This window comes from Streptomyces sp. NPDC051020 (genome assembly GCF_040683105.1).
Lineage (GTDB): Bacteria > Actinomycetota > Actinomycetes > Streptomycetales > Streptomycetaceae > Streptomyces.
Genome location: NZ_JBFBCG010000009.1, coordinates 56,562 through 142,208 on the forward strand (window position 1 = coordinate 56,562; position 85,647 = coordinate 142,208).

The window sequence follows — 85,647 nt, forward strand, 5'->3', positions numbered from 1 at the left end:
GGAGCACACGCCGATCTCGTGCGGTGCGAGGCCTTCGTCGAGCAACACCCGGACCCGGTCCACCAGGGCCTCGGTTTCCTCCTGCTGGGTCGCGTACTCCTGCACCTGGGGGCGGCGCCCGTGCAGCAGGGAGCGGTACCCGGCTAGCGAGTCCGCCCCCTCGCCCTCGAGCGCGTCGACGGTGACGGGCACGAGGAGCCGCGCCGCCCAGGAGAGAATCTCCTCCGTGGAGCGGTAGTTGACGCGCAACCGGAAGCTACGACCGACCGTGGCTATGCCCAGGGAGCCGAGCGATACCCGGGAGTCGTAGATCCGCTGGTGCGGGTCGCCAGTGACGAACAGGTCGTCGGGGCCGGGGGAGACGGCAGCACGCAGCACACGCCACTGCGCGGGGTGCAGGTCCTGAGCCTCGTCGACGACGACATGGGCATACGGAGCCGACGCGCCGGAGAGGAGTTCCGCCGCGCGGGCGCAGACCCGCGGGTGTGTGGTCTCACCACGGTCGCGCAAGAACTGTTCGAACCGCTCCACACCGCTCCACACCTCTCGGCGGCGCGCGGGGCCGAGGCCGGTGCCGCGGCCGCGGCGGCTCGCGCCGAGATAGGAGTCGAGATCGCGGAGATTCTGGCCGAGTACGACGTGCCGGTACTCCTGGGCCAAGAACTGGGCGGTGAACGGCAGGTCAAGCTGCTTGACGGTCTTCTCCCACAACTGACGCTGATCCCGGTCCCCGATCGGCTTGGGCGGGGCCCCGGACTTCGCGCGCACGATGCCGTTCGCGTAGGCGTCGACCGTCGTCACATCTACCCGCGCCAGCAGCCGCTCGTCTTCGTCGAGGAGAAGGCCGAGCATCTGGCGCAGTCCGGCGGCGAGCGCGTTCGTGTATGTGGTGAGCAGAATACGGCCGTCCTCACAGCGGCCGAGCAGATGCTTGACCCGGTGCAGGGCGGCCACCGTCTTACCCGTCCCCGGCCCGCCGGTGACCTGGACGGGACCTCCGTACGAGGTACGGTAGGCCACGCGCCGCTGGGAGGGGTGGAGAAAGACCCGCCAGGCCTCGAACGGCTTTTCCAGCATCTCCTCCAGCTCCTGCGGCCCGGTGACCAGGCGGATGCGTGCGGGAGTGTTGGCGATCACCGTGGCCAGGTCCTCGACGGGCTCGGCGGGCGCGTTGGCGGGCCGACGGACGGCGACGACGTCCCGGTAGACCTCTTCCGGTCCGAACCCCTCGGCGAGGTACTGCAGCACCTCCAGCTGATCCTCCGGCAGGAGCGTGGCAAACGCGTCCAGCTGGGCCTTGTCCACCAGGGAACGCGCGGCGCGCAGTACCTGCCCGTCGATGCCGAGTTCGCGCAGAGTGCCGTCGGAGACGCCCGCAAACAGCAGCCTGGGAGCGTTGCGTGCGGCCGTCTCGTACAGGGGGGTCAGCTCGTCCAGAGCGACGGCGTCGCGCACCTCCAGGGCCCTGGTCGCGGAGTTCGCGCTGTACAGACGCTTCGCCGCCCAGGTATAGGCATCGTCATGCGGCAGGACTTTGACCAGTAGGAACACATCACTGCCGTCGTCGGGGGCGAGGACGACGCCTCGCCAGAAGTCGGTGATGCGAATGGTGCGCATCCGCGGGTCACGGGCGTTCGCGATGGACTCCAGGTGCAGACCTTTGTCCGCGTTGAGTGCGGCGGCACTCAGAGCCTGGAATTTCCCCATGGCCTTGCGTACACCGGCTCGCACCGGCTTCTCCAACGTGTCGTAGCCGTCCCAGAAACTCTGGGCGAAAGCGAGTCGGGGCATGAGGTCTTCCTTCCTGCCTGACGGTGTTTCATGATCGCGGATGTGGTGTGGCCCCGGCCAGCCTTCCTGCGATTTCCCGGAGGGTCGACAGGATCTGTCCTGGTTCCTGGGAGAGGTCGAGGGTGTGCTGGTACAGCCGCACTCCTCGTCCGTCCTGCCCGGCAGTCGTTCCGCGTATCTCGTGGAAGCGTTCCCGTTGCCGTCCCGCCGCGTACACGAGGTGAGCCTCGCGCAGGCTGAGTACCGTGGCGTACGCGAGGGCCTGGTACAGGTCGGCGTTGTGGAGTCCGTCGGCTTTCTCCACCTTGTACTTGGCGTCGATGACGGCGAGCGGGGTGTGGCCGTCGCCGGTGCGTACGACGAGGTCGGGGCGCATCCGCACAAGGCCCGCGGTGTCGAGGTGGTGGGGGTCCTGTAGGCGCGCGGTCAAGCCGTGCTCCCGAAAGGCCTCGCGCAGAGCGACCGTGACGAAGTCCTCGAACAGCTTGTTCATGTCGAGCAGGAAGCCGTCCACGATGAGCGGGTCGGCCCCAGCCGGCCGGTGTTCCGGGGAGGTGCCGCGCAGGACGGCCTCGGCAAGCCGCAGCGCTGGCTGGTAGCGGGAGTTCAGGCGCGACGGCTGCCAACGCGGCAGTTGCTGTCCCCGTATCAGTGGCCGGGCGTCGGCGAGACGTACGCGCTGATGGGCGAGGCGCCGTCGGACCGGGCCAGGGACTCCCGGCAGCCACAACAACCGCTCGGCGGCGGCGCGCAGAATGCGGTTCTCGGCGGTGTCGGCCGTGTACGCGTCGTAGGTGATCTCCACGGGCGGCGTACGGCCGAAGTGCCGTCGGACTTGCTCGGCTTCGCGCAGTCGCCCGCGCACGACCAACGCGGACTCATCCACTTCCCGGTAGCCCTGGAGGACGCCCTGTCGCAGCGCCGCGTCGATCTGTCGCTCCACGGCGTGCGCGAGCGCGGGGACGACGTCGTCGTACGCGCCCGTGTCGACGGTGCCCTCCCGGCTGTCGCGCCAGGCGCGTGCCGGGTCGAGGCTGAAGCCGAGGAGAAAGAACAGCCGGCTCATGGGGGTCTTGGGCATGATCCGTACGACCGGGCCGCCAGGGGTGCGCACAGCGCCGACCCGGCTGCCGGCCCGCAGCACCCAGTGTCCCTCCCGGCAGGGATCCGGGGTCGCGCTCTGCAGGATGCCGGCGGCGGCAAGGGCCCGCCCGGCCTCGGCGCCCAGCGGGACGGAGACCGCGGGCCCGTACTCGCGCAGCGTCACATCGAGCACGGTCATGAGCGCTGCTTGCGCAGCGAGGCGATGCCGTAGCGGGCGGCGACGTCGAGGCCCTCACCGTAGTGGTGCTCCTCGAGAAGCGGCAGGATCTTCGTGCGCCAGGTCCGTTCGAGGCCGCCGTTGCGGTACACGCCTGGCTTCATCAAGTACGAGGGGCCGATGGCGAAATCGGCGTCGTCGATGCGGGCGTTGAGAGCATCGAGAAGGTGAGCGGGCTCCATGTCCCTGCCCTCGCGCTTCAGCCAGCGTGCGAGCAGCCCGGCGGTCGGCTCGGCGCGGGGGGAGAGTTCCACGAACGCGAAACGGCGCCGCATCGCCGCGTCAACGAGGGCGATCGATCGATCGGCGGTGTTCATCGTGCCGATCACGAAGAGGTTGGGCGGCAGCGCGAAGTCGTCCCCGGAGTAGGTGAGACGGACCGACTTCGTCCGGTACTCCAGGAGGAAGTACAGCTCGCCGAAGACCTTCGCCAGATTGGCACGGTTGATCTCGTCGATGATCAGGAAGTGCGGGATGTGCCGGTTGCCCTCGCGGGAGGCGAGATCGGCAAGCTCCCGGAGCGGGCCCGCCGTCAGCCGGAAGGCCACCTCACGCGTCTCGGGGTCCTCCACGGGCCGGAACCCCTCGAAGAAGTCCTCGTAAGCGTATGAGGGATGGAACTGCACGATCTTGACCTGCTCCGGACCGCCACCGAAGTATTCGGCCAGCTTCATCGCCAGGAAGGTCTTGCCGGTTCCCGGTGGGCCGTAGAACACCAACTGCCTCTCATCCACGAGAAGTTCACGTATCTCGTCCAGCCAGGCGCGGTCGTGGACGAGAAGGTCGGCCGCGAGCGCCTCGGTGATGTGCGGCAGCGACAGCTCTCGCTGCATCGGCCGTTCCTCAGCGGGGTACTCGCCCGTGTCGCCGGTTGCCGCCGGGGCCGTGCGATCCGTCTGCCCTGTGAGCCCGTCGAGCGCGTCCAGTACGCCGGTCAGGTCGACGACGTCATGCTGAACGGACAGCTTCTGCTGCACCTCTTCCGGCAGCTCCTCGTACGCATGGCTCTGCGGCAGCCAGGTGACGGTCCTGCGCAGATTGGACAGTCCGCCCGGCGACGAGGTCTGCACGGTCTCCCCGATGATGCGCCCGATGTGCAGCCGGCCGTCACCGATGGTGGCGACGGTGTCGCCGACGCGCATCTGCGTCAGGAAGGCGTGCAGTTCGTCGACGAGGCCTCGCTTCTGGCTGTAGGAGGCCGCCCCCTCGTAGCCCTCCTCCACGAAGCGGCGAAGCGCGCTCTTGGTCGGATCCGTCTGTTCCATGGGCGGCAGATGCGCGGCCGCGAGAGAGATGAAGCCCTCCTTCAACCACAGTTGTCGTACCAGGTTGTGTCCGGAGACATTGGAGCCGCGCACCAGCCACGCCTTGCGTGGGGGGCGCCAGCCGGTGGACAGATAGTCGGCGAGGGGGTGGCCCTCCGCCGTGCGCCACGACTCGGGTCCGGAAGCGTCGTAACCCTGGACGAGAGCGGCGGCGGCCGAGGAGGAGTTGCACTCGATGTCCCGGGCCGCCACCCAATGCGGTGGCGCCTCGGGCCGGGTGGGGTCGGCGGGAGCGTCGGCGAACCCTCCGTTCGCGCGCAGTTCGGCGCGCAGCCGACGCGCGTGGTCGCCGAGACCCGGCCATGCCTCGGCGGCCACTGCCGACGCCTCCAGCAGGAGGAACTTGTGCGTGCCGTTGCCGCCGAACTCGGTGAGCAGGTGTCCGCGGGCCTCGCCGGCCTCCTTGGAGAGCTTGATGCGGAACTCGGGCGTGCCGGGGAGGCGGTCGAGCTGCGGCATGGGCGACCTTCCGGGATGAGCGAGCCTGCGCGAACGCGCTCACCCTACCTGTTGACGCCGTCAATTGACTCTTATCGAACGAGTAAACGGCTCGGGTGAATGTGTTGACGGTGTAAACGCATCAGTTCTAGAGTGCTGCTTGCGCCCGGCCGACTCTTCGCCGGAAGTCCGGGTGCTCGAACGCTCAAGTGGGGGGCACTATGGGTGGGGAGCTGGCGGCCGAAGCCAGACGGCGCACGATCGAGGCGGAGTTGCCGTCGGTCGTCGAGAGGCTGAGACGTTCCGCGTCTCGTTCGGGCCTCGTGAGTCACCGGGCCTTCGCCTTGGAGGCGGACCGGCTCGGGCTCACGAGCGACGAGCAGCAGCGAAGGCTGCGCAACGGGCTCGCCGCTGTCGGTCTTCACGTGAAGCCCTCGCGCCGGAAACGGTGCCGGACCACCGCCGCGGAACCTGTCGCCGTGTCAATCCCGCAACCCAGCGGCCCCGTGCTTCGGCCAGAGGCGCAGCGGAGTGCCGCCCCCGAACCCGGGCCCGTCCCCAGTGAAGCGGACGGACGCTTGGCCCAGGCCCGGCACATGCTGGCCCGCTACGCCGATGCCGATGGCAAAGTCGGCAGGCTGGCCCACGACGGCGTTGTGCGGCTCCACGGGCTCAGCCCCGGCGAAGCGCGGGAGCTGACTGTGGACTTCCCGATCACCCGCCCGGGTCTGCCCCGTTCGGTCGCCCAGGCGCTGACCGGTGGCCCGGCGACCCGCTCGGCGAGGCCGGCGTCCTCTGCCGCGTCGGGAACCGCGTCGCCGAAGCCGCCGACCGGCAAGAAGCGCGTGGCCCGCTCCGTCGCTTCCGCCACGGACGACCGACTGTCCGACGCCGTCCGCGCGGCCCGGGCCGTGTTGGAGGAGGACCGGTGGCGGCGGAACCTGGGCAAGGTGCTGCTCAAGGCGGAAGAGGAAGTGGGCCTCGCCGTTCTCCTCCGCGGTGGCCTTGACCACCTCGGCCGCGATGTTCCGGCGGAGGAGATCAAGGCGCTGCCTCGCGACAGCGAGCGGTGGCATGCCTATGAATGCCTTGTCCTGCACAACCAGCGGCTCGTGTGGAAGATCGCGCTCGGCCACCAGGGACGCGGACTGGACGTCGACGATCTCGTCCAGCACGGAACCATCGGACTGATGCGCGCGGTGCGGAGGTTTGACGCCACCAAGGGCTTCAAGTTCTCGACCTACGCGACCTGGTGGATCAAGCAGGCACTCACGAGAGCCATCGCCGATGAAGGCACCCTGATCCGGCTGCCCGCGTACGTCCACGAAAAGGTCAGCAAGGTCGCCGTGGCCGAGCGCAAGTTGCTGAGCGAGGGCCGCCCTCGGACCGTCGACAACGTGGCCTACGCGACCGGCCTCACCTTCGCCGAGGTGGAGGAGGTGCGCCGGATCAGTCGGCCCACCGACTCCCTGGACCGGATCATCGGCGACGATACGGCCCTCGGCGACCTAATCATCGGGCCGAGCCGACTGCCCGGGCCCCTGGTCGTACTGCTCCGCAAGGAGCTTCAGGAACGCCTGCGGCACGTCCTGGGGCACCTCTCCGAGCGCGAGCGGCATGTCCTCGTCCGCCGCACCGGACTCGACGGCGACGAGCCGGACACGCTCGAGGACATTGGAGTCGTCTTCGGCGTCACTCGCGAGCGCATCCGCCAGATCGAATCGAAGGCCAAGTCCAAGTTCCGCGGCCAGCTGATCCGCCACGGGCTGATCCCGTCGCACCTGTGAACCGGCCTCATCCCATCCGATCCGAAGGAACCCGCACATGGACCCGCGCCAGGAGCTGGTCGACTACCTCACCCGCCAGCTTGTCGGCCCCGTCGGCGAAGACGACGAGGTGCTCGACGCGCCGCCGGACCGGCAGTACCTGATGGGCACGCTCTACCCGCAACAGGCGGACCGTCAGCGCCGGCTCGACCTCGCCGCCGACGACCCCGAGGCACCCGGTGCCGAGCAGGACGCCCCCGACGTGGACCCGGCCCCCGACCCCGTGCCCGAGACCAACAGCTGGCTGCCCGCATCCCTCGGCATCAGCTTCTACACCGATGCCGTAGACGTCGAGGTGAGCTGTGCCGCCGCCCGCTACGAGACGCAGCGGAACGAACCCGGGCGCGGGCGGCGCTGGAAGCGCGTCCCCCTCACGCCCGAGACACACACGATCGGCCCCGACCGGGAGGAGGTGCCCGTCCTCGACGGCCGCGCGAAGATCCAGCTGACCCGCCGCTCCTACGGCGCGGGCACCCTCATCACCGTGGCCCTGGTCAACGAAAAGCACCACGACGGTGCCGACGACAAGGCGCCGGACTGGGACGACATGCTGTTCCAGTGCCGGCTCAGCGTCCGCCCCGCCGACGGCGCCGTGCTGCCGTATCCCAGCGTCCGGCTCGCCAGCCGCGATCCCGAGGAACGCGAACTGCGCCTTCAGTACCGGCACGTCGTCACCCATGCCGTCGGCCACGGCTGCGCCGTCCGCGAGGACCGCGGCGAGGACGGCGGTGTCGAACTCCTCGCCTGCGAAGCCCTGCCACGCGCCGAGGTGCCCGCCATCCGGGCCGGCGGCCCGCTCGACGCCCCCGCGCTCACGATCTCCCACCTGGCCGACCCGGCCGTCGACAGGGATCAACTCCGCGAGGAACTCGCCGAGTTCGCCGCCTCGTACCACGCCTGGTACGTGGGCCAGCGATCCGTCGAGGTGCCGCCCTGGGGCCGGGAAGCCGCGGAGCGGATCCTCGACCGCGTCCACCAGGCGGTCACCCGCATCGAGGCCGGCGTACGTACCCTGTGCGACCCCGGCCGCCCCGAACTCCTCGACGCCTTCCGCATCGCCCAGCGCGCCATGCTGCTGCAGATGCGGCACTCCGCCCCCGACCAGGCCGGTCAGCGGTGCCATCGCGCGGACCCCGTGGCCCTTGACCCGCCCCTCGACCCCAAGGCCACCTGGCGCCCCTTCCAGCTCGCCTTCTTCCTCCTCGCCCTCGACGGCGTCGCTGACCCCGGACACCGCGACCGCGAGACCACCGACCTGATCTGGTTCCCCACCGGTGGCGGCAAGACGGAGGCGTATCTCCTCCTCGCCGCTTTCACCATCGCCCTGCGCCGGATCCGTGGCGAAGGCGGCGGGACCACCGTGCTCAGCCGCTACACCCTCAGTCTGCTCACCACCCAGCAGTTCCAGCGCGCTGCCACCACGATCTGCGCCCTGGAACACCTCCGCCGTACCGAACCCGAGCTCGGCCTCGGCGGACCCATCACCATCGGCCTGTGGGTCGGCGACACCACCACCCCGAACAAGTTCGAGGCGGCCAAGATCGCCTTCGACGAGCAGCGTGACGCCAGCCATCCGGAGGACGTCTTCATCCTCGACCGCTGCCCGTGGTGCGGCACCCACATCCTGCCGCCGACCCGGTCCAGCGTCCGCTCCGACTACGGAGTCCGCGCCGAGATGGACGAGTTCGCCTTTTACTGCACCCGCGACGAGTGTGCCTTCCACGACGTCCTGCCCGTCGCTGTCGTCGACCAGCACCTCTACGAGGATCCGCCCACCTTCGTCCTCGGCACCGTCGACAAGTTCGCCCGGCTGGCCTGGGAGCCCGACTCCGGCCGTCTCTTCGGCGCCGGCACCGGCAACCCGCCCCCGTCCCTGATCATCCAGGACGAGCTGCACCTGCTCACCGGACCGCTCGGCACCACGGTCGGCCTCTACGAGGCGGCCATCCTGGAGCTGTGCACCGGCCCGGACGGCCGTCCGCCGAAGATCGTCGCCGCCACTGCCACCATCCGCCGCTCCGCCGAACAGGTTCGCGCCCTCCACCACCAGGACGTCCAGCTCTTCCCGCCGTCCGGACTCGACGCCCGTGACAGCTTCTTCGCCGTCCCCGACACCGGCCGCCCCGGCCGCCTCTACCTCGGCGTCATGGCGCAGGGCCACACCGCGGGCCGCGGCGCCGTGGCCACCACGGCGGCCATGCTCCAGGGCGTCCACCAGCTCCCCGAGGAGCACCGCGACGCCTACTGGACCCTCGTCGCCTACCACCACAGCCTGCGGGAGCTCGGCCGTACCGTCACCGCGGCCGGTGACGACATCCCTGCCCAACTCCGGGGCCTCGACGAGGGCACCGGCGTCCGCGTGCTGGGCGACGTACAGGAGCTGACGAGCAACCTGAAGCGTGCCGAGCAGCCCCTCCTGCTCGACCGCCTCGAGAAGCCCTGGGACGATCCCCGGTCGGTCGCCTTCCTGCCGTGTACCAACATGCTCTCCGTCGGCGTCGACGTGAAGCGGCTCGCCTACCTGCTCATGCAGGGCCAGCCCAAGACCACCGCCGAGTACATCCAGGCCACCAGCCGCGTCGGCCGCCACCGGGTGCCCGGTATCGTCGTCACCTACTTCAACGCCACCCGACCGCGCGACCGGTCCCACTACGAGACCTTCATCGACTACCACCGGGCCCTCTACCGCTACGTCGAACCCGCCAGCGTCACCCCCTGGTCCCCGCCCGCCCGTCGCCGCGCCCTGCACGCCGCACTCGTCGTCCTGGTCCGCCACCAACTCGGCCTGGCTGCCGAGAACCAGGCCGGACGGATCAGCCGCCACCGGGGCGACGCCGAGCGGATCGCCGACGCCCTTGCCGAGCGCGCCGCGACCGCCGAAAGCGGTGCCACGCGCGCGGACGCCGACGCGGTACGCGCCGACGTCCGCGCGGAGCTCGGCTACCTCCTGGACGACTGGTACCGGCAAGCCCGGACGGCCGCCGCCGAGGGCAAGGACCTCTACTACCGCAGCCAGGGCAAGGGCCAGTACAACCTGCTCAAGACCTTCGAGCAGCGCTACGGCCTGTGGGAGACCCTCAACTCCATGCGCAGCGTGGACCGCGAGTGCCAGATCACCGTGACGGGAGCAGGAAAGTGAAGCGCAAACTCCGGGTCCGTCAGGCGCAGACCGTGCTGCCGTTCGGCGTCGGCGCCGTGCTCGACGTCCAGGGCGAATCCTTCGTCGCCGCCGGCATCGAGAGGTGGCCGGACCTCAAGACGCCCGTCGCCTCCGAACGGCTCGCCGCCCGCCTCGGCGTCAAGGGCTTCTACGCCGCGCCCCACACCCTCAACGACCGCTACGACCAGCACGACCGCCCCGGTGTTCCCCACGTCCGCTTCCCCGGCTGGCTGTTCTGCGGCGCCTGCCGGAGCATGGTCCGCTTCCTGCGCGAGATGGAGAAGCCCGGCGAGCCGCCCGTGTGCGCGTCCTGCGCCGCAGCGCCCCGCCTGACCCCGATGCGGTTCGTCCGCATCTGCGCCGACGGGCACCTCGACGACGTCGACTGGTGGTACTGGGCCCACTCCCGCCTCGCACCCGAACTGCGGGACTCCTGCGCGGAGAAGAAGCACACGTGGAAGGCGCGCCGGCTAAGTTTCCGCGTCGCCGACCGCGCCTCCGGACTCGAAGCACTCTCGGTGCGCTGCGGAGCGACCCGGCAGGACGGCAAGCCGTGCGGCGCCGAGCGGGACCTGCTCGACATCCTCGGCCCGCAGGGCGGCCACTGCCCGGGCCGCAACGCCTGGCAGCGCCGGGACGAGAACGCCACCTGCGGCCAGCAGGTCCACATCGTGCAGCGCACCGCCGGCAACGTCTACTACCCGGTCGTGTACTCGGCCCTCGACATCCCGCAGTCCGCCGAACCCCCGCATGCGGAGCAGGACACGGCGGAGGCCGTCCGCGGCCATGGCTGCTGGCCGCTCCTGCTCGACGCACTCGGTACCTCCCGGGCCGACACGTTCCGAGCTCTGATCAAGGAGGACACCGAGGCCCCCGACAGCCTCATCGACCAGCTCGTCGCGGAGGCCACGGGCGCCCCGGCACCCACACCTCCCGCGGGCGGGCCGGAGGCGAAGAGGATCGACCTCAGCCGCGACGAGTGGTACGCCTTCGACGCCGCTCGACTCCCCGAGCCCACCAGCGAGTTCGCGATCCGCCGCGGCGGCCTCGGCCTCGACGGCGAGACGGAGGAGCCCTGGGCCGCCCTCGACGCGCACATCGGCGGCGTCGTCCTCGCCGACCGGCTCCGCGAGGTGCGGGCGCTGACCGGGTTCCGCCGACACTCCCCGGGCGGCACCCTCGTGCCCGCCGACACCAGCGGACGCCTGCGCTGGCTGCCGGCCACCGAGGTCTACGGCGAGGGCATCGTCCTCACCCTCGACGAGAAGCGCCTGACCGCCTGGGAGAGCGACCCCCGCGTCCGGGCCCACGTCCGGGGCGTCCGTGCCGACCTGGACGCGTCGTTCCGCGGCGACCAGCTCGCCGAGACCGTCGGCGGCGAACTCTCCCCCCGCTTCCTCCTCCTGCACACGGTCACCCACCTCCTCATCCGCCAGCTCTCCTTCGACTCCGGCTACACCACCGCCAGCCTGCGCGAGCGCGTCTACGGCCGCCCCGAGTACGGTCAGCACGGACTGCTGATCTACACGGCCGCCGGTGACGCGGAGGGCACGCTCGGCGGCCTGGTCCGGCAGGGCGAGGCACCGCAGTTCGCCGAGACACTCATCCGCATGCTGGAAGCCGCCGCCTGGTGCTCCGCCGACCCGCTGTGCGCCGAGCACACCGGCCAGGGCTTCGGAAACCTCAACCGGGCCGCCTGCCACGCCTGCACCCTGTTGCCCGAGACGAGCTGCCAGACCGGCAACACCCTCCTCGACCGTGCCCTGGTCGTCGGCTCCGCCCGCGTCCCCGGCTACTTCACCGACGTCCTCACCGCGAGCCGCGAGTACGCCGCCGCCACCGCTCAGGGATGACACCCATGACCACCACGAACACCCCCGTCCTCCACCCCGACCTCACGCTGGCCCAGCGCGACTGCCTGGACGCCCTGCCGCTGACCGGCAACCATGTCGTCAGCGGCCCGCCCGGCAGCGGCAAGAGCCTGCTGGCCGCGCACCGCGCCGTCCACCTCGCCCTCACCGGCCGCCCCACCCTTCTCCTGTCACGCTCGAACCTGCTGCGCCAGCTTCTGCGTGACACCCTCCAGGGCCTCACGGTCCCGGGCGCCCCCGTGGAGGCATCCACCGTTCATGCCTGGGTCCTGAAGCACTTCGGATACGGCGCACCGCGAACCCAGGACGGCTGGTTCGACTGGGCGGCCCTCACCCACCAGGCCGCCGCCACCCTCGGCGAGGGCGAGGCGGCCAACCCCCATCTCGTCGTCGACGAGGGCCAGGACCTGTCCCCGGGTTTCTACCGGCTCGTCCGCCTCGCCGCCGCATCCGTGACGGTCTTCGCCGACGAGTGCCAGCGCCTCACCGACACCAACTCCACCCTCACCGAGATCACCGACGCCCTCGGCCGTGCCACGGGGCGTGCCGAGATCTCCGGCAACCACCGCAACACCCGCGAGATCGCGTCCCTCGCCGACCACTTCCGCACCGGCGGCAGCGGTTCCCCCATGCCCTTCCGTAGCGGTGTCCTGCCAGTGATCCGCCACTACTCCGGTGCCAAGGAGCTCGCCGACGACATCGCCACCACGGCGGCGCGGCACCCGGCGGACCGCATCGGCGTCATCGTCAACTCCTCGCGCGCGGGCGCCGACCTCATGCGACGCCTGGAACGTGCCGGCCTCGCCCACGAACCCCAGCTCTACAGCTCGGCGGCCACTGCCGGCCGCTACCACGACCTCGACCTCGCCCGTCCCGGCGTCGTCGTCGTTCACCGCGCCAGCGCCAAGGGCCTCGACTTCGACACCGTGGTCGTCGCCGACGCGGAGTCCGACTCCGCCACCGACCCCACGGCGGCTACCCTGCGCATGGCCTATTACGTCATGATCACCCGTGCGCGTCAGCGGCTGGTGCTGGGCTGGCAGGGCAACAGGTTGCCGCGGCATCTGGAGAAGCTGGATGGATGGGTGCGGACGAGGTGACGGTGTGTCTGGGGCTACGAGGGTGCGATGAAGCCGGCCCGGCTGCGACCTGGCCCGAGGTGTGGCGAGTGACGTCCGAGCGCTGTGATCCGCGAGGACGGGAATCGACCGTTCTCGATCGGACGTCAGCCGTAGGCTGTTGTGGGAACACAAGGGGAGACGATGATTGACTACCGCAAGGCAACAGCCGTTCCGGTGTGGACGCTCGCGACTGGTGACGTCCGGGTGCCCGCAGTGGTCGGGGACGGGCCGATGACGACTGAGCGCCTGGGTGAACTGCGCGGCGTGCTGGCCGTCCTGGCCGACGAGCCGATCGCCACTCTCGAGGTACATCCGCTGCCCGACGGGCTCGACCGCAGCCGAGGCCTCCCGCTCGATGCCGTGAGTCCCCTGGCGCAGCACCTGTCGCAGCTCGTCACGCAGACAGCGCGGAACTCCTCCGCTGCGGCCACGGCGACCGCCGCGGGCGAGAACCTGTACACCATGGTGGTTCCGGCGAAAGTCGCCGCCCAGTTCGGTCAGGGCCTGGTCCGCCCGATGGCGTCGAAGGCGGTGGCCGGTGGCGTCCGTGGTCCGCTCGTGGACCCCATGGGCCGCATCGTCGCCCACGCGACGTACGTGCCGGTCGGTAAAGCGGCGGCAGCGGGCGCAGCCGGTGGAGCCGGTGCGACAGCCGGCGTCGCGGCCGCCGGCGGCGCGGCGCTCACCGTGGCCGCGCCGCTCGTGCTCATGGCCGTGGCGGTGGGGGTGAGTGCGCATGCCGACCAGCAGCGTCAGCAGGCCATCGAACACATCACAGAACTGCTGGAGCGACTGCACGAGGAGAAGCTCGACGACGAGCACAGCGCCCTCGACGGCTGCCGCGGTGCCATCGACAAAGCCACCGCCATTCTGCTCGACCAGGGCAAGCTCGGTGTCTCGCTGGGGCTGGACTCGGCGGTGTATGCCATCGACACGGCGCTGGGCAAGGCCGACCGCCGTCTCGCCCGGTGGCAGAGCAAGCTCGACGCGCTGCCCGACGGCGAGGCCGTCGAGATCGGCACACTGACCAAGTCGTTCCCCGGCATCGACGACCAGGGAGGCAGGTTCCGTGCCCACCTCGAACTCGCCGCCCTGGCCGTTGCGCTGAAGCGGCGGGTCGGCGTCCTGCAAGCCGTCGAGCATGCACAGAACAACCCTGACAACCTGTTCGAAAGCTTCACCCGCGAACTCAAGCGCGACCAGCAGCGCCTCGACGAACTGGAGTTGGGCATCGCCGGAGTCCTGCTACGCCTGTCGGCGCTGGAGCTGGCCCGCCCGAACGGATTGCGGCCCGTCTTCACGCCCGGTGAAGTCGATCGCCTGATGCGCGCGACACACCGGATTCACCGGCTGGGCGACGGTGTGACGGTCAACAGCCGCGCCACAGACGTGACGATCGAGATCGCCCGCAACAGGGACGGCTCGGTGGTCGTCTTCCCTGCGCTGCCCGCGTAGGCGCGCTCGCACTCACTTGGCGAGTGGTGCGAGGTTACCCGAAACCTCGAACGAGGTTGTGGCTCTCTTTGCATTGTTCAGCACCGTGAGCGACGGCAGGGCAGTTGCAAGCGAGGGCCGCGATCCCGTGTAGCTGATGCAGGATGCGGAGAGGGTGTGGCTGGCCCTTGCGTGCCGCAGCCGGTGTTCGGCAGGGGGAGCGATGCGCGGCGAGCGACTTCCGAGCGCTTCGGCTTCTGTCTGACCAGCTTTTTCACATTCAGGGCATGTGGTGCAGTCGATGCATGCGTGCCAGAATTCGCTCCACCCCTTGTCTCTCGAGGCGTTCGTCTCACGTGTTCACCGGAGGACCCAGAGTTGGGGCAGATCGACACCCGTCTCATCCAGACCGCGGTCATCGGAGGCCGCGAGTCGGACCAGCCGGTGATCCTTCCTGAACAGCCGCACAACCTCGACGAGTTCCTCCGCCAGTTCGGGAGGGACGACTTCTGGTGCGGGACGCTTCTCGGCGGCTGCGGAGAACCGCTGCGCCCCAAGCGGTATGTGACGAGGGTCTGTCACTTCGCCCACGAAGCCGACCCCGGCCGTGGGGAATGCCACCGGTCCACCAACAGCGTGGACGGAGCCGACCACTTGTTCATCAAGGCCCATGTCACTCGCTGGCTGGCCGGGCAGGGGTACGCGGCCCAGGGTGAACTGCGCAGCTTCGGGCATTGCCACGGTGATGCGGTGGACTTCTGGCTGCGTCGCACGAAAACGCACCTCCGGTTCGAGCTCCACCCGGAGGACGGTCAAAGCTGGCGCAAGGCGGCGGACAGTCTGGGCGCGAAGGAAGGCCGTATCGAGTGGGTCTTCGGCCAGGACGACGCGTTCGCACGCGACATGGTGGCGCGTCGCGGATACGCGCTCCTTGTGCGGTGCGAGACCGAGGGAAACGACCGCCGAGTGCTCATCGGCACTGTGACCGACGGGAAGAAGAAGGAGCCCTGGGCTCTCCTGGAGCACTGCAGGATGACCGAAAGCGGCCTCATCACCCCGGCGCTCGAGAAGCTGCGCGCCGAGGGAGCGGTCCGCGGCGACGGGAGCGGCTGCGAGCCGTTTCCCGGCAGCGTGGCCTTTCCCGGCGGACAGGTCGTGTTCGCGGTGGACGCGGAAGCGGCACCCCTGTCCTCGTCGCCGTTGGACGTGCCCGGCAGGCGTCTGGTCCCCGGCTTCGTGAAGCCGGCGGGAAGCCGCATCGTCCGGGCCTGTCTGTCCCTGCCCGACGCGGTACCGACTCCCACGGACCAGTACGTGTACCGCCTCGCGGGCTCGGTCCGGCTGCTGGTCACGGATGTCGTCGAGGGAAGTGGTTCCTGGGCGGTACGGGCCGACGCCCTGGTACAACTCAAAGGCCTGGACGCGGAGCGCACTGGTCTGTGGCGTCCCAGCGTCGCGCTCGACGAGAAGTACGTCCCGGCGCCTCGCGCCTCCAGCGTCTGTGAGCGGCCCCCGCTCACGGAACCCGCGCCCAGCGGACAGAAAGCGCTGGAGACCGCACCGAGGCAGCCAGCCGACGCGCTCAGGAAAGTACTGGAGGAGGTCGCGGCGAAGGGCGCCACTATCACGTGGAGCGAGTTGACCGAGCGACTCGGCAGGTGGGTCCATGACTTGCCGAACCCCACGCGCCGGGATTTGCTGGTCGAGGTGGACAAGCCGCGGGTGCCTGAGGAGCCTCTGCTGAGCGTCCTGGTCGTCACCCACTTGGGTAGACCTCTTTCGTACCTGGGTCAGGTACTGAGCCGGCTGGGGGCGGCCGAACCGGCCTCGGAGTTCGCTCTGCAGCAGTGGGCGGCGGCCGAGACCAAGAAGACGCACGAGGCTTACGGACACCGGAGGACACCCGCGTCAGCTGGTCCGCCGCCTCGTGTGAGCCAGCCGGCCGCCAGGGTGCAGGCGCCCTCCGAGAGCGACCTGCGCTGGGCGCACCAGAGGTGTGCGCAGATTGGGGAAAAGGTCAAGGAAGCGGCGAGGACCCGAGTCCGGGCGAAGGGGGCGCGTGTCCAGCGCCTGTCGCAGGCGATTCAGCAAGGAAAAGCACATCTCGGGCGGTTCGAAGAAGTCAGCTCCCATGGGCAGGCCCTCCGTGCCTGGCTGAGAGAGGGCGACCGCGTCCTGGACCTCCTCGACCGTCTGATCGGTCGCCCGATCACCGTCACCCCGGCCAAGACGGAGCACCGGACCGCCGCTCCCGAACTGAAGCCGGCCAAGGTTCTCCAGCCGGTGGAGAAGAAGGATCCGAATCTCAGGAAGATCCGACGCCTGCTCGGTGAGATGGACCGGACCCATAGGCACCGGCCCGCCCAGGACCTGCTGCGGCTGCTCGACGAGATCGGGAAACATCGCGATCAGCTTGCCCAACCGCTGCCCGTCGCGGAAACCAAGCTGGTCGAGCGGTGGCGGAGCAAGCTGGAAGACCAGAGGTCCGCCGAGCGCTCCGCCCAGGCGGCGGCCGCCTCGCGGAACACGCCGGCGGGGGCGCGCCGTACTGTCGAGCCACCACAGGACGATCGCCTGTCGGCCGAGAGGATCGACAAGCTGGCCTCCACGGTCCGCAACATCCTCCAGGAACTCGCACGCGCCGACGGCACTCCCCTGAACTGGGGTGACCTCCGTCTGAGGGCAGGTGGGCAGCTGCCGCCCCTGCACCCCGATGACCAGGTCGCGTTGCTTGTCGCGGCTGACCGGGGCACACCGGCTGACGAGCCGCTCCTCTCCACGCTGGTCGACAATTCCGTAGCCGCCCCGCACCGGCTCTATCGCCAGGTGCGTCTCGGCCTCGGCCGGGAGTCCGTCCCTGATGCGGAGCTCGAGTCCTATCGGGCCATGGAGGCTCTGCGGCTGCGGCAGATCTGGCGTTACCGGCGGTGAGTAGAGCCGCTGGACCGGCGTCCGCGCAAACCGGTGCTGCGAGGACCGGTCGAGTCCAGGACTGGCTTGGCAGTCTGATCACTTCTTGAGTTTCTGGAGCTTGGTAGCAGGGAGGCGCTTTTTGCCCATCTCGATGATCAGGCCTGCTGCTTTGAACGTGAGGTTGAGGGCGACGCTCTCGGGAACCTGCTGGTCGAGACCGAGGTGTCCGGTGATGTAGTCGCCCATCTGGACATCTGGGTCCAGCCGCTTGAGGACCATGTAGGCGATGGACTCGGCCTCGACCTCGTTGCGGGCATGGGCCGTGATGCGATCATCATTCGAGAGGGGCCGCAACTGCCGGTCGGGCCAGGTGTCGCTGGGGCCCGCGCCGAGGTGCCCGCAGAACAGGTGGCCTAGTTCGTGGGCAAGCGTGGCGTACCGGTCCAGCAGAGGCAGGTTCTGGTTGACCTCGATTTCGAACAGCGTCGGGTACGTCTCCGGCCGGTCCCCGGGCCTGCTGCCAGAACGCTCGACGGAAGCGCCGGACCTGCTGGGGTACGTACGCCCGTAGGAGAAGGCCCCGTCATTGACCAGGGTGAGCCGGATTCCCAGGGGCGCGAGGTTCGTCTCGGTGTGGTGCCAGACCTCGACGAGTTCCTTCTCGCCGGCTCGAGAGGACACCGACGCAGGGGCGGTGATCGCCTTGGGCAGAGGCCGAGCCCCGGGCAGGGCTTCGGTGTCCCCGACGTCGTACACGAGCATGTAGGGCCCGCGGGGCTGGAAGATCAGCAGTGGCTGGGCACCGGGCTTGAGTACGCGCCGGTATTTCGACATCCATTCCGAGGAGGAAAGGACGTAGCGAGCCCCGGGCTTCTGGATGTGGACCACCATCGCGTTGAACGGGGCATACCGCTTGAACCGGCCTACGAACTCGAGCATGTGCAAGTAGTCCGGGGACGAGCGGTAGCGCTGGGCGCCGCGGATGAGGTCGTCGATCGAGGCCTTGGCCAGGTCTGCCTGCGAGACCTCGACCTCCTCGTCCCAGAACAGATCGAGTCCGTGCTGCGCGATCACCGGTTCTTCGTGCTTGAAGGGAATCTCGCGCAGCCGCTTCCAGTCCACGAGTTGCTTCTCGGCCCAGCCGGGCTCAACCATGTGCGCGAACGACAGCAGCCCGGTCACGTGGGCGTCCAGCTGGGCCAGACCCTTGAACTCCTGGTGACGGCCGTGCTGCTCGATACCGAACGACGCAGCCCCTCGCACATGCTTGGTTATGCGGCGCTTGTACTCGCGCGTCAGGCGAGGGGTGGGACCGTCGACGAGGATGCCCAGCACGCTGCGCCGTGCACCGGGACGGGCCACGTAGGTCTTCTTCGCGTTGAGTCTCATGCCCAGCGGGGTCAATGCCTTCTTCACACCGACCACGAGACGGTCGACCTTCTCGTGGCGAACGAGCCGACGACTGGAGAAGTACATGTCGTCGCTGTAGCGCGTGTAGCGCAGCCCCAAGGACTCGGCCAGGTGCGTGACAACAGCGTCGACGTCACGCATGACGATGTTCGACAGGTATCCGCTTGTAGGAGCGCCCTGCGGCAGGAACCCCTCGCGGGTGTCCTTATAGAGCAGTTCGGGCCGGCTGACGGAGAAGCTCTGCCCCGTGGCCTCCAGGTACACACTGCGACGCCCGGTGCCACGGTTCGTCCAGGTCTGGTTCGGCCCGGGCGGAGACACGGTGACCAGCCGGGCGGTGGTGTACGTGCTCAGCGTGCGGCCGATACGACGCAGGCCGATCTCCCGGAGGCCGTTGCCGTCCTCCACAAGATCGATCCGGTACTCGCGCTCCGTCGGGCGAGCCCAGGCGTCCTTCAATGCGGCGTGGACGTGCCGTTCCCTGATACTCCCGAAGAAGTCGGCGATGTCCAGGCGGATCACGGTGTGGGCTCGCAGATGAGTGGCAGCGCAGTCCACGACCGAGCGGCCACCCCGGTAGGCGAACGCTGCCGGGTGGGGCTGGTACCTGGCTGGAAGAGCCTCCAGACGGGCCAGGACGCCCTGCTGGATCTCGGACAACCGCGAAACCGGGGCATGTAAGGTCCGCAGCCCGCCGCGGTGTTTGGGGATCCGGTGCTCGGTGTACGGGAAGATCGAGCCGCTGACCACCGCCTCGAGGAACTGCGCAGGGGTGAGGTCCAGGAAGTTGTCTGCCGTAGTCACCGAACCGCCTCGTCCCTCACCTGTGAGACGCAGTCGGCGGGCCTCACCTTGAGTCGTTCCACCGCCCCGCCACGGGCGGTCCGCTGTATCCCTCCGCCACCCTGTGCAAGCACAGGGCCCGATCCCCAGCACCCGATGTGATCAGCACCGAGGTGCCCCGGACCGGAGGGCCCATCGCAAGGGATGGGTTCCTGTGACCCGCCGACTGCGTTGAGTCGGATCGTATCCCCCTGTAGGTCGAACTCACCATGCGGGGTCACCTGATGACACACCGAATCACGGCGCTCCCCACAGCGTCCGGCAGCACGATGGCAGCCGCAGCGTTGACCGGCTCGTGACTGTCCTGAACGTCGAGGGCGGCGGCGTGTACGGCGACGAACACCCGCTGGTCAAGGAGTCGACAGCTCGGCCCGGACGGTCTTGCCGCCGGGCGGGTGGGGGACGGCAGCCCAGTGGTCGGCGAGGGCGGCGACGAGCAGCAGGCCGCGCCCGCCGGGGCGTAGCGCCTCGGGTTCGGCGTCCGCCGGAGGGTCCTGCGGGTACAACTCCCCGCGGGCGTCGGTGACCTCGACGGTGATGCGGCCGGCCGCCGGGTCGAAGACGAGGGTGAGCCGGAAGCAGCGACCCGGTACGAGGCCGTGGAGGACGGCGTTGGCCGCGAGCTCCGCGACCACGAGTTCGGCACGCTCCGTGAGGTCCTGCGGGACACCCCAGGTCCGCAGTTCGATCACGGCGAGCAGCCTGGCCAGCCGGGCGCCGCGCCGTGTGGACGACAGGAGCTGGGTGAAGGTGCGGGAGAGGCGGTCGACTTGGGGCAGTGCGTGGGTCATGGCGCCAGAGTGACGGCCGGATGCGCCTGGGAGCTAGAACCGCACCCCGTACGCGGAGTCAGAGTACGGGCACGAAGAGTGGACAGTACGGTGTCTGTTCCGTCACGCTGAGTGGTGAGCCCGGGCGGTGTCAGGAGTCGTCGTGGTGCGGTGCGGAGAGGCGGGGGCGGATGGGCATCGGTGTGGGTGAGGCGGCCGGGGGCGGCGGCGCGCAGGGGGTTCCGGCGGGGGACTGGGAGCGGGAGCCTCATCCGTCCGACAGTCTGCGCACGTTCGGCGCGGTCGTCCAGGCGCTGCGCGAACACGCGGGTCTCAGCCGGACCGAGTTCGGCGCCCGGGTCCAGTACTCGAAACACACCGTGGAGTCGGTGGAGTTGGGGCGCCGGATGGCGGACGAGGCGTTCGTGGAGCACGCGGAGGAGGCGACCGGCAACACCGGTGCGCTGCGGAAGGCCGCCCGGCATCTCACCCGGGGCGAGGCGGGACTCGCGGCGTGGTTCCGGCGGTGGGCGCGGCTGGAACGGGAGGCGGTGAGCCTGTGCACGTACGAGTGCCGGCTGGTGCCGGGGCTGTTGCAGTCGGAGGCGTATGCGCGGGCACTCTTCGAGAACCGCATTCCGCTGCTGACGGATGAGCAGTTGGAGGCTCAGGTTGCGGCGAGGATGGAGCGGCAGCGGATGCTGTCTGAGCGTCCGACAGTTCCGTTCCACTTCATCGTTGAGGAAGCGGTCCTGCGGCGACGGCTGGGCGGTGCCGAGGTGTGGCGTGAGCAGCTGGGCTACGTTCTGGAGCACACATTGCCTCGCAATCTGACGTTGCAGATCATGCCGTTGGAAGCCGAGTATCACTCGTGCATGGATGGGCCCTTGCGCCTGCTGGAGACCCCGGAAGGGCGTCGACTCGCATACTCGGAGGGCCAGGAGAGCGGGCGGCTGATTGGTGACTCGAAAGAGGTGAGAGTCCTCCAGCAGCGCTATGACACACTGCGGTCGCAGGCCCTGCACCCCAAAGATTCCCGGGCCTTGCTGGAGCGACTGCGAGGAGAGACATGAGCATGACGGAACTCGCCTGGTTCAAGTCGAGCTACAGCGGTAGCTCGGGCGACGACTGCGTGGAGGTCGCCGTCACCGAGCAGGCCATCCACGTAAGGGACTCCAAGGACGTGGGGCGGCCCGCCTTCGTGGTGGGCCGTGAAGGGTGGGGGCGGTTCGTGGACTTCGCGTCCGGCTGCTGATCTGTGTGTGAGGCCGGATCATGCCGAAGGTGAGGCGGAGTTTGCCTTGCGTGCCTGACCCGGCCGTACAGGGGCAGAGATAGGGGGCTGGTCACGGCACCTCAACCGGAACATTTTGAGCCGTCAGATACTTTCGCAGATCCGGGATCTGATCCTGATCGACGGCGAAGGCAAGGAGCCGACGGGCGCGAGTGGCTGCCACGTAGTAGACGCGCAAGCCCTCTGCCGCTTCGTCCTCGATACTTGTGCGCTGCCCGGAGGCCCATGTCCCGATCAGGCCGTCCGGTGCGTGGACGAGGACGGCATCGAACTGCTCGCCCTTCACTCCGTGGATCGTGTTGCTGCACGACGTGCGCGCCTGGTTACGTTCCTGGGCAGCAGACCCGACGAGGCCGAATGCGGGCTTCGCTTTCTTGGCCTGGTCGCATGGGAACGACCTCTTCGCGACTGCCGTGCGGACATGCCCCATCGGGAGGACTGACAGGGCTCGGAAGGATTCCCGGCTCCATTCGCCCGCCGGCTCGTCCAGTGAAGGGAGCGTGTGGAGGAGAAGCCGGGACGCCGTCCGAAGTTCCAAGGTGGTAAGTCCGTGCCGTTCCAGGTGTTCAGCTTCCGGAACGTCCACGTCTCCCAGCCAGTGGCGCCGGATTGTCTCGCTGAAGATCTTCTCCGCCGACTCGCGCTGTTTCCGCTCGACCCCTGGGCTGCGCAATATCGCGGTGGCCCATACGAGCGCGCCCAGTTGTGCCGATGGCGGCTCCTCCTTCACCTTGGTGAACGCTGACGCGAGGGTCGCGCGTTGGTAGGCGAGGACCATGCGCTGGGCGGGGTCGCGTATCCCCAGACGGTCCGCTTCCTCCTCGAACGGAAGGAGTGCCTTTGCGAGCTTCGAGCCTGAAGTTCCCAGGAGGAGAACCGGGGTGTCCTCTCTGCGGTGGTCACCTACGGCGATGTCTGCGGGAGTTCCCGAAGGCCGCAGAGTCTGCGCAAGATCGCAAATGATCTGTGTACTCCGCCAGTTATGGCCGAGCCGGAGGTCGGGGGCCGACGCCTGGGTGCTCGCCATGGGAGAGGCAGTGGTGGCAGGGGCCTCACGGAACCCGTAGATGCGCTGATCGGGGTCTCCGACGGTGAGCAAGGGGACGCCCCGGCCGGACAGTAGGCGGAGAATGCTCCGGTCCTCGGACGAAAGGTCCTGGGACTCGTCAACGATGACCTCGGTGAAGCGCGAGGCCAGGAGGGCGGCTATGCCAGGGCCTCGCTCTTCGCTGGTGAGCATGTAGAGGGCGATGTCGCGGAGTTGCTCGCCTGCCATGAAGCCTTCGGCCCAGAGTTCGGAGATGCGTTGCCCTGCCTTGTAAAGGGCCCTCTGTGCTCTGTCCGGGTCGCGGTTCAGCCAATAGGGAGGCTTCTTCCACTGCGGATTTGCTATCCGAACCCCTTGTTTCAAATTTAGCGCGAAATGGAAATCTTCCAGGCTGACGCCTTCCTGACGTGCCTTGGGGTGATCGTTCCAGGACTCCAGCCTCCGCCATGCCGCCCGGGCCGGGGCTTGATGTGTGGGCGTACTACATGGGTCCACACGAAACTGTCGAACGTCCCGATGAAGTGCGGGTACGTGGCAAGTTCGGGGCGGCCTTCGCGAACGCAGCGCTGGGCCACCTCGGCGGCTGCGGCCTTGGTGAAGGAGACCACGGCCCTGCCCTGACGCGGGGCGAGTGGGCGGTTTAGGTGGCGATCAATGATCGTTTGCGTCTTCCCGGCCCCGGGGCAGGCCTCGACACGGACGATGCGTCCTGGCTCACAAGGAAGGGCGACGAGAGCACTTTGGGCCGCGCGGGCAGCCTCGCGGAGCGACTCCAGGTCAAGCTCGGCGGGGAGGTAGGGCGCCGGGGAAGGAGAGGTGAGGGCTTCAGGCATGGTCATCGGGAAGTTCTTCGGTCACCCAGTTCAGTGCGTCAGTCAGGTAGTCGGGCACGGCGAAGGAGTTCCTTGTGAAGGGCTGTTCGGCCCCGGAGAGGAAGTCCTGGGCGAGATCGCCCTTGCGGATCTTCTTGGAGTCAAGGAGGAGGGAAATAGCCCGGGCCTGTTCGCTGGGGATGCCATCGCCGATGGCTTCCCAGTCGGCCTTCCAGGCCTTCGGGCGCTGTTTCTGCCACGCCTGAAGCAGCAGGTTCCGGTTGACTCCACTGGCTTTCAGGAGCTCAGATTCGAGCGTGAACTCGTTACTGAAGAGGCGGGCCGCGCGGCTGGAGCCGGAGCTCACGATCTGCTGCTCGATCTCGGAAATGCGGGTTTCGGCGAGCTGCTGTCGGTGATCTTTCCCGGCGTCGCCGTCGGTGATGACTGCCACACGACGTGCGATGCGTCTGCCCGTGTCGGGATCGGTGGCAAGGAGGAGCCGCATATAAGGAAGGAAGTCGACGCCATCAATGGGTATTAGCGCCGTTCCATGGAAGCGCTGGAGTCGCGCCGGGGAGTCGGCGAAGATCGTACGGGCGAAAGCAGGGAGGACGACTGACTCGGCGATGCCCTCGATGAGGAGGACGCGTTGCCCGAAGAGCATGACGTTGCGGGTAGCGTTGAGGTAGTTGCGGATCTTGTTCCGGTCGTAGTCGGGCAGGTTGAGCCGACACACGGAGACGGCGGTCGTCGTGTAGGACTGCCGAGAAGGATTAGGTGCCGCGTCTGCTGGCGAAGCGCTGGCTTCCTCGGTCTCCTGGCCGGGGCTGTTGGCCTGCCCTATTGTTTCGTCCTGCGGCTTCGGAGGCGCGGGCGCTTGGACCGTGCGGCGTTGTAGTACGACAACGTTGCTCGGGTCGACGGCCGTTGCGACATGTGGGGAATGCGTGGTGACGACTACCTGGATGCGGCCGAGCCATCCATGGGGGTCGACCTCCCGGACCTGGCTCTTCCGTGCCTCTTCGGCCAGATGGTCGAGGAGGATCGCCTGTAGCTGGGGATGAAGGTGAGCCTCGGGCTCCTCGACGAGGAGCAGTGTCAGATCGGCTTCCGCGGCCTTTTCCAGCTGAGTCAGCACCGTGGCCATGAACATCAAGTTGGCGTACCCGAGGCCGGACTCGGCGAGGTCGCGAGGATCGAGTCCCACCTGGGCCATCAGGAAGCGCAGGTTGCGGGCGATGGAGCTGAGGGTCGCGTCGGCGAAGCCGAGATCGGCCGTTTGGGAGTGCGCGCCCTCTGTCAGGCGCGTGAGCCGGCCCTGGACGGCTTCTACGGCGGCCTGAAGGGGCTTTTGGGCCGAGCGCAGTTGCTTGAAGGCACCGCCGACCTCGGAGAGAAATTCCTCCCGGCCGGCGTCATCCTTGAGCAGCCGTTCAAGGATGTGCTGGATACGGGCGCCACCGGCGGAACCAAGCTCGCGGCGGGCATCGCGCAGCGGGGGAAGGTAGACGTGGCGAATGCGATCACGGGCAGCGGGCTCCGGGTCGCGGTCGGCGGTGGTGCCGGTGCCTGCGGTCCAGGTGCGCTTGGCCATCCCGAAAGGTGTGCTGGGCGGGGCGATATTGAGGTGGTACCTGATCGCCTTCGGCGTATCGCCCGGCGCGGACGGTAGCGGCGGTTGCTGCCCGTCTGGATACGGCTTCTCCGGGTCGTCGGCGAAGGCCGAGGCGTAGAGGTGGAGATCGGCGGGGTTGCGGGAGAAGTAGCGGGCAGTCAGGTCGATGGATGTACGGCACTTCTGGTTGTGCCCTTCTGCGGTGCAGCCGTCGCGGTGGAGGTCGTCGAGGGAGGGGTGCAGGCTGCGTTCGCGCGGGTCGAGGGGCTGTGTGAGGTGGCGAAGTGCGTCCATGACGTTGGACTTGCCTGCGTTGTTCTCACCGAGCAGGACACTGACGCCTGGCTGGAACGAGATCTTCGTGTCGGCGGCGGTTCTGAATCCTTGAAGGTGGAGCTGGGACAGGTACACGGGGTTCTCCGGGCGCGGTGAAGGGTGGAGACGTGCTTGTGCCAGGTGGGGCTTGGCCGGAGGGGCCGGCCGGTTGCCGCGCGGGGGATGGCAACCGACCGGGGTGGGGCGAGGCTACTCGGTTATGGGGCCGGGTGGCGGGGGCCGTGGCCGGGGGGCGGGGTGAGGGGGGAGCGGTAGGTACCGGACCCGCCCTCGGTGAGCGGGGTCTCCAGAGTCAGGCCGGCTACGGCCATGCGGTCGTACTCGGCGAGGATCAGGTTCTTGGTGCGGAATTCGCCGTACTTCTCCTCGTCCTTGCGCTTGACGATCGGAAAGGTGTCGAGAATGTACAACACGTCGTCACGTTCGATGCCGTAGAGGTGAAAGAAGAAGGCGTCGAGTTCGACACGGATCGCCGCGCGACGCTCGGGATCCCAGTGGTAAGGCGCCCCGGAATCGCCCAAATCGTTGGCAAATGGAGACATCTCGTGTGAGTTGTAGACGAGTTCGGCAAGCCGAGGGCTGATGAACCTTCTGTGCGGCTGGAGATCACTGGGGGTTGGTACTGGGAGCTGCTTGATTAGGAAGAAACTTAGATGCATCCCGCCGATGCTTTGGCGGGCCAGGTAATCGAATACGAGAGATCCCCATGCTGCTCCCAGTAGATCGGCGTCGTCTGTGTAGGCGAGCATGATCTGGTGTCCTACCGCAGCCTTCGGAAGGAAAGCAGGGATCATAGTTCTTTCGTTGGTGGAACTGGTCACGTCGCGCCACCCAAGCATCCAGGCACGATTCCATCCCCTGTTGGAGAGCCGCGAGGAGACGCCGAGAAGGGTATTTTCCTCCGCTCCCTCTGTTTTGTTCCGGACGTCACCATCGGATGCCCAATGCATGGGTTCGGCCTGGCGATGGGGGTCCGCAAGGTCCATGAATCCGAGCCGATTCGGTTGGTTTTGACGCTTGACGGCAGATTCGCTTTTGATTACATCTGCGGCCCTGTGATTATAGAAATCCACCATCTTCGCTTCGTATACTGGGAGCATTTTCTTGCCGCTGAGGTGGAAAATATTTCCCTCCAGTGACCACTCGGTTCGCTGTAGCTCCTCTTTGCTGTGAAGGAGGTGAGACTCGTGGCTCACGTTGTAGAGTCCCTGTGAGAATTTCACATTCCAGGAATGCTTGGAGTTCCCTGCGTTTGGAGAGAGGATGGGGTGAGCTCGATAGACGGCAAGTGTAATCTCGGCATCGCGTCGAGTTTGGAAGGTTGGGCATGTGCCAGAGTTCGGATTGAGAAGGATAATCTCCTCGGGTGTCAGGTTGAACGTCTTGTCTGCGCTAGCGAGTTCCGATGGATCGTGCAGGAAAAAACCAAAGCGGGCCGCTGGAACTGGGTTCGTGCGGCCGGTCAGGGACAGCACGGCGAACTTCATGCGCGAGTCCACTGAGGGGAAGAGGCCTGAGCGATTCTCGAAGTCAAATAGTGCTGCCAGCGACCTCTTCGCCACTAGATCCTTGAAGAAGAACTGGGTGCGCGCATCTGTCGCGATACCGGTCGGAACAATTACACCTGTGCGTCCCTGTGTACTAGTCAGAACGCGGTCGTTCTCAGCGAAGAGCGCGTACAGGTTAAGGTTTCCCTGACCGGTCAGCGGATAGTGGCCTGAGGTGCGCAGGAAGTGACTCTCCGCGTTTACCTGTCGACGGGCTGCCTCGTAGTCGATGAACAGACCGGCTCGGTCTGGGTCTTTCCGCAGTGCTTCAATCATCTTCTTGCGCTCAGATACGCGATCTGCGTTTGCGATCTCCGGGACTCGCTGAGCGAAGAACTCTTGCTCGCGGAAGTCGACGCTGTCCCACGGCGGATTCCCCACCACCGCGTCGAACCCGCCGGCCCACCCCGTCCCCGGCTGGACACCGGCGCCCGACTCCGGGACCGCGAACACCTCGGGGAACTCCAGGTGCCAGTGGAAGAAGCGGTACTGCTCCCGCAGCTCCCGGATCTCGGCATGGGTGATGTCCGGCACCGCGGACTGGTTGCGGCTGCGCAATGCGCGGAACACCTGGTCCGTCGGGGCCTCGGGGGCGCCGTCGCGCTTGGGCCAGACGAAGGCGGCGCACCAGGCGTCGGCGGCGTGCAGGTCGTCGACGTAGGCACCCGACTCCGTGTGGGCACGGTAGGCGGACTCCTGCGCCCGCACCTGCTCCAGGAGGTCGGAGGGGGCCGCGGTGATGCGGGCGAGTGCGGCGGCGTAACGGTCGTTGCCGGGCAGAGTCTCCGTGTCGAAGAGCAGTTCGTCCTGGCCGCCGCGCTGGATCTTGTTGCGCTTGACGAGGCCAGCCGCGTACTTCTTGTCGTCGCCCTCGATCGGCTTGAAAGCGTCGTCCGGGACGCCGTCGGCCAGCAGCTTTGGCGTCGCGCCGATCAGGCCGTTGCCGTGCTTCACATGCGCGTCCAGGAACCCGAGGGCCTTGCCCGGTTCCATCGCCTCCAGCCAGAGCGATACCTTGGCCAGCTCCACGGCCATCGGGTTGAGGTCCACGCCGTAGACACACCGCGCGACGACCTCGTGCAGGGCGTGCCGCACCGCGTCGACCGTCGGCTCCGGGTTGCGCTCGCGTACCGATGCCACGCGCTTGGCGATGCGGCGGGCCGAGGCGACGAGGAAGTGGCCGGACCCACAAGCCGGGTCGCAGACCGTCAGGGAGAGCAGCTCCTCGACGATGTCGTCCGTCGGGTCGGGGCGGCCGGCCTCCGTGGCGTGCTGTTCACCGCGCTTGACCGCGTCGTCTATCACCGGGTCGAGCGTCGTGTCGAGCAGGCACTCGATGAGCGAGGACGGAGTGTAGTAACTTCCGGTCGTCTTACGGCTGTTGCCCGCCACCTCGATCAGCTCGAAGGAGCGGTCCGTGGCGGAGTGCTTGGGTTCCAGCTCCAGCAGGGACTCGTAGACCGAGCCCAGTTCCTCGGCGTCCAGGTGGCGGTAGTCGACCGGGCGCCAGCGGCGGGCGCCCGGGTCACGCATCTGGGCGAGGTGGCGGACTGCGGCGAGCAGCGACTCGTTGGACAGCTTCAGGCCGTCCAGCGGGGCATCGGCCGGCTTGGAGGAGAAGAGGCCACCGAGGCCGGGTAGGCCCAGTTCGGGGCGGCCACCCTCCTTGCCGAGGGCGTCGAGGACGATGCGCAGCGCCTCGTACTGGTCGCCGTGGGCGGTGCCCTGGCGGCGGCGGGCGCGCTCACGCAGCCGGGCCGAGGAGAAGTAGCGGTCGTACGCCCCCTGCTGCCGCTCGTCGGCCTTCGGGTCGAGCAGGGCTCCGCGGTCCTCGGCGACGAAGACGAACAGCAGGCGGTAGACCAGGCGCAGCAGGGCGTCCCGCAGCGCCTTCGGGTCGGTGTCCTCGCGCAGCCGGGTGTTGTCCGGGTGGCGTAGAAAGCCGGTGCCGAGGGCGGTGAGGGCGTTCTGCACCCCCAGGCGCAGCTGGTCCAGGGCGCGGGCGCCGGAGCTGACGGCCTCGGCGCGCCACTTCTCCAGCCAGCACCCCGAGGCCGCCGTCCCCTCCGGCTCCGCGAACCGGGACGCGTGCAGCACGCAGTACAGCAGCACGAACTCGCTGAACAGCTCGCCGTCGAAGATGGCTTCCAGGTCGAACTCGACGTACGCGGCGGTGGCGAAGGACGACGAGTCGCGCAGCAGGCGCACACAGCGGCCGTTGGTGAGGACCGCCCACAGGTGGGCCTCGGTGCGGTTGAGGCAGTCCTGGAGCATGGACTGCGGCGGTACCTGGCCGAAGGTCAGGCGCTTGTCGAGCTCCTGGTTCCAGGGGACCTGGTGGACGAGGGCCGAGCCGTGGCGGTGGGAGACCGGGAAGTGCTTGTCCGGGTCGGAGTCGGCCGGGATGCCCGCCGCGCTGACCTCCGTCAGCGCGCCGAAGTCCAGCTTGCGGAACAGCTGGGCGAGCCAGTCGGTGCCGGCCCGGCCGGTCGGGTCCGCGGCCGGTGCGCCGGTCGTGGGGTCGGCGGGCAGGGCGGTGCGCAGGTCGCGCCAGAGCGGCTTGAGGTACTCCCAGGCGCGCTCGGCCTCGTCGCGCACGGGGACCGAGGCGGGCAGACCGTAGTCGGCGGACCTGGTGCCCGGCAGGTTCCGTGCCTCGGCGATGCGCAGCAGCATGTCGGCGGGGAGCAGGCCGCCGACGGTGGTGACGGCGGTGAAGGCCAGGGCGGTGCGGGTGGCGGCGGACATCAGGCTTCGGCTCCGGACACGGTAGAGGCAGAGGCAGAAACAGCGGCTGCGGCGGGGGCGACGGGCGGCAGGTAGACGTACACGCCGAGGACGTCGGCAGGCTCCTGCGGGACGACCTTCAGGCCGCGGACGATCTCCTCGTTGGCCTTGCGCACCCGACGGTGTGAGGCGTCGAGTTCGGTGGCCAGGCTCGTGCCGTACTCGGTGAGGTGTCCGGCGAGGTCCGGCAGGCCGTCCAGGGCACGGGAGATGGCGTTGCGGGCGGACTGTTCGTGGGTGTTCGCCACGGCGCGGGCCGCGAGGAGGGCGGCGGCCGCGTCGTCGTCCAGCCAGCGGGCGCGCGACGGCATCCCCTCGTAGGCGAGCAGGCGGGCGTCCTCGGCGACCACCTGCCGTTCGCCGGTGCGGGACGGCAGGGTGAGGTGGAAGCGGTAGCGGACCAGCAGAAGCGTGGTGCGGGTGGTGACCGCGTCCGTGGTGACCACACCGCAGCGGCGCGCCGGGCGGGGGCCGATCGCCTTCACGTCCAGCGCCGAGTCCAGGACGTACGAGGCGATCGCGCCGATCGCCGGGTCGGTGCGGACCAGGGCGGCCTCGCCGCGGGCGATCGCTGGGGTGGTGCGGAAGGGGATCTCGCGGTTCTCCTCGACGAGCCGGTTGCCCAGGGTGGCGGCGAGCGCGTCCCGCAGGCCCGCCGGGGTGCCGCCGGCCTGGGCGGTGAAGTCACCGGTGCCCTCGCGCGGGTCGCGGATCAGTGCATCCAGGTCGCGCAAGGCCTCCAGGGCGAAGCCGCGGACCTCCTCCGCACCGCCGAGCGCGGCCCGTACGGCGGCAACCTCGCGGGCCACCTCCTCCGGGTGGATCGCGCGCTGGGCGTACTTGGAGCGGGAGGTCTTCTCCCGCTCGGCGGCCGAGGTCCACTCACGCTTGATGCGCTCGAAGGACTCCTGGTAGCCGTCCTCCATGTCGAACAGGCTCTCCTGGCTGCCCTGCCGTCCGTGCAGCAGCAGCCACTCCACCACTGCGTCGGTGACGCCGGACGCGGTCTCGTCGGGGACGGAGACGGAGATGCCCAGGTCCTTCTTGATCTGCCGGTGCTTCTTGAACAGCACCTCCAGGACCTTGCCGTCGATGCCGTTGTCCTCGCCGTACATGGTGATGACACGGACTTGGTCGCGCTTCTGGCCGTAGCGGTCGACGCGGCCCTCCCGCTGGTCGTGCCGGGTCGGGTTCCACGCCAGGTCGTAGTGGACGACCGCGTCGAAGTGGTGCTGGAGGTTGACGCCCTCGGACAGGCAGTCGGTGGCGATCAGTACGCGGCGCACGGCCGGGTCGCCGGCCTCTCCGGCCTCTGCGGCGAGCTGCTCGATGCGCTCCAGGCGCTGCTGCGGGGAGAGGGTGCCCGTCACGGCGGCGATCTCCGTCTTCTTGCCGAGCTTGCCCTCGAGCTGCTCGGCGAGATACGTGGCCGTCGGGATGTAGCGGCAGAAGACGATCGGGTGGTAGCCCTCGGCGATCAGGCCCTTCAGGTGCCGGGTGAGCGCCTTCAGCTTCGCGTCCTCGGCGGGTCCGACCAACTCCGCCGCCCGCGCGGCGAGTTCGAGCAGCCGGGCGCCCGCGTCCTCGGACTCGGCGGCGCCCGGTGCGACGTCCATGCCCTCCAGCCGGTCGTTGTCCGCGGAGTCGGCGGCCACCGAGGCACCCAGCAGGTCCGCCTCGTGCGCGGTACGGGCAACGGCGGACTCGGAGCGGGTCTTCAGCGTCTGCGCGGCGGCGGCCGGCGAGGACACCATCGAGCGCAGCAGCGCGATCACCGACCACCAGGCGATCCGGGCCTCACGCTTGCCCTGCTCCCCGGCCTCCGCGACGCGGTCCCGCGCGTAGGCGATGGCGTCGTCGAGCAGCGCCCGGTAGGCAGGCGTCAGCTTGTACGGCTCGTCCTTCGTCCAGCGGTCCGAGGGGAAGGCGGTCCGCTCGGCCAGTGAGTCGTCGGCGAGACCGTCCTCCTTGGTGAGGTAGTCGCGGACGTCGGCGCGCTTGCGTGCCACGAAGTGCTCGGCGAGCCTCGCCCGCCCCGCCGGGGATTCCAGGTCCAGGGTCGCCAGTTCGGGCCGCACCAGACCCAGCAGGTTGCGGAAGGCGGACTCCTTGCCGGAGTGCGGGGTCGCCGTCAGCAGCAGCAGATGGCGGTCGGCGTCGGCGGAGACCTTCCGCAGCAACTCGTAGCGGAGCTGGTTCGAAGCGGAGGACCCACTGCCCTGCGCGGCGTCGTCGGCGGCCACGCAGGAGTGCGCCTCGTCGACGATCACCAGGTCGGGGCAGTGCCGTACGAAGTCCTCACGGTGCCGGGTCGACTTGATGAAGTCCGTCGAGATGATCGTGAACGCGTGCTTGTCGAACAGGGACTGGCCCAGCTCCAGTCCGCGTTCCAGCCGCGACACCGTGGAGGCCAGGACCAGTTCGGCGTCGATGCCGAACTTCTCCCGCAGCTCGCCCTGCCACTGCTCGGCCAGCGACGGGGAGCACAGCACCGCCAGCCGGGAAGCCTCGCCCTGCGCAAGCAGTTCCCTGGCGATCAGCCCCGCCTCGATCGTCTTGCCGATGCCGACGTCGTCCGAGATCAGCAGCCGTACGGTGCGCTGCCGCAGCGCCATCAGCAGCGGCACCAGCTGGTAGGCCCGGGGTTCCACGGCGATCGACGCCAGGGAGCGGAACGGGCCGGCCCCCGAACGGAAGCCGATGCGCAGCGCCGTGCGCAGCAGACCGGCGGCCCGCTGGTCGCCCAGGTCGGCCGGGCTCGGCGGCGCGAACTCGGCCGGACGCACCTCCTCGAAGGAAGGGAAGACGGCCGCGATGTCGTCCTCGCTCCCACCCAGGGGGCGCAGCACCAGCATGTCGGGGGCGCTCTCGGGCAGTACCACCCATTCCCGGCCACGGGCGGCGACCAGCGAGCCGGCTGTGTACGTGAGGCTCATCAGATGTCTCAGTTCCTAGCGATCGAGAGGGGCGGGGGCGGTCAGCGCAGGTGGAAGTAGGCGGCCTGGTGGTCGGTGATGGCGTCCCAGTCCGCGTCCGTGGGGAAGCGCACGACGTCCCAGCCGGCGTCCTCCAGCCGGTAGCCGGCCTCCAGGTCGCGGGTCGCGTCGGCCGGGTGGCCGGGGACGTCGACGAACACGGCGAGGCTGGCACCGTCCAGGCGGAAGACGAGGTCGGGGCAGGCTCCCGCCTCGGGGACGAGGGACTTGACCTCGTCGGGGAGCCGGTAGCCCTTCGCCCTGAGCCAGCCGAGCAGATCGCCCCTGGTGACGAGAGCCGCCAGATCGGCCTCTAGCACGGTCGGCGAGGGTGCCGGGGTGCTCGTGGGAGTGGAGTCCACGGTGTGCGCGGCCGGGCTGTTCTGCTGCGCGGTGGTCCCGCTGTTCGCCGCCGGGGCCAGCCTGCGGAAGAGCTCGCTGCGGGACTCGCCCCGGCCCTCCCGCTCGGTGCGGGCGCCGGCCAGCCGCGCCAGCAGCGGCCGCGCACTGTGCCGGCTCAGCCTGCGATGGTGCGTCTGGTTGGCGTAGGTCAGCAGGCAGGCGTAGCAGCCGCGGGCACACTGCTCGTCGTCCGACGGTCCGCCCTCGTCCTCGCCGGTCACCGGGTCGAAGTGGCAGATCTCCATGGCGGTCCGGGCCGCCATGGAGAGGGCGTCCTTGTCGTGCTGGATCCGGCGCAGCACACCGGCGCCGCCCTCGGCCGCCTCGGTGAACAGCATGCGGCGGCGCGGGCCTTCGTCCGGCGGCAGCAGCTCCGCGGTCAGCTCGGAGTCCTCCAGCTCGAACGCCGCCTCGATGCCCCGCTCCAGCGCGTACAGGAACGACAGGGCCACCGGCTCGGGCTGCGGCTCGTCCAGGGTGACCACGAGGATGTTGCGGCGGTCCTCCACGTAGGGCAGGACACGCCGCTTGCGGCGCTTCTCGTTGCCGTCCTCGTCGACCACCGGCATGCCGGTGCCCTCGATGGCGTCCGCCGCGGCCCGGTCGTTGAGCCAGCGGCCGTCGCCGAGGTCGAGCCAGTAGCCGTCCGGCTCGCCCTCCTTGTCGCGGACCCGGCCGAGGTTGGTGATGCGGACCGTCGCCGAGTCGCCGTAGTCCAGGTCGAGGACCGGGGCGCCTTCGGTGTCGGTGACGTGGGAGGTGAGGCGCCCCTTACGGACGCCGTGGTCCTGGAACGCGTACGAGGTCTCCAGGCGGAAACCGGCCCGGCGGCGCTCCTCCTCGTCGGAGGAGATCCGCTCACGCGGGGTCGTGTACACGGTGTGCAGGTGGAGCAGGCCGGTGCGCTTGCCCGTCAGCTGCTCGTGGCACATCGTGCAGACGTCCGCGCCGACCTTGACGGCGTAGTGGTAACCGCAGCCGTCGCAGCGCCGCGCCTCCGCCGTCGCCAGGTCACCCGAAGCGTCCGGCGGCAACTGCACCCGGGTGACCTGGTAGCGGGCCCCCTCGTGGTAGATGAGCGCGCCGGGGCCGAACTCGCGGATCGCGAGGAACCGGGGGCGCTGCAGATAGTCGCCGTCGGCGTTGCGGCGGTTACCGGACCGCGGGATGTACGCGGCCAGCGGGAGCCGCGGGAAGCTGTAGCCCGGCAGGAACCCCTCGGACGCCAGATAGCGGTACGGGTTGAAGTCGCTCATCACCGACTTGCTGTCGGACGAGCGGTTCAGCAGCAGGTTCGTCTGGGTCTCCGCCTCGCGCCGGCGGGTGCGGGCCCGACCCTGCTCGCCGGGCGTCAGGGTGTGGTCGACGACCCGCTTGTTCTGCTCGTACTGGTCCATGACGGCCGCCCGGAACAGCTCCCGCCACCGGTCGAAGGACGCGTGGAACTCCTGCGGGGCCCGCTCGATCCGGTCCTCGATCCACTCGTCGTACCACCACGTGGTGGCCTCGAAGTCCGCGACGAGCGGGGCGAGTACGGTCCGGGCGGTCGCGATCGCGCGCCGGCGGGCGTCCTCGTCCAGGGACAGGTCGTGGATGTGGGGGAGGAGCGCCAGCGGCATGTGAGGATCAGGGCGGTCGCCGCCGTCGGGGTCGTAGGCGACGTCGACGACGTCCGGGATCGCCCTGCCCAGCTTCATCCCGGTCTCCGCCAGCCAGATGCCCTGGAGGTGGGAGCGGACCAGGTCCTCGTTGGCGAGGTCCAGACGCGGCGGGGCCACCTGCCCGGACACCATGTCCTGGGAGCGGCGGAAGTAGTACTGGTCGTGGCTGTTGCCCGTGGCGCAGTACGTGGTCACGAGTGCGGGCTGGCCGGAACGGCCCGCCCGGCCCGAACGCTGTGCGTAGTTCGCCGGGGTCGGCGGGACGTTGCGCATCATCACGGCGTTGAGCGAGGAGATGTCCACGCCCAGCTCCATCGTCGGCGAGCAGTACAACAGGGGCAGTTCGGCGGAGCGGAACTGGCGCTCGCGCTCCAGCCGGTCCTCGGGGGTGACCTGCGCGGTGTGCTCCCGGGCGAACAGGCCGGCCAGCTCGGCCGCCGCCGTCCGGTACAGGTCCCGGAAGAACGGGTTGACCCGCGGTCCCTCGCCGCGGTTGTACGTGCGGGCCAGCGGGTCTACCGCACCCCGCTCACCGTTCCCGGCCCGCCAGATCAGGGCGGCGGCCGACACCCGGTACCCCATGCGCTTCTGGGCCGCCCGGCGACGGTAGGCCGGGCCGGCGTGCTCAGGGGCCGCCTCCACCTCGCGCACCAGGTCCGCCTCGCGCAGCACCGTCAGCAGATCCTCGATGATGCCCTGGACGTCCTCCGGGGGAAGGTCGCGCAGTTCGGGCAGATTCCGCCGCAGATACTTGCCGAACTTGCCGCGGGCCGACAGGAACAGCGCGGAACGCTCCATACCCGGCCGTGACCCGTACGGGTAGGCGGTACCGACCGTGGGGCGGTCGCTCTCGCTCAGCACCCACGGCCCGCCGAGGCGCTCCTCGCTCGCCCGTTGCAGGGTGTCGAAGTCGTCGCGGAAGTACTGCACGTCGATGGCGAGGGCACGCCGCATGAAGTCGAGCAGCGTCCGGGCGATCTCCTCGCGCAGCGCGGGGTCCGCGTCACGGAGCGCCGCGTGGACGGACTCCCAGCGGTCCGGCTCGGCCGCGATCCAGCCCAGGTCCTCGTAATCGATCCGCAGCAGCCCCGTCTGCTCCAGGTTCGGCATCGTGATGCGCCAGCCGCGCTCCAGGTCGCGGTAGAGCCGGTACCCCACGACGTCACGGAAGGCCTTCGCCGCACGGCTCTCCATCGAGGGAGCCAGCTTGCTGTGCTTCGTGTTCGCCGCGTACTCCCGCGGCGACAGCCCCATCACGTCGGTCACGGCCTCCGCGAGGTAGTCATGGCGCAGCCCCTCCTCGCCGGCCCGGACCGCGGCCTGGTGAAGGGCGCCGCGCAACTGGGTCACCTGCGCGAAGTCGTTGAAGTGCCCGGCCTGGAGCGAGGCGTCCTGCCGGTTGTCGACGAAGGTGAGGAGCTTGCGCGCCTCCTTGCCCAGGCTCTCCTCCGGCACCGCCCGCAGGGACTTCACGATCGACGCGGAGATCAGGGAGGTCGCCGAGGAACGCCCTTCCTGGTCCAGGGTGGCGAGCTTGGCGAAGTCCCGGCCGCGGGTCTGCTCGTAGGAGACCTGGCAGTGCACGCAGAACAGGAATGGCGCCGGGACGAACGCCGCCACCAGCCCCTCGTCCGACTCGTTCCCGAAGGCGTCCACGACGACGCGCTTGGGCACCCGGGGCCGGTAGGACTTCTTGACGACGGTCACGCCCTGCGCGTCCCGTTCGAGCCACGACTCCGGCAACCGCCTATCGTCCACGGCCTTCTGCGGATCGGCGGGCCACTCGTAGTCCTCCCCGGGCATGCCCAGGTACAGGTAACCCTCGCCGTCGCGGCCCCCGGAGGCGGAGGTGTCCCGGCGCGGCTCGTACTGGAACGCTCCGCTCTCCTCGGAGCGCCAGACGGTCAGGTACTCCTGGCCGCACTCGCGGCAGAACGCCAGCGGGAACAGCGGCTTGCCGGCGCTGCCGGGCTGCTCCAGCTGGTAGGTGCGTGTAAGGGGGCGGGTGAGCGGATCCTCCAGCGTCGTGAAGACCGTGTCGCCCTTGGAGAGGAACTGGTGCAGCCGGAAGGCGAACAGCGGCCGTTCCGTCACCGGGTGCTTCGCCTGCGCACCCGCCTCCAGGGTGGTGCGGATCGCCTCGCGCACGCTCTCCTCGGCCACACCCGAGTCGGCGGCCAGCTCGGTGGCCGCGTCCTCAAGGGTGCCCGGAGCGCAGCGGCGGTACCTCCCCGTCTCCTCCTCGCGCTCCAGCCCGAACCGGGACTCCACCCAGCGGGCCAGCGTGTCCTTCGTCAACGCCTCATACGAGAGGGGGGCCGCCGGCACCCGCAGCCGCTCGGCGGGCACGGTCACCGGGGCCTCCTCGGTCGCCCGCACGAGGGTCTCGCCGATGATCCGCTTCGGCAGGACCGTCGTACCGAACAGCCGGCCGGCGACCTTGGCCACCTCGCGCCGCTGGTCCTCCCAGGAACCCTCGGTGGACATGGTCGCCGAGGTGCCGATGCACTGCAGGGTCGCCGAGGCCCGGCAGGCCTCACGGACCCGGCGGATCAGAAACGCCACGTCCGCGCCCTGCCTGCCGCGGTAGGTGTGCAACTCGTCGAAGACGAGGAACTGTAGCCCCTCGGCCATGCGGATCAGGCTGGACCTGTCGTCCGGCCGGGTCAGCATCAGCTCCAGCATCACGTAGTTCGTCAGCAGGATGTCCGGAGGGTTCCTGCGCAACTCCCGACGCTGTTCGTCGGACTCCTGGCCCGTGTAACGGGCGAAGGTGACCGGCTCGCCCCCCGCCCCGAAACCATGGCGCAGATACTTCTCCAGCTCCCCGAGCTGCGAGTTGGCCAGAGCGTTCATCGGGTAGACCACGATCGCGCGGACCCGCCCGCCCCCGTCGGGACCGGCTGCCTGACGTTCCTTCAGAACGCGGTCCACGATCGGGACGATGTACGCCAGGGACTTGCCGGAACCGGTGCCGGTGGTCAGGACGTAGGAGTCGCCCGCCTGCGCGGCCTCGATCGCCTGCCGCTGATGGAGGTGGAAGGTCAGCGGACGGCCGTCCGGGCGCCGCGAGTTCTCCTTCTTGCCCGCCTGGAAGATCTCCGCACACCTGGGGTGCAGCACGCCGTCCCGCACGAGGTCGGTGACCTGGCCGCCGTCGGCGAAGAAGGGATTCAGTGACAGCCACGGGTCGGGCCACTGCGACTTCGCCGCCAGGTCGTCGGCGACGAAGCCGTCGATCCGGGCGTCCCGGATCACCGTCGCACTTCTGGTGAAGTCCTCGTACTCGCTGATCAGATCGGCATGGATACCGAAGACGTCCATCGTCTCGGGCAGACGCGGCTCCCTGCGCGGCACGGGGGCCGGCGCGGCAGGGGCGCGCTCGGGGAGCAGGGAACGCAGGCGCACCACTGGGTCCATCACCCGCCAGTGCGGTGCCAGCAGGGCGGCGGTGTCGTCCAGCGCGAGCGCGAGCGGGACCAAGGCGTCGTGGACCTGGGCGGCGTTCTCGGGCCGCAGGTCGGCGTCCTTCTCCAGGAGACGGTCGACGAGCCGGACCAGTTCGGCGGGCAGGTCCGGGCGCACCAGGGCCAGCTGCGGCGGCAGCTCGTGCTGGTGCTGCTCGGAGAGCTCGAAGGGCGTCCTGGCGGAGAACGGCGGCCGCCCGATCAGCAGTTCGTACAGGATGCAGCCGAGCGCGTAGAGGTCGGCGAGGGCGGAGACGGGTTCGGCCCGGAACTGCTCAGGGGCCATGTAGCGGGCCGTGCCGACGCTGACGCCCGTGCTGGTCAGTCGCGTCTGGTCGGGATCGTCGACGATCGATCCCATGCCGAAGTCGAGGACCTTGACGGTGCCGTCGCGGGACAGCATCACATTGGCCGGCTTCAGATCGCGGTGGACGACCCCGGCCGTGTGCGCGGCGGCGAGACCGGCGGCGATCTGCGCCCCGACGGCGGCGACCCAGGAGACCGGGAGCTGGGGCTCCTCGTCGATGAGGTCCGCGAGCGGATGGCCGTCCAGCAGTTCCATGGCCAGGTAGGGCAGACCGCTGCCGCCCGGCGTCCCATCCACGCCGCCGTCGATCAGCAGGGTGAGGTTCGGGTGGCCCTGGGAGAGCATGCGCATGATCCGCACTTCGCGGCGGAAACGGTCGATCTCCTTGCCGGACCCCGAGGCGTCGACGGCGACTCCGGTCCGGCCGCGCAGCACGGTCTTGACCGCGACCTCGCGGTGTGGGGAGTCCGCGGCGGCCCGGAGGTCCTCGGCCCGGTGCACCTCGCCCATGTTCCCGCGCCCTATGATCCCCGTGATCCGGAACCGTCCGTCAACCGTTTCCAGGCCCACTTGCCCTCCCCGTTTCACCCGTCACGTGCAAGATGGGTACATCTTGCAGGGAGCGTACACCTTCGTCTCTCAAGGAGAATGGCGAATGCGTGTTTACGTTGTCAACGTGTTGCAGCTCCTGTGAACCCTTGAGTGGTCAAGGGCATCGCATGTCTGGTTCGCGGCAGAGCCGTCCGCTCGGCGTTCAAAGATCGCTGACTTGGTTGATTGACCTGCTGCCGAGATGCTGTTGGCACCGTGTGAGGCCCTGGACCCGGCCCCTGCGGCGACGCCGGAGGATGATGCGATGGCGGTGGCTCGGCATGGGTTGCCGCGGGAGCTCTCGAACAGGTCCCCGCTGGTGCTGTTCAGCTGACCGAGCGCTCCCTGAACTGGTCGAACTCGCAGAAACGCCAGGTGATCGGAGGCTCTCCGAGATCGCGCGTACGGGTCGGGCCATGGTGTGTTCCCCTGGGTGATCGCCGTCGACGAAGATCACCGCAAGGTACGTCATCGATGAGTCGAGGGCGGCGTCCCGCCCGATTCGGTGGAGCGCACAGTTCCCGGGCCACTCCCTGGTGGGGACGGACGAAATCCTGGGTTTCCGCAGGTCATATGCTCCCTGGCAATCGAGCAGGGGAGGGAAACCGTGCGGGAGTCTGCCGGGTCGGAGCAGGGCGATATCGGTGTGTGGCTGCGTGAGAGGCTGCCGGGGCTGATCGCCGAGTGCCAGGTGCCGGGGGCCGCCGTGGCCGTGCAGGCCGGGGGCCGGTACGTGGAGGCGGCGGCCGGGGTGCTCAGTACGGGCACGGGGGTCCGGGCCACGGTGGACTCGCTGTTCCAGATCGGGTCGATCACGAAGGTGGTGACCGCGACGCTGGTCATGCAGCTGGTCGAGGAGGGGCTGCTGGACCTGGACCTCCCTGTGGTGGACGTGCTGCCGGAGTTCCGGATCGCCGACGCGGAGGCGGGCCGCCGGGTCACGCCGCGTCAGCTGCTCAGCCACACCGCCGGGTTCGAGGGCGACATCTTCACCGACACCGGGAAGGGCGACGACTGCCTGGAGCGGTACGTGAGAGTGCTGCGGGACGTGCCGCAGCTCTTCGCGCCGGGCGAGATTTTCTCGTACAACAACGCCGGGTACTGCCTGCTCGGCCGGATCGTGGAAGTCCTGCGGAAGCAGCCGTTCGACGTGTGTGCCCGCCGGTACGTGTTCGGGCCGCTGGGGATGAGCCACACCGCGAGCGATCCGTACGAGGCGATCGTGCACCGCACAGCCGTCGGGCACGTGGGGGAGCCGTTGGAGCCGACGCCGGTGTGGGCGCTGGCCCGTTCGAACGCGCCGGCCGGGTCGATGCTGGCGATGCGCGCCCGCGACCTGCTGGCCTTCGCAGGGATGCATCTTGCCGTGGGCGCGGGACCGGACGGCGGACGTCTGCTGCGTCCCGAAACCGTCCGGGTCATGCAGCAGCCGCACGTCACGCAGCCCGACATCGAGCAGGGCGCGGCCTGGGGGCTGGGCTGGGAGCTCTTCGACCTGTCGGGGCCCACCGTCGTCGGGCACGACGGGAACACCATCGGCCAGTCGGCGTTCCTGCGCCTGGTACCGGAGCGGGACATCGCGGTGGCGGTGCTCACCAACGGCGGCCTGTCGCGGCGGCTCCACGCGCGGATCACCGAGCGGGTCCTGGGGGACCTGGCCGGCATCACGCCGCCCGCGCCGTCGGTCCCGGACCGGGACGCGCCCGTTCCGCACGCGTCCCGGTACACCGGCACCTATACGTCGAGCACCGCGCGGACCACGGTGAGCCAGGACGCGGCGGGACGGTTGTGGCTGGAGCGTCAGCCGCTGGGCGTCGCCGCGGACCTGGACGAACCGTCCTACCGCACGGAACTCGTCGGCCTGCGCGGCGACACCGTGATCCCGGTGGAACCGGAGCGCGGCAGCCACGAGCCGCTCGCCTTCCTCGGCGACGACGGCCACGGGCGCGCGTTGTACCTGCACAACGGCCGCGCCGAGCGGAGGACGCCGTGACGGACGACCTGCACCGGCGCGCCGTCGTCGCCGACCTGCACAACGACCTGCTGTGCGCCGTGGCCGCCCGGCCCGTGGACCGCTGGGCGGCGTTCTTCCGGGAGCGCTGGCTGCCGCAGCTGCGCGCCGGGGGAGTGGACCTGCAGGCGCTGCCCGTGTTCGTCGAGGACGCGTACCGGCCCGAGGGGGCGCTGCGGCGCACGCTGCGGATGATCGAGGCGGGCCACCGGCTGGCGGAGGGCAACCCCGACGCCGTCGCGCTGTGCCTGGACGGTGCGCAGATCGACCAGGCCCTGGCGCAGGACCGGATCGCCCTCGTCCTTGCGCTGGAGAGCGCGCCCGGCGTCGGCGAGGACGTGGAACTCCTGGAGACGCTGTTCCGGCTCGGGGTGCGGATCGCCTCCCTGGCGCACTTCGGGCGCACCGCCCTGGCCGACGGCAGCGGCGAGGACGCGACGGGCGGACGGCTGACCCGGGCCGGCATCGAGGCGCTGTCCGAGATGGAACGTCTCGGCATGCTCTTCGACATCAGCCATCTCGGCGCGGCCGGCGTCGAACACGTCCTGGAGCTGGCGTCACGGCCGGTGGTCGCGACGCATTCCAGCGCGCGGGCCCTGTTCGACCACCACCGGAACCTGACGGACGAGCAGATCCGGGGCGTGGCCGCGGGCGGCGGAGTCGTGTGCGTGAACTTCTTCGCGCCGTATTTGCACGCGAGCGACTACCGCGTGGACCGGCTGGTCGACCACATCGAGCACATCGCCTCGGTGGCCGGAATCGCCCACGTCGGCCTCGGACCCGACTTCGTCAAGGAAGTACTCGCCGACACCACCCCGCCGTGCTGCGCCCTCGACTTCGTCCAGGGCGTGCCGGCCGACGCCTACCTGCCCGGACTCGAAGGGCCGGCCGGGCTCCCCCTGGTCACCGAGGCGCTGCAGCGGCGCGGCTGGGCCGAGCAGGACATCGTCGCGGTGCTCGGCGAGAACGTACGGCGTCTGCTGCGGGCGGAACTGGGCCGTCCGGCTTGACCGGTAGCCCTTCGTGCGATCGGACCGGCGCACGCCTCCAGGTTCAGTGAAGCCGACGAACGACGCCTGGAACAGGAGTCTCAAAATCGTCGGGTGGTCGAGGAAGAGGAAAGGGAGGTACCCCGTGCGCCCGAGCGACGGTGCGGAGAGCGCGCGTGAGTCCGCGGACAGCGGCCGCGTGCTGACGATCAGCGATTTGTCGGTGGAGATCCGGCGCGGCGACCGGGCCGTCCGGCCGGTGTCCGGCGTGACGCTCTCCCTCGACCGGGGCGAGACCCTCGGCATCGTCGGGGAGACCGGTTCGGGCAAGTCGATGACCGGCCTGGCGGTGATGGGGATGCTGCCGTCCGGCGGCCGGGTGACCGGCGGATCCGTCGACTTCGAAGGGACTGAACTGGTCGGGCTGCCGGCCGCCCGGTACCGGCAGTTGCGCGGCGACGACATCGCGATGGTGTTCCAGGACTCGTTGACGGCACTGAACCCCACCCGCAGCATCGGCGAGCAGATCGCCGAACCCCTGCGGTGGCACCGCGGCACGTCCCGGCGGGCCGCACGGGAACGGGCCGCGGAGATGCTGGGCCTGGTCGGGATACCGAGGCCGGTGGAGCGGCTCGACGACTATCCGCACCAGCTCTCCGGCGGCATGCGGCAGCGCGTGATGATCGCGATGGCCCTGGTGTGCGAGCCGAAGGTGGTCATCGCGGACGAGCCGACCACCGCGCTCGATGTCTCCGTCCAGGCGGAGATCCTCGACCTCCTGGACGAGCTGCGCTCGCGGCTCGGCATGGCGATGATCCTCATCACCCACGACATGGGCGTGATCGCCCGGCACGCCGACCGGGTGGGCGTGATGTACGGCGGGAGCCTGGCCGAGACCGGCCCCACCCCCGAGCTGTTCCGGCACACCCGGCACCGCTACACCCACGCGCTGCTGTCCTCGATCCCGTCACTCACCCAGGACCGGAACGAGCGCCTCTCCAGCATTCCCGGGGCCCCACCGGACCTGGCCGCACCCATCCCGGGCTGCGCCTTCGCTCCGCGCTGTGCGGCGGCCACCGAGCGCTGCCGCGAGGAGCGGCCGCCGCTCACCGCGGCGGAGAACGGGCACACTCACGCCTGCTGGCACCCGGTCGAGGAGGGGCAGGAGCGGCCTCGCGTCGCCGCTGCCGCCGTGTCAGTCCGGACACCCGCGGCCGTGCCCGCGCCGGAGCCCCGGCTCCGGGTCGTCGACCTCCGCCTGGAGTACCCGCTGGGACGCCAGGGCCTCCTGGGGCGCCGCCGCACCGTCAAGGCGGTCTCCGGCGTGAGCTTCGACGTGGCGCCAGGCGAGACGTTCGGCTTGGTCGGGGAGTCGGGCTGCGGGAAGTCCTCGCTCGGCCGGATGCTGGTGGCGCTCGCCCGGCCCACCGCGGGCGAGGTGGTCTTCGACGGTGCGCCGGTGACCCGGATGAGCACCCGCGAACTGGCGCCGCAGCGCGCCAAGTTGCAGATGATGTTCCAGGACTCGAACGCCTCCCTCGACCCCCGGATGCGCATCGGCACCATCCTGCGCGAGCCCCTGGCGATCCAGGGCGTCGGCAGCCGTGCCGCGCGCACCGCCCGGACCCGTGAACTCCTCGGTGACGTGGGCCTGCCCGCGAGTGTCCTGGAGCGCTACCCGCACGAACTGTCCGGCGGACAGCGCCAGCGGGTGGGCCTGGCCCGCGCGCTGGCCCTGGACCCCACGGTCCTGGTCGCGGACGAGCCGGTCAGCGCCCTCGACGTGTCCGTCCGCTCCCAGGTGCTCAACCTGATGCGCGGAGTCCAGCGCGAACGCGCCCTGAGCAGCGTGGTGATCTCCCACGACCTGGCCGTGGTGCGCTACCTGGCCGACCGGGTGGGCGTGATGTACCTCGGCAAGCTGGTCGAGACCGGCACCGCCGACGAGGTGTACGGAGCCCCGGCACACCCCTACACCGCCGGCTTGCTCGCGGCCGTCCTCGAGGCCGACCCCGCCGCCCCGAAGCCGTCGGCCGGCACCCGGGTCCGCGGTGAACTGCCCAGTCCCGTCGACCCGCCCAGCGGCTGCCGTTTCCGCACCCGGTGCGCACGGGCCACCGAGCTGTGCGCTGCGACGGAACCCGAACCGGCGTCCCTCGGCGGTACCCACCAGGTCGCCTGCCACCACCCCCTGTGGGAGCCGGAGGAGACCGCCGCAGCACTCCGAGGCACCCGGCCGGCGACCCATCGGCGAGGAGAGGAACACGCATGACCTGGTACATCGTCCGGCGGCTGGCGATATCCGCCGTCGTTCTGCTGGGGATCTCCGCGATCGTCTTCTTCCTGCTGCACGTGGTCTCCGAGGACCCGGGCCGCGTGGTCCTCGGGCAGCGGGCCTCGCCCGAGGCCGTCGCCGACTTCAACCGTGAGCACGGATTCGACCGTCCGGTCGTCGTCCAGTACCTCAGCTATCTGGACCAGCTCGCCCACGGCGACCTCGGCAGGTCGTACAAGCTGAACGAGAACGTGGCAACGGTCCTCGGGCAGCACGCGGCCCGCAGCGCGATGCTCTCGCTCGCCGGGCTGCTGCTCGCCCTGCTGATCGCCGTTCCGCTCGGGATCCTGCAGGCGGTCCGCAAGGGCAGGGTCGTCGACCGCGCCACCACGGCCGTCTCCTACGTGCTGTACGCGACGCCGTCGTTCCTACTGGGGCTCGTCCTGATCGCAGTGTTCAGCCAGACCCTGCCGCTGTTCCCCGCTGAGGCGTCGTCGTCGCACTCGGCGTGGGTGGTGTTCACCGACCCGAGGGCGATGGCCCTGCCGGTGATCACGCTCGCCGTCACCAGTGTTGCGATCTTCTCGCAGTACCAGCGCTCCTCGGCGCTCGAACAGCTCGGGCAGGACTACATCCGGGTCGCGCGGGCCAAGGGGCTCCCGGAGCGCCTCGTGCTCCGGCGGCACCTGCTGCGCAACGCCTGCCTGCCGCTGATCACCCTGGTCGGCACGCTCGTTCCGAGCCTGCTCGCCGGGAACCTGATCGTCGAATCGCTCTTCAACTACCCGGGTCTCGGGCTGCTGTTCCTCAACAGCCTCCAGCAGGAGGACTACCCGGTGCTCCTCGCCTACACCTTGATCGGCGGCGTCCTCACCGTGGCCGGCAGCTTCGGCGCCGACCTCGCGGTGGCCGCAGCCGACCGCCGAATCGAGCTGGAGAAATGACCTCAACCCACGCTCCTGCCCTGACCGGTTCGGGGAAACGGTTCGGCGTGCAGCGCGCCCTCCGCACCGTGCGCCACCACCCTCTCGGACTCGCGGGCGGACTGCTCCTCGTCCTCGTCGTCGCCTTCTGCCTCCTCGGCCCCCTGTTCTACCGCACCGACCAGACCGACGTGGACCTGGTCAACGCCGCTCTGCCGCCCAGCGCCGCGCATCCCCTCGGCACCGACCTCAAGGGCTTCGACGTGCTCGGCCGGCTGATGGCGGGCGGCCGGGTGTCCCTGCAGATCGGGCTGCTCTCGGCCGTGTTCGCCACCGTCATCGGGACGGTCTACGGTGCCGTCGCCGGACTCGCCGGCGGTGTCGTCGACGGGTTCCTGATGCGGGTGGTCGACACCCTCCTCTCGATTCCCTTCCTCTTCTTCGTGCTGATCCTCTCGGCGCGGTTCCACGCGAACGCCGTCTCGCTGAGCCTGGTCATCGGCGCCTTCTCCTGGCTGGTTTCGGCCCGCCTGGTACGCGGCGAGGTCCTGACCCTGCGGGTGCGGGAGTTCGTCCTGGCAGCGCGAGTGATGGGCTCCTCCCGCCGCCGGCTCCTGTTCACCCACCTCGTCCCCAACGCGCTCAGCGTGATCGTCGTCGTGATCACCTTCCAGGTCGCCGACGCGATCCTGGTCGTCGCCGCCCTCGGCTTCCTGGGCTTCGGCCTGACGTACCCGACCGCCGACTGGGGCAGCCAGCTCGCCGACGGCGCGACGTACCTCTCGGCCGGCTACTGGTGGCTGGTCTACCCCGTGGGCCTGTGCATCGTCCTCACCGTCCTCGGGCTCAACCTCCTGGCCGACGCGCTGCGCGACGCCCTCGGCCGCCGTGCCGACTGAACCACCCCGTCCACTCTTCGCAGGGAGCCCCTCATGACACATCTGCCCGGCACGGCGCGGGGACGTCGCCTCGCGGTGCTCGTCGCCGTCCTCGCCCTTGTCGCCACGGCCTGCGGCGGCGGCGACCTGGCGAAGGCCCTCCGGGGCGGCTACCAGACCCTGCCCAGGGAATCCGGCGGCCCCAAGGACGGCGGCACCGTCACCGTCGCGCTGACCCCGGGCCTCACCCCGAACTACATCTATCCGTATCCGCCGGCCTCCGCCAACGGCACCGTCATCGCGAAGGGGGTCCTCTGGCGCTCCCTCTACCGCCCCAGCGGCGAGGGCGACCAGGTGATGGACGCCTCGCTGAGCCTGGCCGAGCCGCCGCGGTACAGCGACGACCGCCGGACGGCGACCATCGAGATGAAGAACTACGAGTGGTCCAACGGCCGGCCGGTCACCGCCGACGACGTCGTCTTCTCGCTGGCCCTGCTCAAGGCGGCGATCAAGGAGAGCCCGGCCAACTGGAGCTTCTACACCCCCGGCCAGTTCCCCGACGGTGTGACGATGAAGGCGACCTCGTCCCACCGGCTCACGCTGACGACGGAGACGGCCTACAACCCGTCCTATCTGATGTCCATGCTGACCCTGCTGTACGTGATGCCCGCCAAGGAGTGGAGCATCGCCCGCACCGGAGGACCGCACCTGGACTACACGCGGCCGAAGAACGCCGCGGCCGTCTACCGCTACCTCACCAAGCAGTCGGAGACCCCGGCCACCTTCGCCGGGAACCCGCTGTGGCAGATCGTCAACGGCCCGTACCGGCTCAAGAGCTTCGACCCCACCACCGGCTCGTACTCCCTGGTCCCCAACCGGAACTACAGCGGCCCCGGTGACGCGCGCCTGGACCGGGTCGACTTCAAGTCGTTCACCTCCGCCTCGGCCGTCCTCAACCAGTTCAAGGCCGGCAACCTGACCGTGGGGACGCTGGACTCCAGCTTCATCATGCAGATCGGCGCGCTGAAGAAGCAGGGCTACCACGTGTACGGCGCCGCGGCCCCCGCCCGCTTCGACCCGCTGACCCTCAACTTCGAGGACACCACCGGCAACTTCGACAAGGTGATCGCGCAGCGGTACGTGCGACAGGCCCTGCAGCACCTCATCGACCAGGACGGCTACGTCCGCAGCCGCGGCGTGTACAGCGGGGCTGCCTCCGTCAACTACAGCCCCGCGGGCAGCGACTCCCCCTACCCGCCGGCCTTCGGGAACAAGGCGCCCTACCCGTACGACCCGGCCGCCGCGAAGAAGCTGCTCACCGGCCACGGCTGGAAGGTGGCACCGGGCGGCACCACCACCTGCGTCCGCCCGGGGACCGGTGCGGATGAGTGCGGGGCCGGAATCCCGCGCGGGCAGGCGATCGACTTCACGCTGGCCTCCGCGAGCACCCCGGCCTACGTGGGCGCCCGGGACACCGCGTTCGCCTCGGAGGCGAAGAAGCTCGGCATCAGGATCACGCTGGACACCAAGTCGCTCAACTACCTGTACAGCAACTACGGCAACTCCTTCGCGCCCGCCAACAAGGACAAGTGGGCCGCGCAGGACTACGGGCCGCTGTACCTGGCGGCCGGCTATCCGAGCAGCAACACCGTGTTCAACACCGGAGGCAGCTTCAACCTCGGCGGATACCGGGACGCCGAGGCGGACAAGTTGATCAACGCGTCGACCTTCGGAGCGGACTCCGGCGCCCTGGCGGACGAGGTGACCTACCTCGGCAAGGACCTCCCCGTGCTCTACTTCCCCACCCCGCACACGCTCGTGGTGTGGAAGGACTCCCTCTCCGGGCCGCCGGCGTCGTTCCAGTCGCTGCTGACCTTCCTGTACACGCCGGAACTCTGGTACTTCCACCGCTGACGAAGGGGACTGGTCGTCATGAACACGCACAGCGAAGCGCCGAGCAGGCCGCTCGGCAAGGCGGTGAGTCCGTCCGACGTGGCACGGCTGCGTGAAATCGTCGGTGACGCACGGGTGGTGGCGCTCGGCGAGGGCGGTCACAACATCACCGAGTTCTACGGGCTCAGGGACCGGTTGTTCCGGTACCTGGTGCGGGAGTGCGGGTTCACCGGGCTCGTCCTGGAGTCCGGATTCGCGGAGGGGCTCGGCGTCGACGCCTGGGTGCACGGCGGACCGGGGCGCGTGCAGGACGTCAGCAGGACGGGCATCACCTACCGCTTCGGGGAGTGCGAGCCGATGCGGCGCCAGCTGCGCTGGATGCGGCGGCACAACACCACCGGGGAGGGGACGGTCTCCTTCTACGGGATGGACCTGCCGGGATCGTCCACCTCACCGCTGTCCGCGGTCCGTGCCTGCCTCGACCGGCTGCCCGCACAGCCCGGGGACGCGGCGCTGCTGGCTCTGAGCGACCTGGGGGAGCGGTCGCGGGCGGCGGTCCGGTACGCGGCGATGGACTCCGCGGAACGAGGCCGGCTGCTCGACGGCCTGCAGCGGCTGGCGCACCGTGCCCGGCTGCACGGCTCCGGCGTCCTCGCGCAGTGCGGGGCCTCGCTGGAAGCCTTCGCGGCCGAGCTGGCCGGGTCGACCCCTCCCGAACTTCCTTATCCACGCGAGGAGTTCATGGCTCGGAGTGTGCGCTGGGTCCTGGAGCGCGAAGCGCGTGTCGTGGTGAGCGCCCACAACTCCCATGTGCGCCGCACACCGTTCCACGGCCGCCCCACCCTGGGCAGCCTCCTCTCACCCCCGCTGGGAGCGGACCTCGTCGTGGTCGGCATGACGTACGGATCCGGGCCGGAGGTCCGGTTCACCCAGCGTTCCCCGCGCCCCTTCGACTGCGACGTCACACTCGGCCGGCGGGTCCTCGTCCCTGCGAGTGTCGAGTCCCGCCTGGAACACCTGGCGCCCCGGGCGGCCCTCCTCGCCCCGTGCGACGCGCCCCCCGGGTTCTTCGACGGCGTGCAGGGCACCCTCGCCGGCGGCGGGCTCGATCCGGTGGACGACTTCCCGGCCACCTACGACGCGCTGCTCCACTTCCGGCGGGTGAGCCGGACCCCCGGCGCGTTCGAGAGAACCCGCGCCGAATTCGCGGACGCCCGTTCCGCGCAGCACGAGGAGACATCCCGGTGAACAGCAGCAGCCCGCTCCGGCCCGCACGGACCGTCGACGCCTTCGAGGAGGTCGCGGGGCTCCGGGTGCCCGACCCCTACCGATGGCTGGAGGGGGAGACGGACGAGGTGCGGCGATGGCAGCGGGCACAGGCCCGGCTCGCCACGTCGACCGCCTACCGGAACCAGGACCCGGCCGCCGTGCACAAGCTGATCGAGACCTACGACGCGGGCGCCCGGCCCCTGCTGCCACGCCACGCGTCGGGCCGCTGGTTCCGTGCGGAGGGGACCACCCTCGTCGTGGCCGGGGAACCGTACGGCCCGGGCCGTACGGTCGTCGACCTCGCCGCGTTCGGGCCCGCTGTGCTGTCGTGGTTCGCGCCCTCCCCGGACGGCCGGGTGCTCGCGCTCGGCGTCTGCACCGACGGCAGCGAGCACAACACCGTGCGGCTCGTCGAGTCGGACTCGGGGCGCCTGCTCGACGGCGCGCCGCCGCAGGTCCTGCACAGCGCGTGGGCCGGCGGGGTCTCCTGGCTGCCGGACAGCAGCGGCTTCTACTTCTTCGCCCTGACCGGCGCTCCGCAGGAGTTCCGGCAGGCCGTGTACCTGCACCGGCTCGCCACGACAGACCGCGCGGCCGCGACGGTGGTGGAGCCGGTACCGGTGGGCGCGGGCTCCCGTGAGTACACCCTCGTGCAGCTCTCCGCCGACGGCCGCTGGGCCGTCGCCAGCCACCGGGTGGGCAGCCCCGTCCCGGTCGCCGTGCGCGACCTGACCCGTCCCGGCGCCCCGTGGCGGCCCTTCCTCACCGACTGCGCCGGAACCGTCGCCGGCCACATCGTCGGCGACCGCTACATCGCGGTCACCGACGTGGACGCACCGCGCGGACGGGTCGTCGCCCTCAACCTCGACGCCATCGATCCCCACGACCCGTCCACCTGGACGGAGTTGGTGCCCGAGGGCGAGACGGTGCTGCGGTCGCTGACCCCGGTCGGCGAACACCTCTACCTCAGCGAGTTCGACCGGACCCACGCCCGGGTGCGCGTCATCGATCACGACGGTGTCGTCACCGGAGAGGTGCCGTTGCCGGGGAAGGGCGCGCTGTCCGCCCCGTTCTTCGCCCTGACCGGGCTGGCCGTGGGCCCGCCGACGGACGACTTCGTGTTCGCGTTCTCCACCCTGACCAGCTCCTGGGGCGTCTACCGGCACCGGCCGGGGGAGTCCGGCGTCGAGACGCTGTTCGCACCCGCGGTCACCCTCGTCGCCGAGGTCACGTACGAGCATGCCGTCGCCGCCGACGGCACGGAGATCCCGTACCACGTGGTGCGTCCGGCGGGCAGCCGTCCGGACGGGCCCGCGCCGACCCTGATCTCCGCGTACGGGGCGGCCAACGTGCCGCTGCTGCCGCAGTACCAGCCGGAGATGGCCGCGTTCGTCGCGGCGGGCGGCGTCCTCGTCCAGGCGCACCTGCGCGGCGGCGGCGAGTTCGGCCGGGACTGGCACCTGGCCGCGCACCGGGAACACAAGCAGGTGCGCGACCAGGACCTGGTCGCGGTGGCGGAGCACCTGATCGGCTCCGGGCTCACCGCGCCCGGCCGGCTCGCCCTGTCCGGCGGCTCGGACGGCGGCCTCATGTGCGGGATCGCCGTCACCAGGCGGCCCGACCTGTGGTGCGCCGTGCTGCCGCTGGCCCCCCTCCTCGACCTCCTCGGCGGCATCCGCGACCCCTATCTGAACTTCGTGATCCGCAAAGCGTGGGCCGATCCCGACGACCCCGGCGACATCCGGCGCCTGCTGGGCCTCTCGCCCTACCACCTGATCGAACCCGGCGACTTCCCCGCCGTCTACGTCCAGGCCGGGGCGGCCGATCCGCGGTGCGCGCCGTGGCACGCGCGCAAGTTCACGGCACGGCTGCAGGCGGCGCAGCGGGGGGACGCGCCGATCGTGCTGCACGTCTTCGACCGGGCGGGACACGGCGCGGCCACCTCGACCGAGGTCGCCGTCGCGCAGGACGCCGAATGGCTGGCCTTCCTGATCGGAGTCCTCGGCCTGGACGGAGTGCCGTCCGCCGGCCGGACGGCAGGGGTGCTGGGCGGTTCCTGATCCGGTTCTCCGGTGTGGACGGAGCGCCGTCCGCCGGGCCGTGGGCTGGGCCGCTCAGCGGTATCTGATCCGGTTCCCCGGCTTGGACGGAACGCCGCTCGCCGGGCCGTGGGCCGGGTCGCTCAGCGGGTCCTGATCCGGTTCCCCGGTCCGGACGGAGGCCCGGCGGGCGGGCCCGCTCAGCGGCCCGGATCGTCTCTGAGCGCCATCAGGTGCAGCTGGAGCATGGCCGACAGGCGCGCGGAGCGGTCGTTGAGGTCGATCCGGCCCACCTCAGCCGCCCGTCGCAGGCGGTAGCGGAACGTGTTGGGGTGGACGAACATCGCGGCGGCCGCCGTCGCGACGTCGCCGAACGCATCGAGCCACTGCCGCAGCGTCTCCAGGAGGTTCGTCTCGTGCGTCGCGTCGTAGGCGATGACGCGGGCGACGGCCCCGCTCGGCAGATCACCCCGCGGGACGAGGTCGGCGAGTTCGCAGAGCAGCGCCTCGACATGGACGTCGTCCAGGCGGGCGACCTGCCGCGCCGGGCTGCCCGAGCGGAGCACCCGCAGGGCCCGCTCGGCGCCGGTCCGCGAGCGGGCGAGCGCCGACGCGTCGTCCGCGTAGGGGCCCACGCCGATCAGCGGGCGCAGCTGTGAGCCCACCCGGGCCAGGAACTCGGTGGCGATCCTGGCTGCCCGCTCCTCGGCCTCGTGCCGGTCCTGCGACAGCTGCGGCAGGACGCCGTAGGCGATGTCGCCGATCAGCGCCGCGGTGGCGCGCGGATGGACCGCGGCCAGGTGCATGTCGAAGGCGTCGGCGAGGCGCTTGCGTTCGGTGGCCGTGCGGGCGGGCAGCCGGTGCTCGCTCGCGGAGTCCACGACGGTGAGCGCGAGCACCACGGACGGCTCGTCCTTCAGACCGAGCCGGCGGATCGCCTCCAGGGTGCCCGGGCCGCTCTCCAGCGCGGTGGCGAGCAGCTCCGCCCGTTTGCGCCGCTCCATGTCGGCGTCGGCGCGCTGCCACACCATGTGCATCGCCACCAGCTTCGACGCCTCGTAGAGCGCTTCGCTGCGGTCCTCGCTCAACGGCTCGGACACCACCACCCAGATCGTGCCGAGGATCTCGTCCCCGGCCCGCACCGCGATCGCCGCACGCGGCAGCTCACGCGGCTGGTCCGTGCCCTCCGGCTCGGGCAGTTCGGCGACGTGCACCGGACGGTCGCTGCGGTAGATCGTCTGGAACACGCCGCGCTCCTTGAGGATGCGGGTGTAGTGCTCGGGGACCTGACGGCCCAGGATCGTCTGGACCCGCGAGTGGTCCACGTCCTCCTGACGGCTGGAGAACGCGAGCAGCCGTGAGTTGCGGTCCTCGATGGTGACGGGGGCGTCGAGCAGCGCCGCGATGGCGTTGGCGACGGCGAACAGGTCACCGGACTCGATCCGGCCCGCCGCCGGGCCCTCGGGGCCGTCGCTGGTGAGGGTGCGCAGCATCCCCGCCAGGTGGGTCCAGGAAGCGCCGCGCGTGAAGGCGAGCAGCACCACGCCCGACGACGCGACGGCCTTCGCCAGCACGTCGTCGGCGACGACGGGCGCGCGCACCACGAGGGCCACGGCGCCGCGCTCGCCGAGCTGGGTGAGGACGCGGGCGATGTCGTCCGGCTCGCGCAGGGCGACGCCGAGGACCAGGGCCCGGTCCGGGAGTTCGGGTTCGTCGAGCGGGTCGTGGATGACGACCCCGCCGATGTCACCGGCGCGTTCGGCGTCGCCGCAGACGACGTCGAGCAGGGTGGAGCCGAGCTCCTCGAGCACCCGTCCGAGGCCGGCCCGGGGGAGTCTGGTCACAGGGATGAGCACAGCGCAGAACGTAGCGCGGGGCTGTGTGGCCCGAGTTCGTCGTACATGACGAAAGGATGCCACCCGGTCCGTCCGGCAGGACGGACCGGGTGGCACTTCGCCGGCTCAGGAGGCCGGCAGCGGCAGCCAGGTCGTCGAGGTGGTCACCTCGGCCAGGACCTCGGGGAGCGGGGAGACGCCGAGGCCCGGGCCGGTCGGCACCGTGAGACGGCCGTCCGAAAGGTGGAACGGTTCTGTGAGGTCGGTGCGGTAGTAGCGGTCGGAGGCCGAGGTATCGCCGGGCAGGGCGAAGCCGGGCAGCGAGGCGAGCGCCACGTTCGCGGCGCGGCCGAGGCCGGTCTCCAGCATGCCGCCGCACCAGACGGGCACGTCGTGCGCCGCGCACACGTCGTGGATCCGGCGGGCCTCCAGGTAGCCGCCCACCCGGCCCGGCTTGATGTTGACCACCTGGCAGGCGCCCAGGGTGAGGGCGGTCGCGGCGGCGCGGGCCGAGACGATCGATTCGTCGAGGCAGATTGGGGTGCTGATCCGCCGGGCCAGTTCCGCGTGGCCGAGCAGGTCGTCCTCGGCCAGCGGCTGCTCCAGCATCAGCAGGCCGAAGGCGTCGAGCCGGGCCAGATGACGGGCGTCGCCCAGCCGGTAGGCCGCGTTGGCGTCCACCTGCAGCGGGATGTCGCCGAACCGTTTGCGTACGGCGCGCACCGGCTCGACGTCCCAGCCCGGTTCGATCTTCAGCTTGATCCGCAGATAGCCGGCCTCCAGATACCCGCCGACGACGTCGAGCAGCGTCGGAACCGACTCCGTGATCCCCACCGACACCCCGCACGGCACCCGGTCGCGGACCCCGCCCAGCGCCTCGGCGAAGGACACCCCCCGGGCCCTCAGCTCCGCGTCCAGCACCGCCGTCTCCAGCGCGGCCTTCGCCATCCGGTGCCCCTTGAACGCCGCGAGCGCCGGGGCCACCCGGTGCGCGGCGAGATCCGGCACCGCGCCGAGTGCCGGGACCAGGAAGCGGCCGAGCACGTCCGCCGCACCGTGGGTGTACTGCGAGGAGTACAGCGGAGCCGTGCCCGCCCCGCACTCGCCCCAGCCCTCGGACTCGGCGCCGACCACCCGCACCAGCAGCGCCTCGCGCACGGTCTCGGTGCCGAAGGACGTGCGGAACGGGGAGACCAGGGGCACCTCGACGGTGCGCAGCTCCACTCCTTCGATCTTCATGCCGTCTCCTGTGAGGTGTCGCCGCGGTCCACCAGATACCAGCCCGCCGGGTCGAACCCGCGGACCCGCCCGCCGTCGGCAAGCAGCCCGCCCAGCACGTCACGTACCGCGCTGCGCCAGCTCGCCGCGCAGGCCGGATTGCTCTCCCGCAGCCCTTCGATGTCCTCCGGGGCGGCCACCAGGACGGTCCGTGCCCCGTGCGTGGTGCGCGCCTCCGACGGCCCGCCGCCGAGGGAGACCCCGAGCGCGACGGCCGCCCCCCGGGCCAGCGCCGCCCGCGCGTCGACCCGCCGTGGCCGGCCGACGCAGGCTGCCGCGGTGTCCGGCGCGGCCAGCGTCCACTGCACAAGGATCCGGTCGCTGTGGTCGCTCCGGTTGATCCCGTCGTCGATCGGCCCGTAGAAGTCCGGCAGGTACTCGGCCGGTTCGGCGGCCAGCTTGGCGAGGTTGAAGTACGCGTTGCGCCGCACCAGCGGGTCGTACGTCCAGCAGATCTCGCCCACCCCCTGGGCCAACGCCCAGGCCCGCTGGTGCAGTTTCAGGGCGAAGCCGATGTTGCGCCGCCGGGCACCGGGCAGCACCCCCGCGATGTGACTGTGCAGGGCGCCGCGCGCGGGCGGGGAGAAGAACCCGAAGCAGGAGCCGACCAGTTCGCCCTCGTGGTACGCGCCGCTGATGTAACTGCCGGCCTTCGCCAGGGCCCGCAGCAGGTCGGCCGTCACCACCGGACTGCTCTCGCCGGTCCGCCAGATCCGCTCGTACAGGCGCCGGACGGCTTCCAGGTCGGCGACGCTGTCCAAGGTGCGGATGCCGACACAGGCGGCGCGCGCGGCGGCGTCGGCCACGGCGTACGCGGCGGCGGGGGGCGGAGAAGGGGGCGCGGTGCGGTCGTGCAGAAGGTCACTCACGTTGGTCATGGTTTCAGCCCAGTTCGTCCGGCAGCTGGTGCGGACGCACAGGATCGCCCTGGCCGCCTGGTGCGCCCGGACAGCCGTCCGGCTCCCGCAGCAGCTCCGCCACCAGCGCCGTAAGCAGCCGCGTGCGCGGCATCAACTCCGCCACCAGCACGTGCTCGTCCTCCGCGTGCGCGCCACCGCCGACCGCGCCCAGACCGTCGAGGGTGGGGGTACCCACGCCCGCGGTGAAGTTCCCGTCCGAGGCGCCGCCGACGGCCACCTCGGTGAGCGGCGCCAGCCCGAGTTCCCGCGCGATCCGGCTCGCCCGGTCGAACAAGGTCTGCGAAGCCCCCAGCGGCGGACGGTTCGGGCCGCCGCGCACCTCCACCGCCGCGCCGGGCAGCCGGGCCCGCAGGCCGCGCATCGCACGGTCCACCCGGTCCTGCTCGGCGGTGTCCCAGACCCGGACGTCGACGTCGAAACGGGCCGACGCGGGCACGGTGTTGCTGGTGGTGCCCGCAGCCATACAGGTCGGCGTGACGGTGGTCCCACGCCCCGGGTCCCCCGTCCCGGCCACCGCCATGACCTGGTGGGCGGCCTCGACCGTCGCGTTCACACCACGTTCCGGTTCGAGCCCGGAGTGCGCGGCCTGCCCGCGCACCAGCACCTCGTAGCGTGAGACCCCCTTGCGCCGGGTCTTCAGCGCTCCCCCCGGCCCCGCGGCCTCGAGCACGAGCGCGGCCCTACAGCCGCGCGCCTCCCGCTCGATCAGCTCCCTGGACGTGAGCGAGCCCGGCTCCTCGTCGCCGGTGACGAGCAGGGTGACACCGTCCAGCGGGTGCGCGGAGCCGGATTGGCCCGGGTGCGCCCCAGCCAGCGCCGCCAGCGCGTGGAACGCCATGGCCAGGCCCGCCTTCATGTCGAAACAGCCGGGGCCCCGCAGCACGCCGTCCCGGACCTCGAAGGGACGGTCGTCCAGCGATCCGACGGGCCAGACCGTGTCGTGATGCCCCAGGAGCAGGACGCGCGGGGTGCCGCCGAGGCGCCAGCGCAGGTGCGTCCGGCCGTCGATGACGACGCGCTCGGCCTCGGCCCCGATCCGGGCGGCCCCGACCCGGGCCACGGTCTCCGCGCTCCGGGCCACGGCCGTCAGGTCGTCCGAGGGCGACTCGCACCGCACGAGCCGCTCGATGTCGGCGAGCAGCGCGGCCTCCTGCTCCTCGGCCCCAACGGCGTTGCTTCGTACGGTATTTCGGTTCACCACGGCTTGGCGATCGGGCACAGCGGACCCTCCGGTCGACGGATTTGCTCCAGCATCGTGAGCCGGGTCCTGCCGTGAGCTGTCCGTTCGGCCAAGAACGGGGTGCCGCGTTGGGCCGGGCAGATGAAACGCCGCGGAGCGTCACCCACGCCCCGGCTTCCGGACGGCGTTGCGCCGGTCGTGCCCGGCCGGTCCGTGCCCAAGTCGGCCCAGCCCGCGGCGAAGAAGGCCATCCAGGACATCTACAACGCCGAGGACAAGGAGCACGCGACCAGGGCGGTCAAGGCGTTCGAGAAGCAGTACATGAGGTGGATGCGGTCGCCCATCAGAACAAAGCCAAGGCCACCTCCGCAGCGCACCGGCTTGTTCGCCTGTGGTTAGTGCTCCATTACAGAACCACCACGAACGGCGCTCGGTGCGTGCGAAAATCCCACTGGTTGATCACCACTATGGAGAGGGTGTGCAGTCCGCCGCACCCGGGGGAGGAGAGCCTCGTATGGTCCTGTTGTCGGCGAGTCCAAAGTGGCCCACCCTCCCCGACTACTTCCACGACTGGGCGCTGGTGGACGTGGAGACCTCCGGGCTGAGACCCGGCCGGGACCGCGTCCTGTCCCTTGCGATCCTCACGCTGGACGCATACGGCAACCAAACAGGGGAGTTCTCAACCCTCCTCAACCCGGGCTGCGACCCCGGCCCCGTGCACATCCACGGCCTCACCCCCGCCCGGCTCGCCGACGCTCCCACCTTCGAGGAGATCGCTCCGCAGGTGGGGGCGCTGCTCAGCAGTCGCGTCCTGGTCGCCCACAACGCGCAGTTCGACTACGACTTCCTGGCCCACGAGTTCGCTCACGTCCGTTCCTGGGTGCCGGTGAGCAGGCGGCTGTGCACTCTGGCCCTGAACCGCCTGGTCGGGCCCGCGACGCCCGATCTCAAGCTGGGCACGCTCGCCGCGCACTACGGGGTGCGCCAGCAGAAGGCCCACGATGCGCAGGACGACGTACGGGTGCTCTCCGGCATTCTGCGCGGCTCGTTGAGCGCGGCCGAGCAACTGGGCCTGTCCCTGCCGCTCCTGGACTGCCCGCCCCGCCAGGACTACAAGCCGTACGTCCCCAAGACGCCCTGCGCGTACCGCAATCCGGGCCGACTGACGCATGGCGGGGCGCTGGTGCAGGGCATGAAGGTCGCCATTACCGGGGACACCCGGGTCTCCCGCGAGGAACTGGTCGCCCGTTCGGTGGCGGCCGGGCTGAACATGATGACCTCGGTCAGCGGCCAGACCAGCGCCGTCGTCACCAACGACCCCGGCGCCGGATCTGCCAAGCTGAATCGCGCCGCGGACGAGGGCGTTCCGTTCGTGGACGAGCCGACTTATCTGCGACTTCTGGAGAGCGTGCAGCCCGGCCAGACCAAGGGCACCGCCCGGCAGCGTCGTACGGTGGAGACGCCCGCGAGCGTGTGCACCGCGCCGCCTGCGCCGACGCCGAGTCTCCCGGCACAGCGGACTGCTGCATCGACCTCACCCACTGCTACTGCGGACCAGTCGCTCACTGGGCGCAGGGTCTTGGTCCTGGGCGGCACCCACGACGAGGCCGCCGAGGCACGTGCGCGTGCTGTCGCCCTTGGAGCCTCCGCGGCGGTCAACCTCTCCGCAAGCGTGTCCGACGTCGTCGTGCTGCCCGGCGGCGAAGCGGACCGGCGCATGAGTCGCATCGTCACGCTCGGCCTCCACGTCCACGATGCCGACTGGCTCCTCGCACCCACGACTACGCCTATGCCCGCGCCGGCACAGAGCGCGGCCGGAAACCAGCCGGACACGGCAGCGGTACTGGTCCGAGGGGCTGTCATCGACCTGTCCGACGCCGGCACGGCCTGGACGGTGGCCGCCACATGGCGTCAGCAGACCGTCTGCGACGTGGACGTCGTCGCCTTCGCGGTCGACGCGCTCGAACAGGTGCCAGGAGATGAGGACTTCGTCTTCTACGGTGCACCCGAGCATCCCGACGGCACCGTGCGCCTCGGCACGGACGGTCCGACGGAGCAGGCCGTCACCGCCGACCTGGAGCGCCTGCCCCTGGAGATCCACCGGGTCGTCATCGCTGCTGCGATCGACGGTGCCGCGACCTTCTCCGACGTCGGAGCCATCGAAATCACGGCCACCCGCGGGATCGGCGCGGCCCCGACCGCCCGGGCCACCCTCGACGCCGCCACCACCGAGCGCACCATGATCCTCGCCGAGCTCTACCGCCGAGGAGAGGGATGGAGGCTGCGCGCCGTCGGGCAGGGCTACGACCATGGCCTGGCCGACCTTGCTCGTGGCTACGGCGTCGACGTCGCCGAATAACTGACGGATCCCCTTCGGAGAGGCTGGAATCTCACGGAGCTATCACCCGTACGTGTCATTGCAGGGGGCGATGGAGCGGTGTGGGCTGCTCTCATGCAGCGGTGGTCCCCCTTGGACGAACGACACGCGCACTACTCGGCCGACTCGCCGAACGAGATGGCCGACGGAGTGGCTGCGGGCGGGAAACTCCAGCACATGACTGACGTACGTAGTGCGGAGTCTGCCCGGCGGCTGAGCGGGCCGCCGGGCCTGATCGTCCGAGCCCGGCCGCCTTGTCCGACGCTCAGCCGAACAGCGGTACCAGCGCGGTCTCGCCCGCGAGGATCCGCCAGGCGGGCACCCGCACCGTCCGGCTCACGGGGCAGGGTTTGGCCCCGTGACCCCCGGAGGGCAGTCCGGTGAGCAGGTCGCCTCGCGCGTGGGTCAGCCGAAGGTGTCGCGCAGGGTCCGCATCGGACCCCGGGCCGGGGTCGATCAGTACCGCCGTGTTCTCGCCGGCGTCGGTGAACAGCAGGTCCACCGGGTGGCCGCCCACCAGAACGGCCCGCTCCAGATCGGTGATGCCCCGTCCGGCCAGGTACTGTTGCAGTCGGTCGGCGAGGTCCTCGCGGGCCTCGGTCACCGGGCCGGGTGTGCCGGCCTCGGCCGTCGTGCCGTCGTCGCCCGCTCCCAGCGGCGCCGAACGCGCGGCGAGGAGGGCGGGCAGGCCGCTCTGGTCCTGCCAGAAGGCGCGGCCCCCCACCGTGATCAGCTGCGACTTGGCCCGGGTGACCGCCACATTCCACAGGTTGACCTGGCTCGCGACCCAGTGCGTCATTCGTAGGTGTAGAGGCTGACCGCCTCCTGCTCCAGCTTCGCCCACGTCGTCCGCCTGCAGACAATCGTCTCCCGGGAACTCGCCGCCACCATCCCCGCCGTCGTCACCGTAGGCGGCATCCACGCCGGCACCAGCCCCAACGTCATCCCCGACAGCGCCGTCATCGAGCTCAACGTCCGTACCTACGACGATGACACGCGCAGCCAGGTCCTGAAGGCGATCGAACGCATCGTCCGGACCGAGAGCGAGGCGTCCGGGTCGCCGAAGGCACCCGAGATCGAGCGAACGGCCGCCTTCCCACCCACCGTCAACGACGAGGAAGCGACCCGGCGCGTCGCCGAGGCGTTCGCCGCCCACTTCGGCGAGGACGCACACACCATCGACCTGCAGACCGCCAGCGAGGACATGAGCGAGATCCCCCAAGCGTTCGGCGCGCCGTTCACCTACTGGGGCATCGGAGGCATCGACGCGGAGCTGTATGCCGAGGCCGCAAAGAAGGGCACCATCGCCCAGGACGTCCCGGTCAACCACAGCCCTGCCTTCGCCCCCGTCGTCCAACCCACCCTGGACACCGGCGTCAGCGCCATGACGGTGGCTGCGCTCGCCTGGCTCGGCAGCTGACGCGGACTCGGCGTGCCGGCGCTGACGAGGTACTGGCATGAGCGGTCCGCCTGGGAGAGTCACCATGCAACACCCGTGACGCTCGTTTGACGCTCAGGGTGCGTTCTCGCCCCCACGTGACAGGGAATCCGGACATCACGCACAGCCGCGGCCGGTGATCCGGAACAATGGACTGACGATGACCTCCCAGACTTCCGAGCCCGTCCCGCCGCCCGAATCCGAAGCAGCCTCGCCCCTCACCGACTACACTCCCTTCGCCCACCTCACCGCCCCGAACGCCGCCCTCTACCGGCAGGTGATGCGGGCGTTCCTCGCCGCCAAGGAGCGGTTCGCGGTGCATCTGCGACCGGAGGACGTGCATGCGGCCCTGGACGCGGACACTCGGCCGGGTGACGTCGAGCCGGTGGTGAAGGCGCTCGACAGCCTCGTCGCCTGGGGGAACCTTCGGGCCGACCCCGACCACGCGCGGGTGACGGCGGTCGAGGACTTCTACCGCAGGCGGTTCATCTACCAGCTCACCCGGGCAGGCGAAGCCGCCGAGGCGGCGCTCGGGACGTACGACGAGGCACTCGGGCGGCGCGGAGAGCTCCAGGCGGTCGCGCTGCACGACATCGTCACGCAGCTGCGGGCGCTGCTGGTGATCGCCGGGGAGGACGAGCCCGATCCGGCCAAGGCTCACATCGCGCTGTCCGTGCTGACGGCACGCTTCACCGACCTTGCGGACAACGCCCGTGCCTTCATGGGGTCGTTGCAGCGCACCATCGATCTCCACGACATCGAGGTCGAGGCGTTTCTCGCGTACAAGGACCGGCTGATCCAGTATCTGGAGCGGTTCATCCAGGATCTCATCACGCTCGGCGGGCGAATCGCCCTGCTGATCGGGGAGTTGGAGGAGCAGGGGCGGGTGGAACCGTTGCTGTCGCTCGCCGCCGGCCGGGAGTCCGCCGATGCCGCTCCGGAGGACGTCGAGCACGCTCGGGCGGCGGCCCGCGAGAGGTGGGCCGCGCGGTGGTCCGGGCTCGCCCAGTGGTTCGTGTCGGGGGAAGGACGGGAATCACAGGCCCGCCTGCTGCGCGGGCGCGCGCTCGGATCGATTCCGCAACTTCTGTCCGTCGTACGGCAGTTGAATGAACGGCGGGCCGGGCGGTCCGACCGTTCCGCCGACTTCCGCACGCTGGCGCGCTGGTTCGCGCAGGCGCCGGACGATGCGGCGCGGCATCGTCTGTGGCGGGTGGCGTTCGGACTGCACTCCTCCCGGCATCTCACCGTCGACGCCGACACCCTCGCCGAACGGACCGCCACGCCGGAGCCGGCGTCGACACCGTGGGCCGAGGCGCGCCCCTTGCGGATCAGCCCTCAGCTGCGCCGTACCGGAAGCTACGAACGCCGTGGCAAACCGCGCCGGGTGGCCGACCGGGGCGAGGCGAAACGCAGACTCGCCGAAATCGCGGCACAGGAGGCGGGGGAGACCCGGCAGGCGCGGGAGCGGCTGGCGACGGGCGGACCGGTCCGGCTGTCCCGGCTGGGCGAACTCGACCCGCTCGTCTTCCAGCTGTTCCTGCGCCTGCTCGGCGACGCCCTCGCCACCTGGCGACCGGGGATGACGACCACAGCCGCGACCAGCGGGGACGGAACGATGGAGATACGGCTGACCGCGCTCGACGACGGGAGCACGGCGGAAGTGCGCACACCCGGCGGGGTGTTCCGCGGTCCCGACCATCTGGTCGACATCGTCGATCTCATGACGGACCCCGAAAGCCGCTCCGGCGGCCCCGTCTCACGACAGCGCGCCGCCGTCCACGTCTCCCCCCGGCTCACGGAGGACTCATGACCGGCTCCGCCACCGAGATCCTCGACGGCCAGCGCGAGGCCGACCTCCAGCGGGCCGCACGAGCCCTGCTGAAGGAGCCGCTGCTCACCTCCGACGGGCCGTACGCCGACGAGTTCCGGCTGGTGCGACGGCACGCCGCCGAACTGCGCGACTGGTTCGAACGCAACGTCGGCTGGACGCTGCGCACGGACGCCGACGCCGCACGGCTGCGCAAGACACCGGGCATCCTCACCGACGCCACCCACCCCGCCCGCGAGGCGTCCAGGACCGGGCTGCCCTTCACCCGCCGCCGCTACGTCCTGCTCTGCCTGACCCTCGCCGCGCTGGAGCGGGGCGAGGCGCAGGTGGCCCTCGGACGGCTCGCGGAACACGTCGTGCTGGCCGCCGCCGATCCCGAACTCGTCACCGCCGGGATCACGTTCACCCTGGAGCGGCGCGACGAGCGCCTCGATCTCGCGGCCGTCGTACGCCTGCTGCTGCGGCTGGGGGTGCTGCGGAGGGTGGCCGGAGACGAGGAGGCGTACGTCAGCGGCTCGGGGGACGTGCTGTACGACGTGCGCCGGCGCGTACTGGCCGGGATGCCCGCCGCCCTGCGCGGCCCCTCCCTGATCGATGCGCAGGACTTCGAGGAACGCCTGGCGGAGATGACGGCGCCCACCGCCCTCGACAGCGACGAGCTGAGGTTCCGTGCCATCCGCTGGAAGCTGACCCGCCGCCTCCTCGACGACCCTGTGCTCTACTACGACGACCTGGCCGACGACGAACTCGTCTACCTCACCCGGCAGCGTGGGTTCATCACCGCCCGCATCAGCGAACTGACCGGACTCGTCGCCGAGGTACGCGCCGAAGGCATCGCCATGGTCGATCCGCAGGACGACCTCACCGACGTACGCATGCCGGAACAGGGCACGCACGGCCACATCACCCTGCTGCTCGCCCAGTACCTGGCTCGGGCCCACGGGCCCGTCACCCCCGACCGACTGGCCCTGCGGGTACGCGAACTGGCGTCGGAGCACGGCACCTTCTGGTCGAAGACGGCCCGGGAGCCGGGCGCCGAACCCGCCCTCGTGGAACAGGCCCTGACCAAGCTCGAAGCCCTCGGGCTCGCCGAGCGCACCGCACGAGGCGTCGCGCCGCGCCCCGCCCTCGCGCGGTACGCGGTCGGCGACGCCGTGGTCCGGCACACCGGCGAAGAAAGGTGATCCGCGCAGTGACCGCGCCGACCCCGCCCCCCGTCCTCCCCAGCCCGGACCCCGGTCGGTGGCGGCCCCTGCGGATCGGGCTCGTCGATCTGTTCCATTACGACGTCGAGGAGTTCTGGTTCCGCGACGGGCGGCTGCTGCTGCGTGGCAACAACGGCACCGGCAAGTCGAAGGTGCTCGCCCTCACCCTGCCGTTCCTGCTGGACGGCGACCTCTCCGCCCGCCGCGTCGAGCCCGACGGCGACCCCGGCAAACGCATGGAGTGGAACCTGCTCCTCGGCGGAGAGCACCCGCATCCGGAACGTCTCGGCTACACCTGGATCGAGTTCGGACGGCTCGACGAGACCAGCGGCGAGGCGCACTTCCGCACCCTGCTGTGCGGGCTGAAGGCCGTCACCGGACGCGGCATCGCCCGCCACTGGTTCGCCGTCACCGGTCAGCGGATCGGCGCCGGACTCGACCTGCTGGACGCCACCGGCACCGCACTGTCCCGGGACCGGCTCGCCGAGGCCATCGGCGGCCACGGCATGGTCTACGACACCGCCAAGGCGTACCGCCGAGCGGTCGACGAGGCCCTCTTCGGGCTGGGGGAGCGGCGCTACGGCGCGCTCGTCGACCTGCTGATCCAGCTGCGCCAGCCCCAGCTGTCCAAACGTCCGAGCGAGGCCGCCCTGTCCCGGGCGCTGACCGAGGCACTGCCGCCGATGGACCAGGCGGTCATCGCCGACGCGGCGGAGGCGTTCCGCTCGCTGGACGAGGAGAAGGAGGAGCTGCGGGCCGCACGCGAGGCCGAACATGCCTCCTCGGCCTTCCTCGACCACTACAGGCGCTACGCCCGCATCGCCTCCCGCCGCCGGGCCCGCCTGCCACGCACCGAACACGCCCGCTACGAACACCTCCAGCGGGAACTCGGCAAGGCCCAGGCCGACCGGGGCCAGGCCGTGGCGGACCGGACGGAGGCCCAGGAACAGGCGCGGGCGCTCGTCGAGCGGGCGGCGCGGCTGAGCGCCCAGGACGCCGCGCTCAGGTCCGGGCCCGAGATGCGCGACGCACGCGCACTCGACCAGGCGGCGGCCGACGCCTCCCGCACCGCCGCTGAACGGACCCGGTCCGACACGGACCGGCAGACGGCGTCCCAGGCACACACCCGGGCCCTCGGCCGGCTCGCCACCGCGCGGAACCGGCTGACCGGGGCCCAGGAAACACTGGATGACATCCAGCACCAGGTGGCCGGCAGCGCTGCGGCGTCGCGGATCGACGTCCCGCGCACCGAGGGCGCCCCCGTCACCTCCCTGCGCCGCGCGGCGAACGAGGCCACGGCGGCCCGACGGCGCACCGTGGAGCACGTCGCAGCACTGGTGAACCGGGCCGAACACGCCGAAGAGGCACGCACGGCGGCCCGGCTGCGCGCCGACGAGGCCGACGAGGAGGCCGTGCACAGCACCGAGCGGCTGGCCGAGGCCGAGGAAGGCGTCGCGGAAGCGGGGCGCGCGCTGGTCGCGGCCGTGCGGGACCACCTGTCGGGCTGCGTGGAACTGCGAGTGGACGGGCTACCCGGGGTGCTTGACGCCGTGCAGGGCTGGGTGGGCAGCCTGAACGGCCCCCACCCGGCACGCGCGGCCGCGGACGGAGCCCACCGCCCCCTGGCCTCCCGGCTGGCCGACCGGGCCGCCGCCCTCGACCACCGCCGGGCGGCGACGGCACAGCACCTGCGGTCCGTCACCGAGGAACTCACCGCTCTGGAGACCGGCGGGCAGCGCGGCCCCGCCGCACCCCACACCCGCGCCGCTGACGCCCGCACCCAGGCCCTCGGGGCTCCGCTGTGGCGGCTGGTCGACTTCCGGCCGCACGTGACCCCGGCCGAACGCGCCGGCTTGGAAGCGGCACTGGAGGCGTCGGGCCTCCTCGACGCCTGGGTGGCGCCGGACGGCTCCGCGACGTCGGCGGACGGCCACGACGTGCTGCTCGCCCCCCTGGTCCCGCCCGATCCACGGCTCGCGGGCGGTCTCGGCCTCGCCCTGTGTCCGGCCATCGACCACGCGGACGTGCGGGCCGCCGCCGTGGGGGAGGAGACGGTCCGGCGGCTGCTGGCCGCCATCGGCCTCGTGGACGACCACGGTGACGGAGCACTGGAGAACGTCCCGGAGACCGGCGGCAACGGGACGTGGGTCTCGACGGACGGGCGCTTCCGCGTCGGGGCGCTGACCGGGAGCTGGGCCAAGAACGAGGCCCAGTACGTGGGGGACGGGGCCCGGGAGCAGACACGCCGCACCAGGATCGGCGAACTGCGGGACGAGCGACAGGCGTTGGAAACCGAGCTGGAGCAACTGGCCGCGGAACGGCGCGCGCTGGCCGAGCGCCGCCGCGTGCTCGACGCCGAACTGGCGGCCGTACCGGGCGACGACGACCTGCGCCACGCCCACGCCCGGGTCGGCGCGCTGGCCGACGCGGTCCACCGGGCCCGTACCCGGCAGCGGGAGCGGGCCGCCGACGTGGCCCGCGCGGCGGGAGAAGCCGACCGTGCCGCGGCCGAACTCGACGAGAACGCAGCCGACCTGAACCTTCCCGCAGACCGGGACGGGCTGGGCGCCGTGCGGCAGGCGCTCGCCGATCACACCGCCCACCTCGCCGCGCTGTGGCCGGCCCTGCGCGAGCGCGCGGACGCCGAGCAGGCGGTCACCGAGGAGCAGACCGAGACCGACCGGGCACAACAACTCGTCGTCGAACTGGCCGAGCGTGCCACGGAAGCGGCGCGGCTGGCCGTCGCGGCGGACGAACACGTGCGCACGCTGCGCTCCACCGTCGGAGCGGCCGTCGCGGAACTCCAGCGACGGCTGGAGGAGACCGCGGCCGCCGCACGCGCCTGCGAGACCGAGCGACAGCGTGCCCAGGACGGCATCCGCGACGCCGACCGGCGAGCGGGTCACGCCGAAGGCCGCATCGAGCGGCTCACCGAGGACATCACGGACGCCACCGCCGCGCGCGAGCGCGCCGTCGCGGCGCTTCAGCGCTTCGTGTCGACCGGACTGCTCGCCGTCGCCCTCCCTGACCTCCCCGTCCCGGACGACGGCGGAACGTGGGCGGCGACTCCCGCCGTGAGCCTCGCCCGTGCCGTCGAGTCCCGGCTGTCGGCGGTCGATGACTCGGACGCGGCCTGGGAACGCGTGCAGAAGCGACTGAGCGAGGAACTCGGCAGACTCCAGGACGCGTTGTCCCGGCACGGCCACACCGCGACGGCCCGCCCGAGCGAGGACGGCATGCGTGTCGACATCGTGTACCAGGGTCGGGAACGGGCGGTTCCCGAACTGGCCGAAGCCTTGTCCACCGAAGTCGCCGAACTGACCCGTCTCCTGTCCGCACACGAGCGCGAGATGCTGGAGACCCATCTGATCACCGAGGTCGCCGGGACGCTCCAGGAGCTGATCGGGGCGGCCGAGCGCCAGGTGCGCGCGATGAACCAGGAGCTGGAGGAGCGCCCGACCTCGACGGGAATGAAGCTGCGCCTCGTGTGGCGGGCCTCCCGCCGGGCCCCGCAGGGACTGGCCCAGGTCCGTGAGCGGCTGCGGCAGTCCGCCGACGCCTGGTCTCCGCAGGACAGAGCCGCGGTCGGCGCGTTCCTCCAGGAGCAGATCGCCCGTCGGCAGGCCGACGACAGCGCCGGCAGTTGGCAGGAGGACCTCGCCGCCGCCCTCGACTACCGCACGTGGCACGAGTTCGGCGTCGAGCGCCACCAGCACGGCAAGTGGGTCCCGGCCACCGGGCCCGCCTCGGGCGGCGAACGCGTACTGGCAGCGTCCGTGCCACTGTTCGCCGCCGCGTCGTCCCACTACGCCAGCGCCGGCGGCGCGTACGCCCCGCGCCTCGTCACCCTCGACGAGGCGTTCGCGGGAGTGGACGACGACTCCCGCGCCAAGTGCCTGGGACTGCTGCGCGCCTTCGATCTCGACGTCGTCATGACCAGCGAGCGGGAGTGGGCCTGTTACCCGCAGGTGCCCGGAATCGCCATCGCACAGCTGTCCCGGGTTGACGACATCGCCGCCGTTCTGGTGACCAGATGGGAGTGGGACGGCGGCGAGCGACAGCGTGGCACCGAGCCCGGTGCGACCGTCGACACGACGCGGATTCCCGCCCAAGCCGACGGCCTCGGACGGGACGGCGAGGACACGTCCGGACCGCTCGTCGGACCGACAGGAATCGCGGGACCCGACAGCATCGAAGAACAGGACTCCCTGTGAACGTGACCCCTTCGACTCCGGCCGCCACGAGCGGACCGGTTTCCGTACCTCAGGTGCGGGGGGAGGGCAGGGGGCCGACGGACACGGGTGCCGCGGAGCTGCTCGTGACATCGCGAGGCGACGGGCGGGTCGACACGGAACGCCTGGGACGGTTGCTCGGAGACCCCGGTCTCGCCTGGCTCCTGGAACGCCTTCGCCGGCGGATGGCCGGGGGCCGCCCGCTCACGGGCACGGTCACCCTGGCGGAACCCGACGACCTCCAGCGCCGGGCCGCCGAGCGCCTGCTGGGGCGCGCTCCGAGTGCCGGGCGCTCTCTCACAGTTCGCCTCGAAGCAGTGGACACGGTCCTGCGTCGCTCCGGCGTCAGCCCCGACGGCCTGGGGGCCGCCGTGGTGGCGCTCACCGGGCCTGTCGTACCGCGTGCGGTGACGCGTGAAAGAGAGGCACAGGCATGGGAGGAGGCGTTGGCCCCGCTGGCAGGCCTGAGTGCCGGACTGGCCGACTGGGCCGAGCGTGTCCGCAAGGACGGTCTCGTACGGCGGCTCGCGCGCACGCCGGAAGCCGCCGGGCCTCTGGTGACCGCCGCTGTGCAGGCGCTGCGCGCACTGCCCGCGGTCCCCTCGACGTCACGGGCGGCGTTCGCTGCACGCCACCTCTCCGGCGCCCACGCCCTGGACGAGGGAACGCCCCTCGCCACACTCGTCCTGTCGGGGATTCGCGCCCTGACAGACTTCCCCGACGGCGTCGGAGCCGAGTGGCGCCGCGCAGCCTGGGCTTCGGCCGGCCTGCTCAGGGACGACGTGTCGTCCACCGTCCTGACCCTCAACCTGCGCGGCACACCAGCCCTCGACTGGATGGCCGGCGAGGGTGAGCCCGCGGTCCTGACGCTGCGTTCTCTCACCCGCCACGGCACGACCGGCATCGCTACCGTCACCGGGACGGTCCACGTATGTGAGAACCCAGCCGTTCTGTCCGCTGCCGCTGATGCCTTCGGACCGGCCTGTCCGCCCATGGCATGCCTCCAGGGGCAGCCGTCAGCCGCTGCCCTCGCGCTGCTGCGCGGCCTGTCCGCGCGAGGAGCGGCGCTCTTTTACCACGGCGACTTCGACTGGGGCGGGGTGCACATAGCCACGGTGCTGGGCCGGGGCGTGCCATGGCAGCCCTGGCGTTACGGAGCCGCAGACTACCGTGAAGCCGTGGCCGGAGTGAGCGAGCCGCAGGCCCTGACGGGAACAGCCGCCGCGACACCGTGGGATCCATCCTTGGCCGCCGCACTGACCGAGCACGGCATACGTGTCGAAGAGGAGTTGATCCTCGACGCACTGCTCTCGGATCTGGAGAACGCGGCTCACTGAGCCACGTGGGACGGTGTCGGGGCCGGCGCACCGTACTCGCAATGACATGCAGTTGGGGACGCGCAGGCCGTCGGCAATCTGGTGGACCGGTTCACGGACAGCCGACCAAGAGCAGCAGTGGCTACTCACCAGCCCCAGCGCGAACCCAGCAACGCACTCACTCGCAGCTTGACATCCATAGAGGCATCAAGCGGGCCTACGTCTTCCACGGCACCGTCACCATCGCCGTGATCTGGCTCTGGCTACGTCCATGATCCGCCGGACCGAACCTGGCGGTGAGGTGTTCGAAAACCAGTGGAACAGCGCCGCCGTGCGCCGTTACCGTGCTGCCGAACCAAGTCGTCTGGTCAAGGACACGCCGTTGTACACCCTGTGAGACCTCCCGAGCGCTGATCTGTCGCGCGTCGCGCATGTGCGCCGCGCTGCTTTTTGCTGCGGACTTCTCACGGAAACCGGTGTACTTCTGTGCTCAATAACTGGGTGGTCGCGCCCACCTGCCTGCCGCTTGTTCGCCGCCGTTGCCACACGTGCGCGTCGGAGCAATTCCGGGCAAGCGGTAAATTTCGCGTCAACGCAAACCACAAGCTCATCGACGCCTGGCTCCTCGCGCTCTGTACCGTTTGCGGGGAAACTGCAAAGCTCACGGTCCTGGAGCGGATGAATGTGCGCTCCGTACGACCTGAGCTGCTGGACCGGCTGCATGACAATGACCTCGGCCTGACGGCTGAGCTGCTCCAGGATCCGGTCGTGCTGCGCCGTAATCGCATCGCCCTCGACTGGGACAACGCCTGGCGCCTCGACACCGGCGGATCGGATCACCTGGACCGCGAGGTGATCGATGTCTCGGTCCGCTTTGCGGCCCGGATCCCTGTCCGGCCGGTGCGACTGATCGCTGAAGGTTGCCATCTTTCAAGGGCCGAGGTCGAGAGACTGATCACGGAGGGGAGACTCGTTTCGGCAGTCCGGCTGAGCGGCAAGCTCTCCGGCGACTTCACCTTCACGCTCAAGCGCTGAGTCCTCCTCAAAACCAAGGGCCTGTTCGGCAAGATACGCCGGACAGGCCCTGTACGGCATTCGTCCAGCACCCGTACGCCGTGGCACGCCGCGGGACCGGAGGTCCTGGGCAGTATCGAGTACGCAGTGAGCGTGCTGGGCTGCCCGCTGGTCGTGGTCCTCGGCCACGACTCCTGTGCGGCCATCGCGGCGACCCGCGCCGCCGTGAAGGACGGTACGCCCGCCCTGCCATCCCCACGCAAGGGCCCAACGGCCCTAGCGGCGTCGGACGTCCGTTGGGTTCACTGCGGTGGACCGCATGCCATGGGCCGGCCCAACGGCGGCTCCGGGGGCCGGGCCGTGGCGTGTGGAGCGTGCGGTCGGAGCGGGCGGTGCGGATGTGCACAGGAAGGGAATGCGTTGATCGCGGTCGTCGGACACAGAGACCTCAACAACAGAACTCTGGCGCTGGTGGAGGCTGAACTGAGAGCGCGGCTGGACTCCGTGGCAGAGGGCATGGCCGCTCTCGTACGGGTCGGGGCCGGGCTGCCGCTCGTGTTCGGGCGCGCCGCCCGGGAGGCCGGACGGAAGCTGACGGTACTGCTGCCGGCCCAGGGTGCGGTGCCCGCGGTGCTGCCCGAGCGGGACCGGCCGGCCGCAGGGGAACTGCTGGTCCTGGCCGAGAGCGTACGGCTGCTGGCTTTTGATCCGGCCGACCGCAACGCCTGTGTCAGCGCCGATGAACGTCTGGTGGAGACGTGCCGGACCCTGCTTGCCGTGTGGGACGGTTCGCCGTCGGACGGCCGGGACGCCACCGCACATCTGGTTGCCTTCGCCCGGGCGCGTGGAATCCGGGTGGAGGTCGTCTGGCCGGACGGCTCCGCGCGGGGGTGGGCATGAGTGCGTCGGCGCGTGAGTCGGAGATGGTGGCGCAAGCCCCCGAAGCCGATGACCGGGAGGTTCGCTCCTGCGAGGACCGGGCGAACGACGGTGCTTCGGGGACGAGCGACGCGCGGGAGCGGATCGGGGCGCGCCGGGGATTCGCTTGGCTGCTGGTGATCACTGCCGCCCTCGGGCTGCTGGGCTCCTTCGTGATCACTACCGACAAGTTCGAACTGCTCGCCGACCCCGGCTTCGTCCCCGCCTGCTCGCTGAGCCCCGTGGTGTCCTGCACGAACGTGATGCGCAGCGAACAGGCGTCGGTGTTCGGCTTCCCCAATCCGCTCATCGGGCTGATCGCCTTCGGGGTGGTGATGGGGACCGGCGCGGGCCTGCTGGCAGGTGCGCGCTACCGCCGGTGGTATTGGCTGGGGCTGAACCTGGGCGCCCTGTTCGGCGTCGGCTTCTGCATGTGGCTGATGACGCAGGCGCTGTACGACATCGGCGCGCTCTGCCTGTGGTGCGTACTCGTGTGGGTGGCCACCATCTTCATGTTCTGGTACACCACCGTGCACAATCTGCGCCATGGCGTTCTGCCGGCCCCACGCGCCCTGGTCGCGGCGGTGCTGGAGTTCCCCCTTGTGGTGCCGGTGACGTGGTGCCTGGTCATCGTCATGCTGATAGCAACCCGATTCTGGTCGTACTGGCAGACGTTTCTGTGACCCATACGGTGTCGTGATGGATGTGCGTGGCCGGGACTCCGGCGGTGGCCAGCCGGCCGGCGACGGCCCGCACCAGGTCTGTTGTGGATGCCTCGGGTGCCAGGGCCAGATAGACGTGCTGCCGGGCGGCGGCTCCGGGACGCTGCGCCAGTATTCCGGCCAAGGCCCGCAGACCGGGATCTGCGGAGGTACCGGCCGGATCGGTCTGACCGGCCGTGAGGACGGTCAACCAGGGGCGTCCGCGCCGGAACGCCTCCAGGAACGCCGCGTCGTACCCGCCCTCACCCACCCCTTCGTCCAGCAGCAGACGCACCCGGTGCGCACGGAACCGTTCGGCGTCGATCTGCTGGAGCAGCGCCTTCATCGCGGCCCATCCGGTACCGGAGGCGATCAGCACAACGTCGGCGGACGGGGTGCGATCGGGCAGGGCAAGGGCGCCCCGCGGTGCGCTGAGGCGGACAGTGCCGCCCTCCCGCGTGCCGTGCACCAGCGCATCGCTCACCCCGTCGGCACCCCGGGCCCGTACATGGAACTCCAACTCGCCGTCCGGATGCGGCACGCGGGCCAGATAGTAAGGACGCCATGCCTGCTCCAGCAGCGGCGACTCCAAGGACGCGAACTGCCCGGCCTTGAAAGCGTAGGGCTGATGGGGGCGCACCCTCAGCACCGCGAGATCCCGCGTACGGAACTCGTGGGAGGTTACCGTCGCCTCCCAGCTCGGCGGTTCGGCGATCGCCTCGTCCGCGCCCCTGACCATCGCCGAAACGGCCAGCCGCAGCATCCGCAGCCAGGCGTTCTCCAGGGCACCGGTCCACCGGACGCCCGCACGGATGCGCAGCGCCTCGATCAGCGCTGCCTCGAACGCGTCGAAGTGCGCGGGGCGTACACCGAGCTTGCGATGGTCGCGACCCAACTGCGCGAAGGTGCCGATCATCTCGTCCGTACGGTGCAGATTGCCGATCAGATAGCGGAAGATTCCGGCGAGATGGGCCTGCTGGAAGGCCATCGACTCGGGGAACAACGACCGCAGGTACGGTTGCCGCTCGAACAGAATCCGGTACAGCTCGGCGATCAGCTCCTCCAACGGGCTTACCAGAGGCAGGAATGCGCTGATCAGCTGCTGGTCGGACGTTCCGTCGTACGGCTGCGGTGCCTCGGCGCTCCACGGTTCGGCGCCGACTCCGTCCGGGGACAGGATGCGTCGTCGCAGCCGCATGGCGTCATGCCGCGCGAGCAGTGCGTGGTAGTCCTCGCTCGGAGTGTTCATGGACCGGTGACTCCTTGGGGCAGGACTGTGGGGTGGGGTGGTTGGGGCGGAGAGATGTCCGTCATGCCCGGACGATCTCGGCGGCGTCAGTATGGCACCGCGTCCAGCCTGCCGACCGGCCCTGGTCACAGAGCCTTTCGGCCCTGTTCAGAGCCTGTTCGTAGAGGTTGCCGAACACCTCGTCGCGCACCCGCACCGGTACGCCGAGGAACTGCTCACCGGAACACCGCGGGGCTGGGACCGGTCTACGGGCGGTCAGCCCACGACAGCTCGGGTGCCCAGGGTCCGGCGGTGTGGTTCCGGAGGCCGGCGCGGGCAGGGCCGGTCGGCTGCCGAATGTGCACGGAAGTAGGGCCGGTTGGCCCTGGGGGAGGTGCCCGTCGGTCCCTGGAGGGCGTCGCGGGCGGCGACCAGCATGGTGCGGCCGGGAAGGTCCGGTCCGTCCCCTCGTGATCCGCCGGACCTTCCCGACCGCTCCCCGGACACGCCCCCGTGCGACCGGGGAGTGTTCGGAGAACTGCCACAGTTGGAGGACACGGTCCGGTGGACGCAATGGAATCGCAGGGCAAGCAGGCCACCCACGCATATGGCCCCAAGCCCCCCGGCCCCGGGGACGACCCCACCGACGCGCAGGCCGCCACCGCCGACGCGGAGGCCACCGCGGCCGGTCGTCGGCCCACTCGGTCGGGCAGCACGCAGCCCGGCACCGCTCTGCCGGGCCGCTCCTCGCGCGGCCGGATCGTCGTCAAGTGGCTCACGACGACGGACCACAAGCAGATCGGCACGCTCTATCTCGTCACCGCGTTCTTCTTCTTCCTGATCGGCGGCGTGATGGCACTGGTGATGCGCGCCGAACTCGCGCGTCCCGGTACGCAGATCATTTCCAACGAGCAGTTCAACCAGGCATTCACGATGCACGGCTCGGTGATGCTGCTGCTGTTCGCCATGCCGCTGTTCACGGGATTCGCCAACTGGCTCATGCCGCTCCAGATCGGCGCACCCGATGTGGCCTTCCCGCGACTGAACATGCTGGCCTTTTGGCTGTTCCTCTTCGGCTCACTGATCGCCGCCGCAGGGTTTCTCACCCCGCAAGGTGCTGCCGACTTCGGCTGGTTCGCCTATGCTCCGCTGTCCGACGCCACCCATTCCCCGGGCATCGGCGCCGATATGTGGATCATGGGCGTGGCGCTGTCCGGCTTCGGTTCCATTCTCGGAGCGGTGAACTTCATCACCACCATCATCTGTATGCGTGCCCCGGGAATGACCATGTTCCGGATGTCGATCTTCACCTGGAACGTACTGCTGACCGCCGTACTCATCCTCCTGGTCTTCCCGGTCCTCGCCGCAGCACTCCTCGCGCTGGAGATGGACCGGAAGTTCGGCTCGCACATCTTCGACGCCGCCAACGGAGGTGCGCTTCTGTGGCAGCACCTGTTCTGGTTCTTCGGGCACCCTGAGGTCTATGTGCTGGCTCTGCCGTTCTTCGGCATCGTCTCCGAGGTCATTCCGGTCTTCTCCCGGAAGCCGATGTTCGGTTATATCGGCCTCGTTTCCGCGACGATAGCCATTGCCGGTCTCTCCGTCACCGTCTGGGCCCACCACATGTATGTCACCGGTGGTGTGCTGCTGCCCTTCTTCGCCTTCATGACCTTCCTGATCGCCGTACCGACCGGAGTGAAGTTCTTCAACTGGATCGGCACGATGTGGAACGGATCGCTGTCCTTCGAGACGCCGATGCTGTGGGCCACCGGATTTCTGGTCACCTTCGTCTTCGGCGGGCTGACCGGTGTCATCCTGGCCGCACCGCCACTGGACTTCCACGTCTCCGACTCGTACTTCGTGGTCGCCCACTTCCACTACACGCTCTTCGGCACAGTCGTCTACGCGATGTTTGCCGGATTCCACTTCTGGTGGCCGAAGTTCACCGGAAAGATGCTCGACGAGCGCCTGGGGAAGATCACCTTCTGGGTGCTGACGGCCGGATTCCATCTCACGTTCCTCGTGCAGCACTGGCTCGGTGTGGAGGGAATGCCCCGCCGGTACGCGGACTATCTCGCCGCCGACGGTTTCACCGCCCTCAACACCCTGTCCACCATCGGCTCATTCCTGCTCGGGCTGTCGTTCCTCCCCTTCTTCTACAACATCTGGAAGACCGCTCAGTACGGCAAGAAGATAACCGTCGACGACCCCTGGGGTTATGGCCGCTCCCTGGAATGGGCCACCTCCTGTCCTCCTCCTCGCCACAACTTCACCGCCCTGCCCCGTATCCGCAGCGAGTCCCCGGCCTTCGATCTGCACCATCCGGAGATCGCCGCACTCGACCCCGCCGCATCGCACTGACCCCTGACCCCGCCCACCACCGATCCCCGCCCCCGAGGAGAGTGCTGCCCGATGTCCCATGGTGTTCTGGCGCTCGGCATCGCCGTGCTCTGCGTGTCAGGCAACGTCTGGTACCTGCCCGCCTGCATCGATCTGCGTGCGGGCCAGGACCGGCCGCGCTCCCGCCGGCTGGTCGCGGCCGCCGTACTGGCCGGGTGGGGATCGGCGGCCCTCACGATGCTTGTGCTGCTCATGCCGGTCACCCTGGTCGCGGCCGCGCTGGTGGCGGTCGCGGGTGCCACCGCCACGGTGTCCCTGGCCGTCCGCGCGCGGCTGTGCCGAGGCCAGGAGCAGTGTGAAGAGTCGGCCCGCTGGGCCGCGCTCCTTCGTTCCGGGTCGCTACTTCGGAACCCGCCTGGCAGTTGTTACCCGGAAGAGTGACAGTGGACGGCCGGCTTCCCCGGCGTGCAGGGAAGCGGGGGAAGGGGCGGCCGCAGAGGTCAGAGCCGCGAGGGTGAGCAGTGCGCACACGGGGTAGGCCCAGCCGAGCACGACGAGGGGCCATGAGTAGTCGAGCGAGATGATCTGGGGATGGAGTTGTGTCAGCCAGAAAGCGAAATGGCAGGGCAGCGTCGTCGCCCAGGCGGCCTGGGCGGCTGCGCGCCAACGGGTGCGATGCGGGGTGTGGAGGAGCCAGAACAGGGCGGGGAGGGCCCAGACCCAGTGGTGGCACCACGAGATGGGGCTGGCGAGGAGGCCGAAGAACTGCACTGCGAGGAGGCAGCCGAGCCGGTCGGACCGCCGTGCGCTGCGCATCGCGGCGAGGAGTGCCAGGACGCCCACCAGGGCGGTTGCCGTCCACCATGGGGCGGACATGTCCACATCGTGGCCGAGGGAGCGTGAAAGCGCCCCGCGCAACGACTGGTTGAGCCCGGACCCGACGGGGCCGACCCGTGCGGCATCGCCCACCGCGTGAAGCCAGAAGTCACGGGAGGGCCCTGGCGCCAGCCACCATCCGATCGCCGCCGCGGCGACGAACACCACGGCCGACCACGCGGCAGCTGTCCAACGCCTGCGGATGAGGAAGTAGAGACCGGTGACCGCCGGGGTCAGCTTGATCGCGGCCGCGACACCGACACCCAATCCCGCCGCGGCTGCCGAGCGCTGCCGGACAGCGAGGACGACCAGGGCCGCGAGCAGCAGATTGATCTGCCCGAAGGCGAGTGTGGTGGTGACCGGTTCGGTCCACATCAGGGCGGCGCTCCACAGCAGTACCCGCTGCCGGTGCTGCTCGGGCGCCGTGTCCGGGGCGGCCAGGCGCAGGCTGCCGTGAACGAAGGCGACCAGAGCCAGGAGTGAGGCCGTGGTCCAGGCGGCGGCCGCCAGCGGGAACGGGAGCGTGGAGAGGGGAAGGAAGAGGGCAGCGGCGAACGGGGGGTAGGTGAAGGGCAGGCGGAAGATGTCGGGGCCGGGCAGATCGAGCCGGAAGGCGTACAGGTCGCCGGCGAGCAGATGGGTGGAACCGGTGCGGTAGACCCGTAGATCCACCATGCCGGAACGGGTGCAGGCGGGGATCCACACCAGCAGCAGCATCACCAGGGAACTCACGGCCAGCACCCATGTCGCTCGGCGGGCCAGCGCGGACCGCACCGCCGGCAGGGATGGCCACCGAAGCTGTGGGTCCTGCGGTTCTTGGCCACGTGGCGGAACGACGCTGTCGTCCACGGCGGTTGTCATGGTTGTGCCCTCCAACAACTTCGCTCGATCGCGGGCGAATGCCCGGGAAGCCCCGGCCGGAGGACCTCTGCCGACCGGGGTGCCGCCCTCACGCCGCCATCAGGGTGAAGGCGCCGGGAGCCGGCCTGTTTCGGCGGCTCCGGTCATGGCGAGGGCCGTCTGTGCCCGACCCCGCTGAGCCGTCCATGCCAGCAACACCACGGTCACCGACCCCCCGATGACGGCGGCGACCACATAGGTCCAGGTCGGCCCCCGGCCCGCGGGCAGCACCAGCAGGAGCAGAGCGACCACCGCCCCCTTCGCCCGGGCATCCGCCAGAGTGCGCCACGCCACCACAGCCAGCGGCACCCCGCCCCACAGCAGGTACCACACCTGCACTGCGGGAGCACAGATCACCAAGGCCAGCAGCCCCATTGCCGCAGCGCGTTCCGCCCCCGTGCGGGGAGCACGCCCTATGAAGAACACCGCCGCGCCAAGCCCCGCCAACGTCCCGACCGTACGTGCCGCGCTCACCGCCCCCGGCGCCGCGTTCGATCCCAGGTCGGCCGCGATCCACTCCAGCACTCGCCCCACGTCCGTGCTCACCGACAGCAGCGTGTACACCTCGGACGGCGTATGCATGGTCCGCAGCCACCCCCAGCCCTGCCCGCACAGGGTCACACCCAGCCACAGCGTCCCGCCGGCCACCAGGGAGATCCCCAGAGCACGACCGCAGCGCCGCCGCCAGCCCGGCTGCGCGGCCACCGCCACCATCGCCGCACACCCCAAGGCCACCGCAGCGGGGGCCTTCACCAGCACGGCCCCTATCAGCACCGCCGCGCCCAGACCCCATCGCCCGGAGCGGAAGGCCACGAAACCGGCCATCATCAGGCCGACCATCAGTGCCTCGTTGTGCGCCCCGCCCACCACATGCGCCAACACCAGCGGATTGAGCGGCGCCGCCCACCAGGCCCCTCCACCGCCGGCACCCGTCCGCACCGCCAGCCGCTGCACCGACCACGCCAGGAGGGCCAGCCCCGCGAGTGCCACCAGCCGCATCCCCACGACCGCGGCGGCCACATGATGCTCCCCGGTCACGGATACCACGGCTTGGCTCACCAGCACGGACACCGGCCCGTACGGGGCCGGTGCGTCCCGCCACATCTCCGGGACATTGGCGGCGAGCGAGCCGCCCAGTGCCGCCGGGCCGACCTCGTAGACATTCCAGCCGCGCTGGGCCAGCGCACCCTGGGCCAGGTAGCTGTAGACGTCAGCGCTGAACAGCAGTGGCGCGGGCAGCAGGGGCAGCGCCCAGCATCCCAGCGTGCTCCACTGCTGCCTCCGGCTCATCACCGCACCGGCCCGCAACAGCGTGCCCAACTGCCACCAGGCCCACACCAGCAGCCCGAGTCCGGCATACGCCGCCGTCGCACCCATCGCTGTGAGGAGCGGGCCCGGTGCTCCCCACACCCCGTCCCGCACGCCTTGCGGCAACGCGCCGGCGCCCCACGCACCCGCTGAGAGCAGCACGGAACCCCACATGCCCCGAAGCGTCCATACCCGGACCGCGCTCCCCATCGCTCTCATTCGGCCCAACGTAGATCCTTCCCCGGATCGCCCAACCAGCACTCGTGAAATTGACGGCGAACTCAGGATGTCGGCCTGTTGTCCACGGTCGGGTCCGTGACGGGGGCCGTGCGACAGTGCCCGTTTGACAGACCCTCACGGACCGGGCGGAGCCGTGCGCGTCCGTCGCGGCCGCTCTTCGTGATCTCGGTTGCGGTGACCCTCCGTGGCTCTGGCGCCGACACTGAAAGTGATCCAGAACCTAGCCCACCGACAATCGTTTCAGTGGTTGTTTACGGGAGATTTCACTCCATTCATCTGCGCCGCCCAGGATTCGCCGCGGGCACGTCGTACATCGTCACGGCGTGCCCTTCACCTTGTGGCGAGCAGGAAGGACGGCTGCTGATGCGGCCCACAGTTCGGCGCGTACGGCCGGTTGGCGGATCAGGTGGACAACGGCTCGCGGGGGCAGCGCTTGCCGCGCTGCTCCTCGTGAGCGGCAACCTGACGGCGGCGTACGCCGAAACAGGTGCGGAGCGGCGCACACCAGGGCAGAGCGGGACGGCGGGCGCCACGAGTCTGCCGACCCTCAGTCCCGGCGACGGGGAGTATCTGGAGGGCACGCAGAAGGTTGCGGCCACGCCGACGCTGGCGGGTGACTCCGTGACGGCGCTCGCGGTCGACGGGAAGGCGATCGACGGCGAGCGGACGGTCGGTGTGTCCCGGCTCAGCTTCGACGTCGGGTCGAACTCGACGGAGGCCCGCTACCACAACTACGTGCTGGTCAACGGCGAGTACCGGGCCGACATCGGCGACCTCGTCAACGAGCGGGCCACGATCGAGATCCCGAACCAGCACCTCGTCAAGGGCGAGAACAAGATCGAGTTCTTCGCCGGCACGGTCGACAGCTCGTGCGGTGTCAACCACGACGACTTCGTGCTGTCCGACATCAGCCTGGACCTGCTCGGCGAGGTCGCGGACGGTGAGGAGAACGAGTACACGTACTCCTTCGGCGACGGCAGTTGCGGTTCCAACACCTCGCTGCTGACGAAGGCCGCACTCAGCTTCTTCGTCCTGGGTGAACCGCAGGGCACCACCGGCCTGCAGGGCGACCTGGACACCACGAAGCTCGCCAACGGCGAGCACGCCCTCACCGCGACGACCACCTCGGGCAAGACCGTCAAGAACACCGTGACGGTGAACAACGCCCCGGTGGGCGCCCCCCGGCTGCTGCCCAAGGACGGCACGCTGGTGGGTGGCCGGCAGCCCGTGTTCGCGAACGTCCCGGCGGGCGCCGAGGGCGGCGTCGAGTCGCTGACCGTGGACGGTGCCGCCCCCGTCACCGATCCGCACCTCGGCAATGGCGCGGCGACCTTCTCCTTCGACGTCGGGTCGAACTCGATCGACGACCGGAACGACAACTATCTGCTGGTCAACGGCAAGCGCATCGACCTGGGCGGCACCTGGGTGAGCCAGCGGGTCGACATCGCGATCCCGGCGCGTTTCCTGGTGCCCGGTGACAACACCGTCGAGGTCGTCACCGGCCCGTACAAGGAGAGCTGCGGCAACAACCGCGACGACTTCGACATCTCGCGTCTGGCGCTCGCCTTCGAAGGCGGCACCGTCACCGGTCGCGACATCGCGGACTCCTACGCCATGGGTGATGGCACCTGCGGCAGCAGCGACACCCGCCTGCGCGAGGTGGAGCTGCACTACACGATCGACGCCCCGGCCGTGCACGTCTCCGACACCCTCGGCTCCGGCAACGCGACCCTCGGCTTCACCGTGGGCAGCAACTCGATCGAGGCCCGCTACCAGAACTACATCCTGGTGAACGGTCAGAAGCACGTGCTGGACGGTGACCTGGTCAGCCGGCACGTCGACCTGGCTTTCCCGAACGAGTGGCTCGTCCCCGGCTGGAACACGGTCGACTTCGTCACGGGCACCTATCCGACGTCGTGCGGCGCCAACCGCGACGACTTCGCCCTCTCCGACATCACCCTCACCCCGGCGAACGGCACTGCCGCCGGCCGGATGCTCAAGGGCTCGTACAGCCTCGGCGACGGCAATTGCGGCGACAACGTCAACCCGCTGACCGAGATCGACCTGGAGTTCTTCGTCGAGGGTCCGGCCCAGGGACTCCGCGCCGACCTCGACACCACGAAGATCGACGACGGCAGGCACACCCTGGCCGCGACGTCGAAGACCGGCAAGGCCGCGACCCGGGTCCTCGTCACCGACAACTCCGCGCCGCGGGTGGCTGCCAGCGTCCCCGCCGCCGGGCAGAAGATCACCGCCTCGGTCGTCCTCGACGTCCGGCTCGAGGACCTCTCCGGCGTGGTGAACGGCCCCGACGTCAAGCTCGACGGCAAGCCGGTCCAGCTCGGCGCCCCGGTGGGGCCTGGCCTGTCCGCCGGCGAGCACACCTTGACGGTGTCCGGCACCGACGGCATCGGCAACAGCGGCGCCCACGAGGTGAAGTTCACCTCCGCCGGCATCCCGGACGTCCCCGCCGACCTCACCCCGAAGTCCGGCACGGCCGACGCGGGCAACAGCGTCAAGCTGTCGGCGAAGGTGGCCGAGCCCGACGGCGGCAAGGCGAGCGCCACCTTCTCCGAGGCCGAGATCCTCACCCCGAACCAGGTGTACCAGGGCACGGCCGGGTCCGTTCCCACCACGCTCCAGGTCAAGGGCGAGAAGAAGGTGACGGCCGCAGGCCTTGCCCCCGCTGACGGCAGGACGCTCGACGCGCCGGCCGCCGAGGACGTCACGTTCCAGCGATTCGACGTCCAGGTGAAGGGCCACGTCGACGCGCCGGTGCTGCGCTGGCAGGGGGTCATCGACCCCGAACGGCTCGCCGCGCTGCGCGTGTGGAACACCGCGACGAAGAAGTGGGACGTCCTGACCAGCGCCCGCGGCGCCGCCGAGGGCGACACCGTCCTGACCGCCGTCGTCGACCGGAAGTACGTCGACCGGCAGCAGGTCCACGCCATGGTGACCGGCGAGGATCCGTTCGCCGACGACATCGACGCCGGTGACCCGAACCGGTTCGCCGACCCCGACTCGTACGACTTCTCGATCGTCCACTACACCGACACCCAGTACCTTTCCGAGGGCGCGGTGGAGCAGGAGACGCCCGAGGAGCGAGCGGTCTGGGAGAAGGCGTACGGCGACGTGTCGCGCTGGATCGCCGACAACAAGGACAAGCGCAAGATCGCGTACGTCGCCCACACCGGCGACATCATCGAGAACAACATCCGCAAGCCCGCCGACGAGGCCATGCAGCGTCAGGTCACCGGCGAGCTGGAGCTGTCCTCGAAGCAGCAGAAGATCCTGGACGACGCGGGTGTGCCCAACGGTGTGATCGCGGGCAACCACGACAACCAGTCGGGCACCGAGAACGGTCCGGACGCGATCTACAACAAGTACTACGGGCCCGAGCGCTACCAGGCGCTCTCCAAGGGCTGGAAGCACGCCGAGTACGGCGGCCCGTGGCGCGAGGGCGACAACCAGAACCACTACGACCTGTTCTCCGCCGGCGGCCTCGACTTCGTCGTGGTCGGCCTCTCCTACGGCGTGACGCGCGAGGAGGCCGAATGGGCCGACTCGGTCTTCAAGCGCTACCCCGACCGCAACGGCATTCTGCTCTCGCACGACTACCTCGCCCCGAGCAGCAACTCCGACGGGCGCGGCGCCCCGTTCTCCGCACCGGATGGCTCGATGCTGTACAAGAAGGTGGTCCAGGACAACCCGAACGTGTTCCTGATCCTCGCCGGTCACGAGCACGGCGTCGGCACCAACGTGAAGCCCAAGGTCGGCAAGGTCGCACACGACGTCGTCGAGCTGCTCGCGGACTACCAGTTCTACACGGTGTCCGCGGACCGGCTCGGCCTCACCAAGATCGGCGGCTACAAGCCCGACGACCAGCTGCAGTTCGGCGCGAGTTTCTTCCGGATGCTCCAGTTCGACGTCGGCCGCTCGGAGCTGACCGTGGACACTTACTCGCCGCTGCTCGACGAGTTCGGCGCCACCGAGTACGACACGAACCACCGCTACAACGGCACCGAGGACAACATGGTGCTGCCGATCGACCTCAGCAGCCGCAAGACGACCTTCAAGACCGACTCGCTGGCGCTCTACGACCCCGTGAGCGTCATCGGGAAGACCGAGGTCGACTCCGGTGGGACCGCCTCGGTGACCTGGAATGGACTGAGGCCCGGCACGACCCACGCGTGGTTCGTCACGGCGCGCTCCACCGGCGGCGGCGTGACCGCCTCCGAGCCGAGTGCCTTCGTGACCAAGGACGCCCATGGCCGGCCCGGCGTCTGGGGAGCGGACGTGCCCGCGTACCCCTGGTTCACGTCGTCCACCGACCGGCGCTGACCGGTTGACCAGCCGGTAGCACCTGTCCGGCGCCCACGCCCGCCGTCCCGGACCCGACCGGTCCGGGACGGCGGGCTCGCCGTCGTTCGCCCGTCGACAACGAGAACCGAGATCTCCATGCGTCCCGCCTCCCTGCCCACGCCAACGCTCCTGCCCTCTTCCTGGCTGCCCCGGCTGCCCGCCGCGCTCCTCACCACCGTCGCGGCCCTGGTGGCCGTGCTCGCCGCCGGCCTCGCCCATCCGTCCCGCGCCGCCGCGCACGACGTGACCTCAACCGCGTACGTCGAGGTGAAGGGCACCGGAGCAAGTGTCGAGGCGACTTTGGACCTCGAATACGACCTGCTCATGAAGTCGGCCTGGCTCTACGCCGAGGCGTACGAGGCGAAGGACCGCGCAGAGCAGCTGCACCAGCTGAAGACCAACGCCGGCGCGGTGACCGAGTACGTCACCGGACGCTTCGCCGTCACCCACGACGGCAAGGCCTGCACACCCCGCCGTGCAGGCGACGCGGACATCCACACCCGCGGCACCCGGCCGTTCGCCGTCCTCACCCTGGCCTACGACTGCGCGGGCGGCGCCGACGGCACGTACACGATCTCCAGTGCCCTGTTCCCCGACACCGAGAGCTTCGTCCACAGCGCGGAGACGATCGTCCATTACGACATCGACGGGCAGAGGGGCTCCCAGGTCCTGTCCGCCGCCGAACCGACCCTGGAGACCGGCGGACACCACGAGTCGCACCAGATCGTGGAGTTCTTCCTGCTCGGCACCGAGCACCTCCTGTTCGGCCTGGACCACATCCTCTTCCTGCTGTCGCTGCTCATCGGCGCCCGAGGCCTGCGCGACATCGTTCTCGCGGCGACCACCTTCACGGCCGCGCACAGCGTCACGTTCCTCTTGGCCGCCACGGGCGTCGTGAACGTGCCGGAATCCGTCGTGGAGCCCGTCATCGCCGCCTCGATCGCCGTCGTGGCGCTGGCCAACGTCGTCCTGCGCGACCGCGAGGGGACCGGGCGCTGGCGGCTGCCGGCCGTCTTCCTGTTCGGCCTCGTCCACGGCCTGGGATTCGCCGGCGCGCTCGGCATCGACGAGAACCGGTCCTGGGAACTGCTGCTGTCGCTGCTCAGCTTCAACGTCGGCATCGAGGCGGTGCAATTGGGCATCATCGCGGTGGGGTTCCCGCTGCTGGTCCTGCTTCGCCGGACTCCCGCACACCGCTGGGCCCTGCCCGCGATGACCGCGCCCATCGTGATGGTCAGTCTGTACTGGTTCTGTGGCCGGGTGGCAGACGCGGTGTGACCGAGTGGCTCCCGGACGCCGAGGGGCACCGTCACCTCAACGGCGCGATCACCCCCGCCCTCCCGGCTCCACCCCGGTCGCCGGTCGGTCCTCCACCCGGGCGGCGTTGTCACCCGCGGAGGAAAGGCTTGACGTCATCGGCCCGCGGTACCGCCACCCCCGGCAACCGGGGTGGCATGGAGAGGCCTCGGCGCCGAGACCGAACGCTTCCTCGCCGCTGTCGTCGAGCCGATAGCCCAGCAGGTGGCTCGTGCAGGGCCTCCGACCAGGCATTCGTCCAGGGGGGACCTAGGTCCCCCCTGGAAATGGGGGACAGGCCCAATGTTCCCGGAGCGGTCGCAGGACAGACTCATGCCTGCAGGGACCAAGAGGTTCCGAACCGAGGAGGCCCGGATGACGACACCCGCACCGTCCAAGCTCTGGCAGCCGCCACTGCAGGGGCTGGCCCTGGCGGCACAGAAGGTGCCTCAGCTCGCTCTGTTCGTCCTGATGGTGATCTCCCTGGTCTATCTCGGCCTCGGCGTGGGCGTCCTGCTCCTGCCGCTGGTCGTGGCCGCCGTCAGGAAGCTGGCGAACCGGTCGCGGAGGCTGGCCCACGCCTGGTCGGGGGTCCGGATCGCCGAGCCGTACCGTGAACTGCCGCCGCGGGAGCCCGGCTTCTTCGGCCGATGGCGACGCTGCCGGCAACTCCTGTCCGACCCCGCCACCTGGCGGGACATGCTGTGGACGATCGCCGACCCCGTCGTCGGCACCGTCCTCGCCCTCATGCCGGCGGCGCTGCTCGTCTACGGACTGGAGGGCCTGGTCTTCCCGTTCGTCTGGGACGACCTGGTGTCCGCCGGATACGACGACCACTACGCAGGACTGATCCATGTGCACGGCGAGACCGGTCTGCGCACCTGGCTGATGCCCTTCGTCGGCATGGGGTTCATCGGGTTGGGGCTGTGGGCAGGACCCAAGCTGATCACGGCCCATGGCCGCTTCACCCGCACCCTTCTCGGCCCCCACCCGAGCGCCGAACTCGCCGCGCGGGTCGGTCATTTGACCCGCACCCGGGGCGCGGTCGTCGACAGCCAGGCGGCGGAGCTCCGCAGGATCGAGCGCGACCTCCACGACGGGGCGCAGGCCAGGCTCGTCGCGATGGGCATGAACCTCGATGCCGTCGAACAGCTCCTGGACTCCAACCCCGAGGCGGCGCGCGCCCTGTTGATGGAGACCAGGGACTCGTCCTCCAAGGCGCTGAGTGAACTCCGCGACCTCGTAAGGGGAATCCACCCGCCGGTCCTCTCCGACCGGGGTCTGGGAGACGGCGTGCGCGCCCTGGCACTGGACAGTCCGCTCCCTGTCGATGTGGAGGTCGACCTGCCCGGCCGGCTGGAGGCCCCCGTCGAGCAGGGCGATTGCAAAGTCCCGGTGAGCTCGTGAGTGTGCAGGTCACGGCGGTGTGACGATGCGGGGTGTATGCGCGACCGGACACAACGAAGCTCCGTTGTGGAGGTGACCTTGCCAAGTCGCCTGCGCCCAA

Annotated in this window: 48 protein-coding genes and 2 pseudogenes (1 of these 50 cut by a window edge); 31 read left to right on the forward strand and 19 right to left on the reverse strand. The window is 70.2% G+C overall.

Features of this window, described 5'->3' with window-relative positions; all coding sequences use genetic code 11:
* The 3 genes in view from AB0N06_RS07550 to AB0N06_RS07560 are tightly spaced (at most 28 nt apart) and all read right to left on the reverse strand, a layout consistent with a single transcriptional unit that may run on beyond the window.
* Positions 1–1,791, reverse strand: partial view of a UvrD-helicase domain-containing protein gene (locus AB0N06_RS07550; protein ID WP_366133759.1) — the 5' portion only. 345 nt of this gene lie to the left of the window's left edge; 1,791 of the gene's 2,136 nt are visible here — the first part of the coding sequence; its start codon is at positions 1,789–1,791; its stop codon lies beyond the left edge, outside the window.
* Between the two features lie 28 nt (positions 1,792–1,819).
* On the reverse strand, positions 1,820–3,073 hold the full coding sequence (locus tag AB0N06_RS07555; RefSeq protein ID WP_366133760.1) for a restriction endonuclease: 1,254 nt from the start codon (positions 3,071–3,073) through the stop codon (positions 1,820–1,822).
* Complete coding sequence (locus tag AB0N06_RS07560; protein ID WP_366133762.1) at positions 3,070–4,896, reverse strand: AAA family ATPase; 1,827 nt, start codon at positions 4,894–4,896, stop codon at positions 3,070–3,072. The genes AB0N06_RS07555 and AB0N06_RS07560 overlap by 4 nt, the downstream gene beginning before the upstream one ends.
* Positions 4,897–5,453: 557 nt before the next feature.
* Here AB0N06_RS07560 and AB0N06_RS07565 point away from each other — a divergent pair.
* From AB0N06_RS07565 to AB0N06_RS07590, 6 genes are all read left to right on the forward strand, one after another.
* Entirely contained in the window at positions 5,454–6,662 is a 1,209-nt protein-coding gene (locus tag AB0N06_RS07565; RefSeq protein ID WP_366133763.1) for a sigma-70 family RNA polymerase sigma factor, read from the forward strand.
* 37 nt (positions 6,663–6,699) lie between these two features.
* Positions 6,700–9,840 (forward strand): helicase-related protein, encoded by a 3,141-nt coding sequence (locus tag AB0N06_RS07570; protein ID WP_366133764.1) that lies wholly within the window; start codon positions 6,700–6,702, stop codon positions 9,838–9,840.
* On the forward strand, positions 9,837–11,714 hold the full coding sequence (locus tag AB0N06_RS07575; protein ID WP_366133765.1) for a DUF1998 domain-containing protein: 1,878 nt from the start codon (positions 9,837–9,839) through the stop codon (positions 11,712–11,714). The genes AB0N06_RS07570 and AB0N06_RS07575 overlap by 4 nt, the downstream gene beginning before the upstream one ends.
* 5 nt (positions 11,715–11,719) lie before the next feature.
* The gene (locus AB0N06_RS07580) at positions 11,720–12,832 is read left to right on the forward strand and encodes an AAA family ATPase (RefSeq protein ID WP_366133766.1); all 1,113 of its coding nucleotides are present in this window, start codon (positions 11,720–11,722) and stop codon (positions 12,830–12,832) included.
* A 162-nt stretch (positions 12,833–12,994) separates the two neighbouring features.
* Positions 12,995–14,308: a hypothetical protein gene (locus AB0N06_RS07585; protein ID WP_366133767.1), complete on the forward strand. Its 1,314-nt coding sequence runs from the start codon at positions 12,995–12,997 to the stop codon at positions 14,306–14,308.
* 357 nt (positions 14,309–14,665) lie between these two features.
* A complete protein-coding gene (locus tag AB0N06_RS07590) occupies positions 14,666–17,218 on the forward strand; it encodes a hypothetical protein (protein ID WP_366133768.1) in 2,553 nt (850 codons plus the stop codon).
* A gap of 78 nt (positions 17,219–17,296) precedes the next feature.
* Here AB0N06_RS07590 and AB0N06_RS07595 read toward each other — a convergent pair whose 3' ends face one another.
* Together AB0N06_RS07595 and AB0N06_RS07600 are read right to left on the reverse strand one after the other, a co-directional pair.
* Complete coding sequence (locus tag AB0N06_RS07595) at positions 17,297–19,414, reverse strand: RNA-directed DNA polymerase (protein ID WP_366133769.1); 2,118 nt, start codon at positions 19,412–19,414, stop codon at positions 17,297–17,299.
* A gap of 389 nt (positions 19,415–19,803) precedes the next feature.
* Positions 19,804–20,244, reverse strand: a complete 441-nt coding sequence (locus AB0N06_RS07600) for an ATP-binding protein (protein ID WP_366133770.1) — start codon at positions 20,242–20,244, stop codon at positions 19,804–19,806.
* Between the two features lie 170 nt (positions 20,245–20,414).
* Between AB0N06_RS07600 and AB0N06_RS07605 the strand changes: the two genes are divergently transcribed.
* Together AB0N06_RS07605 and AB0N06_RS07610 are read left to right on the forward strand one after the other, a co-directional pair.
* Positions 20,415–21,296: a helix-turn-helix transcriptional regulator gene (locus AB0N06_RS07605; protein ID WP_366133771.1), complete on the forward strand. Its 882-nt coding sequence runs from the start codon at positions 20,415–20,417 to the stop codon at positions 21,294–21,296.
* The gene (locus tag AB0N06_RS07610) at positions 21,293–21,478 is read left to right on the forward strand and encodes a DUF397 domain-containing protein (protein WP_366133772.1); all 186 of its coding nucleotides are present in this window, start codon (positions 21,293–21,295) and stop codon (positions 21,476–21,478) included. Before AB0N06_RS07605 ends, AB0N06_RS07610 begins: the two co-directional genes overlap by 4 nt.
* Positions 21,479–21,569: 91 nt before the next feature.
* On the opposite strand, the gene AB0N06_RS07615 is transcribed toward AB0N06_RS07610, so the two are convergent.
* From AB0N06_RS07615 to AB0N06_RS07640, 6 genes and pseudogenes are all read right to left on the reverse strand, one after another.
* Positions 21,570–23,060, reverse strand: a complete 1,491-nt coding sequence (locus AB0N06_RS07615; protein ID WP_366133773.1) for a UvrD-helicase domain-containing protein — start codon at positions 23,058–23,060, stop codon at positions 21,570–21,572.
* A 59-nt stretch (positions 23,061–23,119) separates the two neighbouring features.
* A pseudogene (locus tag AB0N06_RS07620) lies at positions 23,120–23,404 on the reverse strand (UvrD-helicase domain-containing protein); the annotation flags it as partial.
* Positions 23,391–25,406 carry an AAA family ATPase gene (locus AB0N06_RS07625; RefSeq protein ID WP_366133774.1) on the reverse strand — a complete coding sequence of 672 codons (2,016 nt, stop codon included), beginning with the start codon at positions 25,404–25,406 and terminating at the stop codon, positions 23,391–23,393. The gene AB0N06_RS07625 and the pseudogene AB0N06_RS07620, both read right to left, overlap by 14 nt.
* A 122-nt stretch (positions 25,407–25,528) precedes the next feature.
* Positions 25,529–29,626, reverse strand: coding sequence for a DNA methyltransferase (locus AB0N06_RS07630; protein ID WP_366133775.1), 4,098 nt, complete (start codon positions 29,624–29,626; stop codon positions 25,529–25,531).
* A complete protein-coding gene (locus tag AB0N06_RS07635; RefSeq protein WP_366133776.1) occupies positions 29,626–32,601 on the reverse strand; it encodes a DEAD/DEAH box helicase in 2,976 nt (991 codons plus the stop codon). The genes AB0N06_RS07630 and AB0N06_RS07635 overlap by 1 nt, the downstream gene beginning before the upstream one ends.
* 41 nt (positions 32,602–32,642) lie before the next feature.
* Complete coding sequence (locus AB0N06_RS07640; protein WP_366133777.1) at positions 32,643–39,047, reverse strand: protein kinase; 6,405 nt, start codon at positions 39,045–39,047, stop codon at positions 32,643–32,645.
* Between the two features lie 628 nt (positions 39,048–39,675).
* On the opposite strand from AB0N06_RS07640, the gene AB0N06_RS07645 reads away from it, so the two are divergent.
* The 8 genes from AB0N06_RS07645 (at position 39,676) to AB0N06_RS07680 (ending at position 51,366) form a co-directional block, all read left to right on the forward strand.
* A complete protein-coding gene (locus tag AB0N06_RS07645) occupies positions 39,676–41,061 on the forward strand; it encodes a serine hydrolase domain-containing protein (RefSeq protein ID WP_366133778.1) in 1,386 nt (461 codons plus the stop codon).
* Positions 41,058–42,089: a membrane dipeptidase gene (locus tag AB0N06_RS07650; protein WP_366133779.1), complete on the forward strand. Its 1,032-nt coding sequence runs from the start codon at positions 41,058–41,060 to the stop codon at positions 42,087–42,089. Before AB0N06_RS07645 ends, AB0N06_RS07650 begins: the two co-directional genes overlap by 4 nt.
* Before the next feature lie 124 nt (positions 42,090–42,213).
* On the forward strand, positions 42,214–44,340 hold the full coding sequence (locus AB0N06_RS07655) for an ABC transporter ATP-binding protein (RefSeq protein WP_366133780.1): 2,127 nt from the start codon (positions 42,214–42,216) through the stop codon (positions 44,338–44,340).
* Positions 44,337–45,287, forward strand: coding sequence for an ABC transporter permease (locus AB0N06_RS07660; protein WP_366133781.1), 951 nt, complete (start codon positions 44,337–44,339; stop codon positions 45,285–45,287). Before AB0N06_RS07655 ends, AB0N06_RS07660 begins: the two co-directional genes overlap by 4 nt.
* Positions 45,284–46,165, forward strand: a complete 882-nt coding sequence (locus AB0N06_RS07665; protein WP_366133782.1) for an ABC transporter permease — start codon at positions 45,284–45,286, stop codon at positions 46,163–46,165. The genes AB0N06_RS07660 and AB0N06_RS07665 overlap by 4 nt, the downstream gene beginning before the upstream one ends.
* A gap of 33 nt (positions 46,166–46,198) precedes the next feature.
* Complete coding sequence (locus AB0N06_RS07670; protein WP_366133783.1) at positions 46,199–48,058, forward strand: ABC transporter substrate-binding protein; 1,860 nt, start codon at positions 46,199–46,201, stop codon at positions 48,056–48,058.
* Between the two features lie 18 nt (positions 48,059–48,076).
* Complete coding sequence (locus AB0N06_RS07675; RefSeq protein ID WP_366133784.1) at positions 48,077–49,285, forward strand: erythromycin esterase family protein; 1,209 nt, start codon at positions 48,077–48,079, stop codon at positions 49,283–49,285.
* The gene (locus tag AB0N06_RS07680) at positions 49,282–51,366 is read left to right on the forward strand and encodes a prolyl oligopeptidase family serine peptidase (protein ID WP_366133785.1); all 2,085 of its coding nucleotides are present in this window, start codon (positions 49,282–49,284) and stop codon (positions 51,364–51,366) included. Before AB0N06_RS07675 ends, AB0N06_RS07680 begins: the two co-directional genes overlap by 4 nt.
* 179 nt (positions 51,367–51,545) lie before the next feature.
* On the opposite strand, the gene AB0N06_RS07685 is transcribed toward AB0N06_RS07680, so the two are convergent.
* The 4 genes from AB0N06_RS07685 to AB0N06_RS07700 form a co-directional block, all read right to left on the reverse strand.
* On the reverse strand, positions 51,546–53,189 hold the full coding sequence (locus AB0N06_RS07685; RefSeq protein WP_366133786.1) for a helix-turn-helix domain-containing protein: 1,644 nt from the start codon (positions 53,187–53,189) through the stop codon (positions 51,546–51,548).
* A gap of 117 nt (positions 53,190–53,306) precedes the next feature.
* A complete protein-coding gene (menC, locus tag AB0N06_RS07690) occupies positions 53,307–54,419 on the reverse strand; it encodes an o-succinylbenzoate synthase (protein WP_366133787.1) in 1,113 nt (370 codons plus the stop codon).
* On the reverse strand, positions 54,416–55,327 hold the full coding sequence (locus AB0N06_RS07695) for a GNAT family N-acetyltransferase (protein WP_366133788.1): 912 nt from the start codon (positions 55,325–55,327) through the stop codon (positions 54,416–54,418). Before AB0N06_RS07695 ends, menC begins: the two co-directional genes overlap by 4 nt.
* Before the next feature lie 13 nt (positions 55,328–55,340).
* Positions 55,341–56,579: a M20 family metallopeptidase gene (locus AB0N06_RS07700; protein ID WP_366133789.1), complete on the reverse strand. Its 1,239-nt coding sequence runs from the start codon at positions 56,577–56,579 to the stop codon at positions 55,341–55,343.
* A gap of 120 nt (positions 56,580–56,699) precedes the next feature.
* Between AB0N06_RS07700 and AB0N06_RS07705 the strand changes: the two genes are divergently transcribed.
* Positions 56,700–56,957 (forward strand): hypothetical protein, encoded by a 258-nt coding sequence (locus AB0N06_RS07705; RefSeq protein ID WP_366133807.1) that lies wholly within the window; start codon positions 56,700–56,702, stop codon positions 56,955–56,957.
* Between the two features lie 115 nt (positions 56,958–57,072).
* The gene (locus tag AB0N06_RS07710) at positions 57,073–58,917 is read left to right on the forward strand and encodes a TerD family protein (protein ID WP_366133790.1); all 1,845 of its coding nucleotides are present in this window, start codon (positions 57,073–57,075) and stop codon (positions 58,915–58,917) included.
* A gap of 283 nt (positions 58,918–59,200) precedes the next feature.
* On the opposite strand, the gene AB0N06_RS07715 is transcribed toward AB0N06_RS07710, so the two are convergent.
* Complete coding sequence (locus AB0N06_RS07715) at positions 59,201–59,734, reverse strand: hypothetical protein (RefSeq protein WP_366133791.1); 534 nt, start codon at positions 59,732–59,734, stop codon at positions 59,201–59,203.
* Between the two features lie 45 nt (positions 59,735–59,779).
* Between AB0N06_RS07715 and AB0N06_RS07720 the strand changes: the two are divergent.
* From AB0N06_RS07720 to AB0N06_RS07755, 8 genes and pseudogenes are all read left to right on the forward strand, one after another.
* Positions 59,780–60,355, forward strand: a pseudogene (locus AB0N06_RS07720) (peptidase dimerization domain-containing protein); the annotation flags it as partial.
* 178 nt (positions 60,356–60,533) lie between these two features.
* Positions 60,534–62,186: a TIGR02677 family protein gene (locus AB0N06_RS07725; protein ID WP_366133792.1), complete on the forward strand. Its 1,653-nt coding sequence runs from the start codon at positions 60,534–60,536 to the stop codon at positions 62,184–62,186.
* The gene (locus AB0N06_RS07730) at positions 62,183–63,388 is read left to right on the forward strand and encodes a TIGR02678 family protein (protein WP_366133793.1); all 1,206 of its coding nucleotides are present in this window, start codon (positions 62,183–62,185) and stop codon (positions 63,386–63,388) included. The genes AB0N06_RS07725 and AB0N06_RS07730 overlap by 4 nt, the downstream gene beginning before the upstream one ends.
* An 8-nt stretch (positions 63,389–63,396) precedes the next feature.
* Positions 63,397–67,623 carry a TIGR02680 family protein gene (locus AB0N06_RS07735; protein ID WP_366133794.1) on the forward strand — a complete coding sequence of 1,409 codons (4,227 nt, stop codon included), beginning with the start codon at positions 63,397–63,399 and terminating at the stop codon, positions 67,621–67,623.
* A 104-nt stretch (positions 67,624–67,727) separates the two neighbouring features.
* Entirely contained in the window at positions 67,728–68,978 is a 1,251-nt protein-coding gene (locus tag AB0N06_RS07740; RefSeq protein ID WP_366133795.1) for a TIGR02679 family protein, read from the forward strand.
* 465 nt (positions 68,979–69,443) lie between these two features.
* Positions 69,444–69,992, forward strand: coding sequence for a DUF1062 domain-containing protein (locus tag AB0N06_RS07745; protein ID WP_366133796.1), 549 nt, complete (start codon positions 69,444–69,446; stop codon positions 69,990–69,992).
* A 399-nt stretch (positions 69,993–70,391) separates the two neighbouring features.
* Positions 70,392–70,871 carry a hypothetical protein gene (locus tag AB0N06_RS07750; RefSeq protein ID WP_358859938.1) on the forward strand — a complete coding sequence of 160 codons (480 nt, stop codon included), beginning with the start codon at positions 70,392–70,394 and terminating at the stop codon, positions 70,869–70,871.
* A complete protein-coding gene (locus AB0N06_RS07755; RefSeq protein ID WP_366133797.1) occupies positions 70,868–71,572 on the forward strand; it encodes a vitamin K epoxide reductase family protein in 705 nt (234 codons plus the stop codon). The genes AB0N06_RS07750 and AB0N06_RS07755 overlap by 4 nt, the downstream gene beginning before the upstream one ends.
* On the opposite strand, the gene AB0N06_RS07760 is transcribed toward AB0N06_RS07755, so the two are convergent.
* Entirely contained in the window at positions 71,523–72,839 is a 1,317-nt protein-coding gene (locus AB0N06_RS07760; RefSeq protein ID WP_366133798.1) for a globin domain-containing protein, read from the reverse strand. The two genes, AB0N06_RS07755 and AB0N06_RS07760, sit on opposite strands and share 50 nt — an antisense overlap.
* A gap of 543 nt (positions 72,840–73,382) precedes the next feature.
* Between AB0N06_RS07760 and ctaD the strand changes: the two genes are divergently transcribed.
* Together ctaD and AB0N06_RS07770 are read left to right on the forward strand one after the other, a co-directional pair.
* Positions 73,383–75,179, forward strand: a complete 1,797-nt coding sequence (ctaD, locus tag AB0N06_RS07765; protein WP_366133799.1) for a cytochrome c oxidase subunit I — start codon at positions 73,383–73,385, stop codon at positions 75,177–75,179.
* Between the two features lie 51 nt (positions 75,180–75,230).
* Entirely contained in the window at positions 75,231–75,599 is a 369-nt protein-coding gene (locus AB0N06_RS07770) for a hypothetical protein (RefSeq protein WP_366133800.1), read from the forward strand.
* Here AB0N06_RS07770 and AB0N06_RS07775 read toward each other — a convergent pair.
* Complete coding sequence (locus AB0N06_RS07775; protein ID WP_366133801.1) at positions 75,558–76,766, reverse strand: glycosyltransferase 87 family protein; 1,209 nt, start codon at positions 76,764–76,766, stop codon at positions 75,558–75,560. The two genes, AB0N06_RS07770 and AB0N06_RS07775, sit on opposite strands and share 42 nt — an antisense overlap.
* Before the next feature lie 228 nt (positions 76,767–76,994).
* Entirely contained in the window at positions 76,995–78,461 is a 1,467-nt protein-coding gene (gene mptB / locus AB0N06_RS07780) for a polyprenol phosphomannose-dependent alpha 1,6 mannosyltransferase MptB (RefSeq protein WP_366133802.1), read from the reverse strand.
* 471 nt (positions 78,462–78,932) lie between these two features.
* Here mptB and AB0N06_RS07785 point away from each other — a divergent pair, with 471 nt between their 5' ends.
* The 3 genes from AB0N06_RS07785 to AB0N06_RS07795 all read left to right on the forward strand — a co-directional run bounded on the left by AB0N06_RS07785 (position 78,933) and on the right by AB0N06_RS07795 (position 85,547).
* Positions 78,933–82,823 carry a metallophosphoesterase gene (locus tag AB0N06_RS07785; protein ID WP_366133803.1) on the forward strand — a complete coding sequence of 1,297 codons (3,891 nt, stop codon included), beginning with the start codon at positions 78,933–78,935 and terminating at the stop codon, positions 82,821–82,823.
* A 117-nt stretch (positions 82,824–82,940) separates the two neighbouring features.
* Positions 82,941–84,122 carry a HupE/UreJ family protein gene (locus AB0N06_RS07790; RefSeq protein WP_366133804.1) on the forward strand — a complete coding sequence of 394 codons (1,182 nt, stop codon included), beginning with the start codon at positions 82,941–82,943 and terminating at the stop codon, positions 84,120–84,122.
* 393 nt (positions 84,123–84,515) lie between these two features.
* Positions 84,516–85,547 (forward strand): sensor domain-containing protein, encoded by a 1,032-nt coding sequence (locus AB0N06_RS07795; protein WP_366133805.1) that lies wholly within the window; start codon positions 84,516–84,518, stop codon positions 85,545–85,547.
* The last annotated feature ends 100 nt before the right edge of the window (positions 85,548–85,647 follow it).

What these genes read in the sequence shown, in the direction of transcription:
- AB0N06_RS07555 (WP_366133760.1), bottom strand. Translation starts at nt 3,073, where the DNA reads ATGACCGTGCTCGATGTGACGCTGCGCGAGTACGGGCCCGCGGTCTCC.
- AB0N06_RS07560 (WP_366133762.1), bottom strand. Translation starts at nt 4,896, where the DNA reads ATGCCGCAGCTCGACCGCCTCCCCGGCACGCCCGAGTTCCGCATCAAG.
- AB0N06_RS07570 (WP_366133764.1), top strand. Translation starts at nt 6,700, where the DNA reads ATGGACCCGCGCCAGGAGCTGGTCGACTACCTCACCCGCCAGCTTGTC.
- AB0N06_RS07580 (WP_366133766.1), top strand. Translation starts at nt 11,720, where the DNA reads ATGACCACCACGAACACCCCCGTCCTCCACCCCGACCTCACGCTGGCC.
- AB0N06_RS07585 (WP_366133767.1), top strand. Translation starts at nt 12,995, where the DNA reads ATGATTGACTACCGCAAGGCAACAGCCGTTCCGGTGTGGACGCTCGCG.
- AB0N06_RS07600 (WP_366133770.1), bottom strand. Translation starts at nt 20,244, where the DNA reads ATGACCCACGCACTGCCCCAAGTCGACCGCCTCTCCCGCACCTTCACC.
- AB0N06_RS07605 (WP_366133771.1), top strand. Translation starts at nt 20,415, where the DNA reads ATGGGCATCGGTGTGGGTGAGGCGGCCGGGGGCGGCGGCGCGCAGGGG.
- AB0N06_RS07610 (WP_366133772.1), top strand. Translation starts at nt 21,293, where the DNA reads ATGAGCATGACGGAACTCGCCTGGTTCAAGTCGAGCTACAGCGGTAGC.
- AB0N06_RS07630 (WP_366133775.1), bottom strand. Translation starts at nt 29,626, where the DNA reads ATGTCCGCCGCCACCCGCACCGCCCTGGCCTTCACCGCCGTCACCACC.
- AB0N06_RS07635 (WP_366133776.1), bottom strand. Translation starts at nt 32,601, where the DNA reads ATGAGCCTCACGTACACAGCCGGCTCGCTGGTCGCCGCCCGTGGCCGG.
- AB0N06_RS07660 (WP_366133781.1), top strand. Translation starts at nt 44,337, where the DNA reads ATGACCTGGTACATCGTCCGGCGGCTGGCGATATCCGCCGTCGTTCTG.
- AB0N06_RS07665 (WP_366133782.1), top strand. Translation starts at nt 45,284, where the DNA reads ATGACCTCAACCCACGCTCCTGCCCTGACCGGTTCGGGGAAACGGTTC.
- AB0N06_RS07670 (WP_366133783.1), top strand. Translation starts at nt 46,199, where the DNA reads ATGACACATCTGCCCGGCACGGCGCGGGGACGTCGCCTCGCGGTGCTC.
- AB0N06_RS07675 (WP_366133784.1), top strand. Translation starts at nt 48,077, where the DNA reads ATGAACACGCACAGCGAAGCGCCGAGCAGGCCGCTCGGCAAGGCGGTG.
- menC (WP_366133787.1), bottom strand. Translation starts at nt 54,419, where the DNA reads ATGAAGATCGAAGGAGTGGAGCTGCGCACCGTCGAGGTGCCCCTGGTC.
- AB0N06_RS07705 (WP_366133807.1), top strand. Translation starts at nt 56,700, where the DNA reads ATGAAACGCCGCGGAGCGTCACCCACGCCCCGGCTTCCGGACGGCGTT.
- AB0N06_RS07710 (WP_366133790.1), top strand. Translation starts at nt 57,073, where the DNA reads ATGGTCCTGTTGTCGGCGAGTCCAAAGTGGCCCACCCTCCCCGACTAC.
- AB0N06_RS07715 (WP_366133791.1), bottom strand. Translation starts at nt 59,734, where the DNA reads ATGACGCACTGGGTCGCGAGCCAGGTCAACCTGTGGAATGTGGCGGTC.
- AB0N06_RS07725 (WP_366133792.1), top strand. Translation starts at nt 60,534, where the DNA reads ATGACCTCCCAGACTTCCGAGCCCGTCCCGCCGCCCGAATCCGAAGCA.
- AB0N06_RS07730 (WP_366133793.1), top strand. Translation starts at nt 62,183, where the DNA reads ATGACCGGCTCCGCCACCGAGATCCTCGACGGCCAGCGCGAGGCCGAC.
- AB0N06_RS07755 (WP_366133797.1), top strand. Translation starts at nt 70,868, where the DNA reads ATGAGTGCGTCGGCGCGTGAGTCGGAGATGGTGGCGCAAGCCCCCGAA.
- AB0N06_RS07760 (WP_366133798.1), bottom strand. Translation starts at nt 72,839, where the DNA reads ATGAACACTCCGAGCGAGGACTACCACGCACTGCTCGCGCGGCATGAC.
- AB0N06_RS07770 (WP_366133800.1), top strand. Translation starts at nt 75,231, where the DNA reads ATGTCCCATGGTGTTCTGGCGCTCGGCATCGCCGTGCTCTGCGTGTCA.
- mptB (WP_366133802.1), bottom strand. Translation starts at nt 78,461, where the DNA reads ATGAGAGCGATGGGGAGCGCGGTCCGGGTATGGACGCTTCGGGGCATG.
- AB0N06_RS07790 (WP_366133804.1), top strand. Translation starts at nt 82,941, where the DNA reads ATGCGTCCCGCCTCCCTGCCCACGCCAACGCTCCTGCCCTCTTCCTGG.
- AB0N06_RS07795 (WP_366133805.1), top strand. Translation starts at nt 84,516, where the DNA reads ATGACGACACCCGCACCGTCCAAGCTCTGGCAGCCGCCACTGCAGGGG.